The sequence below is a fragment of the Bradyrhizobium sp. SPXBL-02 genome (assembly GCF_051853065.1).
GTDB lineage: Bacteria > Pseudomonadota > Alphaproteobacteria > Rhizobiales > Xanthobacteraceae > Bradyrhizobium.
This window is the reverse complement of the sequence record NZ_CP182474.1, coordinates 2,947,154-3,059,617: the sequence shown is the minus strand read 5'-3', so window position 1 is coordinate 3,059,617 and position 112,464 is coordinate 2,947,154. Positions and strand designations below refer to the sequence as shown.

The window sequence follows — 112,464 nt, the reverse complement described above, 5'->3', positions numbered from 1 at the left end:
CGGTTGAATCCGACGAAGGTCACCGCCACCGCGCCCGCCATGACGAATGCGAGGCTCGCATCCCATGTCCCTGCCGGAATGCCGCCGATGTCCAGGAAGTTCAGCACCTTTGCGGGGTTCGACATCCCGGAGACGATGAGGCCGATGCCGAAGATCAACCCGATCGCGAATTGAACGAGGATTGCCATGGCGATCAGCTCCAGTGCCGCATCACGAAGACGGTGGCCATTCCGGCGGCCATGAAGGTCATTGTCGCGACCAGCGAGCGCACCGACAGCCGCGACAGGCCACAAACGCCGTGGCCGGAGGTGCAGCCACTGCCCCACACCGAACCGAACCCCGTGAGCAATCCGCCGACGATCAGGAGAGCCGGTCCCGCCGCGATCGTCTGCTCCGGCAGACCTCCCGTGACGAGCAGCACCAGCACGGGCGCGGCGGCGAGACCGGCCACGAAGGCGAGGCGCCCGGCGAATTCGCTATCCTCATAGGGCGGAAACAGCCGCGCCGCGATGCCGCTGACGCCGGCGATCCGGCCCGTTGCCCACATCAGCAGAACGGCCGCGAGGCCAATCATCGCACCGCCAACAAGGGACGCGATCGGCGTAAATGATGTCGAGACCATGAGCCTCTCCCGAACGAGGTAGTTTCGCAGGCAAGCGCGAGACCGGAAGTCCGCGCAGTGCTGGAGATTCTGTACCGCCTCTTCTGCGCCGGCAAGTCGGACTCTCGCCTTCGCAAGACGGCGGGAGTGCCGGGAGACTGGTCACGATTCCTCAGGAAAGTCACATGCGACCGCCCTGAAACTTCGGGATCACCCCCGGCCGGATGCTGAATGGAATGTTAACACTACCGCTCGAATTGCAGCGGCGTCCCAACGGTATTTTCCAATCTTTGCGCTAAGCAATGCCCGGTAGCACGGGCTCAGCTCGCGCGAACGGGGACGACGGGACGTGGTCGACATCGCGCATCAGGCGGCGATCAATCCGGCATCGGCAAGGGATGTCGCGATGGCGCGCGCGCCTGTCCCGATTGCCGCCGTCGACACCGGCCAATGGCGCGCGCTGGCGCAGCGGGCGATCGAGCCGAACGGATATTATCTGCCCGCCTGGGAGCTGGCCGTCAGTGCAACGGCGCGCGGTCGCACGGATGCCTCGGCTCTGGCCGCACACGACTCTTCGGCGCGGCTGATCGGCCTGATGCCGGTGATCTCGCTCTGGCGCGCCTGGAAGATTCCCCTGCCCGCCCTGGTGAGCGCGCATCCCTATGGCACGCTGTGCAGCCCGCTGCTCGACCGTGACGCTCCGCTCGAGGCCGCCGCGCGTCTGCTGCAGCAGGCACGCGAGGCCGGCGCGCATGCGCTCGTGCTGACCGACGTCGCCCTCGACGGCGCGGCCATGGCATCGGTCAAGCAGGTGCTTGAGCGCGACGGCCTGAAGCCGAGAATCCTCAGCTCCTACATCCGCGCCAGCCTCGATGCGACGCAGGATGGGGACATGCTGTTGCGCGACGCGCTCGGCGCCAAGAAGCTCAAGGAGCTGCGGCGACAGCGCCACCGTCTCGAGGAGCACGGCCCTGTCGTGTTCAAGATTGCGCGCAGCTCCGACGAGATCGGACCTGCGCTCGAAAGCTTCCTGCAGCTCGAAGCCAGCGGCTGGAAGGGCAAGCGCGGCACCGCGCTGGTTCAGCACGCGGGCGACGCAACCTTCATCCGCCGCGCCGTGCCGGCGCTGGCAGAGGCTGCACAGTGCGAGATCGTCACGCTTCGCGCCGGCGCGACCCCGATTGCCGCCGGCATCGTGCTGCGCCACCAGGATCGCGCCTTCTTCTTCAAGCTCGGCATCGACGAGCGCTTTGCAAGATATTCGCCCGGCGTGCAGCTGACGCTGGACCTCACCCGCCATCTCTGCGCCGATCCCGCCATCGCCAGCGCGGATTCGACGGCAAATGCCGATCATCCCATGATCAACCCGATCTGGCGCGGACGCCTTGCAATTGGGGACGTGCTGATCCCGCTGCGGCGGCACGACCCGGTCGTGACGCTGGTTCATGGAGCGCTCGCGACGCACAAGATCGCCTACGCGGCGGCCCGATACGCGGCTCATTTGATCAGGAAGTGAGGCTATAGATCGTCGTCCGATAGCTCAGCCATCTTGACGAGATGACGCAGGACCCCGTCTTTAGGGGCTTATTGCCATGGATCGGAACGGAGAGCCGGACGATGCTGCCCGGCTTGCCGTAGATGTGATGACTGCCGCTGACGCGAAGTAAACTCCAGCCGTGTCGTCCGACGATACGCGCGAACTCCCGACCAGAGACGGATTTCACGTCGTCAGTTCCAAAATCCGTTCGATGCCACCCGGCTCCGGCGGCGCTACTTCGACCGACAGACATCCTTCAATCGCGTCGCGAATATTTGCCATGAGCTCATCCATGGTATCGCCTTCCGTGGCACAACCAGGGATGGCCGGGACTTCGGCCCAGAAGCCCCCCTCTTCCGCCTCGTGTATGACAATCTTAATCTTCATATTGTCCTCGCGCCCCGAACAATTGCCCAAGCTGACGACAGATTCAACTTTCTCAGCCTACTCCGCCGCCTGCGCGTTGATCTCCGCCGAGACCTGGCGAATGGCGCGGGCGAGCAGGTTCGGATCCTGCGCGCCGGAGACGGCGTACTTCTGTGCAAAGACATAGGTCGGCACGCCGGAGATGCCCTTGTCGGCGGCTTCCTGAGCATCTGCCGAGACGCGCGCGACATCCTCGTCGGTGGCGAGGCGCTTGCGAACGTCGTCGGCATCGAGGCCGATATCGGCAGCCGCCTGCACCAGCACGTTCACATCGGTGAGATCGCCGCCGTCGCGGAAGTACAGCTCCATCAGGCGCTGCTTCATCTCGGGCGCCTTGCCGATCGCTTCCGCCCAGAGGATGAGGCGATGGCAGTCGGTCGTGTTGGGCTGGCGCGCCACCAGCTCCGGCTTGTAGACGAGCCCCTCCTCGCTCGCGGCCGCGACGACGCGCCCCGCAATGCCCTTATAGGCTTCGACCGAGCCGAACTTCTGGGTGAGATAGGCCTCGCGGCTGATGCCCTCGCGCGGCACCCAGGGATTGAGGAAGAAGGGGCGGAAATTGAGCTTGACCGGAACGTCGGGCACGAGCGCCAACGCGCTCTCGATGCGGTGCTTGCCGATATAGCACCAGGGGCAGACCACGTCGGAGACGACGTCGATCTGGAGCGGTTTCAGCGTGCTCATGTCAGGCGCCTCCTTCGGGCACTTCGAGGGTCCGCCCGAACATAAGCCGAACCGGGGGCGGTGCAAGGCACCCGTCCTGCATGGCTCACGACTTCACCTCTGCGGTTATTGTGGCACGTTGCCCCCGCCCCGATAGTTGCGGCCACGATCAAGCCCAAGGGGAGACCGCGATGACCGCCATTTTCAAGCCGGAAGGCGATTTGTTCCGGCCCACCGAGCATGCCGGCGGCCCGTGGTCGCCGGACATGCTGCAGGGAAGCGCCACCACCGCGCTGATGACCCGCGAGGTCGAGCGCCTCGCTGCCAAATCCGGCTTTGCGGTGCGGCGCCTGACCTTCGATCTGTGGCGGCCGGCGGGCCTGCGCCTGTTCAGGACGGTCAGCGAGAAGCTGCGCGACGGTCGCAAGGCCAAGACCCTGCAGGTGCGGCTGATGGACGGCGAGACCGAGATCGGCCGCTGCACGGCGCTGCTGACGGCGCCGAGCGGTGAGTCGCCCATCGACCCCTTCGCGAGGCCAGTGGCCGTCGACAAGGGGCCTGAGGTCGGCAGCCCACCGCCCGCCTTCGCGCAGAAATGGAGCCGCAATTTCCAGAACGTGTCGGTGCGCCTGATCGAGGGCGCCCTGGAGAAGCCGGGCCCGGCCGCGGCCTGGATGCGGCTCGATGCGCCGCTGGTCGAGGGCGAACCGAACACGCCGCTGCTCCAGGCGGTGCAGGCCGCGGACTTCTCCAGCGGCGTCGCCCAGATCGTCGACATGCGCCAATGGACCTTCATCAACCCGGAGATCAGCCTCTATTTCTTCCGTCCGCCCGAGGGCGAATGGATCCTGATCCGTGCCGCCACGCGCGTCGGCGCCAATGGCGCCGGCCTCACCACGGCGACACTGAGTGATCGCAACGGTCCGTTTGCGGAAGTGATGCAGGCCATGAGCTTCGAGCGGCGCGAGGCGCAGGCTCAGGCGTCCTGAGCTGCAAGCGCAACCAAGGCGCCTTCGGACGCGGCATCAACAGGCATGAACATTTCGACGCGAAGCTCCTGCAGCGTCACGTCCTGCGGGGTGCCGAGCGTCAGCACCGCGCCGATCAGACCAATGCCGACATCGCCCTTGCGCAGGCGCACCTCGCAGAGCGGCCCCGGCACGGAATTGTCCTCGGTCGCCGCAGGAAGCTGCGGCAGCCGCATCAACTCGCGCCAGGTCGATTGCAGGGCCTCGTCAAGCGGCGCGGCCATCGCCTCATGCCGCGCCCGCGCCAGCAGCGCAGCCGCAACAATCGGCCAGTTCTCGACGAACGGCTTGAGCTCGTCGGGCGCGAGGAACATGCGCATGTGATTGAGCGGCCGCTGCATGCGCGTAGGACCAAGCACCATGGTCATCAGGCGCGAGGCGGCGCGATTGGCCTGCATCACGTTCCAGCGCCGGTCGGTGACGATTGCGGGGAACGGCTCGTGACGGAGAAGCAGAAGATCGATGGCACGCCGCGCCTCGGCAAGCTCCGGCGCCGACAGATCGCGCTCGCCATATTGCCGCGCGAATCCGCCGGCCTCGAGCAGCGCATTGCGATCGCGCAGCGACAGATCGAGCGCGGACGCGAGCTGCAGCAGGATGTCCCTGCTTGCTGCCGCCTTGCCGGTCTCGACATAGCTCAGATGCTTGACCGAAATGCCGGCCTCGAACGCAAGCTCAGCCTGGCTCAAGGCGCGACGCGTGCGCCAGCCGCGCAGGAGATCACCGACGGGATTGGCCGGCCGCAACCGCCGGAACGCGCGTGTGTCCATCCGCCGATTATGCGAGCGCTGCTCCGTCCTGTAAACGGCGTCACTGCAGGCGGGCAGCCATCTGCTTCAACCGCTCGGCGGTGCGCTCGTCCGCCGGAAAGAACGTCTCCAGCGCCAGCTCCGAGAGGGTGATGTCGACGGGCGTGCCGAACACCATGGTGGTGGAGAAGAAGCTGAGGATCTCTCCGCCATGCCGCAGCTTGAAGGGGATCGCGACATTGTCGCTCGACAGCGGGGCCGAACGCGCCGGAAGCGGATAGCTCTTCAGATCATTGTAGAGCTTGATCAGCTCCGGATCGGCTGTCGCCTCGCACTGCCGGTGCAGCCGTTCCAGAAGATGCCCGCACCATTCGGCGAGATTGACCGTGCGCGGTGCCAGCGCCTCGGGATGGAAGGCCAGCCGCAGCACGTTGACGGGCTGGCCGAGCAGATGCTGCGGGACGCCATCGAGCAGCGGTGCCACCATCCGATTGGCGGAGACCAGGTTCCAGTGCCGATCCACCGCGAGCGCCGGATTGGGCTCATGCGCTTTCAAGACGAGGTCGATCGCCTGACGGGCTGATTTCAAGGCGGGATCCTCCAGCGGGCGCTGCGGGAAGGCCGGCGCGAAACCGGCGGCGACCAGCAGCACGTTGCGTTCGCGCAAGGGCACGTCGAGCCGCTCGGCGAGCCGGAGCACCATGTCGCGCGAGGGCGCGGCGCGGCCGGTCTCGACGAAACTCAGGTGCCGCGCCGAGATTTCGGCCTCGCCCGCCAGATCGAGCTGACTCATGCGGCGGCGCTGCCGCCATTCGCGCAAATGGTCGCCGATATGGATCGGCTGGCTGCGTTCGGCCTGGGCCGTGGATGCATGTGCGTTCATGACCAAAAACCTAGCATGCGGATTTCGGCCCTTCCATTACCCGCGAGGTAATCGAAACGGGGCACGGACGCGCGCATCTTCGTTCGCAACAGGAGATGACCATGATCGCACTGCTGCTCTACAGGACCGTCGCAGACCACGTCTTGCCCTGGGCCATGGCGTTCGCAACGCGGATGCTGGCGCGCAGCCTCAACATGCCGGAGCCCCTGGTGCATTCGACCGGCGACTACGTCGTGGCGCAGGTCATCGCCTTCGAGCACGGCGTCGGCAGGAGCCTCTGCCCGTTCCGTCTCGCCCGTCTGCTCCGCGCCTGGTGGCGCGGTCGGCATTGAGTTCCACCCCAGCCCAACCAAGGAGACCTGAGATGATCGATGCATCCACCTTCCTGCGCCGCGCCCTCTTCGCCGACGCCATCTTCAGCGGCATCGCCGCGCTCGGCTTCACCTTCGGCGCGAGCACGTTCGCAGCGCTGTTCAACCTGCCCGAAGCGCTGCTGCGCGAGACCGGCCTGTTCCTGATCGCCTACACCGCCCTGGTCGGCTGGCTCGCCTCGCGAGCGACGCTGGCAAAGCCGCTGGTCCTGCTGGTCGTGATCGGCAATGCGGCCTGGACCGTCGGCAGCATCGCGCTGCTGCTCTCGGGCGCGGTATCGCCGAACCTCGCCGGCGAACTCATGGTCGTCGCGCAAGCCATCGCCACCGGCGTGTTCGCGGAGCTGCAATATGTGGGATTGAAGAAAAGCGGGCACGCCGTCGCGGCGTGATCGCTTCGTGCCAGCTCCGCGGCGCAGACCGGGGAACGCGAAGGCTTCATCATATCGGATCGTACCCGGATGCATGCATGACCTCGCGTTCTCGCGGCGGATTTCGCCCGAGCTTTGCTTCGTTGCTTGCGCCCTTCGATTGCCGGAGGGCGCAGGGAAGGCCGGGCGCCGGCGGCACCCGAGTCCGTGTACAAGGAAATGCACACGGGGTGGACTACAGGTGTTGCCGGTCGCCCGGCCTTCCCTGCGCGGATGGTTTTAACGGTGTCCTTCGTGCTCTCCTCGGGGAGCGTTGCACTATTGCCCCCGTCGCCTCGCGGCTTCTCTGATGCGCGCACCCGGTCGGGCCCCGCATTACCGCAAGCCTTGACGCACAGACCCCGGGCGTCGGGACCACACGACTTCTCCGTCCGCGGACGATTTGGCCTCAGCGCCCGGGGCTTAGTGTGCGCACCCCAGACCATCGACAAAACCGCTGTGACCGCGCCGTGTCGTATGCGCATCGCCTGAGACTCACGGTTGCCCGCCCTGTCCTCAAGCAAACCGCGCCGGCGCTACCGCGTCCACCGCACCCCGGCCCGCATCTCGTGACGATCGCGAAGCGCCCCTCTGGCAGGGCCGGGATGGGCGCTGTATGCCACAAATCCGAAATTCGGAAAAGCGATATATTTTTGCGCGATGGGATTGACTGGATTTGGGTGTTTTGCCCGACGCCTCGCCGGTAGGCAGCGAGTACGGCGAGCGGCGCGGAAAAGCGATGGGTTTCGCAAGGGCTCGACCCATCCTGCCGGGCCTTAGGCGCTCGCGCAGCGAGCCTCGAAGGATGAACGATCCCGATGCAAGCGGGCCGTCGCCCTTCGAGGGCCGTCGAAGAGGCGGCCGCCTCAGGGTGACGGTCAGACATCTGAACGCGCTGTATCAACAGCGTCATTGCGAGCGCAGCGAAGCAATCCAGAGTCTTTCCGCGGTGGGTTTCTGGATTGCTTCGCTGCGCTCGCAATGACGGAGCGCGCGAGGCTACGCCTTCGCGCGGCCGACCTTGCCGGCAAAGTGCTTGCCGTTCAGCTTCTTCTTTTTCACGGACGCGGTTTTGGCGCCCGCCTTCTGCGCCTTGCGCTCGGCCCGCGCCTTCACCTTGGCGGCTTCCGCCCTCGCCTCGGCACGCAGCTTCTTGCGCTTCTTCTCGCAGGAATCGCACTTGCAGCCGATCGGCTTCAGATAGGCTTTGAAATAGTCGGTGCCGTAATCGTAATTGATCTCGTCGCCCGGCTCGATGTTCCTGATGGCGCGGATGAAGACCTTGCGCTCGCGCGGCCGGACGTCCGATTCCGCATTGGGGCGGCAGGAATGGTTGATGTAGCGCGCGAGGTTCTTGCGCACCGATCCGTCGATGGTCCAGCGCCCGTTGAGCTCGAATAGATATTTGTTCTCGATCTCGTCCTGCTCGGGAATCCGCGAGTCCAGGATCGGTCCGAAATAGCGGATGATCCGGCTACCCTTCTTGATCGGCTTGGTGGCGAAGAGGCCGAGCCCGGTCTTGGAGCGGCCGACGCGATAAGGTTTGTTCGAGGTGGCTGGCATGATCTGGAGAATGAGAACGCGAACGAGGCCGCACGGCTTGAGGCGAAGCAGTTCTTCTAGAACGATTCCGCGCTGCTGTCAGGTCTGTCGCGTCCCTGTTTGAACCTTGCCCACAATCAAGACGTCTGATGGTACGGAGTTCCCACTGCATCGAAGCCGCATATGAACCGCCTTACCAGCATCCGCTTGGCCGTCCTGATGACCTGCATCGGCCTGAACAGCGCTGACGCCCAATCCCTGGGCAGCAGCTACACCTCGACAGCAGCAAAAGATTGCCGACAGGTTGGCAAGCCCAGCGCGCTCGACGGCAGCAGCACGCGGGTTTGTCCCGGCAAGGACGGCCTGATCGTGCTGATCGCCGAGGACGATCTTCGCGAGATCGTCTCGATCGGGCGCAACCGCAAGGCAGCAGCTGAGGAACCGGCGGCAAAAGTCTGGTTCGCGCCGTTCAATTCGTCGGAGACCACCATCGAATGGCGCGCGGCCGGCGCAAAGCAGTTTGCGATCATCCAGCGCTGGCATATCGCCGACAATTCCGATCCCGACAAGCAGGGGCGGCCGAACACCAAGGCCATGCTGGTGGTGACCCGGCTGCCGCCGGGCCCGGCCTGCCACGTCGCCTATGTCGATGCGATCGCCAACCCGAACGCCAACGAGCTCGCGCGCAAGGCCGCCGACGATCTCGCCCGCGGCTTCGCTTGCGGCAGGGACGAGGTCAAGATCATCGGCACGCCCGGCCGCGCCGTCGAGCTCGCGACCAGGCGCTAGAGCGCCAAACAAGCCGCTACACGGGAAATTTCGTGGTGATGGGCGCGGTCAGCATCGCCTCGAACAGGCGTTCGGCCGTCGTCCCCTCGGGCAGCCGCTCGAGGATGTCCTTCAGCCGCCCGTCCAGCAGCAGCGTGGTGAAGCCATGCACCATCGACCAGGCCCGCGCGATGGCGGCGGCCTGGTTCAAGGTCAGCGCATCGCCGCTGATCTGCTCCTGCCGCATCGCGCCGATGGCATTGGCGAGCCCGGCGAAGGAGGCTTCGGCCGCCTCGTGCAGCGAGGGCCTGGAATAATCCAGCCGCTCGGTGCGGAACATGATGCCGTACATGCCGGGATGGGCCTGCGCATAGGCGACATAGGCCTTCGGCCGCGCCAGCGCGCGCTCAAGCGGCGTGGTGGCGGCATCGCAGGACGACGCCATCGCCGCGTTGAACTGGCGGAAGCCGACGGCCGCGAGCTCGCTGAGGAGGCCCGTCAAGTCGCCGAAATGATGGGTGGGTGCGGCATGCGAGACACCGGCCTCGCGGGCCACCGCGCGCAAGGTCAGGCCGGCAAGCCCGTCGCGCTCCAGCACCCGTTCGGCCGCTTGCAGCAGCGCTTCGCGGAGCGCGCCGTGATGGTACGGCGTCTCGGTCTTCGCGCTGCGCGCCCGGCGCGAGGTGCGCGATGCCGCGGTCGATGTCGTTTTTCTCGGGGCACGCGGGCTTCGCGCCGCTTCGCCCTTGGTGTCGGTCTTGGCCATTTGCAAGCTATATGACGCAATATTGACAGTGTAAAGATTTCACTTGACGAAAGCTGCAATCGGGCCTATTCGATCTTTACGATGTAAAGATAGGGGATTCGCCGTGCAGCACGACGCCATGGCCGAGCGCCGCAACAATCTCGCGCCGATTCCGTTCGAGGCCGACGCGCCCTTCCTGAAGATCATCGGCGAATTGCCGCGCGAGCTGAACGGCACGCTCTACCGCAACGGCCCCAATCCGCAGTTCGATTCGCCCGGCGCGCACTGGTTCGTCGGCGACGGCATGCTGCACGCCTTTCATCTCGAGAACGGCCGCGCCAGCTACCGCAACCGCTGGGTCCGCACGCCGAAATGGCTGGCCGAGCACGACGCCGGCCGCGCGCTGTTCGGCGGCTTCGGCCGCAAGCTTCCGGATGCGCCGGCGAACCTGACCGACGGCGGCGTCGCCAACACCAACATCATCTTCCATGCCGGCAAGCTGCTGGCGCTGGAAGAAGCGCATCTGCCGACGGAGATCGAGCCGGGCACCCTGGCGACGCGCGGCTATCACAATTACCAGGGCCGCGTCGCCGGCAGCTTCACCGCGCATCCCAAGATCGATCCGGTCACCGGCGAATTGGTGTTCTTCGGCTACAATACCGCGGGGCCGCTGACGCCTGCCCTCTCCTACGGATCGATCGACGCAACAGGCAAGGCGACGCGCTTCGAGCGGTTCGAGGCGCCCTATGCCAGCATGGTGCACGACTTCATCGTCACCGCGAACCATGTGCTGTTTCCGATCCTGCCGATCACTGGCAGCATGGAGCGCGCGATGAGCGGAAAGCCGCCCTATGCCTGGGAGCCGGACAAAGGCGCCTATGTCGGGGTGATGAAGCGCAGCGGCACCGCCAAGGACATCGTCTGGTTTCGCGCGGAGGCCTGCTACGTCTTCCATGTCATGAATGCGTGGGAGGACGGCGAACGCATCGTTGCGGACGTCATGCAGTTCGAGGAGGCGCCGCTGTTTCCGCATCCGGACGGCCGTCCCACCGATCCCGAGAAATCGCGCGCCCGCCATTGCCGCTGGACCTTCGATCTCGCAGGCAATACCGACCGCTTCCAGCAGACCTATTTGGACGATCTCACCGGCGAATTCCCGCGCATCGACGACCGCCGCGCCGGGCTGAAGAGCCGTCACGGCTGGTACGCCTGCGCCAATCCGAAACTGCCGATGTTCGGCGCGCTCTCAGGCATCGTCCATGTCGATGGCAATGGCAGGCGGCTCGGCCAATACCTGCTGCCGGCCGGCGACACCATCTCCGAGCCGGTGTTCGTCGAACGGTCGACGGTTGCGACCGAGGGCGACGGCTGGCTGCTCGCGGTAGTCTGGCGCGCACGGGAGAACCGCAGCGATCTCGCCGTGTTCAATGCCACCGATATCGAGGCCGGCCCCGCGGCCTTGGTCCAGCTCGGCCATCGCGTGCCAGATGGCTTCCACGGCAATTGGGTCGGCGCGGCGTAGCTCTCGTCATTCCGAGGCGCGCCACTTGGCGCGAAGCCGGGACGACGAAGATGGAGTTTTGCATGTACATGCCCTCGATCACCGCATGCTCGCTTGTCATCCTCGCCGGCGCTGCGCTCGCGTTCCAGTTGATCCGGCTGCGGCGAAGCCGCCACACCGTCTTCAACGGCGGCATCCTGCTGTGCCTCGGTCTGCTGATCGCCGCCGCACTGCCGCTCGTGCCCTGGACCGAATTGGCCGAGGAGGCATTGGACCAAGCCGTTGCTGCCCTTCACGCTTTGGAGGTCGCTTACGTCATTTTGACACTGTAAAGATTTCGCTTGACCCGGCATCGCCGGGGCATTATTGATCTTTACATCGTCAAGATAGACCCACCGAGGCGGCCCATGGCGATTTTCCTGATCCTCGCACCCTACGGCGCCTTCGCCGTCCTGATGCTGGTGACGTCGGCAATGCTCAGCGTGTTTGCGGCGTCGGCGATCTGCCTCGCCACCATCGCGATCGATGTCGCGCGCGGCCGCTCGGTGAAGATCCTGGCCGCGGGCTCGGCGCTCATATTCGCCGCGATCGGCCTTTACCTCGCGCTGATCGACCCCGCGCTCGGCACGCTCGGCGTCAAGCTGTCGGTCGATGTCGGAATCTTCGTCATCGCGCTGGGCTCGATGCTGCTGCGCCATCCCTTCACGCTGCAATATGCGCTTGAAGCGGTGCCGGCCGAGACCGCGGCGATGCCCGGCTTCCTCCGCGCCAATTACATCATCACCGGCGCCTGGACCGCGGCCGCGCTGTTGATGGCGGCGGCCAATCTCGTGCTGCTCTACGTCCCCGGCCTGCCGCTCTGGTCGAGCCTTGCGGTGGCCTTTGCCGCCCGCAACAGTGCGATCTACTTCACAAAGTGGTATCCCGAGTATCGCCAGATCAAGTACGGTACGCCCGCCCGCGCCCTCCCCGACGCCCGTTGAACAGGATCGACGATGAAGGACGTATTCGCCCGCCTCGCCTCCGACTTCCTCTCCGCCATCATCTTCCTGGCCGTCTACCTCATCACCGACAACGTGATCCTGGCGACGTCGGTGGCGATCGCCGCTGCAATCGCGCAGGTGATCTACGCCCGCCTCAAGGGGCAGGCGCTCAACTACATGACCTATGCGAGCCTCGCGCTCGTCGTCGTGCTGGGCGCGATCACGCTTCTAACCCACGATCCGCGCTTCATGCTGGCCAAACCCTCGATCGCGCATTTCGCGATCGGCCTCATCATGCTCAAGCGCGGCTGGATGCTGCGCTACATGCCGCCGATCGTCACCGAGACCGTTCCGGAATATGTGACGGCTGCGGGCTATGCCTGGGCGGCGCTGATGTTCGTGATCGGCGCCGGGATGATCGTGGTCGCCTCCACCGGCGATCTGAAGCTTTGGGCGTTCTACATCACGGTGGTCGCCGGCGGCGCCAAGATCCTGGCCTTCGCCGTGCAGTATGTGGTGCTGCGGCTCATCGTCACCAGCCGCCGGCGCGCCGCCGCCCGGGCCTGATTGCCATATTGCAGGGTTAGTCAGGACCTGCGAGTTGCGCTATAGGCTCAGCTCGGGACGGCCGCGGATCGTCGCGGACCGCCGAGATTTGTTCGGGAGACGGGAATGGCCGTAGACGGCAACTGGAATCTGACCATGACGACGCCGATGGGCGAGCGGCAGGCGACGCTGAGCCTGAAGGCTGCGGGCGACACGCTCACGGGCACGCAGGGCGCGGAAGGCAATACCACCGAGATCTTCGACGGCACCGTCTCCGGCGACAACGTCTCCTGGAAGGTCTCGATCGACAAGCCGATGCCGCTCACGCTCGAATTCACCGGCACGGTCTCCGGCGACAGCATCAGCGGCGAGATGGGCATCGGCCCGATGGGCAGCTTCCCCTTCACGGGCGCGCGGGCGTAACGCAAGCTGCGCCGATGCGTATGCTTCGTCTCATCGCGGCGACAATCCTGTGTGTCGCGACACAGGCAGCGCGCGCGAATGACAGCGAACCTGCGTGGCGCGCAAGCGCGCTCGCTTTGGTGCCGGCAGGCTATGTTGCCGGCACCGCTTATCGAACCGAAGGCTCGACCGGGTATCTCGCGCTCTACCCCGCGACATCGAACGATCCGAAGACACCGGCAAGCGCCTTTGCGGCGCGCCAGGCTCTGGTCGTCACGCTGACGGCGGATGCGACGCGGGCAATTTCAGCCGAGCTGAGGCCGCGCACCGAGCCGGATTCTGATAACGACGACACCGATTTCGCCAGGCTGCACGCCGAGCTGGCCGCCAAGCGCGCGACGCTCCCTGCTGGCACCGAGCCCTGCGATCTCGGCGCCTGGTCCATCGACAAGGACCCGAACGGCCTCAACGTGCGCGCTGAACCTTCAGCGAAAGCGCGCGTGCTCGGCACGCTACCGCCCCCCTACCGGTTGAAGTTAGGCGGCGCCGAGAACACGCCCGAGGGCGGCTGGCTCACCGAATTCCGCATCATCGGCTTCAGGGACGGCTGGTTCCTGATCGAAGGCGCGAGGCCGCCCGGCAAGGATTACGAGGACGAGAAGCGATATCCGCGCAGCGCGCCGAAGCCCTATGCCGGCCGCGGCTGGGTCGCCTCGAACAAGGTCGGCGCAGCCTATGCCAATGGCGCCACGCGCATGGGCGGGCTGTTTCAGGCGCCCTTCATCGATGCCAAATGGATGCCGGCCCAGCGCGAGCTCGGCGGTGCGCTCGACACCGACGGCGGCCCGAAGCGCATTTTTGCCTGCAGCGGCTACTGGGGATTGGTCGAGAGCCACGACGGCGTCCGCGGCTGGTGGCGCGCGCTGTGCTCGAACCAGGTCACGAATTGCAGTTAGCGAGATAGAGCGAGCAAGCGCCACGCTCGTGTCCCGGACGCGGCGCAGCACGACGTGATGCGACGCAGAGCCGGGACCAGGCTCCACGATGGACCCCGGATCAGCTGCGCAGCAATTCATGCTGCGCAGCATCCGGGGAACGCCGCCTCAGCCCAGATTCAACTCCTTGAAGAAGTCGTTGCCCTTATCGTCGATGATGATGAACGCCGGGAAGTCGACGACCTCGATGCGCCAGATCGCTTCCATGCCGAGCTCGGGATATTCGAGCACCTCGACCTTCTTGATGCAATGCTCGGCGAGGTTCGCCGCGGCGCCGCCGATCGAGCCGAGATAGAAGCCGCCGTATTTCTTGCAGGCCTCGCGCACGGCCGGCGCGCGATTGCCCTTGGCGACCATCACCATCGAGCCGCCGGCGGCCTGGAACTGGTCGACGAAGGAATCCATGCGGCCCGCGGTGGTCGGACCGAACGCGCCGGAGGCGTAGCCCTCGGGCGTCTTGGCGGGACCGGCGTAGTAGACCGGATGGTTCTTGAAGTAGTCCGGCAGCGGCTCGCCCTTCTCCAGCCGCTCGCGCAGCTTGGCATGCGCGCTGTCGCGCGCGACGATCATGGTGCCGGTCATCGAGACCCGCGTCTTGATCGGATATTTCGAGAACGTCGCCAGGATGTCCTTCATCGGCTGATTGAGGTCGATCTTGACGACCTCGCCGCCGAGCGCCTCTTCGACCTGCGGCAAATATTGCGCCGGGTTGTGCTCGAGCTCCTCGAGATAGATGCCGTCCCTGGTGATCTTGCCGAGCACCTGGCGGTCGGCCGAGCAGGACACGCCAAGCCCGATCGGGAGCGAAGCGCCGTGACGCGGCATGCGGATCACGCGCACGTCGTGGCAGAAATACTTGCCGCCGAACTGCGCACCGACGCCGAGCGACTGCGTCATCTTGTGAATTTCCTTCTCCATCTCGACGTCGCGGAAGGCGTTGCCGTCAGGCGAGCCGTGCGTCGGCAATGCATCGAGATAGCGCGCCGAGGCAAGCTTCACCGTCTTCATGCACAGCTCGGCCGAGGTGCCGCCGATCACGATCGCGAGGTGATAGGGTGGGCACGCCGCGGTGCCGAGCGTGAGGATCTTCTCCTTCAGGAACGCGAGCAGCCGGTCCTTGGTCAGCACCGAGGGCGTGGCCTGGAACAGAAAGCTCTTGTTGGCGGAGCCGCCGCCCTTCGCCATGAACATGAACTTGTAGGCGTCGTCACCCTCGGCGTAGATCTCGCACTGCGCCGGCATGTTGTTGGCGGTGTTCTTCTCCTCGTACATCGAGAGCGGCGCGACCTGCGAGTAGCGCAGATTGCGGCGCAGATACGCATCGCGCGCGCCTTCGGACAGCGCCGCCTCGTCGTCGCCGTCGGTGATGACGTTGCAGCCCTTCTTGCCCATGATGATCGCGGTGCCGGTGTCCTGGCACATCGGCAGCACGCCGCCGGCCGCGATATTGGCGTTCTTCAAGAAGTCCAGCGCGACGAACTTGTCGTTCGGGCTGGCCTCACCGTCTTCCAGGATCGCGCGGAGCTGCTTCAGATGGCCGGGGCGCAGATAATGGTTGATGTCGCCAAAGGCCGCCTCCGACAGCGCCCGCAGCGCCTCGCGCGACACCACCAGCATGTCCTTGCCGAGCACCTTCTCGACCCTGACGCCCTCGGACGAAATCTTCTTGTAGGGCGTCTCGTCCTTGCCCAGCGGGAACAGCGGGGTGTGCTTGTAGGGCGGAACGGGCTTGGACTGGTCGGGGAAAGCGGTGGGAGCGTTCATAGGGCAAATCTCGGGGTTTTGGGGGCCCTGGCGGGCCTCTCAGCATAGAAGCGTTCTAAGCGCATTTTAGCCAGAAAAGAAAGGGAGCGGTGCGCATGGGAGGGGCAGATCCGGCACGGGAAGGCATTGGCGCAGCTCGTGGAAATGCCTCTGCCCACCCTTGCGATTCGCGTCGGCCGACGCTTGAATGCGCGCCCTAAGGGGCTTTTTATCATGACATTGAAACTGAACGTCCGCGGCGCGATCCTGGTCGCCGCCGCCATCACCGGCCTTGTGGCTCTCACCTCGCCCGCCCGCGCCGATCGCTGCGACGACAGCGCCAAGGAGCTGGCGAACCAGGTCGACCGTCTCAAGGTGAATTTCCGCGCCGCCAACGTCGTGTATCTCACGCACCCCGCGGCCAAGGAGCTGTCGGTCGGCTGCCGCGGCGACAAATATTCGATCGAGCTCTATGCCAAGGGTGATCGCAATCCGAAGCCGGAGTTCTATGCGCTGGTCGGATCGATGGCGGCGATCGTCTTCACCGTGACCAAGGACGACACCACGACGGGCGCGACGCGCTGCCTGAAGCGGATGGGCCTGCTCCGCGGCGACAAGGTCAGCATGCGCTACCGCCGGCTCAACATGGAATGCGCCCGCACCAAGACGGAAGCGTCCATCGCGATCACCCGCGGCAAGGACGAATAGGGGGCGAGCGCCTTCCGTTTCGCTGTCTCATCCGCGCGGTGCAAACCGAGACTACGAGGCCTTCCCCGTCATTGCGAGGAGCCCTTGCGACGAAGCAATCCAGATTGTCTCCGCGGAGAGATTTCTGGATTGCTTCTGCGCTCGCAATGACGAAGTACGTGGTGAGCTGCGTCGCGCCACGCATACGCGGCCTTCCCCCGCACCAATTCCCTCGCATTTTAACGATTGGCTTGAAGGAAATTTCGCTCCTCCCAGGGCAGGCTCGCTTGTTTCCATGTGTGAGGATTTGCGGATGAAGGTTTCCACCGTTGCGCCCCCGCCGATCGCGATCGTGGTTCCGAACTACGACACGACCAAGCCGCAGGACGATCAGACCAAGGTCAAGGACGAGGACCCGACCTTCAAGCCGCAGCCGCCGGCGCCGCTGCCGCCGGGTCAGGGCACGCGGATCGACCAGCTCGCCTGATCGCTTGCCAAAGCGGAAAGCGCCCGATCCGGTCGATCGGGGTTTTGGCGTGTCCGGCCGCATCTTTGCCGGATAGCCGGACCAGAATCGTGCGCCATTCACCCGGGACCTGCGCATGATCGCACGGCTGCTGTTGCAGAACACAGTCTTTGTCGTCGGCATGGGTGCGCTGCTGTTCGCGTGCGCCGGGACGCTGCATTGGCCATCGGCCTGGGCCTTCCTCGCCATCTCCGCCCTGCTCGGCCCGCTCTGCGGCTGGTGGCTCTACCGGATGGATCCGGCGCTGCTCGCGGAACGTCTGCGGCCGGTCCTGCAAAAGGATCAGCCCGCCGCCGACAAGATGTTCATGGTCCTCTTCATCGTCGCCATACTGGCCTGGCTTGCCGTGATGGGGCTCGACCGCCGCGTTCGATCCTCCGACATGCCGACCGTGTTGCAGGTGCTCGGCCTCGGGCTGTTCCTCGTTTCGACACTGTTCACCATGTGGGTCTTCCGCGAGAACTCGTTCGCCGCGCCCGTGGTGAAGCTGCAAGCCGAGCGCGCGCAGCACGTGATCTCGACCGGTCCCTACGCCTATGTCCGCCATCCCATGTATAGCGGCATGGTCCTGTTCTTCACCGGCGTGCCGTTGCTGCTCGGGTCGTGGTGGGGACTTGCGATGATGCCGCTGTTCATCGCCCTGTTCGCGGTCCGCATCCCGATCGAGGAGCGCACGCTGCGCGAGGGCCTGCCGGGCTATACCGATTATGCGGCGCGGGTGCGCTATCGCCTCATCCCGGGCGTCTGGTGAACACGCCTCACATCCTGCACGAAACCGGCTATCGATCCAGCTCGCGATAGCGGCGGAAGATGCCCTGCTCGTTGAAGGGAATGCGGCGCTCGCTTGCGAGATAGGCCTTGATGTTGGGCCGCGCGGCGATGCGGTCGTGCAGCCCGACGAGGCCCGGGACATCGGCTTCGAACGCCTTCATGCGTTTGGGGAAGGCATAACGCAGTCCCTCGACGATCTGGAACAGCGAGAGGTCGACATAGGTCGGGCGGCGACCGGTGACATAGGTGCCGCCGTTTGCGTCGAGAAGCTGCTCGAAATAGCCAAGATATTTCGGCACCCGCTCGTCCCAGAAATCGGCCGTGCGCTTCTTCGCCGGCGCCTTCTGGTCCTCATAATAGAGCGAAGGCCCGAGCGGATGATGGGTGTCGTGGATCTCGACGACCAAGTCCGTGATCGTGAGCTGAAGCTGGTGCACCCAGAGCCGGCCGGCTTCCGTCTTCGGCGCGAGCCCATGACGGGCGCCGAGATAGAGCAGGATGTTGGCGGTCTGGCCGATGACGAGCTTCCCCGCTTTCAGGAACGGCGGTGCAAAGGGCGGTGTGCCCTTCTCTGCGTCCATCATCTTCATCATCGCAGCCACCCCGCGTGGACCGCGCGCGACGTCGACGTAAGCGGCGCCCGCCTCCTCCAGCGCCAGCCGCACATATTCGCCGCGGCCCTGGATCTCGGGCCAGTAGTAGAGCTCGTATGTCATGGGAGAGGTCCGTGAGCATGGAGGCGATCGGACCAATGTAGCATGCGGCTCAGGGTTCCGTCAGGTTGGACGGAACGGCCGCGCCACATACGCCGTCATTGCGAGCGTAGCGAAGCAATCCAGAAATGCCTCTGCGGAGAGAGTCTGGATTGCTTCGTCGCAAGGGCTCCTCGCAATGACAGGTGGAAAGAGCTTCGCGCCCAAAACTCAATTCGCCGCGAAGCAGTACAGCAGCCCGTCGCCGCCGGTGCTCTTCAGATCGGCCTGCGAGCAGCCGCCGTCGGGACCGCGCGAGGGGTGAGAGCTGTTCCACGACTTCGAGGGCTCGTCGTCGCGCAGACCCCGGCGATCGAAATGGCCGACCATTGCGGCGCCTTGCGTGCTCGATGTCCAATTCTTGCAGGTGCGATCGTCGGGCCCGGCAAACGCGGTGCCGTCCGGTTGCGATCCCGTGAGGATGTCGTGCCGGTTCGGCTGGTCGCCGGAACCATTGATGACCTCACCCTTTTCGCTGAGCGCGGTCTGCTTGGTGAGATTGTTGGTCGCGCCGTGCAGCTCGGCGACGTCCTTGGCAATCACCGTGCCCTTGGCGTTCTGCCACGGTCCCTTGCCGATGCGATCCTTGGCGTTGACGGCCGGCTTGCCGTCGGCGGCCTGCGTCGAGAGATAGGCGCGCCAGGTCTTGGCGCCGGCGCCCGCGGTCTGAGCAAGCTTCTGGCATTGCGCATCGGCGCCCTCGAGACCGCCGAGATCGGCGCCCTTGCCGGGCCCGTTGGAGGTCACGAAGAAGGTCATGTCGGCCGACTGCGCCTGCGCCGATGGGGCAGCAAGCAAGACCATGGCCAGCGCAACACTGGAAATCGTCATGGATTTCTCGATACGGATCATCCTGTCCTCCCAAAGCTGTTTTTGTTCGCCGCCTGACTTCAACCCGAGGCGCCCCCGCTTATTCCGATGCCGTGCTGCGAGAGGCCCAAAAGAAAAGGCGCCGTGCCGAAGCACGACGCCCTGGTTCCTCATCTCGTCCGCGATCAGTTGGTCTGCTGGATCGCCGACAATTCCCAGCCGGTGCCCGGCCGGCGGGCGAAGGTCCAGATCTCGGTCGCCTCGCCCGGCTGCTCGCCGCCGGCGACGATTGCGCCGGTGTTGCGATCCACCGTCTTGTCGGTGAGCGCGAAGCGCAGCGCCACTGTGGCGTAGTCGGTCTCGCCTTCGCGCCAGGCTTCCGCGAGGTCGCCCTGCAACAGCTTCACGTTCGTGACCTTGTTGATCACGTTGCGGGTGCGGTTCTGGGCAAGGTCCTGCTCGAAGTAGGACACCATTTCCGGCGTCGCGAGGGTGTGCAGCTTGGCCACGTCCTCGTTCGACCAGGCGGCCTGGACCTCGCCGAGCAGCCGCTCGAACGCCTCGTAGTCATCCGGCTTGATCTCGAGCGGCGCATTGTTGGCGCCGAAGCCGAAGCCGCCGAGGCCGCCGCCAAGACCACCACCAAGGCCGCTGCGATAGTTCGTCTGCGGTCCGGGACCTGCGCCGGAATCAGCATTGGCGTAAGCCGCCCGCGGGGCGTGACGGCGCTGCCACCAGGACATTGCCAGCCGCACCACGAGGACCACCAGCGCGATCTGGATGATCAGGCCGAGGATCGAGGACAGGCCGCCGAGGCCGCCGAACAGGCCGCCACCGAACAGCATGCCGAGCAGGCCGGCGCCGAGGAAGCCGGCCGCAAGGCCGCCCATGAAGCCGCCGGCGCGGCCGAACAGGCCGCCGCGCGCGGGCGCGGAAGCAGCCGAGTTCATGCCCGCACCCGGCTGGGTGTAGGTCCGGTTGAACTGCGAGGTGGAGCCCGGCGCGGTCGTGGTCGACGGCGGAGCCGAATAGGTGCGCGAGCCGCGCGAACCCGACGACATGCCGCCACCGACGCGCGCGTCGGCGGACGAGATCGCCAGCGCGGTCGGCAGCGCAAGCGCCAGCACGACGGCGATCGTCTTGAAGAGAGTGCGGGATCGTTGCGAGAAAGTCATGTGCGTTTCCCAAATCCCCGGCATGGGGACGTGCCCCTAAGATGGTCAGACTTCCCGAAAAGTGAAGCCGGTTTCGGAACCCATGGCTGCGGCCCTCAGTCGCGGGGATGTGGCAAAAGCCCATATTTGGCGGGGGTTTGGGTACGCGGGGAACCGCGGTCGCTAGTTACCGGTGGGCTTGGGGCCGGGATTTCAGCTTTTTCCCGCGTCCGTTGCGAAGCGCAACTCTATCCACCGTCATTGCGAGGAGCCCTTGCGACGAAGCAATCTAGGATGGTTCCACGCACGCAGTCTGGATTGCTTCGCTTCGCTCGCAATGACGGAGAATGCGGGAACGGCGCAGCGCCGCTCGCCCCTCACCCCTGCTTCGTCATCGTCTCCTTCACCGCCGCCACCAGCTGGCTGAGCGTGAAGGGTTTCGGCAGGAAGTCGAACTGCTGCCCTTCAGGCAGGCTCTTCTCGAAGGCATCCTCGGCATAACCGGAGACAAAGATGAACTTGATGTCGGGATTCTTCTCGCGCATGGCCTTGAGCAGCGTCGGGCCGTCCATCTCCGGCATGACGACGTCGGAGACGACGAGATCGATCGCGCCGCTCTGCTCGTCCAGCACCTCCATGGCCTCGACGCCGTTCTCGGCCTCGACCACGGTGTAGCCGCGTGAGCGCAGGCCGCGGGCATTGAGCGCGCGCAGGCCCTCCTCGTCCTCGACCAGCAGGATGGTGCCCTGCCCGGTGAGGTCGGTGCGCGGCTTCGCCTCTGCCGCCGCGGCGGGCGCGGGTTCCTTGGCGGCGCCGCCCGTCGCGCTGGCCACAGCTGGCTGCTCGACCTGCACCTCGGCCTCGGCGTGGTGGCGCGGCAGGAAGATGTGGAAGGAGGTGCCCTGCCCCGGCTCGGAATCGACGTAGATGAAGCCGCCGGTCTGCTTGACGATGCCGTAGACGGTGGAGAGCCCGAGGCCAGTGCCCTTGCCGACCTCTTTCGTCGAGAAGAACGGCTCAAAAATCTTGTCGCGGATGTCGGCGGGGATGCCGGTGCCGGTGTCGGCGACCTCGATCCGAACATAATCCGCAGCGGGCATGCCCTTGTAGGCGAGCTTGCCCGCGTCCTCGGTGGTGACGTTGGCGGTGCGGATGATCAGCTTGCCGCCGTCGGGCATGGCGTCGCGCGCGTTCACCGCGAGATTGACGATCACCTGCTCGAACTGGGAGACGTCGACCTTCACCGGCCAGAGGTCGCGCCCGTGGACGAGGTCGAGCTTGACCTTCTCGCCGATCAGCCGCCGCAGCAGCATGGTGAGATCGCTCAAAGCGTCGCCGAGATCGAGCACCTGCGGCCGCAGCGTCTGCCGCCGCGAGAACGCCAACAGCTGCCGCACCAGGGTGGCGGCGCGCGTTGCGTTCTGCTTGATCTGCATGATGTCCTGGAACGACGGGTCGGTCGGCTTGTGCGCGTTCAGCAGGAAGTCGTTCGCCATCATGATGGCGGACAGCACGTTGTTGAAGTCGTGGGCGATGCCGCCGGCGAGCTGGCCCACCGTCTCCATCTTCTGCGACTGGTTGATCTGGTTCTCCAGCGCGCGCCGCTCGGTGGTCTCGAGCATGTGCACGATGGCGGCTTCCGCCTCCGTCTCGGCCGAATCGACCGGAGTCACGAAGAACTGGCCCCAGCGTTCCTTGGTTCCCTCCAGCGCCACCTCGACCGGCGCGATGTCGGCCTTGCCTTCGGCGGCCTGGTTGATGGCCGCGATCAGGAGGTGCCGGTCGCGCGAATTGACCGCGCGGAAGATCGACTTGGAGGAGGTGTCCAGCCCGAGCGCCTGACTAAGCTTGGCGTAGCGGGCATTGGCACGCACCACATTGCCGGCGCGGTCGACGGTCGCGATCGCCATCGGCGTGTGGTCGAAGAAGCGCATGAAGCGCACTTCGGCGGCACGGTCGGGGTCGCTGCGCTCGTCGCGGGCGCGGCTGATCACGAGCGTGCGCGAGGGCCCCGGCGCGCCGTCGGCGCCGAAGGCGAGCTTGTGATAGAGCCGCACCGGCATGGTCTTGCCGGTGCGCATGCGCAGGTCGATGTCGAAGACCTCGGTCTTCACCTCGCCCGGCACCGCCACGATCGAGGTCAAGAGCGAAGCGCCGTCGCCGGAGACGATGTCGGTGAGCTTCAGGCCGCCCGAGCCGATCTCGGCGAGGTCGTAGTCGAGCCAGTTCGCCAGCGTCGCGTTGACATAGGCGAGTTCGCCGGCCGGATTGACCGAGAAGAAGCCGCAAGGCGCGTGATCGAGATATTCGATCGCGTGCTGGAGCTCCTGGAACACGTCCTCCTGGCGCTCGCGGTCGCGCGTGATGTCGGCGATAGACCACACCGCGTATTTCGCCTCGCGCTTGCCGGTGCCGAGCGGGCGCACCCGCATGCGCAGCCAGCGGCCCTGGCTGCCGTCATGGCCGGAGATGCGCACTTCTTCCTGCTGCCGCTTGCCCTCGCGGGCGGCCTTGAGCAGCCGGAACACGGCTTCCGAGACGTCGGGGTTGCCGATGAAGACGCGCTCGACGGGGCGGACGTCCTGCGGGCCGCTGGCGCCGGTCAGCGTCAGATAGGCGGCATTGGAGTAGACCACGTGTCCGCGCGCGTCGGTGACCGCAAGGCCGTCGAAGGCGTGATCGGAAATGCGGCCGATGATGGGATCGTCGAGATTGCGGTCGGCAAAGCGGATGATGCCGGCGGCGAAGGCGAACAGGTTGAACAGGCCGACCATCGCCAGCACGGCGAGGATGCCGAGGATGTAGGGCTGCGCCTGGGCGCGCCCGAGCGTCATAAGCCCGACGGCCACGGCGACGAGGCCGGCGGCCACCAGCAGTACCAGCGCAATGCTGCCCGAGCGCGGCGACGGCTCGTGCGCCGCAACGGGCTCGCGTGTGAGGTCGTGGTCGGTCTCGGCGGTCATCTCAAGCTGGCGCGGCCTGTCGGCAGAGAATCAACGCGCCATGGGGCGCATGGGGTCCTCCCTGCCTGAATCGGACCCTGAGGTGCAAGGGCAGCAGCGGCGAAAGGTACGCTGATTCCCAGATTACGGCCATTTCCGGTACTTTTCGGGCATCTTACCCCCGTCCGGCGCCAAATCCCCGCTTCAGGCGCATGACGTAGCCGATGACCTCGGCGACGGCGTGATAGTGCTCGGTCGGGATTTCCTGGTCGATGTCGACGGTAGCGTAGAGCGCGCGGGCCAGCGGCACGTTCTCCACGATCGGGATGTCGTGCTCGCGGGCGATCTCCCGGATCTTGAAGGCGAGGTTGTCGACGCCCTTGGCGACGCAGATCGGCGCGGTCATGCCGCGCTCGTAGGACAGCGCCACCGAATAGTGGGTCGGGTTGGTGATGATCACGGAGGCCTTGGGAACCGCCGCCATCATGCGCTTCTTGGCGCGCTGCTGCCGCAGCTGCCTGATCTTGCCCTTGATGTGCGGGTCGCCTTCGGACTGCTTGAACTCTTCCTTGATCTCCTGGAGCGACATCTTCTGCCGCTGGAACCAGCTGCGGTACTGGAAGAAGTAGTCGGCGATGGCGACGATCGCGAGTGCGGCGACCACCGCGCCGAGCAGATGGATCGTCATGCTGGTGCTGGCGCCGAGCATGGCGGCCGGATCGAGCCTGACCATCGCCTCCATGCGATGCCGCTCCGGCCACAGGATCATGGTCATGACCACGCCAAGCACCACCAGCTTGCCGATGCCTTTGAGAAAATTGGCCGCCGCCTGCTTACCGAAGATGCGCTTGAAGCCTGCCCCGGGCGAGATCTTGCTGAACTTGGGTGTCAGGGATTCGGTCGACCACACCAGGCGGTGCTGCAGCATGTTGCCGGCAATCGCGGCCAGCATCAGCATCAAGAGGGGCACACCGATCGCTGCAAGCACGGCGAATTCGATCTGCTGCATCAGCGCGAGCAGAGCCTTGCCGTCGGTCTTGATCATCCAGGAATTGGCGAGCAGGTTGCGCATCGGCGTCAGCAGCCCGCCGCCGACCGAGCCCGAGAAGGTCGAGACCACGAGCGTGCCGCCCGCCATCATGAACCAGGTGTTGATCTCCTGGCTCTTGGCGACGTCGCCGCGTTGAAGCGCATCGTCGAGGCGCTTTTGCGTCGGGTCTTCTGTTTGACTTTCGGGATCGTTGTCTTCCGCCATCGATCACCTACTTGAGCGGCATCATCTGGTGCATGACACCGATGAAGTAGTCGAGATAGGTGCCCATCATCGCGGTGAGCACCACGGCGAGCACCAGGAAGCCCGCGAAGATCGACAGCGGCACGCCGACGAAATAGACCTGCATCTGCGGCATCAGCCGCGCCAGCACGCCCAGCCCGATGTTGAAGACGAGGCCGAACACCAGGAACGGCCCGGAGAGCTGCAGGCCGAGGCGGAACGCGGCGGCGAAGGCGCGCGTTGCGAGCGAAGCGATGTCGCCGCTCGACACGGTCTCGCCCGGCGAGAAGATCGTGTAGCTGTCGTTCAGCGCCGCGATCACCAGATGGTGGCTGTCGGTGGCGAACAGCAGCGTCACGCCCAGCATGGTCAGGAAGTTGCCGACCAGCACGCCCTGCTGTCCCTGCGTCGGATCGACCGAGGTGACGAAGCCGAGCCCCATCTGCTGCGCGATCACGGATCCCGCGACCTGGAGCGCCGACAGCGTCACGCGCGCGGTCGCGCCCAAGACGATGCCGATCGCGATCTCATGCAGCATCAAGACCAGCAGCGGCGCCAGCGAGCCCATGTCGACCTGGTAGGCATTGCGATGCAGCGGCAGGATGATCAGCGTGAGCAGCAACGCGATCGACAGCTTGATCCGTGTCGGAATGTTGGTCTCGCCGAGCCCCGGCAGCAGCATCACCATCGCGCCGACCCGGGCGAAGGCGAGCATGAAGGAAGCGGCGAGCGCCGGCAGCAGCGAGACGTCGATGCGCATAGTTCACGCATTGTGCCTCAGCCGCCGATGATTCGCGACGAGATCCGCAGCATGTGGGCGTGGAGCGAGTCGGCCATGAATGGCAGCGCCAACAGCATCGTAGCGAAGATAGCCAGGATCTTCGGCACGTAGATCAGCGTCTGCTCCTGGATCTGCGTCAGGGCCTGGAACAGCGACACGATGACGCCGACCACGAGGCCGACCACCATCAGCGGCGACGACACGATCACGATGGTCCAGATCGCATCACGCGCGACGTCGAGGGTCTCGGGTCCGGTCATTTCAAACTTTCCTTGTTCATTTCCACCTTCCCACCGCTGCTCCGAGCGATGCGAAGACCCCCTCCCCCGTCATTGCGAGCGAAGCGAAGCAATCCAGGCTGCCGCCGCGGAGAGATTCTGGATTGCTTCGCTTCGCTCGCAATGACGATTGGGACGAGCGCCAGCGCAAAAAATCAGATCGGCATCTTCATGATGTCTTCATACGCCGCGATGACGCGGTCGCGGACCGAGACCAGCGTGGACACCGCGACGTCGGTGTCGGCGACCGCCGTGACCACGTCCATCACGTTGGCCTTGCCGGCGGCCATTGCCACCGTCTGCGCGTCGGACTTGCGGCCGGATTCCATGACGCTGCCGACTGCGTCCTTCAGCAGCGCGGCGAAGGATTGCCCGTTCGGTTCGCTGCCCTTGCCGGCGCCGCTGTTCTCCAGCACGCGGGCGAGATTGGCGTAGGCGTTGGCGGCGATTGTCGGTGATGCCATGGCTCAAATGTCCTGTTCAGCTCTTGAGGATGTCGAGCGTGCGCTGGATCATCCGGCGCGTCGCACTGATGATGTTGAGATTGGCCTCGTAGGACCGCTGCGCGTCGCGCATGTCGGTCATCTCGACCACCGAGTTCACGTTGGGATATTTGACGTTGCCGCTCGCATCCGCAGCCGGATTGTTCGGCTCGTATCTGACGCGGAAGGCGGACTGGTCGGGCTTGATCCTGCCGAGGGTGACGACCTGCGCGTCGAGCGTGCGGTCGAGCGCGGAGGAGAAGGTCGGCACCTTGCGCCGGTAGGGATCGCCGCCGGCGGTCTGCGCCGTCGAATCCGCATTCGCGATGTTCTCCGAGATCACCCGCATGCGCCCGGCCTGCGCGCGCAGGCCCGAGGTCGCGATCGCCATGGAGCGGGCGAAGTCGCTGCTGTCATTTGCCATGATCCGCCTCCTTTAGGCCTAACCCTTGCCGATCGCGGTCTTGAGCAGGCGCAGGCTCTTCGAATAGAGCGAGGTCGCCGCGGCGTAATCCATCTGGTTGCTGGCGGCTTTCATCATCTCCTCCTCCAGATTGACGGCATTGCCGGCAGGGCGGGTCTCGAAACCGGCATTCTTGTTCTGGTCGAAGGCGGAAGGCGCCCCCGACGGCGTCATGTGCGAGGCGCTGGTCCGGGTCATGGCCAAAGGCCCCATGGACCCCGTGACGGCGCCGGTCTTGTCGAGCTTCGGCTCGACCAGGTCGCGCGGCCGGAATTTTGGCGTGTCGGAGTTGGAGACGTTCTCGGACAGGACGCGCTGGCGCTCCTGGTGCCACTGCATCTTGGTGCGAAGCGCCGACAGCACCGGAAGGTCGTTGATGGACATCGTCGCGGCTCCCTCCGCCCCGGACGGACCCCAGGGACCGCCGCTAGGCAGAATTTGCCGCCTGTATGGTTAACAGCTGGTTAAGGACCGCTCGCAAAGCATGTCTCCCAGCCGAAGCTGATTCTCGCGCCGGCGCGATTCGCCGCCGCGAAAAGTGGCATTAACCCAACCGTTTGGCGGCGCGTGCACAGGGCAAGAAGTCGTTTTGGATCGGGCGATTCATGGGTTATTAAGAGTTGGGGACGGCAAAACTTGCCGTGGAACGTTAAGAAATCGCAGTTTTGGGGCATCGTCCGCCGGTGGTCGGCTCAACTGACCATGGGCACGAGAAAAGCGCCATTTGTCGGGGACAAGTATGCAAGGCAGCCCTATCACCTTCATCGTCGCGTTCATCGTCGTGCTGGCGTTGATCGGCGTCGCTGCGTGGCTGGTTCGCCGATTCGCCGGTAGCCGCATCGGCGCCAACACCCAGCGCGGCCGGATGCCCCGCCTCGCCGTGATCGACGCCGCCGCGGTCGACGGCCGGCGCCGGCTGGTGCTGGTCCGGCGCGACAATGTCGAGCATCTGCTGATGATCGGCGGCCCGACCGACATCGTCGTCGAGCCCAACATCGTTCGCGCCGCGCCCAGCCGCGACCAGATCCCGCAACGGCCGAATGCCGCCGAACCGCCGCGCCTTGCGCCGATGCCCGATGCCGGCGGCTGGGCCGACGACGCGCCGCGGCCCGAGCTGCTCGATCATCCCGAGCCGCAAATGCCCGAACCGCCGCCGCGGCCCGCGCGCCCCTCCTTCGCCGACGAAGTGCGCCGGCCTGCGCCTGCCCTGGCGGAACGCCGCAGCGAGCCGGCCCTGGGCGGCTTCACGCCGGAGCCGGTCGCGCCACGTCCCGAGCGCGAACCGCGGCCCGAGCCGCTGCCGCCGCGCATCGCCCGCGGCGAGCCGCCGCTGATGCCGCGTCCGCCGCGCGGCAGTGAGCCGATGAAGATGCCGCCGGTGCGGGCCGAGCGCGCCGCCGCACCACCGCCTCCTCCGCCCGTGCCGCAGGCTCCGCCCGTTCCGCCGCCGGCGCCTGCTGCCGCGCCATCGAGCGCCGAGCAGAATCTCGCCGAAATGGCGCAGCGCCTGGAGGCTGCCCTGCGCCGCCCGGCGGGGGAAACGGTCGCGCCCCCGGTTGCGCCCGAGCCGCCGCCCGCTCCGGCGCGCGCCGCTCGCAGCGAGCCGCCGGCGCCGCCCGCCCCGCCGGCGAAGCCGGCCGCGGAAAAGACCAGCTTTGAAAATCTCGAAGACGAGATGGCCTCCCTGCTCGGCCGTCCGAAGCCGTCTTCGTGAGGTTGCCGGCCCTCCCGCGTAGAGTTCTTTTCCTTTCTGTCCTGGTCGGCGCGGCTTCGCTCGCGAGCATCGCGCATGCCCAGGACATCAGCATCAATCTCGGCGGCGGCGCGGGCGGCGGCGGCGTCACCGAGCGCGCGATCCAGCTGATCGCGCTGCTCACGGTGCTCTCGATCGCGCCGTCGATCCTGATCATGATGACGTCGTTCACGCGCATCGTGGTGGTGCTGTCGCTGCTGCGCACCGCGATGGGCACCGCGACTGCCCCGCCGAACTCGGTGATCATCGCGCTCGCGATGTTCCTCACCTTCTTCGTGATGGGACCTGTCCTGCAGAAATCCTATGACGAGGGCATCCGCCCGCTCGTCGCCAACCAGATCGGCGTCGAGGATGCGCTCCAGCGCGCCTCCGTGCCCCTCCGCGGCTTCATGCAGAAGAACGTGCGCGAGAAGGACCTGAAACTGTTCCTGGATCTCTCCGGCGAGGCACCGCCCGCCACGCCGGACGATCTCGCACTGCGCATTCTCGTCCCCGCCTTCATGATCTCCGAGCTGAAGCGCGCCTTCGAGATCGGCTTCCTGTTGTTCCTGCCCTTCCTGATCATCGACCTCGTCGTCGCCTCGGTGCTGATGTCGATGGGCATGATGATGCTGCCGCCGGCGACGATCTCGCTGCCGTTCAAGCTGATCTTCTTCGTGCTGGTCGACGGCTGGTCGCTGGTGGCGGGGAGCTTGGTGCAGAGTTACGGGGGGTGAGGCGGCCTTCGGGCGATGCCTGCATCCCCTCCGCCCTCAGCGATCGCCTCCGCTCCCTCCCCGTCATTGCGAGGAGCCCTTGCGACGAAGCAATCCAGACTGCCTCAGCGGAACGACTCTGGATTGCTTCGCTACGCTCGCAATGACGAGATCGTGGAACCGTCGCGGGCCGCGCCTCGGGCGGTAGCGAGCTCTACCGCGTCATCTTGATCTGCCGGACAACCGGGATCGTAGGCAGCGAGCCGGTGTGGTCGCTCGTGTCCTTGGCCTGCGGAGCGCCGGGTGCGCGCGCCGTGGCGTCGGGGAAGCGCTGCTTCATCTCGCGCAGGAAACCGTCGAGCGTGTCGACGCTGGCGGCGAGCTTGGCGATCTCGGCGAATTCGGCGCTGGAGGCTGCGGCCGGCTTGCTCGCAATGTCGAAGGCGAGACGGTCGGCGCTCTCGCTCATCAGCGGGGCGTATTTCTCGCGGAAGCGCGACAGGCCGATCGAGTCGTCGGCGAGTGCATAGCCGACGGCGGCGCGGATGATGTCGCTCTTCTCGACCGCATTGAGCGGCTTGAAGTCGCGGAAGCGGTCACCGTAATAGAGCTCGATCTGCTCGGCGGACTCGCGCCAGCGCCGCGCCGCCCAGAAGATGTCGGAGCGCAGGCGCAGCACCTCCCGCCCGGCGACGTTGGAGACGATGTCGAGCGCGAGATCGTGACGGCCGACGTCGCTCTGCGCGCGCGCTTCCAGCAGCAGGCGCTGCTGCCGGAGCTCGCCGGAGAGATCGCTGATGCGGCTCGCGCGCAGCGCGGTGATCGCCATGTCGGGCTTGCGGTTGGCGAGATAGATCATGGCAAGGCGCGCGGCGACCTGGGCGCGCGCGGCGCCTTCGAGGCGATGATCGACCTGGTATTGCAGGAGCTCGGCGGCCTGGTCGAGCAGATCGATCGCGGCGAGACGGTCGGCGAGCCGGCGGATCAGCTCGTCGCCGCGGCGGCCGATCGGCGTCAGCTCGCGGAATTCGTAGAACATCCCGAGCGCCTCGACCGGCGGCAGCTCGTCGCCCTTCGGCCCGAGGAAGATCTGCGTGAACAGCTCGGAGGCAAGATCCTGCGCCTGACGCGAGGCTTCCGCGTTCGGCTGGAGCCTGGTCGCGGTGCGCGCGGCGGTGAGCGCATCGCGGTAGCGTCCGTTCTCGGCATAGAGGCGCGAGAGCATCTGCAGCGTCTTGACTTCGATCGCGTCGCCGCGCCAGGTCATCGACAGCGTCTCGAGCTCGCGCAGCGCCTCTTCCTTGCCGATCTCGTCGCGCTTCTGGCGCAGCGCGACCTCGAGCTGCTTGGCCTCGGCCGCAGCCGGACGGTCGTTCGAGGCGACCGCGAACTTGTAGTCGTCGAGCGCATCCTTGTCGTGGCCGAGCGCCTCGGCGAGCCGGCCGCGCAGCACGGCGAAGCCCGGCGCGGCCTCGGGCGGGACACCGACCACCTCGAGCTCGCTGCGGCGCTTGGAGGCGCCGGCATAGTCCTTCACCTCGAGGGATGCGCGCATCGCGTCCATCGTCACGATGCGCTGGATGTCGAGCGGCAGCGAGGCGATGGCGAATTCGACGTTCTTGAACTTCTCGCGCGCATCGGCCCATTTACCCTGGCGCGCAAAGGCGAGCGCCTTCCAGAGCTGGGAATCGTGGCTGTTGCCGATCGCAGGATTGGCGAGATCCTTCAGGCCCTGCGCCGTCCGGCCGATCAGGATGCTGGCGATCGCATGCATGATCAGCGCACCGCTCTCCTCCTTGTTGAGGGGATCGCTCAGCATCACGTCGGTCACGGCCTTGGCCTCGTGATACATCGCGCGCGACATGTAGAATTGCGCGAGGTCGAGCCGCGGCAGCGAACGCAGCCCCGGCTCGACCGCCGAGATCGCGGTCATCAGCTCGCTCTGGCGCGTCATGAAGTTTTCCGACTGGCCCTTGCGCCAGCCTTCGGGACTGAAGATCGGGCGCACCGCGGTCGGCGCCCGCTCGGCCGAGATGTCGACCGGCGACAGCGTCAAGCCACCCTTCTTGCCGAGTATCACCTTGTCGGCGCCGACCTCGACGCCGATCTCGTCGGAGTTCGGCCGGATCGCGATGCCGTGCGCGGATTCCAGCAGCGAGAGATCGACGAGGTCCTGCCGCTTGATGAAGCCGCGCACCGGCCGCTGCCCGGTGACGACATAGAGCGTGTCGCCGGCATCGGGATCGGTGAGCTTGTGCAGCTGGCCCGGATTGGCGAAGGGGATCGCAATGTTGGCCAGCGCGGGATCGGTGATGTTGCGCGACATCATCAGCGGCAGCGGCGTCGCCTGGATCTTGTCGGCGAGCGTCAACATCCAGTTGGTCTCCTTGCCGACCTCCTCACTCGTCAGCGAATAGACCAGCGGGCGGGTGAGACGGATGCGGACCGCCTGCCCCTTGTCGAGCGGGATGCGGCCGACCTCGCCGATCATCGCGCCGCCCTTGCTGCGGATCGCCTCGACATCGACGGGCTTCGGCGTATCGAACACCAGCCACACGGTGTCGCCGCGGCGGAACGCTGCCGCCGGCGTTGCGACCTGAAGCGGGAACGTCACGCGCAGGCCGTCGCTGTCGCGGCGTGCATCGACGCCGGCAATCGTTGGCGCGACCGGCGCCGGCGCGGCCTTGGCGACATCCGTGCCGGCATCCTTGGCGGCATCCTTGGCCGGTTCCTTCGCGATCTCCTTGGGCGCTTCGACAGGCGCAGCCGCCGGCGCTGGCGGAGCCGGCTTCGCAGCCTCCTTGGGCCCCTCGGGAGCCTGCGCCGCCTCGGCCGCGGGAGGGGCTGCCGGTTTCGGCGCATCGGCGGGCGGCAGCGCGGCGGGCGCTTCCACCTTCGCCTCGGGCTTGATGTCGATCTTGGCCTCGCGCGCGATCGTCTCGGAGGTCGGCGGCGCGATCTCTCGGTGGGCGTCCTTTTTCTCGGCGGCGGGCTTTTCCGGCGCGGGCGCAGGGCTAGCTGCCGGCCCGTGACCGGCCGGCTTCATCTGCGCGATCGTCGCCTCGGGCGTCGCAGCCGACTTGCTCTTGTCGGGCTGGAAGGAGACGTCGACGACATAGTTCTTCTCGTCGCGGAACGAATGCACGTCGGAATCGCCGATCAGCGCGATCTCGACATTGGTCTGGTCGATATCGGACTTCTGCTTGATCGAGGCGACGTTCGGCGGCGCGGCGACCACCGCGTCCGCCAGGTCGAAATTGAGATTGGCGTTGAAGACCAGCGTCAGCTTCTGCTCGTTGAGCACGGAGGAGACGCCGACCCCGTCGGGCATCTCGAACACGAAGCGCACGAAGGTCGGCTGCATCGAGGCACGGACGCGGATCTGCGGACGCTTCTTGGCCTCCGCAGCGGCGCGCTGGGCGCGCAGCGCACGCTCGGCCGCGCGTGCCCGCTCCGCGAGCTCCTTGACCACGTCCATAGGCAGGCTCGGCGGCGGCCCCTTCCAGCCCTCGGGCAGCAGGTCGACGAAGGTGCGCTCGCCGGCGTTCATGGTGTTGACGGTGACGTGCCGCGCCAGCGACAGGCGAATGGCGCCGCCGTCGGGATCGCGGCGGGCGGAGTTGACGTAATCGGGCGCGCCTTCCGGTACGCGGTCGACGGGAACATCGACGGGCCGGTCGAAGCGGATGATGAGGATGGAGCCTGCGGTCGTCACCTCGGAGGGAACGTCCTCGCCGAGCTTGATGACGAGACGGGCAAAGCCGCCACCGGCTGAAAACGTCGCCTCGCCCCTGATCGGATCGGCGGCCCGGACCGGCGCACCGATGCCAATCAGGAAACAGGCCGCCAGCAAAGACGCCCCGCCGACATGGCGCGACAAGCCTCGCGCCAAAGCGCGGGCTCGCGACACAAATCCAGCGGCAGCCTTTCGCGCCATTGGCGGTATTTCTTCCGGTTCGGCGGTCATGCCGGCATGGCGCCGGCGGTGCCGTCGACTGTAGGTCTCGCCAATTAAGGACTTGTTAATGCTATCTCTTGGTTTGCGCTGGGAACAGCACGCCGTGCCGGGTCGAGCGGGGCCCGATCCGCCAGTTGAATTTGAGACGCAGGCGGTTAAGCAGTTGTTAACGGCTGCACGACGGTGCCGTCGCGGCTGGTCAGTCCCTCGACGGCACCCCATAGCGGACAAAGTCTTCGGCGATTCCAGCCTCGATTCTCCTGGCCGCCGAGATATCGCTGTTGCCGCCATCGGTGTCGCCGAGCTTGAATCTGGCTACCCCGCGACCGTACAGCGCGCTCGCCAGCTTGGGCGCGTATCGCAGCGCCGAATTGTAATCGTCGACAGCCGCGGAGAGTTGTCCCATCTTCAGATTTATCAGGGCTCGCGAATCGTATGTCGCGGCGTTGCCCGCTCCCGATCGAAGCACCATCTCGCAATCCTCCATCGCAGCCTGCAGGGCGCCGAGGACGGCTCGGGCCCAACAGCGTCCGCTCCACGCCGCCTCCAGCTTCGGGTCAAGGCGAATTGCTTCGTCATAGTCCTGCGCCGCACGGTCGTACGCATTCCTCTTCAAGTACGTTGCCGCACGGTTGGCAAAAGCAGTGGCATAGTCGGGGTTGAGCTTCAGCGCCTCCTGAAAAGCGCCAAGAGCGAGGTCGTGCGAGCCCGTCCTCAGATAGGCCACGCCGAGGTTGTTGAAGGCTTTCGCATAATTGGGGTTGAGCCGGGTCGCTTCAAGGAAATCCTTGATCGCGCCGCCGTAGTCGGCTTTGGCGCTACGGGCATTGCCCCTGTTGTTGTGGGCGACGGCGAAGCCGTTTGCGCTCCCCTCGCCCGCATCGATAAACGCCGTGCAGGCATCGATCCGAGCTTCGGGCGAGAGGCGATCCGACCCGTTACACAGTTCGATGTTCTTGAGTGAGCTGCCCTTCTTCGGCGTCTGCGCCAAGCCCGACGAACCGGCCAGTCCAACGACGAGAATGAGCATCACTGCCCTGATGGCGCTGGGTCGTGCGGTCATTTTCACACCAGGCGTCAAATCCCCAGGCGAACGAAGCACTCATCTTGTCTCTCTGCCGAGCCGACTCTGGCCGGCATCAGGGCGGCTTCGGCCAAGCAACGTCTCAGCACCCCCGACAGATATTGAGCCTGCGATTGGCGCTTCGATCGGGCTCCGGCGCCGCGCCTGCGGGCGGCTTCTTCAGGCGCTTGCTTTTGCCCTCTTCGATCAGCGTCGAAAATTTGGCTGACCCGTCCTCCGAAAGCTCGATGTGCGGCGTCGTACCTCGGATTCCCAACGTGGCAACGGGCGTATCGACCTTCATGTCGCCGGTCTTCGCAACATTGCCCGCAACGAAAGTGAACGTTCCCTTGGCGAGACTGAACAGGGCCGCATTGGACCTGCCGGCCGGCTCATACACATACTGATCCAGCACAATACGGGCGTTGCTCGATAGATTGAACGAGCTGCCGTCGCTGAAGTTTATTCCGACTCGGCTGTCGGCCCCGGTCAGCACCACGTCACCGAGATAGACGAGATCACCCGTCTTGGCGCGACCGGGCTCACCTGAGACATTCGCCTGAACGATCACTGCGCCCGCGTGTACGATCGTGACAGTGCCTGTGGCCGCCACCACCTTGCCAATCGGTTTGGACGACGAACTGGCGACGGCGGGCCCGGCGGGATCGATTTGTGCTCGAGCCGCACTCGGCAAGAGATTTAACAGCGCCAAGACCAGGCCCGCCGCCATAGCAGTTATTTTAAGTCTACACATGATCCCCCCTTTCTCGAGAGATCCTGTCGCTGTCGGCGGCTCATTTTCGAACCGCGAAGCGCAATCACAACGAACATAATTCTTGTTTAATTTGGTTAACCGGCCTACTTTATCGCCGCGCTAGGAAAATGCCACAAATTAAATACGTCTCGTTTGTCAATTTAATCACTTTGGCGGGAGGGGTGCGCGAATGGCGGTACGCGTCACCGTCGCCGCGCAATGCATCTCTCGATAGCAGACTTGATGATTTCGGCGGGCAAGCCTTCGGCTGCCAGCGCCCAGGATATTTGTCCCTTGGCGAGGGCCGCCCCAAAAAGACCGTGGCAGCACGCCGAGCCTGAATCGATCACCCAGGCGAGGTCGAGCCATGTCAGCATCCGACATCCAGGTTGGTACCGGGCCTGCAATGGCCTTGCCCGTCCAAATCATCGGCCATATTCAGACAGTGATCGGTTGCGGTACGCTCACGCGAGCCAGTGGCATCACCACGCAGGCCGTAGCTGGCGCGCCTGTCTACCGGACTGACGTGATCGAGACCGATGCCGACGGACAGATCACAGTTCGCTTCATCGACGGTACTTCCTTCAATATCTCCCGCGGCACTCGCGTCTCGCTGAGCGAATTCGTGTTCGAAGGCGAGCTACCTGCAGCCCTGTTCGACGAGACCCGAGGGAGCTTCACTTCCGCACCAGGCCGGGTGGCAGAGACCCGGCCTCTCCAGCTGAACACGTCGGTTGCAGGCATTCGCGCCCGAGGGCACGCGGGCGGCTCGGGAATGCTGACGCTTGCAGCATTGACTTTCTCGCTCGGACGAAATGCCGAAGCCGCTGACCCGGACGTCACGCTCCTGGACGAGGACTCCATCACTTACAAGGACCTTGCGCATGGCGCATTCGAGCTCGTGACCAAGGAGCCGATCCCACGGCGTATCATCGTCGAAGATCCGGGCGAGACGATCATACTCAAGAAGGTGGGCTCCAGCATCAGTGTCAATCAGGTCACGAACACGTCCGCTCGCATGGACGAATTGCACGCCGCGCAACAGGACGTGCTCGCCAATCTCGGAGGACAGGGGCCGCATGGCTCAAGCACGCCTCCCTTCGTCAAATCCCAGTCACTGCAGCCGATCAATTTCATTCAGCCGGATGCGCCTGCGCTGCAGCTTACGCCGAGTACGCTGCCGTTCATCACCCTGGCGCCTCTTGAACCTGTACCACCGAGTCTCAGCACCGGGGCTGGGCCAATTGAGCTCGACACGGTGGTCTTCGATACTTTCGCTGCGACGACAGGAACCTTCAGTGCCAACAGCGGCACCGGCGGCGGCCAGCTGAGCTTTGGCGTCGTCGGGGCGATTTCCACCAATACGGTCCTCGGCGGAGTGACATACGATTTGTCGAAGGCGAGCCCCTATGGGGTGCTCTACGTCAACAGCACGAGCGGCGCCTACAGGTTCGAGCCTGACGATGCCGCAATCAACGCGCTGAAGGCGCCCACGACAGACGACTTCGTTATCACCGCCTCCAACGGAGTTACCTCTATCAGCCAGACCTTCACCATCGCCATCAACGGTGTCAACGACGCCGCAATCATCTCCGGCACCACGACAGGGTCTACGATCGAGGCTGGCGGCATCGCCAACGGAACGCCTGGCATGCCGGTTGCGACCGGCACCCTCACGGACACGGACGTCGACGATCCGCCCAATACCTTCACCGCAGTGAGCTCCCCAAAAGCGAGCGCCGGTGGCTACGGCACCTTCACCATGACGGCCTCCGGCGTGTGGACCTACACCTTGGACGACGCCACCCCGGCTGTGCAGAGGCTCAATGCCGGCGAAACGCTAACCGACAGCTTCACGGTGACCACGATCGGAGGCACCCCTCAGGTGGTGACGATCACCATCCACGGAGCCAATGATGCAGCGGTCATCTCCGGCGACACGACCGGCGCCGTCATCGAGGCTGGCGGCATCGCCAATGCGAATCCCGGTACGCCTGCCGCAACCGGCACGCTCATCGACACCGACGTCGACACGACCGCAAATGCATTCACGGCAGTCGGCTCGCCAACCGCGAGCGCGGCCGGCTACGGCACGTTCACCATCACGGCAGCGGGCGTCTGGACCTACACGCTCGACAACGCCAACAGCGCGGTGCAGGCGCTCAATGCCGGTGAGACACTGACCGACAGCTTTACGGTGACCACTCTGGACGGAACCGCCCAAGTGGTGACGATTGCCATCCACGGCAGCAACGATGCTGCCGTGATTTCCGGCACAGCCGCCGGATCGGTGACCGAGGCCGGAGGCGTTGCCAACTCCACACCCGGCGCGCCGAGCGCAACGGGCACGCTCGTGGCCGCCGATGTCGACAATGCGTCCAATACCTTCACGGCAGTGAGCTCGCCCAAGGCGAGCACGGGCGGTTATGGTGCCTATACGATCACCGCGGCCGGCGCGTGGACCTACACACTCGACAATGCGAGCGGCGCGGTGCAGGCGCTCAATGTCGGCGATACACTCACCGACAGTTTCACCGTCACCAGCCTCGACGGCACGCCGCAGACGGTGACGATCACCATTTTCGGCAGCAACGACGCAGCCCTGATTTCCGGCACCACGACCGGCTCGGTGACCGAGGCAGGAACCTTCGCGCCCGGCGCACCCATTGCGACCGGCACGCTGACCGATACAGACGTCGACAACGCGCCGAATACGTTCACCGCAGTCTCTTCGCCGACCGCGAGCGACGACGGATACGGCACCTTCACGATGACCGCAGCCGGCGTGTGGACTTACTCGCTCGACAACAACAACGGCGTGGTTCAGGCTCTCGATGTCGGCGACACCTTGACCGACACATTCACGGTCACTGCGATCGACGGTACGACGCAGACGGTGACCGTCGCCATTCATGGCGCCAGCGATGCGGACCCCAACGATTTCGACAACCTGGCCACCGGCTCCATCGTGATAAGCGATCCCCCGAACGTGTTCGGAACGCCGGGGAGCGAAACCATTGCCGGCGGCGGCAGCACAGGTCAGGTCATCTATGCGGGGGCCGGCAGCGATACCGTCAACGGGACCGGCAAAGCTGACGTTCTCTACAGCGGCTCCGGCAATGACACGATCAAGGGCAATGACGGCGATGACTTTATCTACGGCGGCTCGGGAAACGACACGATCAACGGCAACAACGGCGCCGATACCATAACCGGCGGATTTGGTGCGGACCAACTCACCGGCAGCAATGGGAACGACCGTTTCGCATATTTGTTCGTCGCCGATTCCAACACCCGTCAGTTCGACACCATCACCGACTTCGCGTCGGGATCGGACAAGATCGACCTGACCGCCTTTGGCGCGCTTGGGTTTGCCATCCTGGCGTTGAGCTCGACCAGCACGGCGGTGCCCGCACGTACGATCGCCTGGATCTATGACAGCGCGGCGAATGAAACCATCGTGTACGTCAATCCAACGGACCAGACCCTGCACATCGGCGATTCCAGTCTGCTCGAAATCCATTTGCAGGGGATTGCAACCGTCGACGCCTCGGACTTCATCCTGGCGCCGGGGGCCGCACCCGTGATCGCGGCGGCCAGCGAGCTCTCCGACCTCACCGCACCCCTGCAGGGTGATGCGGCGGCGGTCATGACGACCACTGCCGAGATCTCGTCCGATTCCGGAAGCGGCGACGCCACGCTTCTCGCAGACGGGAGCCCGGCAATCCAGTCAAGCGAGCCGACCTACAGCCTGGATTCAACTTCGGACCAGATCGGAGGAACTGACTATTCCAGCATCTCCAGTTCGGATCCGATGCAAACGGCCGCGACTGAAACGTCCCCCATTGATGCGGTAGCTCCTTCCGCCAGCGGACCGTCTACGACGTTGCAGTCCGTCGCCGCACCGACGGAAGCCAGCTTCGTCTTCCACTTCACGGGCTTCGACACAGCCTCGGCGGCTGGCAAGAATGGCGCGATTGGGGGTGGCCAGATGGCTGACATTGCCATCGACGCGCTGAACTTTGGTCATCTTGCCGCCGAACAGCACGCCGGCCGCGGGCTTGCGCTCGGGAGCGATGCTGGACATCACGGCGTCTCTCCCCCGGGAAGCGCCGAGCAGGCAGCTCATGCCCACGGTCGTAGCAGCAATGAAACTGCAGACATGGCGCTCAACCCAGGCCTTTCGAAGTCATCGACCGGAGGCAACGGCCACCCGCCTGCAAGCGAGACGCAGCAGCTCGGCGACTCATTCCATTTCAAGGATAACGGTTCGCAGGGCTCACAGCACAGCGTGGTGCCGGATCATCTCATAGACCTTGCCGGTCATCACGACCAGGCCGGAGGAGGCCCCGGGTCCGAACTGGCGTTCACGCCTGAACTATCTCCACCCGATGTTGATCCTCCTCATGGGCCAGTTGCAGCTCACGGCCACGGCTTGCACGATCTGATCGTGTGACGCCGCCGGGCCAATGGCGTCTTCAGTGCTGGTTCCCGGCGCCATCGGGCGCCGAGGCGCTCTCTTCGCCGAGAGAAGATTCATCGTCGCTGCCGTCCTCGCCATCGGGCGGCGCCGCATGCTGATGGCTCAGTGCGGATGTCCATGCGGATGTCATCGCCGCTGTGAGCAGGCGGTTGACGGCCTCGATGACGCGCTCTGCTGCGGACGAGTAGTTCATCGCCTCCTCCTGCGCTGCCGACTGCGAATGGCCGAAGCGTAGGACGGCGCCTTGAGCGCCACTGTACGCCACTTCACACCTGCGCGCGTCAACTCATCGCAGTCCCAGAGGATGCCGCCTGCTCCGGCTGCATCCGGCACGGGATTCTGATTTCCACCTTGTCGAGTTGCCGAGCGTGCGCACTCACAACCTTCGGCTCGTTGCGGTTGGCGCGCGACTCTGAATCAGATGTGACTCTCGGCGATGCAAATCGCATTGGTTAGCTCTGGGGGTAATCAATGAGCGGAGAAGCCGGTTGCATTGTGTGTAGCAGGGCAAGAGCGGTCGTCGCGATCGTCCCGATCGCCAGAGGATATGCCCTGAAGACATATGAGTGCGCCTGTTGCCACAGCACCCTGCAGCTCGTGACCCGCGTCTCGAAGGGGGCGCTGATCAAGCAGCAGGTCAATATCCTCGCTCGGGTGGAGCAGCAGTTGCGCCCGCCTGCTCGCAGGGTGCAACAGGCCTTCGCGAATTAAGCGCGCGAGGCGTCTCGCTGGGCTCCAGTCCAACGACCGCGCGACAACGCGCGAATCGAAAGCGCGCTTCGCCTCGAGCCCTCAGTTCGGCTTTTGCGTCGGCTTGCCGTCGATCTTGGGCAATTCGCCCGCCGAGGCGGACTGGTCGCCGCCGCCGTTGGCGCGGCGGGCCATCTCGACGGTCAGGCGCTCGGCGGCCTCGGACGACATCAGCCCCAGGATGTCCGACATCTTGCGCGGCGCGATGGCCGAGGCGATCTCGATCAGCACGCCCATTTCGAGCCGGTCGAACACCCGCGCGGCATCCTTCGGCTTCATGCCCTCATACATGGTCACGAGGCCCTTCATGCGCTGGGCTTCGGCGGCCTTCTGCTCGGCCTGCGTCGCGGAGATGCGGGTTTCCACCGCCTTCATCTCCTCGACCTTGCCCTCGATGCGCTTCTCGGCCGACTTGAGCAGGCTTTCGCGGATATCGATCTCGCGCTGGCGGGCCTCGATCTCCTGCCGCCGCGCCTGCAACCGTTCCAGGATCGCACGCTCGGAGGCCGAGACCTGCGGCTGGCCCTCCTCAACCTTGACCACGGTGCCCTCGGGCTTGGTCTCGGGCGCGGCGGGCTTCGGCGCCTCCTTCGGCGCGCCATGGGTCGAGCCGGTGATGATTTCCGGCTCCTCGCGGCCGGGGAAATTCAGGTTCTCCTGCGCCCAGGATTTCTTGGTCTGGTTCGGCTTGTAGTCGAAGACATAGCCGCCGTTGATCGCGAGGCCCACCACCTTCAGCGTGGCGAGGCCTGCGACGGCGACGAGGACGACCGGAATGACGCGGATGTTACGAAAGGACTTCATACCCAGGCTTCATGCGGCAAGGCCGTTGGATCGTCGGCGCTCGGAGAAGGCTTCGGCGGCGGCCGCCACCGCCTTCGCGGTCGACGGCTTGGCCGCGGGCGCGGCGACCGTCTCCGGATTGGTGACGGGACGCGCCGCGATCGCGATCTTGGACAGGCGCCGCACCACGTTGTCGGCCTCGCCGAGCTGCTTGTAGAGCTGGTCCGACATCTGCGTCGCGGCGGCGAGCTGGCTGCCGAGGTTCTCGTTGACGTCGCGCACGGCGAGCTTCAGCCCGCCGATCGCGCGCTCGGCGATCTCGGTCGCGGTGATCAGCTCGCCGATGACGGCCTTCAGCGAATGCTCGTCCGCCTTCAGCCGCGTCAGGCGCTTGTTGAGCATGACGCAGTAGACGATCGTCAGCATCAGCAGGATAGCCACCAGCGTCTCGATCGCCATTCCCAGGGAGTGGTTCATGGGGCCTCCATCATCTTGTTCTGCTCGTCAACCTTCTCGAACATCGCAAGTGTCGTACTTGGCTTGCGCAAGGGTTTCGTCACACGGATCGCGACACGGTCGCCGACCCGGCCCATCCGCCCCTCGGTCAGCGTGACGTCGCCGCAGCGCACGGTGACGTTGGCGTCGGCGCGCATGTCCAGCGGCAGCGTGTCGCCGACCTTGAGCCGCATGAGCTGCTTGAGCGGAATGTCGGCCTCGTAGAGCACGGCGTCGACCGCGATCTCGGCCTGCACGATCTCGGTGGCGAAATGGCCCTCCCAGACCGGGTCGCGGCCGAACTTTTCGCCCATGAACATCTGGAGCAGGACGCCCCGGATCGGCTCGATGGTCGCGTAGGGCAGCAGCAGCTCGACGTTGCCGCCGCGGTCTTCCATGTCGATGCGCAGGCGCACCAGGATCGCGGCGTTGGCGGGACGGCTGATCGCGGCGAAACGCGGATTGGTCTCGAGCCGATCGATCGTGAAGGTCACCGGCGACAGCGGCCGGAACGCCTGCTCGGCGTCGGCCAGCACCACCTCGACCAGCCGCTTGACCAGCTCGGTCTCGATCGTGGTGTAGGGCCGGCCCTCGATGCGCAGCTGGCTGGTGCCGCGTCGGCCACCGAGCAGCACGTCGATCATCGAATAGATCAGGTTGGAATCGACCGTCGCCATGCCGAAGTTCTCCCACTCCTCGGCCTTGAACACGGTGAGGACGGCGGGCAGCGGGATCGAGTTCATGTAGTCGCCGAAGCGCACCGAGGTGATGCGGTCGAGCGAGACTTCGACGTTGTCGGAGGTGAAATTGCGCAAGGACGTCGTCATCAACCGCACCAGGCGGTCGAAGACGATTTCGAGCATCGGCAGGCGCTCGTAAGAGACCATCGCCGAATCGATGATCGCGCGAATGCCGGAATGGTCGTCGAGCGTGACGTCGCCGACGGTGAAGCCGAGGAGATTGTCGATCTCCTCCTGCGACAGCACACGCTCGCCGGAATTCTTGCCGCTGCCGAGATCGCGGCTGCCGTCCTCGACCATGGCCGCCCATTGCAGGGCCATAGTCTCGGACAATTCGTTCTCGGCGGCAGCCTTTGCCGCCTCGGCGGGATCCTCGCTATCGAGCGAGGCCTCCCACTGGGCGGCAATTGCATCCTGGTCGACTTGGTCGTTGCCCGCCATGATCCCTAGTCCGTCATGCTCACTGGACCACGACTTCCTTGAACAGCACCGCGCTGACCTGGACCGGGGCGACCGCCGCGTTGACGCGCTTGGTCAGCTCCTCCTTGAGGCGGAAGATGCCGGCCGAACCGTTGAGGTCGGACGGGCGCAGCTCGCGCACATAGGTCTGGAAGATGTCGGTGACACGCGGCATCGTCGGCTTGATCGCCTCGATCTGCTTCTCTTCCTTCAGCTCCAGCACGATCTTCAGCCGCAGATATTGCACGCGCTCGCCCGGCGCGCCGGCAAGGTTGACCATCATGTCGGGGACGTCGACGAAGGCCGGCGGCTTCGGCGGCGGCGCGGCCTCGGCATGATGCTCGTCGCCGCCATGACGGAAGAAGAAGAACCAGGTCGCAGCGCCGCCGCCGAGGACGGCGAGCGCGCCGACGACCATGATGATGAGCTTGAGCTTGTTCTTCGGCGGGGCGGCTTCCGCGCCATCAGCGGCTGCGCCGCCTTCGTCATTCTCTGCCATGGTCGCCGCGCCCGTTCATCTCTCAAAGGGGTCGAAAGAGCGAAGCCTCCTGGCAGACAATGACGCGATACGAATGCCCCAGCGCAATGCGCTCCTCTGATGCGCAAACGCTACGGTAATAATGGTTAACGGAATCTTTCGATTGGGCCTTTGCTAGGAAAAATCTGCCGGGCAAACATGGCTAACAGAACCTTTCTGCCGCCCGTTCGCGCCCCTCAAAAATCAGCAAGATATTGAGAACACTTATCTTTTTTGGTTGGCACGGCTTTCGCTGAGGAAGGGCCGAGACCACACGGTTTGGGAGAACCGACGGTCTCGGTCACGGGGTCCGCCAAGGCGCTTGGGAGAGCGAAATGGCAGATCCGCTCAGGGGAGATTTCCGATGCAGAACGCGCTTCTGATCGGCTTGTCACGGCAGATGACGTTGGAGCGGCAGATGGATGTCATCGCCAACAACGTCGCCAATGCCAACACCAACGGCTTCAAGGCCGACCATTCGCTGTTCGAGGAGTATCTGAACTCGAACGCGCGTGAGGACAATTTCATCGGTCGCGACCGCCGGGTCTCCTATGTCCAGGACCGCGGCACCTTCCGCGACATCGGCCAGGGGCCGATGGAGGCCACCAACAATCCGCTCGACGTCGCGATCAACGGCGGCGCCTATTTCGCGGTGCAGGCCAATGGCGGCGAGCTCTATACCCGCGACGGCAAGTTCTCGCTCAACAGCACCGGCCAGCTCGTCACCGCCGACGGCAATCTCGTGCTCGGCAATGCCGGCCCGATCACCTTCCAGCCGACCGACCACGACATCAACGTCGCGCCCGACGGCACCGTCACGGTGCTCGAGGGTACGGCCAAGACCGACTCGATCCGCGGCAAGATCCGCATGGTGTCGTTCGACGATCCGGCCAGGCTGACCAAGCTCGGCGCCAATCTCTATGCCGCCGGCTCGGCAAACCAGCAGGCCGACGCCAAGTCCACCCTGCAGCAGGGTTACATCGAGAAGTCGAACGTGAACGCGGTCGGCGAGATGACCCGCATGGTCGAGGTGATGCGCAGCTACACCGCGATCGCCAACCTGCTGCAGCAGCAGAGCGACCTCCACAAATCGGCGATCGACAAGCTCGCCGACGTTCCGGCCTGATTGAAGGAGAACTGAGATGCAGGCGCTTCACACCGCAGCGACCGGAATGGCGGCACAGGAACTCAACGTTCAGGTGATCTCCAACAACATCGCCAACCTCCGCACCACCGGCTTCAAGAAGCAGACGGCGGCATTCCAGGACCTGATCTACGAGCACGTCCGCCGCGTCGGCGCCCAATCGTCGGACCAAGGCACCATCCTGCCGGTCGGCGTCGACATCGGCGGCGGCGTCAAGACCGTCGGCACCCCGCGCAGCATGACGCAGGGAACGCTGTCGCAGACCGGCAACGACCTCGATCTCGCCGTCTCCGGCGAGGGCTTCTTCAAGATCCTGATGCCCGACGGCACCTTCCAGTACACCCGCGACGGCACCTTCCAGATGGACAATCAGGGCCGCGTCGTGACCGCGCAGGGCAACCCGGTGCAGCCCACCATCACCATCCCGAACAATGCCTCGGGCATCAGCGTGAGCGAGCAGGGCCAGGTCTCGGTGACGCTGCCGGGTTCGTCGACCTCCTCGATCGTCGGCCAGATCGGCATCACGCGCTTCATCAACAAGGCGGGCCTGCAGCCGGTCGGCAACAACCAGTTCACCGAGACGCCCTCGTCCGGCGCGCCGCAGGACGGCACCGCGAACTCCGAGGGCTACGGCAAGATCACCCAAGGCAGCCTCGAGCAGGCCAACGTCGACGTCGTCTCGGAGATGAGCGACCTGATCGCCGCCCAGCGCGCTTACGAGATGAATGCCAAGGTGATCAGCGCCGCCGACCAGATGATGCAATCGACCACGGCGCTGTTCCGCTGAGGTGATGACGATGATCCGCGCCACGCTCGCCACGATCTCCACCCTTCTCGCGCTGGCCTTGCCGGCAGCGGCCGCCGACGATTTCATCGCCGCGCCGACGCTGCGCGCAAGCGTCACGGTGACCTCGGACGTGGTGCGGGTCGGCGATCTCATCGACAACGCCGGATCCGCCGCGCTGATCCCGGTCTACCGCTCGCCCGATCTCGGCACCACCGGCACGCTGACGGTCGGCCAGGTGCTGTCGGTGCTGCGCGCCAAGCAGGTGATCGGCGTCATGACCGGCGACATCAAGGAGGTCCAGGTCACCCGCCTCGCCCGCACCCTCGCGAGCAAGGATATCGAAAACGCGGTCGCCGCGGCGCTCGAGCGCCGCTTCGGCCTCGGAGACGCCGCCAACCTCACCATCACGTTCGACCGCAGCGTCGCCGAGATGCGGCTGGACGCCTCCAACAGCGGCGCGCTGCAGCCGGTCGCAACCCGTTATGATGCCCGCAGCGGCCGTTTCGACATCGCCTTCGAGATCGCCAACGACGGCAATGCCGCGCCGACCAAGCTGCGCTTCACGGGCATCGCGATCGAGACGGTGGAGGTGGCCGTGCTGACCCGCGACATCGACCGCGCCGAGCTCCTGAAATCCTCCGACCTGTCGTTGGAGCGCCGGCCGAAGGCCGAGGTCGCCGGCGAGCCCGCCTCGCGCGACCGCAGCATCGGCATGCAGCTGCGCCGAGGAATGCGCGCGGGTACGCCGATCCGCGCCGCCGACCTCGTCAGACCCGACTTCGTGGTGCGCGATCAGGCCGTCACCATCATCTACCAGGTGCCCGGCCTCTATCTCACCACGCGCGGCAAGGCGATCGAGAGCGGCGCCGAGGGCGACACCGTCAGCGTGCTCAATCTGCAGTCCAAGCGCACGCTGACCGGCGTCGTCACCGGCCGCGGCCAGGTGACCGTCCAGGGCGCCAGCCAGTCGGCGCCGATGGCGCCGGCGGTCGAGCAGACCTCGTCGGTCAAGCGCGACAACGTGCCGGCGGCCGCTGCCCTGGCGCAGAGCCTGATCCAGACGCCCACCGCCGAGATCGCCCAAGCCCAGATTCCGCAAGTTCGCCTCTCGCAAGCTCCAGCCAAGTCAGAGTAGATTCATGTCCACGTTCAGTTCGGCCTCCCGCCTTCGTCGCATCGCGATCTCCGCCCTGCTGCTGGCGACTTGCGCATTGGCGAGCGGCTGCTCCTCGATCGACCGCCTGTCGCAGATCGGCGAGCAGCCGAAGCTGTCGGCCATCGACAATCCGACCACGCAGCCCGGCTACAAGCCGGTGCAGATGCCGATGCCAAAGCCCGAGGTGGCCTCCTACAATCCGAACTCGCTGTGGCGCAACGGCAGCCGCGCCTTCTTCAAGGACCAGCGCGCCCGCCAGGTCGGCGACCTCCTCACCGTGACCGTGAACATCACCGACAAGGCCAACATCGAGAACGACACCTCGCGCAGCCGCACCAACAAGGAAGATTCGGGAATCACCAACTTCATTGGCGCCCAGACGATCACCCAGGCCAACAAGATCCTGCCGGGCCGCGTCCTGACCGCGGACTCGACCTCGTCGAGCGAGGGCAAGGGCAGCGTCGACCGCAAGGAAGCCCTGCAGACCAACGTCGCCGCAGTGGTCACCCAGGTGCTGCCGAACGGCAATTTGGTCGTCGAAGGCAAGCAGGAGATCCGCGTCAACTTCGAAATTCGCGAGCTGATCGTCGCCGGCATCGTGCGTCCTGAGGACATCCAGAGCGACAACACCATCGACTCCACCAAGATCGCCCAGGCCCGCATTGCCTATGGCGGCCGCGGCCAGATCACCGACGTGCAGCAGCCGCGCTACGGTCAGCAGGTCATGGACGTGCTGCTGCCCTTCTAAGCCCCTTCAAGAGCTCCCACATCGTGCTCGCGGACCTAGGCGCGAACGACGATGTACTACGCGGCCTCCGGTAGCTCCCCTGCCGGAGGCCGCATGTATTTTGGTGTGGATGGCACGGTGGCCCGGACGCCGTCATTGCGAGCGAAGCGAAGCAATCCAGGAATGTGTCCGCGGAAAGACTCTGGATTGCTTTGCTTCGCTCGCAATGACGGGATGAGAGACCACTACGTAAACTCCGCCTCCACGACGCCGAGCCCGTCCAGCTCCATGCGCACCTTGTCGCCGGCCTTCAGCCACAGCGTCTTCACCAGGCTGCCGGTGAGCACGAGCTGCGCCGCGTGCAGCCCCTTGCCCTCGGCGGCGAGATGGTTGGCGAGCCAGGCCAGCGCGTTGTGGGGATGGCCGAGCACGTCGGCGCCGGTGCCGTGGCTGACCTCCTCGCCGTTGACGATGGCGCGGCCTTTGACCGCCTTCAGGTCCGGCACCGACGAGCGCGGGACGGAGGGACCCAGCACGCAGCCGGCGGCGAAGAAATCGTCGGCGATCAAGGTCGGCGCGCCCATCGTCTCCCATTTCACGTAGCGGTCGTCGACGATCTCGATCGCGGGATGGTAGGACTCGACCGCCTCGCCGACCCATTCGGCCGTGAACGGCGCTTCGCCGGCGGCAAGGTCCCGCTTCAGCCGCACCGCGATCTCGCATTCGACGCCGACGCGGACATAATTCGAGGCGGCGAGCTTGGCGCCACTGTCATGGACCCCCTTCTGGAACACGCCGCCGCCGCAAGGGTGCGGGATGCCGATATAGTCCTGCATCACCTGGCTGGTGCAGCCGATCTTGTAGCCGACGAGCGGGCCGACATGCGGCAGCAGCAGATCGTGCAGGGTGCGCTGGACCTGATAGCCCTCGGCTTCATCCGCAGGGGGACGCTCCAGCGCCGCGAGTGGGGCATGGTTGCGGCGCGCCAGCGCGATCGCCTTTGCGGCTTCGAGAGTCTTGTTCATCGGCGCCGCCTCCCACGCTACGCAGTCCAAGGCGGCACTTCAGCATCCCAGCTCCGGCCTGACAAGCGCAGGTGGCGTCCCTCAGCTCTTGACGAGGCCGAGCCGGATCAGGCTCTCGGCGGTCGCAAGGATCGCCTCCTCGTCGGAGCGCGCCTGCCAACCGAGCAGCGACCGGGCCTTGGCGCTGGTAGAATGCCTGACCTTTCCGAGCATCGGCACGACCGCACGCAGCAGCGGAATCCGGTTCGCGGCCAGCCGCACCAGCCAGTCCGGAGCCTGGAGCCGCGGAACCCGGCGCGCCCGCGGCCCGAGTTCCCGGCGCAGCACGCGGGCGATGTCGAGGATCGACATCGTCTCGCCGGAGACCGCGATGAAGCGCTCGCCTTTCGCCTCCGGCGCGGTCATCGCCCGCAGGTGCAGCTCGGCGACGTCGCGGACGTCGACCACGCCGAAATAGACGCGCGGCACGGCCGGCATGGCACCGTCGAGCAGCGACCTGACGATCTCGATCGAGCCGGAAAAGTCCGGCCCCAGCACGGGCCCGAAAATGCCGGCGGGGTTGATCACCGACAGTTCCAGCCCATCGCCCTCGCGCGCGACGAAATCCCAGGCCGCTAGCTCGGCCAGCGTCTTGGACTTGACGTAAGGTTGGCCGTCGACAGCGGCGAGATTGGTCCATTCGGTCTCGTCGAACGGCTTGTCACGCGGCGGATGGCCGTAACCGATCGCGCCCAGCGACGAGGTGATGACGACCCTCCTGACGCCGGCCGCGCGCGCGGCCCGGAGCACCCGGAGCGTTCCGTCGCGGGCCGGGATGATCATCTCGTTCTCGTCCGTTGGGACCGCGGTCGACAGCGGGGACGCCACGTGGAGAACGTAATCGCAACCCGCGACCGCCGCCTGCCAACCGTCGTCCCGGATCAGATCGGCGTTGAAGAAGGCCACGCTCTCGGGCGCTCCTGCCCCGCCCTCGCGCAGCATGGCGAGCACATCGGCCTGACGCTCCGCCCGGCGCACGGTCGTCCGCACGGCGTGGCCGGCGGCCAGAAGTTTCAGGACGACATGGATACCGACGAAGCCCGACCCGCCGGTGACCAGAACAGTGCTCATGACCAGCTTCCCCTCGTTGCACGGACCGGCAAATTGGTTCGGTGGCCCCTGCACAGGCACGCATCTGGTCCCAATGGCCTGGCGGACAAGTAGAGTGGAAGTCGAGACCGGTATGGAAAACCTGACCAGCGTTTGCGACGGCGACTCCACGCAGCTGCGCGAGCTCGAGCGGGACGGCCTCGTGTCGCGCACTGCTTTCGCGGAGAAGCCGATGAGGGTCGAGTACGAGCTGACCGATGCGGCCTACGGCCTGTTGCCGGCGTTTAAGGAAATATTGAGCTGGTCCAGGCTTTATGGGGATACACGTCTTGAGACGTCGCAGCAGGCCTGATTGCAGCGATGCTTGATGCAGCTGGATCAGCGTCTCAACTTCAGAGTCGATCTCGTTGATGCGACTCGCAAAACCTCCCGCACCTGAAGTGAAGGCTGTTTCTCATCCGAACTCACGTGAGCTCGGAGCAATCCAGTCTAGCCCGTTGATCGCGATTCACTTTTCGCGATCGCACCGTCGCCATGGTCGGCGCGACGGCAAGCCGCGGGCAATATGCCGAGCACGGCGCGAAACGGCGCCTTGCATCCAAAAACAAAGAGCCGCATCTCTGCGGCTCGGACCTTTATTCGTCGCGATAAACCTTCTCGCGTTTCTCGTGGCGCTCCTGCGCTTCCACCGAGAGCGTCGCGATTGGCCGGGCCTCGAGCCGCTTCAACGAGATCGGCTCGCCGGTTTCCTCGCAATAGCCGTAGGTGTTGTCCTCGATACGCTGGAGCGCGGCGTCGATCTTGGCGATCAATTTGCGCTGGCGGTCGCGGGCGCGGAGTTCGATGGCACGGTCGGTTTCGGACGAGGCCCGATCGGCGAGATCGGGGTGGTTGACGTTCTCCTCCTGCAGGGCTTGCAGGGTGAGCTTGGACTCTTTGAGGATCTCATCCTTCCAGGCGAGGAGCTTCACACGGAAGTACTCCTTCTGCCGGTCGTTCATGAAAGGCTCTTTGTCGGTCGGTCGGTAGTTTTTCAACTTTTCCAAGGGAGGCCTATCTTCTTAAGTAACGACTCGTGGACGGACCGAGGTCCGTTGAGCCGGGCCTTATATAGTGGCCTCCCGTGACAGACAATATTTCCCTCACCGCCCGGTCCTCGCCCCCAAGCCCTTGCACAGGAAGGTTTATCCCTGAGGGCTCGGAGGCGGACGGCGGGCCTTAATAGCCGACCGTGAAGCGCTGCTTCAGGTGGGCTGGCCGTTCGATCTCGTCGGCAAGCGCAATGGCGTAGTCGGCAAAGGTGATCCAGCTCTTGCCGTTCGCATCTGCGAGAAGCTGATCGGTCCCGAGCCGGAACTTGCCGGTGCGTTCCCCCTCCACGAACAGCGCCGAGGGCGAGATGAAGGTCCAGTTCAGGTCCTTTTCCTGCCGCAGCAGGGCGAGGAAGGCCGATCCTGCCTCCGCTTCAGCCTTGTATTGGGCTGGAAAATTGGGAGTCGTGACCAGCTTCACGCCCGGGGCAACCTCGAGGCTGCCGGCGCCGCCCACCACGAGGTAACGCCCGACCTTGGAGTCCTTCGCCGCACCGATCAGCTTGAGCGGATCACTGGCCAGGAAGTGCACGGAACTCACGGCGACGTCGTGACCGGCCCACAGCTTGGCAAGGCCCGCCTGGTCGAGCACATCTCCCTTGGTCGGCGTGACATTCGGCAGGGCTGCGATCTTCTCGGGGTTCCGGGCGATGGCCGTGATGGCGTGGCCGCGGCGGGACAGTTCCTTGGTGATCTCCGAACCCGCCCGGCCCGAGGCGCCAGCGACTGCGATTTTCATGGAAGGCTCCTTTGCTTCTGTGGTAACTAACGGAGACTAGATATCGCAAAGAATGCTGGTGTTAAGAGAGCACTTTGTGCTTACCTGATTACGCTGAGGTAACTGATCGCATACAACCGACATGCGGACCCCAAGCAACGGTATGGATCTCCGAGGACCGACGATGAAACCCGACGTCTACGCAGCGAACTGCCCCACCCGCCAGATCCTCGATCGCGTCGGCGACAAATGGGCGGTGCTGATCCTCTTGCTCCTGCGAGAGGAGCCGATGCGTTTCAATCAGTTGCGCCGCACGATTGAAGGCATCTCGCAGAAGATGCTGAGCCAGGTTCTCAAGTCGCTCGAACGCGACGGCCTGATCAGGCGCCGTGCCATCGCAACCGTGCCGGTGACAGTGGAATATTCGATCACTCAGCTCGGCCTGACGCTGGCGGCGGCGGTGGACCCCTTACGCGATTGGGCCGAGCAGAATCTGAAAGACGTGCTCGCCGCCCAGCGCCGCTACGATGCGCAGTTGAAGGAAGAGGCGGCGTAGGCGCGCGGGAAGCGGAGCGCGGTTTCGCCCCAAACTTTGCTGTCATGCCCCGGCTTGACCCGGGCATCCAGTACGCCGCGGCCTATCGGTTCAATCACAACTTTCTCTGGAATACTGGGTCGCCCGGTCAAGCCGGGCGACGACACCCTGCGCGACTACCCCTGCCCGGCCTTCGCCAGCTCGACCTCGACGCGCAGCTCGATCTCGGAGAGCACCGCATCAAGCCCGGCATCGCCGGAGGACGATTTCAGGTTCGCCGCGGCATCGCGCAGCCGCATCACGGTCGAGGCGTCGAGATTGCCCGACAGCAGCCCCATCTTGAGATCGTCGAGCACGTCGAGCGCAGTCCTGCCGCGGGCGACCGAGCGTTTGCGACGCTCGACCGGATCCTCCTCGACACCCTGCAACGCCAGCAGCGCATCGATGTTGGCGGCGGCCTTCGGTGCGGCAGCGTTCCGCGTCTCCTGCGCCGATGAGGTGTCCGGCAGCACGAAGGTGCCGGAGCCCGTCCGCTTGGCCTGGCTGGCCGGCGCTCCAAGCGTGGTGCCGTTCGGTCCGTAGATGCGCATCGGAAAGAATCCGGGTGATCGATGCCTCACCTTCGCTGTCTTATGGTTAACGGTGCGTAAACGGCCCGGCAATATCTGCCGACAGGCGGCAGTTTCGCTCCTCAGGGCGAACGAGTGCTGACACCGGTCGAAACAGATTTATTCAACCTATTCAGCCACCTACCCTCGCTATCAGGCGTTGGCACAGCGCTCGCAAGGAAAGCGCCGGACCAGCTCGTCATGGGAGTGTCGTGCAAGTCCTTTCCGATTTGAGGGGCCTTTCTTGAGGGCCTTGGGGAGCAGAGATGCCAGGCGTTCGTTGGGTGAGGATTGTTGGGTTGGCCTGCGCCGCGCTGTCGGCGCTGGCGCTGTCGGTCACCTCGGCGGCGGCGACCTCGCGCATCAAGGACCTCGCCAATATCGAGGGCGTGCGGCAGAACCAGCTCATCGGCTACGGCCTCGTCGTCGGCCTCAACGGCACCGGCGACACGCTCAACAACATCCCCTTCACCAAGCAGTCGCTGCAGGCGATGCTGGAGCGCATGGGCGTCAACATCCGCGGCGCCACCATCCGCACCGGCAACGTCGCCGCCGTGATGGTCACGGGCAACCTGCCGGCCTTCGCCACCCAGGGCACGCGCATGGACGTCACCGTCTCCGCGCTCGGCGATGCCAAGAATCTCCAGGGCGGCACCCTGCTGGTCACTCCCCTGCTCGGCGCCGACGGCAATGTCTATGCGGTGGCGCAGGGCTCGCTCGCGATCTCCGGCTTCCAGGCCGAGGGCGAGGCCGCCAAGATCGTGCGCGGCGTGCCGACCGTGGGACGCATCGCCAACGGCGCCATCATCGAGCGCGAGATCGAGTTCGCACTCAACCGGTTGCCGAACGTCCGTCTGGCGCTGCGCAACCCCGACTTCACCACCGCCAAGCGCATCGCGGCCGCAATCAACGACTATCTCGGCGTCAAGACCGCCGAGCCGATCGATCCTTCGACGGTGCAGCTGTCGATCCCGCCCGAGTTCAAGGGCAACGTCGTCGCCTTCCTCACCGAGATCGAGCAGCTCCAGGTCGACCCCGATCTCGCCGCCAAGATCGTCATCGACGAACGCAGCGGCATCATCGTGATGGGCCGCGACGTCCGCGTCGCCACCGTCGCGGTGGCGCAAGGCAACCTCACGGTCACGATCTCCGAGAGCCCGCAGGTGAGCCAGCCCAATCCGCTGTCGCGCGGCCGCACCGTGGTCGCGCCGCGCAGCAGTGTCACCGTCACCGAGGACGGCAAGAAGCTGGCGCTCGTCAAGGACGGCGTCTCGCTCCAGCAGCTCGTCGACGGCCTCAACGGCCTCGGCATCGGCCCCCGCGACATGATCAGCATCCTCCAGGCGATCAAGGCCGCGGGCGCCATCGAAGCCGATATCGAGGTGATGTGATGCAGACCAGCGCGATCAACACCCCTCGCCTCGCCACCAATTCGGCCTTCTCGGTCGAGAGCCGCAACGGCCGGCCGGACTTCGAGCTCGCCGCTGCACTCCAAAAGGTCTCGCCGCAGCAGCAGGCCAAGGCGCAGAAGACCGCCACCGACTTCGAGGCGATGTTCCTCAACAGCATGTTCGCGCAGATGACCTCGGGCCTGAAGGGCGAAGGTCCGTTCGGCGACACGCCCGGCACCGGCGTGTGGCGCTCGATGCTGACCGAGCAATATTCCAAGAACTTCGCCAAGGCCGGCGGCGTCGGCGTCGCCAGCGACGTCTACCGTACCCTCATCCTGCAGCAGGCGAAAACGATCCGGACGGCATAAGGTCAAACGAGATGAACCACTTCAACGCCTCACGTCAGCCGATGCAGACCCAGCGTCCGAACAGCGCCCCCGTTAGCGGCGAGGCGCGCAAGCTCGCCGAAGAGCTGATGGATGCGATGAACGCCCTGCTCGCGCTGATCGAGCGCGAGACCGAGCTCGTCCGCGCCGGCAAGGTCCGCGAGGCGATGTCGTTCGAAGGCAAGAAGCAGGAGCTGTCGCGCAACTACGTCGCTGCCGTCAGCCAGTTGAAGGCCAACCAGCCGCAACTCGCGAAGTCCGCGCCGGAGCTGCTCTCGACGCTGCATCGCCACCACGATGCGTTCCGCGCGATGCTCCAGGTCAATCTCACCGTGCTCGCCACCGCGCACGCGGTGTCCGAGAGCGTCGTGCGCGGCGTCAACGCCGAGATCCAGAAGCGCAACGTGCCGAACACCTATACGGCCGCGGGGCGCCGCGCAGCGCCGGGTCCGCGCCATATCACCCCGCTGGCGGTCAGCCGCTCGCTCTGAGCGGGCAGGAGAACAGCCGACAATTTTAAGAAAAACCGCGCGGCCACGGCGTCGCGCGGTTAGGCACGTTTCCTTACCGGGTCTTCAGTCCTGGTGTTCCATGCTTGCGCGATTAGAGGGGTTGGGATTTGACTCACGTAAGGCAACCAGGAGGCTGCCATGAGTACAGATTTCAGCATCAGGCCGGTGGGGATCCCGGCCCCCATTCAGATCGTGACGACGTCCAACGCGGCGGCGAACGAGGCCGTGCAAACCGATCTTCCGGTGAGCCAGACGGTCGCCGCAGCCGATACCGGCGCGCCGGTGCGCAATGATGTGCCGAACCACGAGAACATCTCGCGCCAGGTCGTGTTCGACCAGGCGGCCGCGTCCTTCGTCTTTCAGGTCGTCAATGACAGGACCGACACGGTGGTGAACCAGTTCCCGGACGAGGCGATGCTGCGCCGGCGTGCCTATTTCCATGCACTGGACATGAAGTCCGAGCCCTCGCGTCCGCTCAGCACCGACGTCAGCGCCTGACGATCACGAGATCGATGCCGTAGTTTCTGCTCTGCGTCTGGCCGTCGCCGGTCAGCGCGGAGTTCGCATGCCGAGGCAAGACCACCAGCCGCGATTAGATCCTGCCGACATTGAGAGTTTTCGCCGATGTGCTCGTGATGGCGACCATCACGAATCCGGTCACGGCCGTCCGGACAGGCCTGCCGCGATATTGCGGTTGATCTCGATCAGCGGACGGAAGTGATCGAACTGCGGGCTCATCTGCAGCGCGGCGGTCTGGCTCAGCACGAACACGCTGATGTTGGCGATCTTCTGCCGGACGTCGATCGGCTGCGGATTGCTGTCACGCATCGCCTCGCTCAGGAAGATGGTCCAGAGCTTGCGGTTGAACATCAGGGCCTGCATGGTCTGCTCGCTGAGCGGATCGGCGTTGTTCACCGCGTCCTGGAGCTTGTTGGCGGCCTTGAGCAGAGTCTGCGCCTCGATGTCGCGAGGAGATGCGGTGGTGGTTGCAACACGCGCATAAGCCGAGGCAGCGGAATTCGACATCAATCACACCCTGGAGGTTACCTAGCGCGTTGTACGCGCTTAAGGATTTCTTTCCCAACCCTAGGCAGCACCGCTTAAGATTTGCTTACGTACCGTGCTTGGAAGCACTCCGCAGAATTACGGGGCGCGGAGTCCTTCGTCAGCGCGACGCTAGATGCACGCATGCACGATGTAAACTTGCTCGTCGTGACGCGCGTCGATCTCAGCTAATCTTGTCTTAGCGATCTCCCTCAAAAGAGCGGCGGAGCGTCAGCCCCGCCGCGAAATCTCCAATAGCGAAGTTGCGCTGCGGATTAGCGGAGCAGCTGCAGCACGCTCTGTTGCGACTGGTTGGCCAGCGACAGTGCGGACACCGCGATCGACTGGCGGGTCGACAGCGCCTGGCTGTTGGCCGCTTCCTCGTTGGTGTCGGCGAGCGTCAGGTTGGACGAGCCGGTCTGCAGCACGTTGATCAGGTTCTTGGAGAAGTCCTGACGCACCTGCACGATCGACAGGTTCGAACCGAGCGAGGAGCCTTCGGAGCGCAGCGTGCTCGAGGCGGCGTTCAGGCTCGCCAGCACCCTGTTGGTGGCGCCGTTGTCGATGAAGTCGACGCCGTTGACGAGGTTGCTGAGGCCGAGGCCGGCCGCGTTGAACACCACGCCGTTGATGCTGAGCGTCGAGCTGCCGGTCTCGTTGAAGACCAGCTTCAGCGTGTCGCCGTTGAGCAGGTTGACGCCGTTGAAGGAGGAGTCCTGCGAGGTCGTGTCGATCTGCGCCAGGATGTTGTTGAACTGGTTGACCAGGTTCGAGCGCGCGGTCTGCGCGACGGGATCCTGAACCGGCGGCTGCGCCGTGGTGAAGGCGAGGACGCCGGTGATGGTGCCGCCGACCGTGCCGCCGGCAGTGGTCGAACCCAGCGTCGAGGAGGCGTATTCGTTGACGGTGGTGACCGTCAGTACGCCGTTGGCGTCGATCGTCGCGGTCAGGTGGTTGGCCTGAAGCTGCGCGTTGAGCTGGTCGAGCGTCTTGACGGTGCCGTTGGTGCCATCGCCGAAGGTGACGTTGACGGGTGTGCCGCCGTTGAAGGAGGTGAAGGTCAGCGTCTTGCCGCTGATGCCGCCGACGCCCGAGGTGCGCGCCGCGGTGAAGGCGGTCGCCGTGCCGGTGTTGCCGCTGAGGCCGAACGCGCTGAGCGCGTTGCCGGTGCCGGTGATCGAGAGGTCGGCGTTGACGCCGGTCGAGAGCGACAGCTGGCCGCTGGAGTTCACCGACGACGGGATCTGGCCCGACGTGGTCGTGATGGTCGCCGACCCGTTGAAGATGCTGGCGGTCTTGACGCCGGTGGCGAGGTCGATCGAGTTGAGCAGGTCGGTCAGCGTCGCACTCTGGAGATAGACGGTCGAATTGCCGTTGCCGTCGGTGACGACGTTGCCGCTGACGCCAAAGCCGTTGGCGACGCTCGCCGCCGATTGCGGGGTCTGCGCATTCTTGAAGGTGATGGTGTGGCCGTCGATGTTCAGCGTCGAGCCGTCCTGAACGAGAGTGCCGAGCGAGCCGGCGGTGGTCGACCGGTTCGCAGTCACGGTCGCATTGCCTGCGCCGGTCGCCGCCGTCAGACCGAGCTTATTGAGGAAGTCAGCCTTGCCCGTCAGGCTCAGATCGGCGCCGGTCGAGCTCTTCAGCGTGATCTGGCCGCCGCCCGAGATCGAGGATGCCACCTGGAGTGTGCCGACGGGACCGGCCGCGCCGCTGACGGCGATGGTCGCCGCGCTCGCGCTGATAGTTGCAGTCTTGACGCCGCTGGCGAGGTCGATCGCGGTGAGGACGTCGTTGATGGTCGCACCGGGCGCAGTCGGCGTTCCCTCGTAGACGATCGAATTGCCGTTGCCGTCGGTGGCGATGTGGCCGCTGGCGTCGAGACCCCAGCCGGTCGGCTGCGAGCTTGGCGCGACGCCGGTGCGGAAGGTGATGGTCTTGCCGTTCACCGTGATGGTGTCGCCATCGGCGGGCGGCGTGCTGAAGGTGGTCGATGCCGTGGTGCCGAGCAACGTCGCGGTGCCGGACAGCGCGGTGGTGCCGTCGGCGGCGAGCGCGGCCGTGCCGGTAAAGGTGCCGGCCGTCGAGCCCAGCGAGGCACCGAGTGCGGCGGTTCCCGTAACCGGGGTCACGCCGCCGGCCGCGCCGGTATAGAGCACGTTGCTCTTGGCGGTCGCGCTCGCATAGGAGGTCGTGCCGCGCAGGTCGGCGGGCGTCGCGCCGGGAATCGTGGTGGAGACGTTCGACTTGGTGGAATAGCCGACCGTGGTCTGCAGCGCCTGGTTGGCGATCGATTTGGCGCTGTCGATCAGCTTCTGCAGCGAGGTGATGCCGGTGTTGGCCGCCTGCAGCACCTGGACACCGTTGTTGATGCCGTCGAGCAGGTTGCTGATGTCACTCGCCCGGTTGTCCAGCCCCTGCGCCGTGAAGAAGTTGGTGGGATTGTCGAGCGCCGTGTTGACCTTCTTGCCGGTCGACAGCCGCTCCTGCGTCGTGGCCAGCAAGTCGGCCGTCGACTGCAGCGACAACAGGTTCTGGCGAACGGACGCCGAGAGAACGATGTTGGACATTGGCGAGTCTTCCTCTTGAACCGGATACGAATCGGCCGCGCGGACTGGAAAGCGGGCCTTTTGTCCAGTTTTAGGAGGTGTCCTTTAAAGTATGGTTAACGCCGGTTTAAGGGATAGGGTTAATGGCGAATGAACGCCCCTGCCCGCCCCGGACGCAAAAAAGAGCGGCGGGGCAAGAAGCCCCGCCGCCCGATTTTATTCAGTTATTTCAGTTGCTTGTTAGCGGAGCAGCTGGAGCACGCTCTGCTGCGACGTGTTGGCCAGCGACAGCGCGGAGACCGCGATCGACTGCCGGGTCGACAGCGCCTGGCTGTTGGCCGCCTCGACGTTGGTGTCGGCCAGGGTCAGGTTGGACGAACCGGTCTGCAGCACGTTGATCAGGTTCTTGTTGAAGTCCTGCCGGATCTGCACCACCGAGAGGTTCGAGCCGAGGCTCGAGGCCTGCGAGCGCAGCGTGCTCGAGGCGGCGTTCAGGTTGGTCAGCACCCGATTTGCTGCGGCGTTGTCGATGAAGTCGACGCCGACCGTCAGCGAGGCGAGGCCGAGACCCTTGGAGTTGTAGGTCACGCCCGTGATGTTCAGGCTCGACTTGGCGGTCTCGTCGAACACCAGCTTGAGCTGATCGCCGTTGAGCAGGTTGACGCCGTTGAACGAGGAGTCCTGTGCGGTGGTATCGATCTGGTTGAGGATGTTGTTGAACTGAGACACCAGATTGGCACGCGCCGTCTGGGCAACGCCATCCTGGACGGGGGTGGAAGCCGTCGAGAAGGTCAAGGCCGAGGTGAGCGTGCCGCCGATCGCACCGCCGGCCGCCGTCGAGCCCAGCGTCGAGGACGCATAGTCGTTGGATGCCGTGATGGTCAGCAGGCCGTTGGCGTCGATCGTTGCCGACAGGTTGTTGGCCTGCAGCTTGGTGTTGAGCTGATCGAGCGTCTTGACCGTGCCGTTGGTGCCGTCGCCGAAGGTGACGTTGACCGCCGTGCCGCCGTTGAAGGAGGTGAAGGTCAAGGTCTTGCCGGCGATGCCGCCGATGCCGGAGGTGCGCGCCGCCGTGAAGGCGGTGGCGCTGCCAGTGTTGCCGGCGAGACCGAACACGTTCAACGCGTTGCCGGTGCCGGTGATCGAGAGGTCGGCGTTGATGCCGGTCGAGATCTTGAGCTGGCCGGACGTGTTGATCGTCGAGTTCGACTGGCCGGTGGCGGTCGCGAGCGTCGCGGTGCCGTTGGCATTGACCGTCGCGGTCTGCACGCCGGTGGCGAGGTCAATCGCCTTCAAGACGTCATTGACCGTGCCGCCCTGCAGATAGACCGTCGAGTTGCCGTTGCCGTCGGTGAGGACGTTGCCGCTGGCACCATAACCGGTCGGAACGCTCGGAGCACCGGTCGAGCCCGGGATCGGCGCGTTCTTGAAGGAGATGACGTGGCCGTTGACGTTCAGCGTCGAGCCGTCGGCGATCGTCGCACCGAGCGAGGTTGAGCTCGTGGTCCGGTTGACGCTCACGGTGGCGTTGCCGCCGCCCACCGAGGTGGTCAGGCCGAGCGCCTTGAGCAGGTCGGCCCTGCCGGTGACGTTCAGATCCGCACCCGTCGAGCTCTTCAGCGTGACGGCGCCCGCACCAACGCTCGAAGCGGTCTGGTTGACGCTGGTCGCGATCGTCGCCGCACCGGAGCTGATGGACACCGTCTTGACGCCGCTGGCGAGATCGACCGCGGTCAAGAGATCGCTGACGGTCGCAGCCGGCGTGCCGGCGGTGCCGAGATAGACCGTGGTGTTGCCGTTGCCGTCGGTGACGAGGTTGCCGCTGACGCCCGAGCCGGCCGCAACCGCACTCGATGCCGGAGCAGCGCCGCTGCGGAAGGTGATGGTCTTGCCGTTGACGGTCAGCGTGTCGCCGTCGGCGGGCTGGGCGTTGCTGGCGAGGCCCGTTGCAGTCGTGCCGTTGGTGGCGATCAGGGTGATGGCGCCGGTCAAGGCCGTGGTGCCGTCGCCGGCCGTTCCCGCCGTACCCGTGAACGAGCCGATGGTAGCGCCGAGCGTCGTGGTCCCGTTCGCCGCGGTGGTGCCGCCGGCGGTGCCGTTGTAGAGCACGTTGCTGCTCGCCGTCGCGCTGGCGAAGCTCGTCGTGCCGCGCAGGTCGGCCGCCGTCGCACCGGCGATGGTGGTGGAGACGTTCGACTTGGTGGAGTAGCCGACGGTGGTCTGCAGCGCCTGGTTCGCGATCGATTTCGCGGAGTCGATCAGCTTCTGCAGCGAGGTCAGGCCGGTGTTGGCAGCCTGCAGCACCTGCACGCCGTTGGCGATGCTGTCGAGCAGGTTGTTGATGTCGCTGGCGCGGTTGTCGAGCGACTGGGCGGTGAAGAAGTTGGTGGGATTGTCCAGGGCCGAGTTGACGCTCTTGCCGGTCGACAGACGGTTCTGTGTAGTGGCGAGAAGATCGGCGGTGGACTGGAGAGAGAGCAGGTTCTGGCGAACCGACGCAGAGAGAACAATACCGGACATGACTCTTACCCTTCTGGCTTACGCGTCTTCGTTCGATCGCTTCCGGATCGAGTGACGGGGCCAGCGTGCCGTGACATGGCTAACAAAGGGTGAAATGCATGAAGCCCGCATAAGCGCCGGTTCACCATAAGCGAGTCGAACGTGCGGGCACGGCTCGCAATCCATCTGAAATCATTGGCAATTCCTGACGCTTACGCTCCATTAACCATAACCGCTGGTTACTTTTTCGAGAGGCGCCTGCCCTCTCGAAGTCTCCGAGCAGTGACCAAAAAGAAAGCGGCGGGGCCGAAGCCCCGCCGCCGGATCTTGCTTGCGATGTCGCCCGCGCGTTAGCGGAGCAGCTGGAGCACGCTCTGCTGCGACTGGTTGGCCAGCGACAGCGCGGAGACCGCGATGGACTGGCGGGTCGACAGCGCCTGGCTGTTGGCCGCCTCGACGTTGGTGTCGGCCAGGGTCAGGTTGGACGAGCCGGTCTGCAGCACGTTGATCAGGTTCTTGTTGAAGTCCTGACGAACCTGCACGATCGTCAGGTTTGAACCCAGAGCCGAAGCTTCCGAACGCAGCGTGCTCGACGCGGAGTTCAGGTTGGTCAGCACCTTGTTGGTGGCAGCGTTGTCGATGAAGTCGACACCGCTGGTCAGCGCGGCGAGGCCAAGACCCTTGGAGTTGTAGGTCACGCCCGTGATGCTCAGGCTCGACTTTGCAGTCTCGTCGAACACCAGCTTGAGCTGGTCGCCATTGAGGAGGTTGACACCGTTGAACGAGGAGTCCTGAGCAGTCGAGTCAATCTGCTGGAGGATGTTGTTGTACTGATTGACCAGGTTCGCACGCGCCGTCTGGGCAACCGTATCCTGGACGGGGGTGGAGGCCGTCGAGAAGGTCAGAGCCGTCGTCAGCGTGCCGCCGATCGCACCACCTGCGGCGCTCGAACCGATGGTCGAGGACGCGTAGTCGTTGGTGGTCGAGACCGTCAGCAGGCCGTTGGCGTCGATCGTTGCCGTCAGGTTGTTAGCCTGCAGCTTGGTGTTGAGCTGATCGAGCGTCTTGACGGTGCCGTTGGTGCCGTCGCCGAAGGTGACGTTGACCGCCGTGCCGCCGTTGAAGGAGGTGAAGGTCAAGGTCTTGCCGGCGATGCCGCCGATGCCGGAGGTGCGCGCCGCCGTGAAGGCGGTCGCCGTGCCGGTGTTGCCGGCGAGGCCGAGCGCGTTCAGGGCGTTGCCGGTGCCGGTGATCGACAGGTCGGCATTGATGCCGGTCGAGATCTTGAGCAGGCCGGAGGCGTTGACCGACGAGTTGGTCTGGCCGGAGGCGGTCGCGAGCGTCGCGGTGCCGTTGGCATTGACCGTCGCGGTCTGCACGCCGGTGGCGAGGTCGATCGCCTTCAGCACGTCGTTGAGCGTGCCGCCCTGCAGATAGACCGTCGAGTTGCCGTTGCCGTCGGTGAGGACGTTACCGCTGGCACCATAACCGGTCGGAACGCTCGGAGCACCGGTCGAGCCCGGGATCGGCGCGTTCTTGAAGGAGATGACGTGGCCGTTGACGTTCAGCGTCGAGCCGTCGGTGATCGTCGCACCCAGCGAGGCTGAGCTCGTGGTCCGGTTGACGCTCACGGTGGCGTTGCCGCCGCCCACCGAGGTGGTCAGGCCGAGCGCCTTGAGCAGGTCGGCCTTGCCGGTGACGCTCAGGTCCGCACCCGTCGAGCTCTTCAGCGTGACGGCGCCCGCACCAACGCTCGAAGCGGTCTGGTTGACGCTGGTCGCGATCGTCGCAGCACCCGAGCTGATGGATACCGTCTTGACGCCGCTGGCGAGATCGACCGCGGTCAAGAGATCGCTCACGGTCGCAGCCGGGGTGCCGGCGGTGCCGAGATAGACCGTGGTGTTGCCATTGCCGTCGGTGACGAGATTGCCGCTGACGCCCGAGCCGGTCGGAACGGCGGTCGAGGCCGGAGCAGAACCGCTGCGGAAGGTGATGGTCTTGCCGTTGACGGTCAGCGTGTCGCCGTCGGCGGGCTGGGCGTTGCTGGCGAGGCCCGTTGCAGTCGTGCCGTTGGTGGCGATCAGGGTGATGGCGCCGGTCAGCGCCGTGGTGCCATCGCCGGCCGTTCCCGCCGTACCCGTGAACGAGCCGATGGTAGCGCCGAGCGTCGTGGTGCCGGTCGCCGCGGTGGTGCCGCCGGCCGCGCCGCTATACACGACGTTGCTGCTCGCCGTGGCGCTCGCATAGGACGTCGTGCCACGCAGGTCGGCCGCCGTCGCACCGGAGATGGTGGTGGAGACGTTCGACTTGGTGGAATAACCCACCGTGGTCTGCAGCGCCTGGTTCGCGATCGACTTCGCGGAGTCGATCAGCTTCTGCAGCGAGGTGATGCCGGTGTTGGCAGCCTGCAGCACCTGCACGCCGTTGGCGATGCCGTCGAGCAGGTTGTTGATGTCGCTGGCGCGGTTGTCGAGCGACTGCGCGGTGAAGAAGTTGGTGGGATTGTCCAGAGCCGAGTTGACGCTCTTGCCGGTCGACAGACGACTTTGGGTGGTGGCGAGAAGATCAGCGGTGGACTGGAGGGAGAGCAGGTTCTGACGAACCGATGCGGAGAGAACAATACCGGACATTGAGTGTTACCCTTCTGGTACGCAACGCAACAAACTTCGATTAGGATTAATCGATGCTCGGGACGGTGGACGTTGTGGGCTAACAAAGCATGAAGCGTGTCGCTGCAGTCCTCGTCCGGATTCACCATAAGAGCGATGCAGCCAGATCGGCTCGGCCCCTATCATCATGATCGGATGATGTTTTTCATGCACCGGTGAAGCGTTTGCTACTTGTCAACCATAACTGAGAGTGAGCGATTGACTGCATCGAATGCACCCTTTCGACCCCGCCGGGCAGCACTTTAGATGCCGGCGCAAAAAGAAAGCGGCGGGGCTCGAAGCCCCGCCGCCGGATCTTGCTTGCGATGTCGTCCGCTTTGTTAGCGGAGCAGCTGCAGCACGCTCTGCTGCGACTGGTTGGCCAGCGACAGCGCGGAGACGGCGATGGACTGGCGGGTCGACAGCGCCTGGCTGTTGGCCGCTTCGGTGTTGGTGTCGGCCAGCGTCAGGTTGGACGAGCCGGTCTGCAGCACGTTGATCAGGCTCTTGTTGAAGTCCTGACGGACCTGCACCACCGAGAGGTTCGAGCCGAGGCTCGAGGCTTCCGAGCGCAGCGTGCTCGACGCGGCGTTCAGGTTGGTCAGCACCTTGTTGGTGGCAGCGTTGTCGATGAAGTCGACACCGCTGGTCAGCGCGGCGAGGCCAAGACCCTTGGAGTTGTAGGTCACGCCGGTGATGCTGAGGTTCGACTTGCCGGTCTCGTCGAACACCAGCTTGAGCTGGTCGCCGTTCAACAGGTTGACGCCGTTGAACGAGGAGTCCTGCGCGGTCGTGTCGATCTGGTTCAGGATGTTGTTGTACTGATTGACCAGGTTCGCACGCGCCGTCTGGGCAACCGTATCCTGGACGGGGGTGGAAGCCGTCGAGAACGTGAGCGACGAGGTCAGCGTGCCGCCGATCGCACCACCTGCGGCGCTCGAACCGATGGTCGAGGACGCGTAGTCGTTGGTGGTCGAGATCGTCAGCAGGCCGTTGGCGTCGATTGTCGCCGTCAGGTTGTTGGCCTGCAGCTTGGTGTTGAGCTGATCGAGCGTCTTGACGGTGCCGTTGGTGCCGTCGCCGAAGGTGACGTTGACCGCCGTGCCGCCGTTGAAGGAGGAGAAGGTCAAGGTCTTGCCGCTGATGCCGCCGATGCCGGAGGTGCGCGCCGCCGTGAAGGCGGTCGCCGTGCCGGTGTTGCCGGCGAGGCCGAGCGCGTTCAGCGCGTTGCCGGTGCCGGTGATCGACAGGTCGGCATTGACGCCGGTCGAGATCTTGAGCAGGCCGGAGGCGTTGATCGACGAGTTGGTCTGGCCGGAGGCGGTCGCGAGCGTCGCGGTGCCGTTGGCATTGACCGTCGCGGTCTGCACGCCAGTAGCGAGGTCGATCGCCTTCAGCACGTCGTTGATCGTGCCGCCCTGCAGATAGACCGTCGAGTTGCCGTTGCCGTCGGTGAGGACGTTACCGCTGGCACCATAACCGGTCGGAACGCTCGGAGCACCGGTCGAGCCCGGGATCGGCGCGTTCTTGAAGGAGATGACGTGGCCGTTGACGTTCAGCGTCGAGCCGTCGGTGATCGTCGCACCGAGCGAGGTTGAGCTCGTGGTCCGGTTGACGCTCACGGTGGCGTTGCCGCCGCCCACCGAGGTGGTCAGGCCGAGCGCCTTGAGCAGGTCGGCCTTGCCGGTGACGCTCAGGTCCGCACCCGTCGAGCTCTTCAGCGTGACGGCGCCCGCACCAACGCTCGAAGCGGTCTGGTTGACGCTGGTCGCGATCGTCGCAGCACCCGAGCTGATGGACACCGTCTTGACGCCGCTGGCCAGATCGACCGCGGTCAAGAGATCGCTCACGGTCGCAGCCGGGGTGCCGGCGGTGCCGAGATAGACCGTGGTGTTGCCATTGCCGTCGGTGACGAGATTGCCGCTGACGCCCGAGCCGGTCGGAACGGCGGTCGAGGCCGGAGCAGAACCGCTGCGGAAGGTGATGGTCTTGCCGTTGACGGTCAGCGTGTCGCCGTCGGCGGGCTGGGCGTTGCTGGCGAGGCCCGTTGCAGTCGTGCCGTTGGTGGCGATCAGGGTGATGGCGCCGGTCAAGGCCGTGGTGCCGTCGCCGGCCGTTCCCGCCGTACCCGTGAACGAGCCGATGGTAGCGCCGAGCGTCGTGGTGCCGGTCGCCGCGGTGGTGCCGCCGGCCGCGCCGCTATACACGACGTTGCTGCTCGCCGTGGCGCTCGCATAGGAGGTCGTGCCGCGCAGGTCGGCCGCCGTCGCACCGGAGATGGTGGCGGACACGTTGGACTTTGTGGAATAGCCGACGGTGGTCTGCAGCGCCTGGTTGGCGATCGACTTCGCGCTGTCGATCAGCTTCTGCAGCGAGGTGATGCCGGTGTTGGCAGCCTGCAGCACCTGCACGCCGTTGGCGATGCCGTCGAGCAGGTTGTTGATGTCGCTGGCGCGGTTGTCGAGCGACTGGGCGGTGAAGAAGTTGGTGGGATTGTCCAGGGCCGAGTTGACGCTCTTGCCGGTCGACAGACGGTTCTGCGTGGTGGCGAGGAGGTCAGCGGTGGACTGGAGGGAGAGCAGGTTCTGACGAACCGATGCGGAGAGGACGATACCGGACATGACTCTGTTACCTTTCTGGTAAACGACGCTACTGTTACACGTCTGCTTGGATCGCGATGGACCCAGCGACGGCGGACCGTGCCGCCGAGACCTCTAACGAAACATGAAATGAAACTCGCGCTTTTGCCCGGTCACGCGTGATTCGGTCCCGGAAGCGGTGCGCATGGCGGCAACCCCGCACCAATCCCGCTATTGAAAGCATTCAGCTTTTTGGCGGGAATAGCTCGAATTTACAGCTCGTTAACTAGTTGCGAGCGAGAATCACGACCTGACAGGCCGCAACGAACGCTCGGTTACGAAAGCGTTGATGGAGAACAGGAATGGCCCTCAAGGTCGAGCTCAAACCGCACGAACGCATCATCGTCGGCAATTCCGTGATCACCAACACGGACCAGCGGGCCCGCCTGCTGATCGATGGCGAGAACGTGCCGATCCTGCGCGAACGCGACATCCTCACGCCGGAGACCGCCGACACGCCCGCCAAGCTCGTCTATCTGGCGGTCCAGCTCATGTACATCTCCCCGGATCCGCAGACCCAGCACGGCACCTATTTCAACCTGGTGCGGGACATCGTCACGGCGGTGCCGAGCTCCTGGCCGATCATCGAAGGCATCAACAACAACATCCTGAACGGCGACCTTTACCGGGCGCTGAAGGAAGCCCGCAAGCTGATCGCCTATGAGGAGAAGCTGCGCAACCAGTTCGAGGCCACGCATCCCAAGGCGGCAGCGGACAAGGACGACGTCAGCACCGCCGCCGCCTGATACGGGCGTTCGCGCCAACGACAACGGCCCCGGATCGCCTCCGGGGCCGTTGTCGTTTTCAGGCGTTCGTCAAGCTATTGCGCTGCGAGCGGCGGCGCATCGACCTCGATCACTCCGCCGCTCCGCTGTCCACCGAACTGCAGCACGGCCGCAACCAGCGCATCGATGTCCGCCTCCTCGGTGCGGTGATTGACGATCGCCGCGCGGATCGCGAGCTTTCCGTCCAGCGTCGTGCTCGATGGCGCGGCGATGCCGGACTCCTGGATGTCGGCAACAATCTCGCGATTGACAGCATCGCCGCTGCGATAGCGGAAGCAGACGATGTTGAGATTGACCCGCGCCAGCAATTCCAGCCGCGGTTCGGCCAGCACACGCGTCTCCAGATACTTTGCGAGCGCACAGCTCCGCGCCACCGCCGCACCCAGCCGGTCGGTGCCGAACGTCTTCAGCGTGAACCACGTCTTCAACGCCCGGAAGCCGCGCGACAGATCGGGACCGAGATCGCAGGGCCAGACCGCGCCCGCCGCAAGCCCCCTCGCCTCGCGGCTCAGATAGGCAGCCGGCTGCGCAAAGGCCTGCCGATGCTGTTCGCCGTCGCGCACCAGCAGGAAGCCTGCGTCGTACGGCACCTGCCCCCATTTGTGGAAGTCGAGTGCGATGGAATCCGCAAGCTCGATGCCGCCGAGCAGCGGCGCAAGCTCCGGCGCCAGGATCGCGAGCGCACCGAAAGCGCCGTCGACGTGAAACCAGATTCCTTCCTCTCGGCACAGCTCCGCGATCGCCCTGAGATCGTCGATCGCACCGATATCGACCGTGCCGGCGGATGCGGCCACCAGGAACGGCTTGAAGCCGACCTCGCGATCGACGGCGATCTGTGCGCGCAATGCCGCAACGTCGATGCGATGATCGGCATCGACGGCGATCTTGCGCAGTGCATCCGTGCCGAGCCCGGCGATGTCCGTCGCCCTCGCTATGCAGCCATGCGCTGCCTGCGACGTATAGGCCGTGAGCAGCGCACCGTCATTGCCGATGCCGTGCTGCCGCGCCAGCGTGCCGAGCGCGGTGGTGCGCGCCACCAGCACGGCCATCAGATTGGCCATCGACGTGCCCGTGACGAAGATGCCGCTCGCGCTCTCGGGAAAGAGGAACAGGCAACGCATCCACTCCACGATCTGGCGCTCGACCTCGATCGGCATGTGGTCGCGTCCGCCGAGATTGGCATTGAGGCCGGCGGCGAGCATCTCCGCGAGCATGCCGACCGCGGTACCGCCGCCATGCACCCAGCCCATGAAGCCGGGATGGACGTTGCCGGTCGCATAGGGCGCGACATGCTCGGAGAATTCGCGATAGACCTCGGCAAGATCGCTCGCCTCGCGCGGCACGTCCGCTCTGAATGCCGCGCGGACGTCATCGGGAATCGGCCGCCAGACGGGGCGCGCACGAACGTTGGCGATGCCGTCGATCGTCTCGTCCAGCATGCGGTGGGCCAGCGTGCGAAACTCGCTCCAGTCCTGCGGATCGAGCGAGGTATTCGCGACGGAGCCTTGCGCGTTGCGGATGATCTCGTTCATGCTGCGCTCTCCGTGCCAGCCTTCGCATGCCGCGACAGCATCGCCGCGAACGCGGCAAAGATCTTGCGCATCTGCGGCGGCTTGTAGGGAAACACGACCGGCGAATCCATGTTGTGCACGACGGCGGTGTTGTCGGCCTCGAACACCAAGAGCTCGCCGTTCGCGTTCTCGGCGCAATCGACGATGAAATAATCGAGGCCGACGCGCCGGCTCATCTCCTCGAGCGCGTTGCTGTGGCGCGCGCCGAAGGCATGGTCGAAGTCGCGCATGAAGACGGCTTCCTCGGCCCGCTTTTCTTCGCTGAAGGCCATGTAGGCGTTGAGATACCAGATGTCCCAACGATCGGCGATCGCCATGTGGCAGGCGTAGGGCTTGCCGTCGACCATGGCGAGGCGATATTTGCGGTAGAGCCCGTCGGGGCTCACATAATCGACGAAGCGTGCGACGAAGAAATCCTGCTCCTTCCGTTCGGCGAGATAGGCCACGAGCGCCGCCGCATCGTCGAGCTTCGCGAGCCCGACGCCGGCATGCGAGCCGCGCGGCCGCGCGATCATCGGAAAGTGCAACTCGCCTGCGATGTCGGCGCATGCGATCCGCCCCTGCGCAAGGTCCGACAATTGCGTCCGCGTTGCGTGAATCGTCGCGGGAATGTCGAGGCCGGGCACGTCCGTCAGCAGCCGATAAAGCTTGTCGCGATCGAGATTGCCGATGCGATCGGGGCGATTGAGCAGCGGCCGCGGCCAGTGCGGTGCGGCCCCTTCGATCAGCGCGAGCGCCTCGCGGCATTCCTCGGAATCGGACGCGACCACGATGGCCGCGTCGTGCTCCGGCAAGGTCTCGGGCAAACCGACGCCCTTGATCACATAGAGAGTCAACAGCTCGATGTCGGAGCCTTCGAGCAGGAAATCGATCGGCGTGTTGCCGCCCATGTCGATATCGGCCGCAAGCGCGAGCAGGCGCAGGCCCGGCTTCGCGGCGGCGCTAGGCGTTCGGAACAATTGATGGAAGGCCAGCACCTCGGACTGGATCGCAAGCCCGCGATCCTTGTCGCCCAGGAGCTGGGTGATCAACGACAGGTCCAGTCCCTCGCCCGCCAGCGCAGTCCCTGCTGCGATGCGCGCGACGAGCTGGTCGCGCAACGGATGCAGATCGACGCCTTCGAAGGCCCGGCGCGTCAGTTGCGCAAAGCCGATGCGGTCGGCATAGTTCGCCGCGGTCAGGCCGATCGGCGCTGAAACCGGATGCTGCATCTCACACCTCGAACGCGGACTTTACCGGCACGGAAGCGGCTGCGCCACCGGCGAGCAGCAGCTCGATCTTCACCAGGACGTGGGCGATCTGGTCGAGGAGGTGCTGCACGTTGCGTTGCGTCTCCGCCCTGTCCGGCGACCAGGCCTCGATCACGAGCCGCGCGCCGACGCAGAGGCGCAGCACCGCCTGCGGCGTCTCGTCCTGCCGCTCCAGTCGCACCGGCTGGCCGATCAGGCAGCGCTGTGCGGCGACCTGACGGTCCTCCGCGCTGCCGCTGATCTCTGCGCTGACGTCACGCGCCAGCGCGCGGTGAACGCCCGTGGTCTCGGCAATAGAAACCGGCTTGCCGTCGCGCAGCAGCGTGAACGGAAAGATGGTGGGTTGCACGAATTCCTCATCGTCGATGCCGGCCACGTCGGTCGCGGCTGGAACAGAGCGCAACGACGGCGACAATGCGATCATGCTGTCGATGCCGGCAGCGAGCTCGGCGAGCATCCCGGCGCGGAAAGCGCCGGGCACAGCGTAGTAGCTGCCGATCTCGGCCAGCGCCGCCTCCCAGCGCAGCCATTGACCGAAATTCGGGCGGCGCTCGAAGCGCGAACGCAGCGCCATCCAGGCCATCGGCCAATCGCAGCGGCCAGCGTAATCGAAGATTCCAGGCGCGATCCCCTCGATGCGGTCGAGCGACCGCGACAGGCCCTTCGGCACCAGCAACGCACCGCTGAAGGCAGGTCCGCCGAAGAATTTGGAGCCGGTGATCAGCACCATATAGCCGCGGTCGAGATAAGAGCGCAGCCGCCGGCGGCCGAGCCTGGCCTGGCAGGCGTCGACGACGATCTGGACCTTGCGCGGCCAGCGCCGCGCGATCTCGTCGAGGCAGGCCGCGCTCGGTGCACGCCATCCGAGCTTCGAGGAATCCATGATCTGGAGCAGCACGGGCGCGCCTTGCGCGATGGTGGCCTCGACCGCATGCAGCACCGCCTCATCGGCGTCCGTGCGCATCGCGATCCCGGCCCCCGGCGCGCGCAACGGCAGCGAGATGCTGGCGCCGGCCAGCCCCGCCACCGCGGCGTCCTTGCGAACCGCAAAGCCGCTCGCCGTCAGGCCGCTGAAATGATGTCCACGCGCGGTATGGGTCGTGCCGCTCCCGGTCTGGTCGGCGCCGACCACGATCGTCACCGGCCGCGCGCCGAGCATGGTGCGCGCCAGGAACAGGGCGTGAAGCTGGGAGTCCGTGCCGGACGGCGAGAACACCACATCGACGCGCGGCGAGAGCTGGAGATGGCCGCGCAGCTCGTCGCGCAGGTCCTCGCAGCGTGCATCGAAAGCGACCTCGACCTCGTCGAACAGGCACTTGTGCATCAGCTCCTCGCGCGCCAGCGCGGCGCGGTCATAGGCCGCCTGCGAGATCGTCGAGGCAGTCGAGGAGGCGAAATTCCAGACCTCCGGCTCCGGTGAAGCCGCGCAGCCATAGGCGTTGGCTCGATCGCTGGGATCGAGCGCCAGGCGCGGATCTCCGCCGGACACGAGCAGCGTGTCGAGGGGCGTGAAGAGATCGCGCAGGCGATAGCGCGAACCGCCAGCGGCGGCGCGTTGCATCTCCGACCGAGCGGATGCGCCGCCGCTCATCCCGAAGGGCTCACGCCGCGGCATCGGCCGCCGCCGCAGGCGCGGCTGTGAATTGCGAGGCGATGTCGCCGTGGAACACCGACGGCCCGACGTGGTCGAGCGGGCTCTGAATGTCGGCCCAGATCTCGCCGCCGATGTCGGTCCAGCGCTTGCAGAAGGCGAAGTCCTCGGACAGATACGTGCCGGTCGCCGGATCGATCATGCATTCGAACAGCGCGAACCGGTTCTGGCTCGCCGCCAGCGCATCATGCGAATGCTCTCGGAAGAACCGAAGGTTCGCGTAGTCCGGGTGGCGGCACATCGCTTCCAGGACATGACGCCGGATCATCAGGAAGCCGGTGCCGGCATAGCGCACGCGGGTGAATCCGTTGACCACCACGATGCGGTCGGGGTCCTCGATCTCGAGCACGTAGTCGAGCGAGGCCGCCGGCACGTCGGCCCGACCCGACTGGATCGCACGCGCGGCCTTGTCCCAGTTGACCCGCTTGATCGGATAGCAGCCGGCGACGACATCCGCGCCGCATTCGATCAGCCGGAACACCTGCTCCGGCTTGAAGCCGATATCGGCATCGATGAACAGGAAATGCGTCGCCTTGGGATCATCCAGGAACATCGCGACCAGGTTGGCCCGCGCCCGCGTGATCAGCGCGTCGCCGTCGCGCAGGAGAACCTTGAGCTCGAGATTGGACATGCCGTGCACGGCCCGCTGCAAAGCGAAGATCGAGCTCGCATAGATGCTCGATACCTGCCCGCCGAAGCAAGGCGTCGCGACCACCAGCTGCATCTTGTCCGACATCGACCGCTCAGCCCCCGCTGCAATCCTCACCAAGAGGTAAACAGGCCTGGTTAACGGCGTGTTAACGCCTCCTTACAGGAACTTGACGAGCGAGAGCTGCGCCAGGTTCGAGGTCACCTGGTAGGACGCCTGCAGGGCGTTCTGCAGCGCCAGGATCTCGCTCGCGACCTGGTCGGGGGAAGCCGATTCCGCCTGGTCGATGATGGTCTGGAGCTGCGCCTTGGCCTGGGTCTGGCGCGTGCTCGCGTCCTTCATCGTGTTCTGGGCCATCGCGATGTCGGTCTGGATGTCCTCGATGCGCTGCTGTCCGGGCTGCTGGGTCAGCGCCTGGGTCACCCGCAGACTCAGCGCCGAGACCTGCCCGCCCGAATATTGTCCCGTCGGCGAGGTCGAGAAGGTGCCGAACACCGCGATTGCCTGCAATTGGCGGCGGATCGCATCCTCATTCGCCTGGGCGCCATATTGCACCGTCACGGCATCGTCGACCCGCGCCATCGCGGTCGAGCGCGGCGAGCCGGGCCCGTCATTGCCCAAATACCATTTCACCGTATTGGCCGAGCCGTTCACCAGCGTGGTCGCCGAGCTCGCCGGCGAGGAGCCGACACGCAGCGGCGGCTGCGTGGCGGTCACCGGCGTCGCGGCGAACCCGAGCGCGCTCAGCGCGCCGGTGTTCGACGTCGTGATGTTGAGGCTCGCCGCATCGTCGGTATTGATCGTGATCGAGCCGCCGTGGACCGTCGAGGGCTTTGATGTTCCGGTGATCGCGTCGATCTTGGTCAGCAGGGCCTGGATGCTGTCGGTGACGTTGAGCTGGTTGCCGGTCGCGCCCGAGGCCACGAAGGTCAGCGTGGTGCCGTTGACGGTGATGGTATCGCCCGCGACGAAGCCCGGCGAAATCGAGTCCGAGGGGCTCGCGCCCGATAACGCCGTCGCGCCGGTGACCGGGGCCGCCGGCGCCGCCTGGTTGTTGACGGGGGTCCCGATCGCAGAGCTCGCAGTGTTGAAGAAGTTGTCGCCCGCGACGACCGCCGATGCCGCCACCAGCGAAGTGTTGGCGAGTTTCTGAATCGCGGTGTTCAGCGCCGTGTTGAGGTTCGCGGCGGTGTTGTTCGGGTTGACGGGCGTGCTCGCATCGATCGCGAAGCTGCCGAGCGGCGTCGGCGTCGCCGAGGACGCCGTCAGGTCGATCTGCTCGGTCGTGCCGTCCGGCAGGGTGAACTGAATGCTGAGCTTGTCGCCGTTGTTCGGATTGACGCCATTGAGATCGACCGAGAACGACACCGGCGAGCCGCTCGGGCCGGTGACGGTCGCGCCAGTCAGCGTCGAGGACACCGCCTTGATCTTGAGGCCGAACGGCGATCCGGCGACGTCTTCCGACACCTGCACCGAGCTTGCCGTCGGCTGCGTCTGCACCAGGCGGCCCATGCCGCTGGCCCCTAAGTCCGCGGCCTGGCGCTCGGCCATGACGGTCTTGAAGCCGGCCTGTGTCGTGGTGCCGTTGATGATGTCGCCGGCATTGGCCACCGACTGGGTGTTGACGGCTGTTCCGGAGAACAGATAGCGGTTGCCGGTCTGCGTGTTGAGGACGCCGACCATCGAGCCGAACTGGGCCGCCGCGGTGTTCTGCGCAATCGTCTGGCCGTTGACGTTGAGATCCTGCGCGGTGTTGGCCGAACCCGTCTGCACCGTGCTGCGGATCTTGGTCAGCGATTGCAGCGCGGTGTTGGCGAGGTTGATGCTGACGTTGACGTTGGTGATCGTGTCGGTATAGGCGGCGATGTTGGAGAGCTGCGCGCGTCCCGCGATGGCAAAGCCCTCGTTGGTGCCCATGCCGGAATAGTTCTGCGACAGCTTGCCGGTCGAAAGCTGCGTCGACAAATCGGTGAGCTGCTGATTGATGTTGCGGATCTGCGCGCCGAGAACCGACGAGGAGTAGTTGATGCTGCTGATCGACATGTTTCAGAGCCCTGTTACTGCTTACAATTGAGCCTGGATCAACGTGTTCATCATGCTCTGCACCACCGACATGACGTGGGCGTTGGCGGCGTAGGCGTTCTGCAGCTGGATCAGGTTCGACATCTCCGCGTCCAGATTGACCTTGGAGGTCGAGTCGAACTTGGCCTGAAGCGTCGAGACCACCACGCTCTGGCCCTGCTGGAGCTGGGTCGCCTGGGTCGCGGCGTTGGCCTGCACGCTTAGGAACTGCTGGAGGAAGTTCGAGACGCTGCCGGTGAAGGGCTGGGTCGCCGAGCCGAGGCCGCTCTGCGGCGAATAGGAGAACACCGTACTGGTGAGCTGCGAATAGAGATAGTCCGAACGCGTGGTGTCGCCCGCGGGCGTCACCGGCGAGGTGTTGTAGACCGACATCCTGGTCGGGTCGGCGACCAGCTGCGTGTTGACGGCGATGCGGCCGGCAAGGCCGGTCATCTGCGAGCCCGATGCCGTGATCGCGCCGGTGTAGAGCGCCTGCCCGCCGTCGGTGAACAGCGGCAGCTGCGGATTGCCCGAGGTCAGCGACGAGATCGTCTTGGTGGTCGAGGCCGAGTTGACCTTGGCAAGGCCGGTGTTGTCGTCGGTCACCCGCAACGTCGTCGCGGTCGCCGGTGACGGGGCTGCGGAGAACGACAGATGCGTGCCTGACAGCGCAGTGTTCAGCGCGGACGCGATCGCATTCATGCCGCCGGCGAAGTTGACGCCGATCCGCATCGGGTTGGCGTTCGTCGCGTTCTGGAGCGGCAGCGCCGCCGGGTCGGTCACGTTGACCAGCGTGATCTGGCGCTGCGTGTTGGTGGCCGTGTCGGTGTAGGTGATGTTGACGGTGTTGCCCGGCAGCGCGCCGGCAAGCTCCAGGTCGAAACCGGCCGGCGGGCCGGAGACGGTGCTGCCGGCCGTGGTCTTGTCGGACAATGCGCTCGCCATCGTGGCGGCGAGCTGGTCGATCTGGTTCTGCGCCTGCACCAGCGTCTCGTCGCGCAGCTTCAGATCGGCCGCAATCTGCCCCGACGAAACCACGTTGTTGGCGACAACGTCCACTTGCGAGCCGTTCGGCAGCTTGATGTTGAGCGCGCCGACGCCGGACTTGGTGGGGTCGATGTTGTAGAGCGAGGTCGCCGACAGCGCGCCGGCCGAGGCAAAGGAGAACTCCGAGGCGAGCCCCGCGCCGACCAGCTGAATGCCGGTCGTGGTATAGATGTTGGTCTGGTTCGAGCCGTCGGTGGTGACGCGGACGTCGACATATTTCGACAGCGTGTTGATGGCCTGGTCACGCTGGTCCATCAGCGTGGCGGCCGAGGGATCATTGGGCGACAGGCCCTGGAGCTTGGTGTTGATGTCGGCGATCTGCTGCATCGCCGCGTTGGCGGCCCGTGCCGAGTTGCCGAGGTCCTGCTCGACGTTGGAGCGCAGCGACTGGATGCCCTTGGTGGTGACGTTGAGCTGCGTCGCAAGCGCCTGCGCCGCACCGAGCGCGACGGTTTGCGCCGACGACGCCCCCGAGCTGGTCGACAGCGCCTGCAGCGCCGTGGTGAATTTGTTCAGCGCGGCTTCGAGCGTGCCGCTGTTGCCGGGCGTGCCATAGACATTCTGAAGCTGCTTCAGGATGTTGGCCATCTGGTCGGCGTAACCGCTGCCGCCGGTCTCGGTGCGCAGCTGGTTCAGCACATAGGCGTCGAGCTCGCGGCTGACGCCGGTCGTCATCGCCGTCGAGCCGAAATCGCCGGTGGTGACCTCGATCTGGTTCGGCGTCTGGACGACGTAACCCGGCGTCTGCGCATTGGCGACGTTCGAGGAGACGATCGAGAGCGCGGCCTGGTTGGCGCGCAGACCGCTCATCGCACTGGCGAGGGCTGAACTCAAACCCATATCACTGGCCCGCCTTTGGTTACGTCACGCGCCGATCAGCGCAACACGTTGAGGAGATCCTGCACCATCGAATTCGCGGTCGTGATCACCTTGGTGTTGGCCGAATAGGCCTGCTGGGTCACGATCAGCTTGGTGAATTCGTCGGCGATGTCGGTGTTGGAGCCCTCCAGCGACGAGCCGCTGATGGTGCCCGAGGCGCCGTCGATGGCGTCTCCCGACTGTTCGGTCGCGGCATAAGCGCCGCCGTCCATCGCCTTGAGGTAGTTGGTGCCGTTGAAATGCGACAGCTGCACCTGGGCGAGGTTGAGGTTCTGGCCGTTGGAGAAGGTCCCGACCACGACGCCATTGTTGTTGACGGCGACCGAGCGCAGCTGACCGGCGGAATAGCCGTTCTGGGTGATGGTGTTGATGGTCACCGCGCCGCTGGTGCTGGCATATTGCGTCAGCCCGCCCGAGGAGATGTTGAAGGCGACCGAGCCGAGCGACTGGCCGCTGACCGTGACGTTGTTGATCGTAATGCCCGAGCCGCTCGGCGAGGTCAGCGAGCCGTCGGCGGCGAAGGTGAAGGTCTGGCCGGTGTTGACCCAGCCGACCGTGGTGCCGGTGGCGTTCGGGTCGGTCTGGTAGAACAGGTTCCAGCTATCCGAATGGCCCGCGCCCAGCGAGGCACTGTCGGTCTTGGCCCAGCGCAATTGCAGGTTCACCGGCGTGCCGGCGGCGTTGTAGGCCGTCACGGCGCCGCCGCTGATCGATTCCTTGGTGAAGGTGCCGATGTCGTTACCGATCACGCCGCCGGTGCCGGCGGTGCCGCCACCGTCGCGGTTCTTGGTGATGGTCGAGGTGAAGCCGAGCGCGGAGAAGGCAGCACTGTTGGAGCTGGACACCGAAAGGTTGGAGACGGTGCCGGTGTTCAGCGTGATCACGCCGCCGCTGCTGACCGACGACCCCGAAGCGCCGGAGAGCGCGTCGATCTTGCCGAGCAAGGTCGTGACGTTGTCGGTGGTGAGTATCTGAGTGGCGCTGGGCACCGTCGGCGGCGATACGAAGGTCAGTGTCTGGCCATTGACGGTGATGGTGTCGCCGGCGGAGAAGCCGGATGTGAGCACCTGGGCGCCGCCGGCCGTCGCGCTGCCGCTCAGCACCGTCGCACCTGAGATCGCCGGCGAGGACAGCACGTTGCCGCCACGCGTCACGCTGCTGATGCCGAGCGCGGTGGCGGCCGTGCCGCTGCCGACTGCGACGTCGGTGCCGGTGCCGGTCGCGATCTGGATGTTGCCGCTGGCATTGAGCGAGGCGGTGACGCCGGCGCCGCCGGCGGTCTGGATCGCGTTCAGGATGTCCGCCACCGTGGCCGTCGTGCCCGCGCCGAGACCGATCGTGGTGTTGTTGCCGACCGTCGAGACGGTCGTGCCGCCGTTGAAGGTGACGGTGTTGCCATTGACGGTCAGCACCTGCCCGCTCAGCGCGGTGAGGATGCTGGAAGCAAGATGGGTGCCGACCGTGTTGTCGAGCGAGGTGGTGGTGGAAGCCACGGCGGACGAATTGTTCTGGAGCGCCACCGTGCCCGTTGCCGTCGTCGACGTGTAGGCCGAGCGGATGTTGCCGGTTGCAGCCGCGCCTGACACCGTTGCGTTGGTATAGGGCGCCGGCGGCGTGCCGACCGGCAGCGGGTTGGCTGCGAAATCGGACGGGTTCAAGCCACCGGCCGCCAGCAGCGTGCCGGTCGCGGCGGTGGTTTTCGCCACCGTGTTCGGCTGGGTCGGCAGGTTGGCCGCGTACTGGATCGAGGTGGTCGCCTGCGCCGGAATGAAGTTGTTCTGGAATTGCAGGACGTTCGCCACGCTGCCGGTCGGGTTGCCGGTCTTCGGGTCGACCGTGACGCCCATCAGGTAATAGCCGGCGCCGTTGACCAGGTTGCCATTGGCATTGAGCTGGAAGTCGCCACGCCGCGTGTAGTAGGTGACGCCGGTGAAGACAGGCACATTGTCGACCACGCCGCTCGCCTTCTGGATCGAGAAGAAGCCGTCGCCGGTGATCGCCATGTTGGTGGCGACGCTGGAGGACGAGATCGTGCCCTGCGTGGTGATGGTGGCCTTGGCGTTGGCCGTCACGCCGCCTGCGACCTGCTTGCTTGGGACCGAGGAGTCCGGAATGAGGTCGACGAAGCTGGTGCCGATGCCCTTGTAACCGGTGGTGGATGAGTTCGCGATGTTGCCGGAAATGTTCTGCAGCGCGAAGGACTGCGCCTGCAGGCCACCCACCGAGGTGTTCATTGCATCGAAGATACCCATAACTTTGTCTCCAAATCCGATCTCGGCGGCCGGTCGACCATGGCCGCAATCGGAAAGAGACGTCGCAAGGCCTATGCCAATGCTGGTATCTTCAGGAAATCAATGACTTAATGAAAAGGCCCCGGCCCGATGACCGGGGCACATTTGCCGGGACCGGCAACAATTGCCGGGACTCCCTTACGTCGCCGACGCCGCGGCCGGGTGGAAGACCAGCCCGAAACCATCGATGCAATAGCGCAATCCGGTCGGCTTCGGGCCGTCGTCGAAGACATGGCCGAGATGGCCGCCGCAGCGCCGGCAATGCACCTCGGTACGGACCATGCCGTAGGTACGGTCCTCGGTCTTGCCGACATTGCCCTCGATCGGCGCATAGAAGCTCGGCCAGCCCGTGCCGCTCTCGAACTTGGTCTCGGACGCAAACAGCGGCAGGTCGCAGCCGGCGCAGGCGAAGATGCCCTTGCGGTGCTCCTTCAAGAGCGGGCTGGAGCCGGGCCGCTCGGTGCCGTGGTTGCGCAGGATCTCATATTGCTGCGGCGTGAGCTGGGCCCGCCATTCGGCCTCCGTCTTCGTGATCTCGAACTTTTGCGCGGCCTTCTCGCCGGCCTCGGCAGGTGTTCCTCTCAGCCAGCGGAAGGCCGTAAGGCCGAACAGGCCGGCGACAGTCGTGAGCAGGATGCGGCGGTCAAGCATGTCATTCTCCGTGCGCGGGAAGTCCACGCCCTGAGATACGGGCTTCTGAGGCCGACGTTACACGTTGGGGCGGAATTTCGCTCAACTTATTGCGAGACGCGGTCGTCCTGCACGACCGGTTCCGCGGCCCCGACCGCAGCTTTCGGCGATGGCGCCGGCCGCGGCCGCACGCCGGGCGGCGCACGGCGCGGGCCGGTGCCGGCCGCGCGGTTGGCTTCGGCGAGGCGGGCCTCGCGTTCCCTGTCCTTGACCCTGGCGCGCTCGCGATAGCGGGCGAGCGCACCTGCGGCGGCGGAGCTCGCCCTGCCCCAGATCCCGACCAGCTGGCCCGCGACGCGCCCCGTGGCACCGCCCGCCCAGACCAGCTCGAACGGCGAGAACAACTTCCAGCGCTCATCGCCCCACAAGATGCTCCGCGCGATCATCTGTCCGGCCATGGCCGAGGTGTTCATCCCCTGGCGGCCGAACCCGCTCGCCACCCACAGGCCTTTACGCAGCTGGCCGATCTGCGGCATGCCGTGCACGGTCTGGCCGGTGGCGCCGCCGAACATGTCGGTGATCTCGACATTGCCGAGCTCGGGAAAGATCGTCCGGATCCGCCGCCTGACGGCGCCGGCGAAGCGCTGCGGACGCGCGGCCCAGGTGGTCTCCGGGCTCTCCCACATCAGCCGGTCGCCGTCGACGATCCGGAAATGGTCGACACCGTCGGAATCCATCACCGATCCCTTGAAGGCGATGATCTCGTGCAGGCGCTCGCCGAGCGGCGCGGTGATGCCGGCATAGCGCCAGACCGGCAGCAGCGTCTCCGACAGGCGCTTCAACGGCGCGCCGAGATGAATGTTGCCTGCGAGCACGATGTGGCTCGCGCGCAGCCGTGCCGACGGCGTGACGATGCGCTTGCGGATGCCGGAATGATCGATGCTGACGACCGGCGTGTCCTCGAAGATGCGGGCGCCTGCCCGCCGCGCCATCGCCGCAAGGCCGTGCACATATTTCCGGCCGTCGACCTGGAACGCTTTCGGATAATACACGCCGTGGAAGTAACGGTCGGTCTTGAGCGCACCGCGCATGCGATCGACCTGCCAGCCCTCGACCTCGGTGTCGAAATCCTCGTTCAGCATCTGCAACCGGCTGATCAGCCGGTCGCCGGCATCGACGTTGGAGACCTCCAGCACGCCGTCGCTGACGCCGATCCCCGGCATGTTCTCTTCGCTGGCGTTGGCCCGGACGAACTCGGCGCCCTGCTTCGACAGCGTCCACAATTCGCGGGCGTCCTCGAAGCCGATGCGCTCGATCAGGTCCGCGAGCGGCAGCGCAAAGCCCGGCATCACGGTGCCGAGCTGGTTGCCGGAGGCATTCCAGCCGACATGCCGGCCCTCGAGCACCGCGACGCTGGCCCCGAGCCGGGCCGCTTCCAGCGCGATGGAAAGCCCGGCAAGCCCCGCCCCGATCACACAAATGTCGGCATCGAGATCGAACGACAGCCGCACGCGGTCGCGAAAGCCGGCTTCTTCCTGGGACACGCTTGTGAAAGTCTCGCTCATAGCGTTTCTTAGAGCATGATCCGGAAAAGTGTGCAGCGGTTTTCCGGTAAGATCATGCTCAAAATAACAACCTGAAGCGCGGTGATGATTCGTTCTAATCTCAGCGCGCTTCATACCAACCGGGCGCCTGTCACCTTGTCCTCAACCGGCGCCTGTAGATTATCCTGGACGTGGAACGATTCGAGAATGCCATGCGCCGTTTGATGCTGCTGCGTCACGCCAAGACCGAGACGGACGCACCGAGCGGCCGTGACCAGGACCGCCGGCTCGACGACCGCGGCCACAAGGATGCCGCGCAGATGGGCGACTGGATCGCCGCCCATCCGCCCTTCCCTGATACTGTATTGGTGTCCCATGCCGTGCGGGCCCGGCAGACCTGGGACATCGCCTGGGAGGCAATGAAGGACCGCGTCCGGGCGCCGCAGGTCGAGGTCCTGCCGGAACTCTACGGCGCCGATCCCGCGCAGATCCTGGAAACGATTCGCACGGCAACCGCCCCGGCCGATTCGATGCGGTTGCTGCTGATCGGCCACAATCCCGGCATGCACGAGGTCGCCCTGATGCTGATCGGCGGCGGTGATCCTGATGGCGCCAAGGCACTCGGCCACAACCTGCCCACGGCGGGGCTTGCGATCTTCGACTTTGACGTCAAGGATTGGGATGACGTGGCCTACCGCCGCGGCAAGCTGGTGCTGTTCGTCAGCCCCAAGCTGCTTCGATCGGGCTAGAGACGCGCGGGCGCCGTCTCGACCGGTTGATCCAGCCTGGTTCACAGGGAGGCGCAGATGTTCAAGTCCATCCTCGTGCCCATCGACCTCGCCGACACCGATCTCGCCAAGCCGGCGATCGCGACCGCGGCGACGTTGTCGCAGACCTGGAGCGGCACCGTGCGCCTGCTCAACGTGCTGCCGATGACGCCGGTGATGCTGGCCGAATACGTTCCGGCCGATTTCGACGAGCAGCAGCGCCAGACCTCGGAGGAGGCCCTCGCCATCGTCGCCCGCGAATCCGGCATCGAGCCTTCCCGCATTTCCAGCGTGGTGCGCCAGGGCGGCATCTATCACGAGATCCTGGAGGAAGCCGTGCACATGAAGGCCGATTTGATCGTGATGACCTCGCACCGGCCGGCGATGCGCACCTATTTCCTCGGCTCCAACGCCGGACATGTGGTGCGTTATGCCAAGTGCTCGGTACTGGTGGTGAGGCACTGAGGGGCAGCACACTCCGTCATTGCGAGCGCAGCGAAGCAATCCAGACTGCCTCTGCGGAAAGATTCTGGATTGCTTCGCTGCGCTCGCGATGACGCCGTTGGGGCAGCTGTGTACGAAGGCACCGCTCTCGTGCCCCGGACGCAGCGCAGCGTCTCCCTGGCGATGCGAAGCATCGTCCGGTGCGACGATGCGCTGCAGAGCCGGGGCCCATGCATCAGCGAGTGCGGTCGCTCGGTCCCGGCTCTGCGCAGCAGCGTTTCACGCTGCAGCGCGTCCGGGACACGCGAGGAACGCGCAGTCGAAGGAGATCACAGATACCGCGACAGCTCGGCCTTGAACTGCCCGTACACGGCATCCTCGATTTGGCTGCGCGTGATGCCGATGTCGCGCAGGGCGCGGTCGTCGAGCTCGTTCAGCGTCTTGACGGCGGAGCGGCGCTCGAGGCGGTCGAACAGCGCGGTGACGCGCAGGGCGAGGGCACTGAAAAATCCGCTGGATGAGGTTGGGCGTAAAGTCCGCCCGGCAGTTTGCGAGATCGTGGTCATTCTTCTTCTCCGGCCTTTCGTCCCGCGCGGCGAAGCAGGTGCCGTTGGCGCGGGCGCTTGTGGCGCCTGCACCTCATTTGCCGTCGGATTGCTCTCGCTCCCCTCGGCTCAATCGCGGAACTTGATGGAACTTAAATGCTCCAGTACACTCCTCGGAGCAAGCAAAACATTGCTCTGGGTGCAATATGTCCAAGTTCGAGTACGTGAAGCTCGCCGATGCCATTGCGGCCGATATCACTAACGGCACGTTAAGGCCCGGCGACCGGCTGCCGCCGCAGCGCAATTTTGCCTATGACCGCGGCATCGCGGTCTCGACCGCGAGCCGCGTTTATACGGAATTGCTCCGCCGCGGCCTCGTGGTCGGCGAGGTCGGGCGCGGCACGTTCATCTCCGGCGACGTCAGGCGTGAAGTCGAGACCATGAGCGAGCCGGCCGACGCGCGCATCAATCTCGAGGTCAATTATCCGCTGTTGCCGCAGCAATGGGCCATGATCGCCAAGAGCCTCGCCGGGCTCGAGCGCATCGATGCGCTGGAATCCGCGCTGCGGGTTTCGACCAGCACCGGCACCAAGAGCGCGCGCATGGCTGCTGCCGCCTATCTCGCGCGCAAGGATTTTGCGCCCCAGCCCGAGCAGATCTTCTTCACCGCCAACGGCAAGCAATCGCTCGCGGCCGCGCTTGCCGCGCTCGTGCCCACTGGCGGCCGCTGCGGCGTCGAGGCGCTGACCTATCCCTACGTCAAGAGCATCGCCGCGCGGCTCGGGGTGACGCTGGTCCCGATCCCCATGGACGAATTCGGCGCGCGGCCGGACGCCATCCAGAAGGCCCATCGCGAGGCGCATTTGTCGGCGCTGTATCTGCAGCCCATCATTCAGAATCCGCTCGGCGTCACCATGAATGCGACGCGGCGCGCCGACATCATGCGCATCGCCGAGAAGCTCGATCTCACCATCATCGAGGACATCGTCTACGGCTTCCTCGCCGACGACACGCCGCTGGCGGCGCTCGGCCCCGACCGCTGCATCGTGCTCGACAGCCTGTCCAAGAAGGTCGCGCCGGGGCTCGCGCTCGGCATCCTCGTCGCACCGCCACATCTGCGCGAGAGTGTGATGAGCGCGGTGCGCACCGGCGGCTGGATCGCCTCCGGCCATGCGCTCGCGGCCGGGCAGCGGCTGATGGCCGACGGCACCGTCGCCGAGCTGACCCGGCTGAAGCGCATCGATGCCGCGCGCCGCCAGCAGACCGCCGCAAGGCTGCTCTCCGGCTACCAGCTCGCCGCCGATCCGCGCTCCTATCATCTCTGGCTGACGCTGCCGCCGCACTGGCGCTCGCAGACATTCGTCGCCGCAGCAGCAAGGCGCGGCATCGCGCTGACGCCGTCCTCGACCTTCGCGATCGCACACGGTCATGCGCCGAATGCGGTGCGGCTCGCGCTGGCCCCGCCCTCGCCCGAGCAGCTCGATTCCGGCCTGCGCACCATCGTCTCGCTGCTCGGCACCAAGGAGGATGATTTCGATTCGACGGAGTAAAGCTCAGATCTGCGGCCAGTCCGCGATGAAGCCCCTCGCCTTGTAAGGTTCGATCTTGTCCCATTCGTGCAGCATGCGGCGGCGAAATTCGACGTCGGTATGCCAGAGTGCACGCGGTGTCGCGAAACTATCGACGGTGAGCAGCATCTTCTCGACCGCCGGCCAATGTCGATGCAGCGTCATCGGATAACGCCGCGCGGTCCAGGTGTTGCCGAGGCAGATCACACTGCGGATGTTCTGCAGTCCGATTGCCGCATCGATGATCGGAAGCGAGAAGATGACGTTCTCGCCCGTGTTCATCGCGCGATCCTCCTCCAGGATAACGTCCGCCGGAATGCCCGCCGCAACCATTGCGGCCTTGATGATGCTGCACTCCGATTGCTCCGAGCCAAGCGTCACCCCGCCGCTGACAATCGACCAGCGGAACAGGCCCTCGCGCCACAGCCTTGCGGCGGTGTCGACACGCAAGCCAACGTCCTCGCGGGTACCGAACACGAACAGCAGGTCGGCTGGCCGAAGCGGCGTGTCGATCAGATGCGTGCGGTTGATTCTGGCGATCTCGTCTGCCGTCGGCAGACGGGTACTGCGGTCCATGACTGACATGTCCACAAGATGCGACGCTCGCGGCGGCACGCGAAGTCACGTTTGATTGCGACCGATTGCACCTAAGGCAGCAGCGCCCTCGGCACGCGATCGAAGCTGTAGCTGTGCGGCCGGTTGCGCCGCACGAAGCCGCCGACCTGCCAGGCGAACAGCGCGGCGAAGCCGAGGATGAACAGCACGCCGGCGAATTCGCCGATCAGAAGCGCGCGGATCAGGAGTCCCGCCATCGCCACAGCGAGCACGGCCAGGAACGCGAGCACGGCCGCATAGGTCTTGCGGCCGAGCCCCGCGGTCAATTCGGCGCGGCTGCCCGCCTTCGCCATCCGCGCATGCAGCTCGATCAGGAAATCACGAAAGCCGTTGTCCTGCGGCGCCATCAGCGCCGCGGTCTGCCAGCTCGTCGACAGGATCGCGACGCGGCCGCCACCAGCGCGGCTGATATCGGCGCGGAAGCGATGCTGCTGCATCGACACCGGGCGGAACGACAGCCGGATCGCCGAGATCTCGTCATAGCGCCACAGGCCGGAGCGGCCGGCGATGTGCCAGGACAGCCCCTGCTCGGTCAGCTCGAAGCGATGCGCCGAGCCGATCAGCGAGGCCTTGTAGGCGTAGCTCGTGGCCGAACCAGCTTCAGCTCCGGGCATGTCGATCAATGATCCCATCGGCGATCGGCTTGCGCGATCGCCCCCCGCCATCCTACAAGCGAGGCATGGCTGAGACGACCTTTTTTCCGCGCCGCCTGATTCTCGGCGCCGCAATGATCTCCGGTGTGTTGCTCGCGCTCGCGGTGCACATGCTGGGCGCGCGCTACGGTCTCGACCTCGGCGGCCTCTGGCGCTCCGATACGCACGAGTTCATTCCGGCGGGCGCGGCGATCGCCTGGTGGCTGATCGCCACCGTCGGCTTCTCCGGCGGCTACTTCACCGCGAGCCTGATGCAGAGCGCCGTCTCCGGACAGATCCCGCAGCGGATGCGGCAATTCCTGATCGCGGTCGGCGTGCTCCTGCTTGCGGGAGCGGGTCAGGCGGCGTCGGCGCCGAGTCCGATCCCGACCGTCTCGGGCGTGCTCGCCGGGCTTGCCGCCCTGTGTCTCGGCGCCGTGATGGCGTTCTGCGGCGCGCACTTCGCGCTGCGCCGAAGCTGACCTCTCAAGCCGAGGCGCGCAGCCGCGGCCGTTCCAGCATGATCGCGACATCCGAGGCAGGCCGCGGCTTGCTGAACAGATAACCTTGCGCCTGGGTGCAGCCCTCGCGCCGGAGCAGCTCGAGCTGCGCGTCGTTCTCGACGCCCTCCGCCGTGGTGACGATACCGAGGCTGCGGCCGAGGCCGGTCACGGCGCGAATGATCGCCATGGAATCCTCGCGCGTCGCCAGCTCCGACACGAAGGAACGGTCGATCTTGATCTTGTCGAACGGGAAGCTGCGCAGATAGCTCAGCGACGAATAGCCGGTGCCGAAATCGTCCAGCGAGATCCGCACGCCCATGGCGCGCAGCTCGTGCAGCGTGGTCAGCGTCGCTTCGCTGTTCTGGAGCAGAACGGATTCGGTGATCTCGAGCTCGAGGCGGCGCGCACCGAGTCCCGATACGGCCAACGCCTCGGTCACCGCTGCGATCAGGTTCGGGCTCCTGAACTGCACCGGCGACAGATTGACGGCGACGTCGACATCGTCGGGCCAGGTGACCGCATCGGCGCAGGCGGAGCGCAGCACGAATTCGCCGAGCTGAACGATGAGCCCGGTCTCCTCGGCGAGCGGGATGAAGCTGATGGGCGCGATCAGCCCGCGCTGCGGATGGTTCCAGCGCAGCAGCGCCTCGAAGGCGACGACGCGGCCGCTGGCGACCTCACGGATCGGCTGATAATAGACCTGAAACTCGTCGCGTTGCAGCGCCGCGCGCAGATCCATTTCCAGAAGACGCCGCGCCTGCGCACGCGCATCCATGCCGGTCTCGAAGAAGCGATAGGTGCCGCGGCCATCCGCCTTGGCGCGATAGAGTGCAAGGTCCGCGTTCTTCAACAGTTCGTCCGGATTGCTGCCGTCCTGCGGCGACAGCGAGATGCCGATCGAGACGCCGATCACGATCTGATGGTCGTCGATCTGGTAAGGCGCCGAGATCACCTCGACGAGACGTCCGGCAAGCGATCGCGCGGCGATCTCCTCGGAGCGTCCGATCTGGACCACCGCGAACTCGTCGCCGCCGAGCCTCGCCACGGTGTCCTGTTCGCCGACGGTGGACTTGAGCCTGCGGCCGACCTCCTTGAGCAGCGCATCGCCGATGGGATGGCCGAGCGAGTCGTTGATGTCCTTGAAGTGATCGAGATCGAGACAAAGCACCGCGAGCTGGTCGCCCGACTTGGTCTGACGCAGTCCCTGCTCGAGCTGTTCGTGGAACAGCACCCGGTTCGGCAGGCTGGTCAGCGCGTCATGGCGCGCCATGTGCGAGATCTTGGCCTGTGCCTCCAGCCATTCGGTGATGTCCTCGAAGGTCGCGACCCAGCCGCCGCCCTGCATCGGCTGGTTGACGACCCGGATGGAGCGGCCGAACCGGTTGACGACGTCGGTCGTGGTGCGGCCCTCGCGCGCGTCGGCGACGAGGCGGGCGAAGAATTCATCGGCGTCGCCCTGCCACTGGCCTTTGGCCTGCTCTTCCCTGAGCACCTCGACCAGCAAGCGGCCGGTCAGCGGCACGTCGGTACGACGGAGCATCGCGGCATAGCGCTCGTTGAACAGGATGATCTTGCCGTCGGCGTCGAACATGCACAGCCCCTGCGACATGTTCTCCAGCGCGCTGTCCAGCACGATCTGCTGACGGCCCAGTTCGCCCTTGGCGCGGCGGTCGAGCAGCGCGGCCACGAGCGCTATCGCGATGATCGCGACGGCGGCGCTGGCAGTGAGGAACGACAGCGAGGCCGGCGGGATCGAGAGCCCGCTGATTGCGAGCGTCGGGTCCGGCGTCAGCAGCACCGCGCCCATCGCGGTGAAATGATGGGCGACGATCGCGAGCGTCAACAGAGCAGTCGCGCTCAACGCATGCCGAATGTCGTCACCTCGCGCAGCCACGAACAGCGCCAGCGCTGCGAAGACGACGCCGAACAGCACCGAGGCGGCAACCGTGCTCCCGATCCAATCCACCCGTGCCGGCATCTCCAGCGCAGCCATGCCGGTGTAATGCATCGCCGCGACACCCAGGCCGACAATGGCGCCGCCGACGACGATCCACACCTGGCGCGAGGACCCCACCGCGATGCTCAGGCCCACGAAGGTCAGGGAGATCGCAAACATCAGCGAGAGAATTGTCACCGGGATGTTGTAGGCGCCGGCGCTCCCCGGGCCGTAGGCGAGCATCGCGATGAAATGCGTCGCCCAGATGCCGCATCCGCTGACGGCCGCATCCAGGGCGATCCAGGCCAGACGCCCGGCTCCGTGCGTCGCGCGTGCGCGCTGAAACAGGCTGATCGCCGCGGCGCTGGCGAGCAGGCACACTGCGCCCCCAAGGGCGACCAGTCGCCAGTCATGTTCGTCGGTGAGACAGTAGAGAACTTGATACATTGCCAGCCCCTATCGACCCGCACTTGAGCCGACAGTGGTGGACGATCGGTAACCGGCTACAGAAGTGGTGAATGGAAGATGAGCGAGTTCGGTCACATTGTTGATCCTCGCGACGGCGCACCGAAGCAGCACCACGGCAGCGGGAGGCGAGCAGGCAAAAGCGCCGCGCGGAATATCGCGCGGCGCTCGTGGTTACCTCTTCTCAGCTCGCCGCGCGCAGATTCACCTTGCTCTCGGCGAGGGTCGTCAGCTTCTTGTCGGTCGCCTTCTCCTCCTCGAGCGTCTTGGCGAGCACCGTCGCACAATCATTGCGGCCGAGCTGCTTGGCCCAGGCGATCAGGCTGCCGTAGCGGACGATCTCGTAATGCTCTGCGGCCTGCGCCGCATTGATCAAGGCCGCGTCCAGCACCGCCTTGTCAGCGACTTCGCCGGCGGTCTCGTCGGCTTCCTCGATGATGCCGTCGATGGCCGGGCAGTCGACCGCCTTCACCGCGACGCCGTGCATCTTGAAGACCTCCTCGAGCCGAGCAACGTGCTGCTTGGTTTCCTCGAGGTGCGTCAAAAAGCCCTGTTTCAGCTGCGGATCAGTGGCCTTGCTCGCCATCTTCGGCAGCGCCTTGGTGAGCTGCTGCTCGGCGTAATAGATGTCCTGGAGCTGATGCACGAACAGGTCGTTCATGGTCTTGATGTCTTTTGTGAACAGTCCCATCGTTCCGATCCTCTCGGGTCTTGGGAACACGGCGGCGCCGGCTTTGCACGAAAAGCCGCATATTCCGCCATGTTCGATTGCTGATGGAGCCTAACGACCACGCGGCATCGACGTTCCAAAAAGGCCGATACCGCTTGCGCTGGAACAATGCGGACCGCGCCAGGATTTGACACCGTGTCGGCACAGTGAAGGCGCGAATGGAGCCGGTTTTCACGACTCATATGCTTAACGCGCCGCCGATATGAACTGCGTATGACAAAGTTGCCGGCCGAACGCAGAACCTATTGTTGTCAAGGGCTGCACAAGCCGCTGATTTTGCCTTAAATGAGCTGGATCATGCCTCGCGATCGATGCCTGCCTTTGGCCGTGATCGCACCCGACCGGCCAATGCCTGGCCCGGTCGCTCTTGCCCCCCGCCGGGAGGATGAATGCACGGACTGCTGCCCGCGCTGAAACGCGGCTTCAAGAGATGGATCGGCTGGCGACGGCTCGGAGTTGCCGCGAGCATCTTCATCATCGCCTTCGCGATCACCACGCTGGTGCGGACCCTAAGGGGCATCGATACCGGGGTCATCCTGACCGCGTTGACCGAGATTCCCCGCGGCAATATCGGCCTGGCGGCGATCTGCGTCTTCTTCGCGTTCTGTACGCTGACCTTCTACGATTTTTTTGCACTGCGAACGATCGGCAAGAAGCACGTGCCCTATCGCATCGCAGCGCTCTCCAGCTTCACGTCCTATTCGATCGGCCACAACATCGGAGCCACGGTCTTCACCGGCGGCGCGATCCGTTTCCGGATCTATTCGGACTATGGGCTGAACGCGATCGACGTCGCGAAGATCTGCTTCCTGTCGGGCCTGACCTTCTGGCTCGGTAACATCTTCGTGCTTTCGATCGGCATGGCCGTCCATCCGGATGCGGCCTCCTCGATGGATCAGCTGCCCTCGTCGCTCAACCGGTTGATCGCCCTCGGCGGACTCGCATCGATCGGGGCTTATCTCGTCTGGCTCTGCATGGGCGAGAAGCGCCGCGAGCTCGGCCAGAAGGGCTGGAAGGTGGTGCTTCCCTCGGCGCCGCTGACCTTGGTGCAGATCCTGATCGGCGTCGTCGATCTCGGCTTCTGCGCCACGGCGATGTACCTCTTGATGCCCTCCAACCCGCCAATCGACTTCATGTCGCTCGCGGTCGTGTTCATCCTGGCGACCCTGATCGGCTTTGCCAGCCACGCCCCCGGCTCGATCGGCGTATTCGATGCGGCCATGCTGGTGGCGCTGCCCCAGTTCGGCCGCGAGGAGCTTCTGGCGACGCTGCTGGTGTTCCGCATTCTCTATTTCGTGATCCCGTTCGGCCTCGCCATCTCCATCATGGGCACGCGCGAGCTCTGGATGAATGTGGTCGCGCCGTGGCAGGAGCGGCGGCGGCTGGCGGAAGCCTGCGCGCAGGCCAACCTGCCCAAGGAGGTGACGCCGATGGAGCGCGAACGCCTGCTGCGGCAGGCCAGCAAGCGCTGAGCCGCCAAGAGCCGTCAAGCGCCCCCCCGGAAATCATCGGGCAAAGGTTGCAGGCCGGGGCGCAATCCTCTCTTATTTCCGCCTCAACTTTGCCGTTGAAGACGCGGGCCATGATCTCAGTATTCCTTCGTACCCTCTCCGCAGGTACCGTGCTGCTTGCCGGCATGCTGTCAGTCCTGCCCGAGCGCGCCGCCGCGCAGGACGGCAGCCTGCAAATCAGCTGGGAGGTGCGTAACCGCTTCCGCCTGTTCCGCGAGGAGCGCGACTTCCTGCTTCATGTCGAGAACGCGCGTAACCGCAGCATTCTGGCCGCCGAGCAGTCCCTGGAGCTCCAGAGCGAGGGGCGCGGCTGGGCCCGCAACATGGTCAACAGGCTCTGCATCGACCTGCAGGGCCGGGTCAATCAGCCCTGCACCCGCGACAACGTCAAAGAGAACTACATCACGCCGATCGACCATCCGGTCACGGTGCGCCTGACCGGCGCGGTGCCGGTCGGCGCCACCTGCGCCTGGTCGTTCGATGACGGCGACGGCCCGCAGGCCTCGACCTTCGACTGCGCCGAGCCGGTCAATTTGCGCGTCCGCTACGGCAAGCAGACGGTTGCGACCGTCGATGTCTCCGCCGGCTCCGATCCGACCCAGCGGGTCCAGACCGAGATCCAGGTGCGCGACATCTTCATCGCAGGTCTAGGCGACAGCATCGCCTCCGGCGAAGGCAATCCGGACCGGCCGCTGGCGCTGTCGGACGAAGGCTTTTGCTTCCGCTCCTATCTCGGCACCGCGGGTGCGCAGTACTATCGTCCGAGCCGCCACGGCTTCAAGGGCGGCCGCGCCTGCGAGGCGCCCGATACGCTCGCCAATTGGCAACGCTACAGCGCGCTCTGGTTCAATGCGCCCTGCCATCGCTCGCTCTACAGCTACCAGGCCCGCACCGCGCTGGCGCTCGCGGTGCGCTACACCCACATCGCCGTGACCTTCCTGCCGCTCGCCTGCACCGGCGCCAGCATCGGCGACGGGCTGCTCGGCTCCCAGCGCGCCCGCGAATGCCCGCCCGGCAAGACCGGCGTCTGCAACACCAGCGTGAACGCGCAAGTCGCCGAGCTGCGGGAAGCCGTCACCGCGGCGAAGAAGCGCCAGCCCGAGCGCACGCTCGACCTCGTGCTGCTCTCGGTCGGCGCCAACGACGTCTATTTCTCCGGTCTCGTCGCCGACGTCATCGTCGACACCGCGACCGAGCGCGCGCTGTTCCGCCGCTCCGGCGTGATGGCGAGCGTCGACGATTCCCGCGATGCGCTCCAGCGCGAGCTGCCGCAGAATTTCGTCAAGCTGCGCGAGGCGCTGAAGCCGCTGGTCGGCGGCGACCTCTCGCACGTGGTCTATGTCTCCTACGCCAATCCTGCGCTCGCCGAGGGCGGCGCGCCCTGCCGCGGCGGCCGAGCCGGCTTCGACATCCACCCGTCCTTCAACACCGATCCGCAGCGCCTCGCCCGCGTCTCCGCCTTCGTCGACACCGAATTCCTGCCGCAGCTGAAAGGGCTCGCCACCTGCACCCGCGGTGCGCTGTGCCGCGATCCCGAAGCCGACCGCATGACCTTCGTCGACGCGCACCAGGCCGCATTCGCCGAGCACGGCTTCTGCGCCCGTTCCACCAACGATCCCGAATTCGACCGCAGCTGCTTTGCCGAGAACGGCCAGAGCTTCAATCCCGATATCGTCAGCGCGGCGAGCCAGCCGATGCTGTGCGGCCGCGGCGCCTCGGAGTACCGCGCCTACCTGCCCCGCGCGCGCTGGGTCCGCGACGCCAACGACAGCTATTTCGCCGCGATGACCTATCCGCAGGGCCTGCCGGCGGCGAGCCAGCCGACCGACATCCACGACGCGACCTGGGGCGTGCTCTCCGCCGTCTACGGCGGAGCGGTGCATCCGAGCGCCGAGGGTCACGCCGCGATGGCCGATGCGGCGCTGCCGGCGGCGAGCGCCGCGCTCGGGCTCGATGCGGTGCCGCCGAACGTGACGCGCGGACTATTGCCGCAGCTGCTGCCGAGCGCGCAGCAGTAGCGCGCCCAAGCGCCGCAGCTGCCGCTTCACCCGTCATTGCGAGCGCAGCGAAGCAATCCAGAGTCGCTCCGCGGAAGGACTCTGGATTGCTTCGTCGCAAGGGCTCCTCGCAATGACGAGCCCGTGACGCGCATTCTCGCCGCCTCACGGTCGTTCCCCTCACCTGCCGTTCCATCAATCCAAAAACGGCATCGATCGATGCCGCCTTGAACTTGGACACTTCGCCGCGCGCGCCTCTAGGACTCGTGTCGGGGAAAACGGGCCGAGACTTAAGGGAAGCGCGTGATGAGCGCAGTGGTGTCCCGCAGCGGACGTGAGGCGTCTCGCATCAGGCTGTTCCTCCTGAGGGCTCCCATGGGAGCTTGACCAGGCAACTCAACGGCGGCCCACAAAGCCGCCGTCTTTGTTTTGGGGGTGATCGATGCTAGAAGTGCCGGGGAAACGCCTTATCCATCTAAGGCATGTATCGATGTTCGACCTCAACCAGCTCCGCTGTTTCGTCACGGTGGCGGAGGAATTGCATTTCGGCCGCGCCGCCGCACGGCTGAACATGACCCAGCCGCCGCTGTCCCGGCAGATCCAGGTGCTCGAGCACATCATCGATGCGCCGCTCTTGGAGCGCACCAGCCGTTCGGTGCGCCTGACGCCCGCGGGGCGTAGCTTCCTGCCGGAGGCGCGGCGCATCCTCAAGCTTGCCGAGAGCGCCTCGCAGGTCGCCCGTCGTATCGCGCTCGGCAAGACCGGCTCGCTCAAGATCGGCTTCACCGCGGCCGCGGCCTATGGCTTCCTGCCCGAGCTCGTCGCCGCCTGCCGCGCCAAGCTGCCCGAGGTGGACTTCTCGCTAAAGGAGATGGTGTCGGGCGACCAGTTCGAGGCGCTGACCTCGGGCCAGATCGACGCCGGCCTGCTGCGGCCGCCGATCGCGCGGCCCGAACTTGCCAGCCGCCGCGTCGTCGCCGAACCGCTGCTCGCGGCGATCCCGAAAAAACATCCGCTGGCGAATGCCGACGGCATCACCATCAAGGATTTCGACGACCAGCCCTTCGTGATGTACTCGCCCTATGAGAGCCGTTACTTCCACGATCTGCTGGTGGCGCTGTTCACCCGCGCCGACGTGCTGCCGCGCTACGTCCAGCATCTCAGCCAGATCCACTCCATCCTCGCGATGGTGCGCGCCGGCCTCGGCCTTGCCATCGTGCCAGCGGCGGCGGCGAACCTGAAGATCTCCGACGTGCGCCTGCGGCCGCTGAAACTGCGCACCCGTGTGCCCGTCGAGCTCTTCATGGTGTGGCGGCGCGAGGACGAGAACCCGCTGCTGTCGGCGCTGGTCAAGATCGCCGGCGAATTGTCCTCCGCGGAGCCGGCCGAGGATTGATGCTCAATCCGCATCGGTCGATATAGGCTTTGGCTTGGACGCGCATCGAACGGTCTCCTAAACCACGGCGCATGGACGCGCGGCCTCTGCTTGCGTCCTCCGCAACACGACAAGGGAGCGCCCATGAGCAAGATGACCCCGCAGGAAATGGCCCAGAAGATCGGATCGGGCCTCCTGTCCTTCCCCGTCACGCCGTTCAAGGCGGACCATTCCTTCGACGAGGCGACCTACCGCGCCAACATGGACTGGCTGTGCGGTTATGACGTAGCAGGTCTCTTCGCCGCAGGCGGCACCGGCGAGTTCTTCTCGCTGACGCCATCAGAGGTTCCGCAGGTCGTGAAGGTCGCCGTCGACGAGACCAAGGGCCGCGTGCCCGTGCTCGCCGGCACCGGTTACGGCACCGCGATCGCCCGCGAGATCGCCATCGGTGCGGAAAAGGCCGGCGCCGACGGCCTCTTGCTGCTGCCGCCCTACCTCACCCATTCCGAACAGGAAGGCCTTGCCGCCCATGTCGAGGCGGTCTGCGCCGCCGTGAAGATCGGCGTGATCGTCTACAACCGCGACAACGCGATCCTGCAGCCCGACACGCTCGCACGCCTTGCCGAGCGCTGCCCGAACCTCGTCGGCTACAAGGACGGCATCGGCGACATCGAACTGATGACCCGCGTCTACACCAAGCTCGGCGACCGCCTCACCTATGTCGGCGGCCTGCCGACCGCCGAGACCTTCGCGCTGCCCTATCTCGACATGGGCGTGACGACCTATTCCTCGGCCGTGTTCAACTTCGTGCCGGAATTCGCCACCAACTTCTACGCCGCGGTGCGCAAGCGCGACCACGCCACGATCCAGGCCGGCCTGAAGGATTTGATCCTGCCGCTGATCGCGATCCGCAACCGCAAGAAGGGTTACGCGGTCTCGATCATCAAGGCCGGCATGAAGGTGATCGGCCGCGATTCCGGCCCGGTCCGTCCGCCGCTCACCGATCTCACCGAGCAGGAGATGGCGGAGCTGACCGCGCTGGTGCAGAAGCTGCCCGCCGCACGATCGTCACAACAGGCTGCAGAATAAGGACAACAGGGAGGTGCGTGCGATGGCCCAGACTGAGATTTCCGGCGCGTCAGTCGCCGGTGCACCTGTGGTCACGGCGATGCAGGTGATCCCGGTCGCGGGCCGCGACAGCATGCTTCTCAACCTGAGCGGCGCGCATGCACCGTTCTTCACCCGCAATATCGTCATCCTCACCGACAATGCCGGTCACACCGGCGTCGGCGAGGTGCCGGGCGGGCAGAAGATCTGGCAGACCCTCCAGGACGCGCGCGACCTCGTGATCGGCAAGACGGTCGGCGCGATGAACAACATCCTCGCCGACGTCCGCACCGCCTTCGCCGATCGCGACGCCGGCGGCCGCGGCAAGCAGACCTTCGACCTCCGCGTCATGATCCACGCGGTCACCGCGATCGAATCCGCGCTGCTCGACCTGCTCGGCCAGCATCTCGGACTGCCCGTCGCCGCGCTGCTCGGCGAAGGCCAGCAGCGGAGCAGCGTCGAGACGCTCGGCTATCTCTTCTTCGTCGGCGATCGCCGCAGGTCGAAGCTCGACTATGTCACCGGCGAGACCGGCAAGGCGGAATGGTTCAACCTCCGCCACCAGGAGGCGATGATGCCCGAGACCGTGGTGCGGCTGGCGGAGGCCACCCACGATCATTACGGTTTCGCCGACTTCAAGCTCAAGGGCGGCGTGCTGCGCGGCGAGCAGGAGATCGAGGCCGTCACGGCCATCGCAAAACGTTTCCCGAACGCACGCGTGACGCTCGACCCCAACGGCGCCTGGTCGCTCGATGAGGCGATAAGCCTCTGCAAGAACATGCACGGCATCCTCGCCTACGCCGAAGACCCCTGCGGCGCCGAGGCCGGCTTCTCCGGCCGCGAGATCATGGCCGAGTTCCGCCGCGCCACGGGCCTGCCGACCGCCACCAACATGATCGCCACCGACTGGCGGCAGCTCTCCCATGCGCTGCGGCTCGGGGCGGTGGACATCCCGCTGGCCGATCCCCATTTCTGGACCATGCAAGGCTCGGTGCGCGTGGCCCAGACCTGCCGTGACAACGGCCTGACCTGGGGCTCGCACTCCAACAATCATTTCGACATTTCGCTCGCCATGTTCACCCATGTCGGCGCCGCCGCTCCCGGCAAGGTCACCGCGATCGACACCCACTGGATCTGGCAGGACGGCCAGGCCCTGACCAAAGAGCCGCTCCAGATCAAGGGCGGCAAGATCGCCGTCCCAGACCGCCCGGGCCTCGGCATCGAGATCGACCGCACCGCCGTCGAGGCCGCGCACGAGCTCTACAAGAAGCATGGACTCGGCGGCCGGGATGACGCTATGGCCATGCAGGACCTGATCCCCGGCTGGACGTTTGACGACAAGCGTCCCTGTCTCGTCCGTTAAAAACGTTCCCCTGGAGGAAAAAGATGACAGCAATCCTGAAGAACTTCATCGGCGGCGAATGGGTCGACGGCTCCGGCATCACCAGGAACATCAACCCCTCCAACACCAATGATCTCGTCGGCGAATACGCCAAGGCCGACAAGGCGCAGACCGAGAAGGCCATCGCCGCCGCGAAGGCCGCCTTCCCCGCCTGGTCGCAGTCGACCCCGCAGGCGCGCTTCGACGCGCTGAACAAGATTTCGCTCGAGATCCTCGCCCGTAAGGAAGAGCTCGGCCGCCTGCTCGCGCGCGAGGAAGGCAAGACCCTGCCTGAAGGCATCGGCGAGGTCGCCCGCGCCGGCCAGATCTTCGCGTTCTTCGCCGGCGAAGCGCTGCGCCTGATCGGCGAGAAGGGCGCTTCGGTGCGTCCCGGCCTCGACGTCGAGCTCACCCGTGAGCCGGTCGGCGTCGTCGGCATGATCACGCCCTGGAATTTCCCGATCGCGATCCCCGCCTGGAAGATCGCGCCGGCGCTCTGCTACGGCAACACGGTGGTGTTCAAGCCGGCCGAGCTGGTGCCGGGCTCGGGGCACGCGCTGTCCGAGATCATCACCCGCTCCGGCATTCCCGCGGGCGTGTTCAATCTCGTCGTCGGCTCCGGCTCGGTGGTCGGCCAGACCCTGCTCGAGCATCCTGACGTCGCCGCGATCTCCTTCACCGGTTCGGTGCAGACGGGACGCAAGATCGCGCAGGCCTGCGTGCTCTCGAACCCCATGAAGAAGTTCCAGCTCGAGATGGGCGGCAAGAACCCGTTGGTCGTGCTCGATGACGCCGACCTCAAGACCGCCGTCGAGGTCGCCGTCAACGGTGCCTATTTCTCCACCGGCCAGCGCTGCACCGCCTCCTCGCGCCTGATCGTCACCGAAGGCATCCACGACCGCTTCGTCGCGGCCGTGGCCGAACGCCTGAACAGCCTGTCGGTGGACGATGCGCTCAAGGCCGGTGTGCATATCGGCCCCGTGGTCGACCAGAGCCAGCTCGACCAGGACCTGCGCTACATCAAGATCGGTCAGGACGAAGGCGCCAAGCTCGCTTTCGGCGGCGAGCTGCTGAAGCGCGAGAATCCCGGCCACTACCTGCAGCCGGCGCTGTTCACCGAAGCCAACAACAACATGCGCATCGCGCGTGAGGAGATTTTTGGTCCGGTCGCCGCCGTCATTCGTGCCAAGAACTACGAGGAGGCGCTTGCCATCTCCAACGATACCGAGTTCGGCCTCGCCTCCGGCATCTGCACCACCAGCCTGAAATACGCCTCGCACTACAAGCGCAACAGCGAGTCCGGCATGGTGATGGTCAATCTGCCGACCGCCGGCGTCGACTATCACGTGCCGTTCGGCGGCCGGAAGGGCTCGAGCTACGGCGCCCGAGAGCAGGGCTCCTACGCACGCGAGTTCTACACCACGGTGAAGACGGCTTATACGTATCCGGGTTGAGATATCTAGACGTCGTAGGGTGGGTTAGCGCAGCGTAACCCTCCTCTTCCGTTTCTGCGGACACAGACAGTGGTGGGTTACGCTGCGCTAACCCACCCTACAATCCCGGAGCCCGCAGATGGACCAGGACGTCGCAGCGAAAGAGCAGCCCCGCTACATCAAGCTCAACGAGCGCGACAATGTCGCGATCGTGGTCAATGATTTCGGGCTCCCCGCCGGCTCGCGCTTCGCCAGCGGCCTGACGCTCCGCGCCTTCGTGCCGCAGGGACACAAGACCGCGCTGGTCGACATCGCCGAAGGCGAACCGATCATCCGTTATGGCGAGATCATCGGCTACGCGCTGTCGCCGATCCTGGCCGGTGAATGGGTGGACGAGGCGCGCATCCGCATGCCGGAGGCCCCTGCCCTCGACAAGCTCGAGATCTCCACCGCCATCCCCGCGCCGCTGCCGCCGCTCGAAGGCTTCACCTTCGAAGGCTACCGCAATCCGGACGGTTCGGTCGGCACCAAGAACATCCTCGGCATCTCCTCCTCCGTGCAATGCGTCAAGGGCACGATGGAGTATGCTGTGAAGCGCATCCGCGCCGAGCTGCTGCCGAAATATCCCAACGTCGACGACGTCGTGCCGCTGACGCATGCCTATGGCTGCGGCGTCGCCATCACCGCGCCCGACGCTGTCGTGCCGATCCGCACCCTGCAGAACCTCGCGCTCAACCCCAATTTCGGCGGCGAGATCTTGGTGGTCGGCCTCGGCTGCGAGAAGCTGGCGCCGGAGCGGCTGGTGCCCGAAGGCGTGAGCGATGCCATCGTCCGCATGCAGGACGAAGCCTTCGACGGCTTTGGTGCCATCGTCGATGCGATCATGACCCAGGCGGAAGCGCGGCTGAAGGTTCTCAACACCCGCAAGCGCGAGACCTGCCCCGCCTCCGACCTCGTCATCGGGCTGCAATGCGGCGGCAGCGATGCCTTCTCCGGCGTCACCGCCAATCCCGCTGTCGGCTTCGCCGCAGACCTGCTGGTCCGCGCCGGCGCCACCGTGATGTTCTCGGAAGTGACGGAAGTGCGCGATGCCATCCAGCTGCTCACGCGACGCGCCATCAACGAGGACGTCGGCCGCGCGCTGGTGCGCGAGATGGCCTGGTACGATTCCTATCTTGCCCGCGGGGGCGCCGACCGCAGCGCCAACACCACGCCCGGCAACAAGAAGGGCGGCCTTGCCAACATCGTCGAGAAGTCGCTGGGCTCGATCGTCAAGTCCGGCTCGAGCGCGATCGCCGGCGTGCTCTCGCCCGGCGAGAAGGCAACGCAGAAGGGCATGCTGTTCGCGGCGACGCCGGCAAGCGACTTCATCTGCGGCACGCTGCAGCTCGCCTCCGGCATGACGCTGCAAGTCTTCACCACCGGCCGCGGCACGCCCTACGGCCTTGCGGCAGCGCCGGTGATCAAGGTCGCGACGCGCAGCGAGCTCGCACGGCGCTGGAAGGACCTGATCGATTTCGACGCCGGCAAGATCGCAACCGGCGAGAAGACCATCGAGGAGACCGGCTGGGACCTTTTCCGCCTGATCCTCGACGTCGCCTCTGGCCGCACCAAGCCGTGGTCGGATCGCTGGGGCATCCACAACGACCTTACACTGTTCAATCCCGCGCCGGTGACCTGAGACCGCAAGCGCCTTTCGCGAAACCGTCCGGAAATATTGGCGCGGAAAACTTCTTCCGCGTTTCGTCCCTTCGCATCAAGCAATCAATATCTGCGCCGAAGGCAACGGGATTGTTCGCGCACGAGCGAACCTGTCGCGGCACCGCGGCGACCAAACCTCCGATTGACATTTTCCACGGAGATTTTCCAATGCGCGTTCTCTCGATGATTGCCGTTGCCGGCGCCATGATTGCGAGCTCGGCCGCCGCGTTCGCCAGCGAGCTTCCCTCTTACGAAGTGACGTCGTTTCCGATCACGGCGACGCAGGTGCAGGTGCTCGGCGGCGCCGGCGTCGAGGAGCAGTCTGCAAGCCCTGCGATGACCGTCGCCGGCATGCCGGCCTCGCCGGTGCAGGTCTCCGTGCTGTCGCCGCGGATCAAGCAGCTCGCGAGCGCGGGTTCGAACAAGCAGGCGCACTAAGCTCGCCTTTGTCATTCCGGGTTCGGCGCCGCGCGCCGACCGGAATGACGCGCGTCTACGTCATGCTGCCCGGCATGAAGCAGCGCACGCGCGGATGGCCGTCGACATAGTGCTTCCACACCATGGTGCGGCCGATCTTGTTCGGCACGGTGATCACGGCGCCGTCGGGCACCACGACCCACTCCTCGTCGATGCGCACGCGGTAGCGGCCGCGATCGGACTCCCAATCGACATCGGCAATGACATAGCCGTCGGCATCCGAGCAGCATTGCCCGAATTCGCTATGCAGACTCTCGAACCAGGGCTTTAAGGGCGAGTTGGCGAAGCGGCCGTCGTCGCGCGCCAGCGCCGAATGCGTCAGTACCGTCAGCCCCAGCAGCACGGCGGCACACTGTCTTGCAGGTCTCATGTGGTCTCCGCGATCGAAGTGATCACCGCGGGGCAAACGCTGCCGTCCGCCCTCCGCATGGTGCGCGGGCGTGGAGACGGCGACTCGCTCCCCCAGCAGCTTTGCCAACAGCTATGCAAATCCAGCGCCAGCGCGCATTCCGGGGAACTACTGGCAAGGTTCCGAGGCGCATTCGCCCTTCGGCGAAGGTGGTCGCACAGGCTGGAGATCCGGTGGCGGGGAAGACCCCTACGCCAAGGCGAGAGCTATTGAGGCCGCGCAGTGCCGGCCTGCGCCCTTATTGCTTTGCCGGCGCCATTGTGGCACCGCCCTTCTTCGCCGCGGGCGCGGGTTGCTTCGCGGCTGCGGCCTGCGCCGGCAAGTATTTTGCGACGATGGCAGGATCGACCTGCGCGATGTAGGCATCCGGCAGACGCGTCCAGGTCTCGTCCTTGCCGAGCAGCGCGATGCCGAGATAGCCGCGCAGCGTCAGGGTCTGGCCGTCGGGGCTGACCCGCATGTTGGCCTTCCAGATCTGGCCGTCACGCGGATTGAGCACGTTGCCGCCTTCGTACTTCAATCCTTCGCGCTTCATGTTGCGGACGAAGGAGATGCCGAGCACCGGCGCGTTCTTGCGATCGTCGGTGCACTTGGAGCAGACCTCGTTCGGATCGTCGGTCGGCCGCGGGAAGGTCTTGGCGATCACGCCTTCGAACACGCCACTGCGATCGATGAAGAGAAACCATCCGACCGTCTTGCCGTCTTCGACCTTCTGCCAGAGGCCCGCCGCCGTGGGCTCGGCGGTCTGCGCCGCGCACGGCCTCACCATCGCGAGTGACAATGCGAGCGCGAGGAAGGAGAGCAGCCGAGAGCTGGAAACGAGAGTCCGCATTATCATCACCTTGCTGAGCCAATCACCTTGCTGAGCCAAGACTTCGTTGAGCCAAGACTTCGTTGAGCCAAGACTTCGTTGGGCCAAGACCTTGCTAAGCCAACACTTTGCTAAGCCAAAAATTTGGCCAAGCCCACGACCGGAATGGCCGCAGACTACGGCGATTTCGCGAACGGTTCCAGCACCAGAAACATGGGGCATCGCCGCCCCGGAACGCTTCCGTCAGTTGACACCAAGCTTCTTTTGCAGGCTGGAGGACGAGGTCGTGTACTGGAACACGAGCCGCTTCTCCGGATAGACATAACGATGGGCTTTTTGCGACATCAGCGCGCCCTCGTGGAAGCCGCACAGGATCAACTTGATCTTGCCGGGATAGGTGTTGATGTCGCCGATCGCGAAGATGCCTGATACGTTGGTCTCGAACGCGGATGTCTCGACCGGCACCAGATTGTTCTCCAGCGCAATGCCCCAGTTCGCGACCGGGCCGAGCTTCATGGTCAGCCCGAAGAACGGCAGCATGGTGTCGCAGGCGATTTCGGTGATGCTGTTGTCGTTGCCCTTGACGGTCGCGCCGGCGAGCTTGCCGTCGGCGCCGGAGAGCGCGGTGACCTGGCCGAGCCGCAGATCCATCTTGCCGCCGGCAACCAGCGCGCGCATCTGCTCGACGCTGTGGGGCGCTGCGCGAAACTCGTCGCGCCGATGCAGCAGCGTGATGCGCTTCGCAATCGGATGCAGATTGAGCGTCCAGTCGAGCGCGGAATCGCCGCCGCCGACGATCAGCACGTTCTTGTCGCGGAACGTCTCCATCTTGCGCACCGCGTAGTGCACCGAAGTACCTTCATAGGCCTCGATGCCCGGCACCGGCGGACGCTTGGGCTGGAACGAGCCGCCGCCGGCCGCGATCACCACCACCTTGCATTCGAACACCTTGCCGGCATCGGTGGTGCAGCGAAACAAAGGATCGCCGATCTTCTCCACGGTCTCGACCATTTCGCCGAGATGGAAGGTCGGATGAAACGGCTTGATCTGCTCCATCAGCGCGTCGGTCAGCCCCTGCCCCGACACATGCGGAATGCCGGGAATGTCGTAGATCGGCTTTTCCGGATAGAGCTCGGCACACTGGCCGCCGACCTTGTCGAGGATGTCGACGAAGTGCGTCCTCATGTCGAGAAGGCCGAGTTCGAAGGCGGCGAACAGACCGCACGGGCCGGCGCCAATAATCAGCACATCTGTTTTGATCACGTCGCTCATGTCGTCTCTTTATCGGTAGTTATCGGTTGGACGGCGCCCGTTGGGCAGAGGTGACCCTGCCTGTCTAGCCAACGGGGATGGAACAGGGAAGGCATAAAAGCGGGTTCGCCCCGCAGCCGCGCCCACTTGCCGGGCCAGAATAACTGGGCTGTAACGAGCATGGATATGACGGAGATCAACCGGTGAACGCACCAGCCCGCCTCGACACGACCCCGCACCTCGAGGACTTTCCGTTTCGCCTCAGCGACAACGTCCGGTTCGGCGACTTGGACCCGAACCAGCACGTCAACAACGCGGTCTACGCCACTTATTTCGAGACCGGCCGTGTCACGCTGATGAAGCTTCCCGAATACGGGCTGACCCCGCCGGGCCTGGCCTGGATCATGGTGCGGCTCGACATGCACTTTCGCGCCGAGCTGCACTGGCCGAGCACGATCGAGCTTGGCCTCGGCGTGGTCAAGCTCGGGCGAACGTCGGTGACATTCGAGCAGGTCGTGTTCTCGAACGGCACGTGCATTGCGTCGGCGACGTCGGTCGGCGTCCTGCTCGACGAGGCCACGCGGCGACCCGCGCCGCTGACCGCAGAGGTGATCGAGAAGCTCAGACCCTGGCACAAGCGCGGCATCGAGGTCGCGCCGCCGAGCATCTAGTCTACTTGGATAGCCTGCTTGGAGACGATCAGGCCTGGCGCTCGGGCGTCGCCACGACGAGACCGTCGAGCTCGTCGGAGACCTTGATCTGGCAAGACAGGCGCGAATTCGGGCGCACGTCGAAACCGAAGTCGAGCATGTCCTCTTCCATCGGCGTCGGGCTGCCGACCTTCTCGCGCCAGGCTTCGTCGACATAGACATGGCAGGTCGCGCAGGCGCAGGCGCCGCCGCATTCGGCCTCGATGCCGGGAATGCTGTTGCGGATCGCAGCTTCCATCACGGTTGCGCCGTTCTCGATTTCCACCGTGCGGGTTTCGCCCTTGTGGTCGACAAAGTGAATCTTGGCCATGTGTGCTCGTGCTGCCGCGGTGCTTTGAATGAAGGAGGGTCCCGGCTGTCCTATAACGGGTCGATCAGCCCGGCGCCATAGCGTTTTGTTGCGAATTGAATCCCGCTTTGCGGGAAGAAAACGCGTCAAAACAAGCGACTAGAGCCCGGCTCCGGTCGTATCGGCTCAACGCTTCAGCATCGCCGCGATGGCGGCACGGGCCTCGGCCACCGCCTCCTTCAATGCGGCCAAGGCATGGGGCCGGCCCTGGCCTGTCCGGATCGCAGTCTCCAGGCTGGCTGCGGCATCGGCCACCGCAAAGGCGCCGATCCCGCGCGCCGAGCCATTGAGCTTGTGCGCGAGCGCGCCGGTCTCGGCCGGCAACGCTGTCATCGCCGCGAGCAGACGGGCCGCCTGCTCCGCGAACATGGCCAGCACTTCCTGCTCCAGCTCGGCATCGCCGAGCGTCATCCGGGAGAGGTGATCGAGGTCGAGCGGGCTGTCGATCGGCGCAAGCGGGGGCGAAGGCATCCAGTCCATCCGTTGCAGTTCAGGCGTCATGGCGCAGGCCCCGGCATCGCGCGACGGCCGCCGGTCCGGCGGTCAGGTTCCCCTCACCCAAGCATGGAAATGGTTAACGAAATGTTTGGGGAAATTGACGCAGATCCGCCGGTTTATTGACGAAAAGTTGCCGCAATCCGCCGAGTCCAGTGGAGAATTGCATTGATTGCTAAGGCGTTACGGCCCGATCCTGTTAACGATGATTAAGAATGTCTTAATCGCGGGCATTTCATTCGCGACGCTCTGCCAATAGGATGTTGCAGAAATTGGCGGACAAGCCGTTCGGGTGGGGACGGCTCGGAGATCCGCGCAAGCGGCATGATCCGGTCTGTGGGCTTGCGCCGCGCGCAGGGCTCGCGGGGGGACGCGTACAAGTAACGAGGGCTCGGACTGAACATGGCGAACACTCCGAAAAAGGTCAAAGACCCTACAGAAGTTGCGCTTTCTGCGATTCAGGAAGCCCTGAACATCAGCGACACGGCGGCCGATACCAGCCGCAACGCCGCGATGCGCAACGAAACGGCGCCCCCGGTGCCGCCAGCCGCGCCACCGGTGTTTGACGATCCGAACTTCGAGCCGCGCCCCGCCGCGAACGAACGGTCGACCGTGTTCGACCCGGTCGAGGAGCCGCGCACCGCGCGCCGTCCCGCCAATGACGACCGCGAGACCATCGGTCAGTTGCTCCAGGCGCTGCAGAAGGGCCGCCCTGCCCGCAGCGTCTACACCTTCGCCACCATCTTCGCCGGCATCTGGCTCGCCGCCTGCGCGGCGCTGACCGTCGGCTTCCTGCCCTCGATCCAGGCTGCCATGGGCCAGAGCGGCGGCGTGCTCGTCATCGCCGGCCTCGTTGCGATGTTCTTCGCGCCGATCATGCTGTTCTACTTCCTCGCCAGCCTCGTCTGGCGCGGCCAGGAAATGCGCATGATCGCGCAGGCGATGGCGCAGGTCGCGATCCGCTTCTCCGAGCCGGAAGGCTCGGCCGCCGATTCCATGGTCACCGTCGGCCAGGCCATCCGCCGCGAGGTCGCGGCGATGGGCGACGGCATCGAGCGTGCGATTGCGCGCGCCGGCGAGCTCGAGACGCTGGTTGCCAACGAGGTCGCCGCGCTCGAACGCGCCTATTCCGACAACGAAGTCCGCATCCGCGCTTTGCTTCAGGACATCGCGCATCAGCGCGACAATTTGGTCGGCCAGGCCGAGCAGGTTCGCAGCGCCATTTCCGGCGTGCAGATCGACCTGCGCCACGACATCGCGCTGATCTCGGACGCGATCGCCTCCCGCGTCGACGAGGTCGCCAAGTCGATCACCGGCGCGCTGGAAGAGCGCGGCGCCCACATCACCCAGGCGCTGAGCAACGCCGGCGACAACATGATCCTGGCGCTCGGCGAGCGCGGCGGCGACCTGCTCGACCGCCTCGAGGAAGCCAGCAACGAGACCACGCGCGCCGTGCTCGACGCCAGCGAGCGGCTGACCACCAGCCTCAACTTCAAGACCGGCCACGTCCACGACGAGTTCGTCGACCTCGCCGATCGCGTCCACGAGATGCTGAACGAGCGCATCGACCGCATCACCGGCGAGTTCGAGCAGCGTTCCGCCGCGATCGTCGACGGCATCTCCGAGCGCACCGAGCAGGTGCACGACAGCCTGAAGAACTCGTCGGACTCGCTGCTGCTCGAGCTCGAGCTGCGTTCCAACGACATCTCCGCCAAGATCGATGATGCCGGCAACCGCCTCGCCGGCCAGATCATGACGAGCGGCGACAAGGCCAGCGAAGCGCTCGACGCCACCGTCAACTCCCTGGTCGCCAAGGTCGTCAGCCAGACCGAGACCGCGCACGATTCACTGTCGCTGCAGATGAGCGCGTTCGACGAGCTGGTGAGGAACCAGGGCACCGAGCTGGTCGAGAAGTTCGCCCGCGACTCCGGCACGCTGGGCGCGCTGATCACCCGCCACATCTCCGAGTTCGACCGCACCGTGAAGACCTTCGGCGGCGAGATCGTCGAGCGCATGGGCCAGCGCACGCAGGACATCGCCGAGACGCTGAAGACCTATGTCGACAATTTCGACACCCGCTTCACGTCGAACGGCGGCCAGATCACGGCGGTGCTCGACCAGCGCCTCGCGCAGTTCGAGACCACGATCGGCGAACGCGTCGGCAATATCGACGCCTCGCTGAACGGCAAGATCGCCAGCCTCGACGGCACCATCGAAGGCCACATCAGGACCTTCGACGAGCAGCTCGTCGGCCGCGTCGCCGCGCTCGAGCAGTCGTTCGACGGCCGCGCGAAGTCGATGACCGAAACCATCGACGGACGCATCAACACGCTGGCGACGTCGCTGACCGACGGTGCCGCGCAGGCGATCCAGTCGATCGACTCCCGCCTCACCCACCTCACGACCTCGCTGACCGGCGGCGCGTCGCAGGCCATCGAAACGATCGATGCACGCCTCAATCACCTCACGACGTCGCTGACCGATGGTGCGTCGCAGACGATCCAGTCGATCGACACCCGCTTGACGCACCTCACGACGACGCTCACCGGCGGCGCCACGCAGGCGCTCGAATCCATCGACGCCCGTCTCACCTACCTGACCACGTCCGTGACCAACGGCGCCTCGCAGGCCGTGCAGTCGATCGACACCCGCCTCACGCTGCTGAGCTCGACGCTCACCGACGGCACCGCGCAGGCGATCGAGGCCGTCGACCGCCGCATCACCGGCGTCGCCGAGATCATCGACGGCCGCAGCACGCATCTGACCGACACGGTCACGGCACGTTTCCAGGAGATCCAGCAGGCCATCGAGACCAAGGTCGGCTCGGTCGCCAGCGACATCGACGTGCGCGTGGCGCAGTTCGAGGACCTGCTCGGCTCGCGCGTCGAGGCCGTCGCCGGCCGCATCGAAAGCAGCGGACGCCAGGCCAGCGAGGACATGATGTCCCGCGCCGAGATGATCTCGACTGCGATCCGCTCGCATGTCGAGGACGCCGAGCGCTCGCTCACCAACCTCGTCGTCAACACCAGCGAGACGATCCAGACCGGCGCGCGCACCGCCCAGCAGTCGCTGCTGACGGTCTCCTCCGACGTCAACGCCCAGCTCAAGATGACCTCCGCCGAGGTCGAGCAGGCGCTGACCGCGGTCGGCACCGGTGCGGCGAACTCGATCCTGACCAGCGCCCGCGAAGCGCAGTCGACACTGGTCGCGGCCTCGGGCGAAGCCTCCACCCAGATCAAGGGGCTCGCGGCCGACGTCGAGCGCACGCTGTCGGCGGCGGGCTCCGCCACCGCGGCCTCGATCCTGGCCGGCGCGCGCGAGGTGCAGACCACCCTCGTCACCGCGTCGTCGGATGCGGCCAACCAGGTCAAGACGCTCACCGCCGACGTGCAGCGCTCGCTGTCGATGGCCGGCACCGCCACCGCGGAGTCGATCACCGCCGGTGCCCGCGATGCGCAGAGCACGCTGATCGCGGCCTCGACCGAGACCGCCAACCAGATCAAGGCGCTGTCCTCGGACGTGCAGCGTTCGCTGACGATGGCGGGCACCTCGACGGCCGAGACCATCATGAGCGGCGCCCGCGAGGCCCAGAGCACGCTGGTGACGGCGTCCTCGGACGCGGCGAGCCAGGTCAAGTCGCTCGCGGCCGAAGTGCATCGCTCGCTCTCGCAGGTCGGCCAGTCCACCGCCGAGACGATCACCACCAGCGCCCGCGACGCCCAGAGCACCCTGCTCGCGGTCTCGGCCGAGCAGACCAGCCAGGTCCGTTCGCTCGCGGCCGAGATGCAGCGCGCGCTGGCGACCGCCGGCGGCGCCACCATCGAGGCGCTCACCAGCGGCGTTCGCGAGGCCCAGGGCACGCTGATCTCCGCCTCGACCGATGCAGCGAGCCAGATCAAGTCGCTGACGACGGACATCGAGCGCACGCTGACCGCGGTCGGCGCCGACACCGCCTCGACCATCCTGAACAGCGCGCGTGAGGCCCAGATCTCGCTGACCTCGACCTCGGCCGACGCCGCGAGCCAGATCCGCACGATCTCGACCGAGATCGAGCGCACGCTGAGCGCGGCCACCGCCAACGCCACCAACGACATCCAGACCAGCGCGCTCAACGCCCAGAACGCGCTGATCTCCGCCTCCAACGAGGCGAGCTCGCGCGTCAAGTCGAGCTCGGCCGACGTCGAGCGTTCGGTGCTCGCCGCCAGCTCCAGCTTCGGCCAGGCCATGACCGGCAAGACCGACGAGATCGTCACCTATGTGCAGCAGCAGGCCGACCGTCTGTCGAACATGATCGACGCCAAGCGCGGCGCGCTGGTCGACGCGATCGGCTCGAAGACGAGCCAGCTCACGCTCGACATCGACCGCGTCACCTCCGACGCGCTGAAGTCGATCGAGACGCGCGGCCAGGCCTTCTCGCAGACCATGATGGGCAACGGCTCGGAAGTCGCCCGCACCATCAACGCCGCGAGCGAGGTCGCCACCAGCGCGGTCAGCAAGTCGCTCAAGGATCTCGAGCAGTCGTCGCGTTCCGCGATCGACCAGTCGCGCCAGGTCTCGATTGCGGCCGTCACCGAGATGCAGGAGACCAGCAAGATCCTGCGCACCGACACGGTCGCCCTGTTCGAGCGCCTGCGCGAAGGCAACATCCTGCTTCAGGAGGTGCTGACCGGTGCGCACGACAATCTCAACTCGCTCGAGCGGGCGCTGGTGACCCGCGTCGCCGACTTCGTCTCGGCGATGAACGACGTCACTTCGCGCAACGGCGCGGCGACGCAGAACCTGGAAGAGCAGCTCAACGTCTTCAACAGCAAGACCACGAAGGCGCTGCAGGATCTCGGCGAGCTGTCGACCCAGTTCGACAAGCACGGCCAGGCGCTGGTCGAGGCCGCCCAGGTCGTCGAGCAGAGCAACAAGAACACCACCGCCTCGCTCGCCGAGCGCAAGCAGGCGCTGGAATCGCTCGTCACCACGATCGACCTGCGCACGGCCGATCTCGACCAGCGGCTGTCGCGCTTCACCGGCCTGCTCGATGAATCGCTGGCGGCTGCCGAAGAGCGCGCCCGCGACATCGCCCGCGTCGTCGCCGAGACCGCCGGCGCCGGCTCGGCCGCGATCACCCGCCAGTTCGAGGCGGTGCGCGCGGCATCCGAAGAGGAGCACCGGCAGACCATCGAGGCCATGCACGACATCTACCGCCAGACCACCGATGAGGCGGATGCGATGTTCAAGCAGTCGACCGAGAAGTTCACCAACCTCGTCGCCAGCATGAAGCAGATGGCTTTCGAGATGCACAACGAGCTCGAAGCCACCCGCAACGAGCTGCGCCGCGGCGTGCTCGAGATGCCGCAGGAGGCCGCCGAGAGCACGGCGCAGATGCGCAAGGTGATCGTCGACCAGATCGAGGCGCTCGCCGAGCTCAACCGCATCGTGGCCCAGCACGGCCGCGGGCTCGACGTCACCACGGCGGGCCGCGCCAGCGTGCAGCGCCAGGAAGAGCCGGTGCTGGCCGCCGTCGGCAGCCGCGCGCCGGAGACCCGCATGCGCGACATCGGCAGCGCTTCGACGCTGCCGCCGCCGGACCTCGGCATGCCGGCCGCGCGCCGCACCGAAGCGCCGCCGGTCGCGCCCGGCAACAACGACCAGAACCGTGACGGCTGGCTGTCGGACCTGCTCAACCGCACGGACGCCAACCAGGGCGCTCCGAACGGCCGTGAGGCTCCCCGTGGCCGTGCTGCTGCCCCTGCACCGCAGCCGCAGGCCCCGCAGGCAAGCGGCAATCCGCTGGAATCGCTGTCGCTCGACATCGGCCGGCTGATGGACCGCAACCTCGCCGCCGAGATGTGGGACCGCTACCAGCGCGGCGAGAACAAGGCCTTCACCAAGCGCCTCTACACGCCCGCCGGCCAGAAGGCCTTCGACGAGGTCGCCCGCAAGTACCGCGCCGACCGCAACTTCAAGGGCACGGTCGACCGCTACGTCGCCGAGTTCGAGCGCCTGCTCGACGAAGTCGCCCGCGACGGCCGCGGCCCGCAGGAGCTGCGCAGCCACCTGATCTCGGAGACGGGCCTGGTGTACACGCTGCTAGCGCACGCGGCGGGCCGCCTGGGGTAAGCGGCCGATAGCAACGAACGGCGAAAGAAAACGGAGGCCTCTCGGCCTCCGTTTTTGTTTGGGAGCGTCATCCGCGCTCTCGTGCCCCGGACGCAGCGCAGCGCTTCTTTAGCGGTGCGCTGCAGAGCCGGGGCCCACGCGGCATCGTACGGTGTGGCTTTCTGGGTCCCGGCTCTGCGCAGCAACGCCAAGAGCGTTGCAGCGCGTCCGGGACACGGGTCGCAGCTCGTCATTGCGAGGAGCGAAGCGACGAAGCAATCCAGACTGCCTCCGCGGCGGCAGTCTGGATTGCTTCGCTACGCTCGCAATGACGGCGGAGAGAGCATGCGCCCTCTCTCATCTCGTGCGAACGCTCCCGCCACCTACCGCCTGCCGCTCGCGGCGGGCGCCGGCTTGGGCGGCTCGGGCGGCGGGGCGGGTTGCGATGAATTGCTGGCGCCGAACAGGACGCGGGTCGGGTTGCGGTCGAAATTGTTCACGGCACGGCTGATGTCGCCGAGGGTGCGGCGGCCGTCGGCCATCAATGCGCCAGAGCGCTTGTCGAAATCGTCGGCCAGCTCGCGGATCGACTTCACCGCCTGGAACAGCTCGCCGCCGTCCTTGCCGCCGGCCAGCGTGTTGAGGCCGAGCATGAGGTTGTCGGCCTTGAGCATGACGCCGTCGACCTTCGCCATCACGCCGTCGATCTTCTCGGAATTGCGCGCCAGCGAGTTGGTGAAGGTCTCGAGGTTCTTCAGCGAGTTCTTCACCGAGTCCTGATTGTCGGCGACGATCTTGTTGATGTTCTGCAGCGTGGCGCGGATCGCCTCGGTGACGTCCTGGAGCTTGTTGGGGTCGGCGGTCAGCGTCGGGATGCCGTCCTGGTCGAGCGGCGGCGGGGCTGCAGCCTCTTCGCCGCCCTTGAGCGAGATCGCGGCGACACCAGTGAGGCCCTGGAATTCGAGGCCGACCAGCGTGTCCTTGCGGATTGGAGCGTTGTTCTCGATCATCGCGAGTGCGACAACCCGCCGCGGGTTGTCGAGCTTCACGGAGACCACCTCGCCCACCCTGATACCGTTGAAATTGACGCTGCCGCCGTTGCGCAGGCCCGCCGCGGGCCCCTCGAACACGACGCGCAGCGGGCTGCGCTGCTTGGTGGTGTGCAGCGACTGAAACCACAGCACGAAGCCGACCGCGGCGGCGATCACCGCCAGCGTGAACGAGCCGATCAATATGTAATTCGCCCGCGTTTCCATCAGGTGCTCCGGCTACTCAACCCAGCTACTCAACCCATGACCGCGCGGGCGCGCTTGCCATGGAAATACTGCCTCAGCCAGGGATGCTGCGAGGCCTGCATGTCGGCGATCGACCCTGCCGCAATGATCTTACCGTTCCCTAAAACGGCGATGCGGTCACATGCGGTGTAAAGGCTGTCGAGGTCGTGGGTTACCATGAAAACGGTCAGCCCCAAAGTGCGCTGGAGGGTCCGGACCAGCTCGTCGAAGTCGCCGGCGCCGATCGGGTCGAGGCCGGAGGTCGGCTCGTCCAGGAAGACGAGGTCGGGATCGAGCGACAGCGCGCGCGCCAGGGCCACGCGCTTGATCATGCCGCCGGAGAGCTCCGACGGGAAACGCTCGGCGACCTCGGGCTTGAGGCCGACCATGGTGAGCTTGGCCATGGTGATCTCGTCCATCAGCCGCTGCGAGACGCGCAAATATTCGCGCATCGGAAACTGGATGTTCTGCCGCACGGTCAGCGAGGAGAACAGCGCGCCCTGCTGGAACAGGACGCCCCAGCGCCGCTCGACGTTGCGCCGCTGCGACGTGCTGGAGGAATCCAGGTCGACGCCGAACACTTCGATGGAGCCTGCGACCTTCGGCACGAGGCCGATGATGGTGCGCGTCAGCACCGACTTGCCCGCGCCGGAGGGACCGACGAAGCCCAGGATCTCGCCGCGCTTGACGTCGAGGTTGAGCCCGTCGAGCACGCGCGTCGCGCCGAACTGCACGGTGATGTCGCGGACGCGGATGATCGGATCCTGTATCTCGCCTGCCATCGTCACATCCCGATCGAGGCGAAGAAGATGGCGAAGATGCCGTCCATGACGATGACGAAGAAGATACCCTTCACCACCGACGCGGTGGTGTGCTGACCGAGCGATTCCGCGCTGCCCTGCACGGCGAGCCCTTCGACGCAGGCGACGATGCCGATCACGGCGGCCATGACCGGCGCCTTGACGATGCCGACGATGAAATGATCGATCGAGATGGCATCGCGCAGGCGCAATAGGAACGCTTCCGGCTGAACGCCGCCATAGAGCCAGGCCACCAGACCGCCGCCATAGAGCGCGGCCATGGCGCCGAGGAATGCCAGGATCGGCAGCGCCAGCACCAGCGCCATCATGCGCGGCAGCACCAGCACCTCGATCGGGTCGAACCCCATGGTGCGCAGCGCGTCGATCTCCTCGCGCATCTTCATCGAGCCGAGCTCGGCGGTGTAGGCGCTCCCCGAACGGCCCGCGACCATGATCGCGACCAGCAGCACGCCGATCTCGCGCAGCACCAGGACGCCGAGCATGTCGACGACGAAGATGTCGGCGCCGAAACGGCGGAAATGGAAGATACCTTGCTGCGCGATGATGCAGCCGATCAGGAAGGTGATCAGCACGATGATCGGCACCGCGCGCCAGCAGACCTGCTCCATGTGATGCACGGTCGAGGTCAGGCGGAACGAGCGCGGATGAATCAGGACGCGAAACCACGCCGCGAGCACGGCGCCGAGCATGTCGACGAGGCCCGCCACCGTGCCGGCGACGCCGGCCACGGCCCGGCCGATCTGCTCCAGCATGCCGGAGATGGTGATCGGGTTGCTGTCGACCACGGCCGCCGCCCTGACCCGCCGCACCTCGTCCACGAGGCTGGAATAATTGGCGGACAGACCCGCAATCTGCGCCTCGACAGGTCCCTTGGTCAGGCTGCGGCGCAGCCGCTCGAT

General features: G+C 65.6%; 104 protein-coding genes (2 of these 104 only partly in view). 43 read left to right on the top strand and 61 right to left on the bottom strand.

Annotated features, from left to right (window positions below; translation table 11 throughout):
* Both ACNJYD_RS13900 and ACNJYD_RS13895 read right to left on the bottom strand, forming a co-directional pair.
* Positions 1–188, bottom strand: the 5' portion of a protein-coding gene (locus tag ACNJYD_RS13900; RefSeq protein WP_172782917.1) for a DUF6691 family protein. It extends 280 nt beyond the left edge of the window; 188 of the gene's 468 nt are visible here — the first part of the coding sequence; the start codon lies at positions 186–188; its stop codon lies beyond the left edge, outside the window.
* A 5-nt stretch (positions 189–193) separates the two neighbouring features.
* Positions 194–622 (bottom strand): YeeE/YedE family protein, encoded by a 429-nt coding sequence (locus tag ACNJYD_RS13895; protein WP_439366665.1) that lies wholly within the window; start codon positions 620–622, stop codon positions 194–196.
* Positions 623–950: 328 nt separating this feature from the next.
* Between ACNJYD_RS13895 and ACNJYD_RS13890 the strand changes: the two genes are divergently transcribed.
* Complete coding sequence (locus ACNJYD_RS13890; protein ID WP_439366664.1) at positions 951–2,117, top strand: GNAT family N-acetyltransferase; 1,167 nt, start codon at positions 951–953, stop codon at positions 2,115–2,117.
* Here the strand turns inward: ACNJYD_RS13890 and ACNJYD_RS13885 are convergent.
* The 3 genes from ACNJYD_RS13885 to ACNJYD_RS13875 are packed head-to-tail and all read right to left on the bottom strand — an operon-like array spanning position 2,107 to position 3,248.
* A complete protein-coding gene (locus ACNJYD_RS13885) occupies positions 2,107–2,391 on the bottom strand; it encodes a type II toxin-antitoxin system HicA family toxin (protein ID WP_439366663.1) in 285 nt (94 codons plus the stop codon). The two genes, ACNJYD_RS13890 and ACNJYD_RS13885, sit on opposite strands and share 11 nt — an antisense overlap.
* Positions 2,322–2,525, bottom strand: coding sequence for a type II toxin-antitoxin system HicB family antitoxin (locus ACNJYD_RS13880; protein WP_439366662.1), 204 nt, complete (start codon positions 2,523–2,525; stop codon positions 2,322–2,324). Before ACNJYD_RS13880 ends, ACNJYD_RS13885 begins: the two co-directional genes overlap by 70 nt.
* 57 nt (positions 2,526–2,582) lie before the next feature.
* Positions 2,583–3,248, bottom strand: coding sequence for a DsbA family oxidoreductase (locus ACNJYD_RS13875; protein ID WP_197963080.1), 666 nt, complete (start codon positions 3,246–3,248; stop codon positions 2,583–2,585).
* 170 nt (positions 3,249–3,418) lie between these two features.
* Here ACNJYD_RS13875 and ACNJYD_RS13870 point away from each other — a divergent pair, with 170 nt between their 5' ends.
* On the top strand, positions 3,419–4,216 hold the full coding sequence (locus ACNJYD_RS13870; RefSeq protein WP_439366661.1) for a thioesterase family protein: 798 nt from the start codon (positions 3,419–3,421) through the stop codon (positions 4,214–4,216).
* Here ACNJYD_RS13870 and ACNJYD_RS13865 read toward each other — a convergent pair.
* Positions 4,204–5,025, bottom strand: a complete 822-nt coding sequence (locus tag ACNJYD_RS13865; protein ID WP_439366660.1) for a helix-turn-helix domain-containing protein — start codon at positions 5,023–5,025, stop codon at positions 4,204–4,206. The genes ACNJYD_RS13870 and ACNJYD_RS13865 overlap by 13 nt on opposite strands.
* Positions 5,026–5,065: 40 nt before the next feature.
* Positions 5,066–5,887: a helix-turn-helix domain-containing protein gene (locus tag ACNJYD_RS13860; protein ID WP_172782910.1), complete on the bottom strand. Its 822-nt coding sequence runs from the start codon at positions 5,885–5,887 to the stop codon at positions 5,066–5,068.
* A 101-nt stretch (positions 5,888–5,988) separates the two neighbouring features.
* Here ACNJYD_RS13860 and ACNJYD_RS13855 point away from each other — a divergent pair, with 101 nt between their 5' ends.
* The 3 genes from ACNJYD_RS13855 (at position 5,989) to ACNJYD_RS13845 (ending at position 7,653) form a co-directional block, all read left to right on the top strand.
* Positions 5,989–6,219 (top strand): hypothetical protein, encoded by a 231-nt coding sequence (locus tag ACNJYD_RS13855; RefSeq protein WP_172782909.1) that lies wholly within the window; start codon positions 5,989–5,991, stop codon positions 6,217–6,219.
* A gap of 32 nt (positions 6,220–6,251) precedes the next feature.
* On the top strand, positions 6,252–6,650 hold the full coding sequence (locus ACNJYD_RS13850; protein WP_439366659.1) for a hypothetical protein: 399 nt from the start codon (positions 6,252–6,254) through the stop codon (positions 6,648–6,650).
* 823 nt (positions 6,651–7,473) lie between these two features.
* Positions 7,474–7,653: a hypothetical protein gene (locus ACNJYD_RS13845; RefSeq protein ID WP_439366658.1), complete on the top strand. Its 180-nt coding sequence runs from the start codon at positions 7,474–7,476 to the stop codon at positions 7,651–7,653.
* Positions 7,654–7,667: 14 nt separating this feature from the next.
* Here ACNJYD_RS13845 and ACNJYD_RS13840 read toward each other — a convergent pair whose 3' ends face one another.
* Positions 7,668–8,231, bottom strand: coding sequence for an SET domain-containing protein (locus ACNJYD_RS13840; RefSeq protein ID WP_439366657.1), 564 nt, complete (start codon positions 8,229–8,231; stop codon positions 7,668–7,670).
* 162 nt (positions 8,232–8,393) lie between these two features.
* Between ACNJYD_RS13840 and ACNJYD_RS13835 the strand changes: the two genes are divergently transcribed.
* Positions 8,394–8,999: a hypothetical protein gene (locus tag ACNJYD_RS13835; protein WP_439366656.1), complete on the top strand. Its 606-nt coding sequence runs from the start codon at positions 8,394–8,396 to the stop codon at positions 8,997–8,999.
* 16 nt (positions 9,000–9,015) lie between these two features.
* Here the strand turns inward: ACNJYD_RS13835 and ACNJYD_RS13830 are convergent, their stop codons facing one another.
* The gene (locus ACNJYD_RS13830) at positions 9,016–9,744 is read right to left on the bottom strand and encodes a TetR/AcrR family transcriptional regulator (RefSeq protein WP_439366655.1); all 729 of its coding nucleotides are present in this window, start codon (positions 9,742–9,744) and stop codon (positions 9,016–9,018) included.
* Between the two features lie 103 nt (positions 9,745–9,847).
* Between ACNJYD_RS13830 and ACNJYD_RS13825 the strand changes: the two genes are divergently transcribed.
* From ACNJYD_RS13825 to ACNJYD_RS13800, 6 genes are all read left to right on the top strand, one after another.
* Positions 9,848–11,245, top strand: coding sequence for a carotenoid oxygenase family protein (locus ACNJYD_RS13825; RefSeq protein WP_439366654.1), 1,398 nt, complete (start codon positions 9,848–9,850; stop codon positions 11,243–11,245).
* A gap of 62 nt (positions 11,246–11,307) precedes the next feature.
* On the top strand, positions 11,308–11,556 hold the full coding sequence (locus tag ACNJYD_RS13820; protein WP_439366653.1) for a hypothetical protein: 249 nt from the start codon (positions 11,308–11,310) through the stop codon (positions 11,554–11,556).
* 75 nt (positions 11,557–11,631) lie between these two features.
* The gene (locus ACNJYD_RS13815) at positions 11,632–12,207 is read left to right on the top strand and encodes a hypothetical protein (protein ID WP_439366652.1); all 576 of its coding nucleotides are present in this window, start codon (positions 11,632–11,634) and stop codon (positions 12,205–12,207) included.
* Positions 12,208–12,219: 12 nt separating this feature from the next.
* Complete coding sequence (locus tag ACNJYD_RS13810) at positions 12,220–12,774, top strand: inner membrane-spanning protein YciB (protein WP_172782901.1); 555 nt, start codon at positions 12,220–12,222, stop codon at positions 12,772–12,774.
* 105 nt (positions 12,775–12,879) lie between these two features.
* Entirely contained in the window at positions 12,880–13,176 is a 297-nt protein-coding gene (locus tag ACNJYD_RS13805) for a hypothetical protein (protein WP_172782900.1), read from the top strand.
* Positions 13,177–13,190: 14 nt separating this feature from the next.
* On the top strand, positions 13,191–14,111 hold the full coding sequence (locus ACNJYD_RS13800) for an SH3 domain-containing protein (protein WP_439366651.1): 921 nt from the start codon (positions 13,191–13,193) through the stop codon (positions 14,109–14,111).
* Positions 14,112–14,258: 147 nt separating this feature from the next.
* Here ACNJYD_RS13800 and ACNJYD_RS13795 read toward each other — a convergent pair whose 3' ends face one another.
* Positions 14,259–15,914, bottom strand: a complete 1,656-nt coding sequence (locus ACNJYD_RS13795; RefSeq protein ID WP_439366650.1) for a fumarate hydratase — start codon at positions 15,912–15,914, stop codon at positions 14,259–14,261.
* Between the two features lie 213 nt (positions 15,915–16,127).
* On the opposite strand from ACNJYD_RS13795, the gene ACNJYD_RS13790 reads away from it, so the two are divergent.
* The 3 genes from ACNJYD_RS13790 to ACNJYD_RS13780 all read left to right on the top strand — a co-directional run bounded on the left by ACNJYD_RS13790 (position 16,128) and on the right by ACNJYD_RS13780 (position 17,857).
* Complete coding sequence (locus ACNJYD_RS13790) at positions 16,128–16,601, top strand: hypothetical protein (RefSeq protein WP_439366649.1); 474 nt, start codon at positions 16,128–16,130, stop codon at positions 16,599–16,601.
* A 292-nt stretch (positions 16,602–16,893) separates the two neighbouring features.
* Positions 16,894–17,067, top strand: coding sequence for a hypothetical protein (locus tag ACNJYD_RS13785; RefSeq protein ID WP_172782896.1), 174 nt, complete (start codon positions 16,894–16,896; stop codon positions 17,065–17,067).
* Between the two features lie 115 nt (positions 17,068–17,182).
* On the top strand, positions 17,183–17,857 hold the full coding sequence (locus ACNJYD_RS13780) for a methyltransferase family protein (protein ID WP_439366648.1): 675 nt from the start codon (positions 17,183–17,185) through the stop codon (positions 17,855–17,857).
* 28 nt (positions 17,858–17,885) lie between these two features.
* Here ACNJYD_RS13780 and ACNJYD_RS13775 read toward each other — a convergent pair whose 3' ends face one another.
* The 10 genes from ACNJYD_RS13775 to flgB all read right to left on the bottom strand — a co-directional run bounded on the left by ACNJYD_RS13775 (position 17,886) and on the right by flgB (position 27,196).
* Positions 17,886–18,593, bottom strand: coding sequence for a glutathione S-transferase (locus tag ACNJYD_RS13775; RefSeq protein WP_439366647.1), 708 nt, complete (start codon positions 18,591–18,593; stop codon positions 17,886–17,888).
* A gap of 207 nt (positions 18,594–18,800) precedes the next feature.
* The gene (locus ACNJYD_RS13770) at positions 18,801–19,481 is read right to left on the bottom strand and encodes a lectin (RefSeq protein ID WP_439366646.1); all 681 of its coding nucleotides are present in this window, start codon (positions 19,479–19,481) and stop codon (positions 18,801–18,803) included.
* 143 nt (positions 19,482–19,624) lie between these two features.
* Positions 19,625–20,638 carry a Tim44 domain-containing protein gene (locus ACNJYD_RS13765; RefSeq protein ID WP_212257971.1) on the bottom strand — a complete coding sequence of 338 codons (1,014 nt, stop codon included), beginning with the start codon at positions 20,636–20,638 and terminating at the stop codon, positions 19,625–19,627.
* 332 nt (positions 20,639–20,970) lie between these two features.
* A complete protein-coding gene (cckA, locus tag ACNJYD_RS13760) occupies positions 20,971–23,556 on the bottom strand; it encodes a cell cycle histidine kinase CckA (RefSeq protein ID WP_260379915.1) in 2,586 nt (861 codons plus the stop codon).
* A gap of 154 nt (positions 23,557–23,710) precedes the next feature.
* Positions 23,711–24,790: a flagellar biosynthesis protein FlhB gene (gene flhB / locus ACNJYD_RS13755; protein WP_212257969.1), complete on the bottom strand. Its 1,080-nt coding sequence runs from the start codon at positions 24,788–24,790 to the stop codon at positions 23,711–23,713.
* 7 nt (positions 24,791–24,797) lie between these two features.
* Positions 24,798–25,568: a flagellar biosynthetic protein FliR gene (fliR, locus tag ACNJYD_RS13750; protein ID WP_172782889.1), complete on the bottom strand. Its 771-nt coding sequence runs from the start codon at positions 25,566–25,568 to the stop codon at positions 24,798–24,800.
* 17 nt (positions 25,569–25,585) lie between these two features.
* Positions 25,586–25,849, bottom strand: a complete 264-nt coding sequence (gene fliQ / locus ACNJYD_RS13745; protein WP_011088555.1) for a flagellar biosynthesis protein FliQ — start codon at positions 25,847–25,849, stop codon at positions 25,586–25,588.
* Positions 25,850–26,022: 173 nt separating this feature from the next.
* A complete protein-coding gene (gene fliE / locus ACNJYD_RS13740) occupies positions 26,023–26,331 on the bottom strand; it encodes a flagellar hook-basal body complex protein FliE (RefSeq protein WP_172782888.1) in 309 nt (102 codons plus the stop codon).
* Positions 26,332–26,347: 16 nt separating this feature from the next.
* Positions 26,348–26,773 carry a flagellar basal body rod protein FlgC gene (flgC, locus tag ACNJYD_RS13735; RefSeq protein ID WP_036013073.1) on the bottom strand — a complete coding sequence of 142 codons (426 nt, stop codon included), beginning with the start codon at positions 26,771–26,773 and terminating at the stop codon, positions 26,348–26,350.
* Positions 26,774–26,791: 18 nt separating this feature from the next.
* Positions 26,792–27,196, bottom strand: a complete 405-nt coding sequence (gene flgB / locus ACNJYD_RS13730) for a flagellar basal body rod protein FlgB (protein WP_172782887.1) — start codon at positions 27,194–27,196, stop codon at positions 26,792–26,794.
* A 355-nt stretch (positions 27,197–27,551) separates the two neighbouring features.
* Between flgB and ACNJYD_RS13725 the strand changes: the two genes are divergently transcribed.
* Positions 27,552–28,526 (top strand): flagellar biosynthetic protein FliO, encoded by a 975-nt coding sequence (locus tag ACNJYD_RS13725; protein ID WP_439366644.1) that lies wholly within the window; start codon positions 27,552–27,554, stop codon positions 28,524–28,526.
* Positions 28,523–29,281: a flagellar type III secretion system pore protein FliP gene (gene fliP / locus ACNJYD_RS13720; RefSeq protein WP_439366643.1), complete on the top strand. Its 759-nt coding sequence runs from the start codon at positions 28,523–28,525 to the stop codon at positions 29,279–29,281. The genes ACNJYD_RS13725 and fliP overlap by 4 nt, the downstream gene beginning before the upstream one ends.
* A 193-nt stretch (positions 29,282–29,474) precedes the next feature.
* Here the strand turns inward: fliP and ACNJYD_RS13715 are convergent, their stop codons facing one another.
* From ACNJYD_RS13715 to ACNJYD_RS13700, 4 genes are all read right to left on the bottom strand, one after another.
* A complete protein-coding gene (locus ACNJYD_RS13715) occupies positions 29,475–33,197 on the bottom strand; it encodes a tetratricopeptide repeat protein (RefSeq protein WP_439366642.1) in 3,723 nt (1,240 codons plus the stop codon).
* 220 nt (positions 33,198–33,417) lie between these two features.
* Positions 33,418–34,281, bottom strand: a complete 864-nt coding sequence (locus ACNJYD_RS13710; RefSeq protein ID WP_246571509.1) for a tetratricopeptide repeat protein — start codon at positions 34,279–34,281, stop codon at positions 33,418–33,420.
* Between the two features lie 103 nt (positions 34,282–34,384).
* Positions 34,385–35,011: a FecR family protein gene (locus ACNJYD_RS13705; RefSeq protein WP_246571506.1), complete on the bottom strand. Its 627-nt coding sequence runs from the start codon at positions 35,009–35,011 to the stop codon at positions 34,385–34,387.
* 227 nt (positions 35,012–35,238) lie between these two features.
* Complete coding sequence (locus tag ACNJYD_RS13700) at positions 35,239–35,412, bottom strand: hypothetical protein (RefSeq protein ID WP_172782881.1); 174 nt, start codon at positions 35,410–35,412, stop codon at positions 35,239–35,241.
* On the opposite strand from ACNJYD_RS13700, the gene ACNJYD_RS13695 reads away from it, so the two are divergent.
* On the top strand, positions 35,403–39,491 hold the full coding sequence (locus tag ACNJYD_RS13695) for a VCBS domain-containing protein (protein WP_246571503.1): 4,089 nt from the start codon (positions 35,403–35,405) through the stop codon (positions 39,489–39,491). The genes ACNJYD_RS13700 and ACNJYD_RS13695 overlap by 10 nt on opposite strands.
* 22 nt (positions 39,492–39,513) lie before the next feature.
* On the opposite strand, the gene ACNJYD_RS13690 is transcribed toward ACNJYD_RS13695, so the two are convergent.
* The 5 genes from ACNJYD_RS13690 to fliL form a co-directional block, all read right to left on the bottom strand.
* Positions 39,514–39,711, bottom strand: a complete 198-nt coding sequence (locus ACNJYD_RS13690) for a hypothetical protein (protein WP_212257961.1) — start codon at positions 39,709–39,711, stop codon at positions 39,514–39,516.
* Positions 39,712–40,310: 599 nt separating this feature from the next.
* Complete coding sequence (locus ACNJYD_RS13685; protein ID WP_172782879.1) at positions 40,311–41,072, bottom strand: MotE family protein; 762 nt, start codon at positions 41,070–41,072, stop codon at positions 40,311–40,313.
* A gap of 9 nt (positions 41,073–41,081) precedes the next feature.
* Positions 41,082–41,528 (bottom strand): DUF6468 domain-containing protein, encoded by a 447-nt coding sequence (locus tag ACNJYD_RS13680; protein ID WP_172782878.1) that lies wholly within the window; start codon positions 41,526–41,528, stop codon positions 41,082–41,084.
* Entirely contained in the window at positions 41,525–42,727 is a 1,203-nt protein-coding gene (fliM, locus tag ACNJYD_RS13675) for a flagellar motor switch protein FliM (protein ID WP_172782877.1), read from the bottom strand. Before fliM ends, ACNJYD_RS13680 begins: the two co-directional genes overlap by 4 nt.
* Before the next feature lie 19 nt (positions 42,728–42,746).
* Positions 42,747–43,244 (bottom strand): flagellar basal body-associated protein FliL, encoded by a 498-nt coding sequence (gene fliL / locus ACNJYD_RS13670; protein WP_172782876.1) that lies wholly within the window; start codon positions 43,242–43,244, stop codon positions 42,747–42,749.
* 382 nt (positions 43,245–43,626) lie between these two features.
* On the opposite strand from fliL, the gene flgF reads away from it, so the two are divergent.
* The 4 genes from flgF to flgH are packed head-to-tail and all read left to right on the top strand — an operon-like array spanning position 43,627 to position 47,097.
* Complete coding sequence (gene flgF, locus ACNJYD_RS13665; RefSeq protein ID WP_172782875.1) at positions 43,627–44,388, top strand: flagellar basal-body rod protein FlgF; 762 nt, start codon at positions 43,627–43,629, stop codon at positions 44,386–44,388.
* A gap of 16 nt (positions 44,389–44,404) precedes the next feature.
* Complete coding sequence (gene flgG / locus ACNJYD_RS13660; protein ID WP_172782874.1) at positions 44,405–45,193, top strand: flagellar basal-body rod protein FlgG; 789 nt, start codon at positions 44,405–44,407, stop codon at positions 45,191–45,193.
* Between the two features lie 10 nt (positions 45,194–45,203).
* Positions 45,204–46,328: a flagellar basal body P-ring formation chaperone FlgA gene (flgA, locus tag ACNJYD_RS13655; RefSeq protein ID WP_439366641.1), complete on the top strand. Its 1,125-nt coding sequence runs from the start codon at positions 45,204–45,206 to the stop codon at positions 46,326–46,328.
* A gap of 4 nt (positions 46,329–46,332) precedes the next feature.
* On the top strand, positions 46,333–47,097 hold the full coding sequence (gene flgH, locus ACNJYD_RS13650; protein WP_172782872.1) for a flagellar basal body L-ring protein FlgH: 765 nt from the start codon (positions 46,333–46,335) through the stop codon (positions 47,095–47,097).
* 224 nt (positions 47,098–47,321) lie between these two features.
* On the opposite strand, the gene ACNJYD_RS13645 is transcribed toward flgH, so the two are convergent.
* A complete protein-coding gene (locus ACNJYD_RS13645) occupies positions 47,322–48,101 on the bottom strand; it encodes a 2-keto-4-pentenoate hydratase (RefSeq protein WP_172782871.1) in 780 nt (259 codons plus the stop codon).
* Between the two features lie 81 nt (positions 48,102–48,182).
* Complete coding sequence (locus tag ACNJYD_RS13640; RefSeq protein WP_439366640.1) at positions 48,183–49,211, bottom strand: SDR family oxidoreductase; 1,029 nt, start codon at positions 49,209–49,211, stop codon at positions 48,183–48,185.
* Between the two features lie 94 nt (positions 49,212–49,305).
* Here ACNJYD_RS13640 and ACNJYD_RS13635 point away from each other — a divergent pair, with 94 nt between their 5' ends.
* Complete coding sequence (locus ACNJYD_RS13635) at positions 49,306–49,542, top strand: winged helix-turn-helix transcriptional regulator (protein ID WP_439366639.1); 237 nt, start codon at positions 49,306–49,308, stop codon at positions 49,540–49,542.
* 283 nt (positions 49,543–49,825) lie between these two features.
* On the opposite strand, the gene dksA is transcribed toward ACNJYD_RS13635, so the two are convergent.
* Together dksA and ACNJYD_RS13625 are read right to left on the bottom strand one after the other, a co-directional pair.
* The gene (gene dksA / locus ACNJYD_RS13630) at positions 49,826–50,191 is read right to left on the bottom strand and encodes an RNA polymerase-binding protein DksA (RefSeq protein WP_246571501.1); all 366 of its coding nucleotides are present in this window, start codon (positions 50,189–50,191) and stop codon (positions 49,826–49,828) included.
* A 217-nt stretch (positions 50,192–50,408) separates the two neighbouring features.
* On the bottom strand, positions 50,409–51,020 hold the full coding sequence (locus ACNJYD_RS13625) for an NAD(P)-dependent oxidoreductase (RefSeq protein ID WP_439366638.1): 612 nt from the start codon (positions 51,018–51,020) through the stop codon (positions 50,409–50,411).
* A 163-nt stretch (positions 51,021–51,183) separates the two neighbouring features.
* Between ACNJYD_RS13625 and ACNJYD_RS13620 the strand changes: the two genes are divergently transcribed.
* Positions 51,184–51,555, top strand: a complete 372-nt coding sequence (locus tag ACNJYD_RS13620) for a winged helix-turn-helix transcriptional regulator (RefSeq protein ID WP_025037390.1) — start codon at positions 51,184–51,186, stop codon at positions 51,553–51,555.
* Positions 51,556–51,710: 155 nt separating this feature from the next.
* Here the strand turns inward: ACNJYD_RS13620 and ACNJYD_RS13615 are convergent, their stop codons facing one another.
* Entirely contained in the window at positions 51,711–52,124 is a 414-nt protein-coding gene (locus ACNJYD_RS13615) for a flagellar assembly protein FliX (RefSeq protein WP_172782866.1), read from the bottom strand.
* 284 nt (positions 52,125–52,408) lie between these two features.
* Here ACNJYD_RS13615 and ACNJYD_RS13610 point away from each other — a divergent pair, with 284 nt between their 5' ends.
* The 4 genes from ACNJYD_RS13610 to ACNJYD_RS13595 all read left to right on the top strand — a co-directional run bounded on the left by ACNJYD_RS13610 (position 52,409) and on the right by ACNJYD_RS13595 (position 54,929).
* Complete coding sequence (locus ACNJYD_RS13610; protein WP_036027924.1) at positions 52,409–53,533, top strand: flagellar basal body P-ring protein FlgI; 1,125 nt, start codon at positions 52,409–52,411, stop codon at positions 53,531–53,533.
* Positions 53,533–53,901: a flagellar assembly peptidoglycan hydrolase FlgJ gene (gene flgJ, locus ACNJYD_RS13605; RefSeq protein ID WP_172782865.1), complete on the top strand. Its 369-nt coding sequence runs from the start codon at positions 53,533–53,535 to the stop codon at positions 53,899–53,901. The genes ACNJYD_RS13610 and flgJ overlap by 1 nt, the downstream gene beginning before the upstream one ends.
* An 11-nt stretch (positions 53,902–53,912) precedes the next feature.
* Positions 53,913–54,410: a hypothetical protein gene (locus ACNJYD_RS13600; RefSeq protein ID WP_271501360.1), complete on the top strand. Its 498-nt coding sequence runs from the start codon at positions 53,913–53,915 to the stop codon at positions 54,408–54,410.
* A 159-nt stretch (positions 54,411–54,569) separates the two neighbouring features.
* Positions 54,570–54,929 (top strand): hypothetical protein, encoded by a 360-nt coding sequence (locus ACNJYD_RS13595; RefSeq protein ID WP_172782863.1) that lies wholly within the window; start codon positions 54,570–54,572, stop codon positions 54,927–54,929.
* Between the two features lie 159 nt (positions 54,930–55,088).
* Here ACNJYD_RS13595 and flaF read toward each other — a convergent pair whose 3' ends face one another.
* The 5 genes from flaF to ACNJYD_RS13570 form a co-directional block, all read right to left on the bottom strand.
* Positions 55,089–55,457: a flagellar biosynthesis regulator FlaF gene (gene flaF, locus ACNJYD_RS13590; RefSeq protein ID WP_018642830.1), complete on the bottom strand. Its 369-nt coding sequence runs from the start codon at positions 55,455–55,457 to the stop codon at positions 55,089–55,091.
* Positions 55,458–55,750: 293 nt separating this feature from the next.
* Positions 55,751–58,045 carry a DUF1522 domain-containing protein gene (locus ACNJYD_RS13585; RefSeq protein WP_439366637.1) on the bottom strand — a complete coding sequence of 765 codons (2,295 nt, stop codon included), beginning with the start codon at positions 58,043–58,045 and terminating at the stop codon, positions 55,751–55,753.
* A gap of 219 nt (positions 58,046–58,264) precedes the next feature.
* Positions 58,265–60,544, bottom strand: a complete 2,280-nt coding sequence (locus tag ACNJYD_RS13580; protein ID WP_172782861.1) for a DUF1522 domain-containing protein — start codon at positions 60,542–60,544, stop codon at positions 58,265–58,267.
* A 329-nt stretch (positions 60,545–60,873) separates the two neighbouring features.
* Entirely contained in the window at positions 60,874–63,153 is a 2,280-nt protein-coding gene (locus ACNJYD_RS13575; protein ID WP_260379927.1) for a DUF1522 domain-containing protein, read from the bottom strand.
* A gap of 359 nt (positions 63,154–63,512) precedes the next feature.
* On the bottom strand, positions 63,513–65,792 hold the full coding sequence (locus ACNJYD_RS13570) for a DUF1522 domain-containing protein (protein ID WP_260379928.1): 2,280 nt from the start codon (positions 65,790–65,792) through the stop codon (positions 63,513–63,515).
* A gap of 320 nt (positions 65,793–66,112) precedes the next feature.
* Here ACNJYD_RS13570 and flbT point away from each other — a divergent pair, with 320 nt between their 5' ends.
* Positions 66,113–66,556 carry a flagellar biosynthesis repressor FlbT gene (gene flbT / locus ACNJYD_RS13565; protein ID WP_172785241.1) on the top strand — a complete coding sequence of 148 codons (444 nt, stop codon included), beginning with the start codon at positions 66,113–66,115 and terminating at the stop codon, positions 66,554–66,556.
* A 74-nt stretch (positions 66,557–66,630) separates the two neighbouring features.
* Here flbT and ACNJYD_RS13560 read toward each other — a convergent pair whose 3' ends face one another.
* The 9 genes from ACNJYD_RS13560 to ACNJYD_RS13520 all read right to left on the bottom strand — a co-directional run bounded on the left by ACNJYD_RS13560 (position 66,631) and on the right by ACNJYD_RS13520 (position 80,189).
* Positions 66,631–68,127: a pyridoxal phosphate-dependent decarboxylase family protein gene (locus ACNJYD_RS13560; protein ID WP_439366636.1), complete on the bottom strand. Its 1,497-nt coding sequence runs from the start codon at positions 68,125–68,127 to the stop codon at positions 66,631–66,633.
* A complete protein-coding gene (locus tag ACNJYD_RS13555; RefSeq protein WP_439366635.1) occupies positions 68,124–69,377 on the bottom strand; it encodes an ATP-grasp domain-containing protein in 1,254 nt (417 codons plus the stop codon). Before ACNJYD_RS13555 ends, ACNJYD_RS13560 begins: the two co-directional genes overlap by 4 nt.
* Position 69,378: 1 nt before the next feature.
* Positions 69,379–71,007 carry a hypothetical protein gene (locus tag ACNJYD_RS13550; RefSeq protein WP_439366634.1) on the bottom strand — a complete coding sequence of 543 codons (1,629 nt, stop codon included), beginning with the start codon at positions 71,005–71,007 and terminating at the stop codon, positions 69,379–69,381.
* Between the two features lie 10 nt (positions 71,008–71,017).
* Entirely contained in the window at positions 71,018–71,803 is a 786-nt protein-coding gene (locus tag ACNJYD_RS13545; protein WP_212260287.1) for a hypothetical protein, read from the bottom strand.
* 72 nt (positions 71,804–71,875) lie between these two features.
* Complete coding sequence (locus tag ACNJYD_RS13540; RefSeq protein WP_212260285.1) at positions 71,876–73,759, bottom strand: flagellar protein; 1,884 nt, start codon at positions 73,757–73,759, stop codon at positions 71,876–71,878.
* A gap of 21 nt (positions 73,760–73,780) precedes the next feature.
* On the bottom strand, positions 73,781–75,664 hold the full coding sequence (flgK, locus tag ACNJYD_RS13535; RefSeq protein ID WP_439366632.1) for a flagellar hook-associated protein FlgK: 1,884 nt from the start codon (positions 75,662–75,664) through the stop codon (positions 73,781–73,783).
* Positions 75,665–75,699: 35 nt separating this feature from the next.
* On the bottom strand, positions 75,700–77,955 hold the full coding sequence (locus tag ACNJYD_RS13530) for a flagellar hook-basal body complex protein (RefSeq protein WP_172785247.1): 2,256 nt from the start codon (positions 77,953–77,955) through the stop codon (positions 75,700–75,702).
* 177 nt (positions 77,956–78,132) lie between these two features.
* Entirely contained in the window at positions 78,133–78,645 is a 513-nt protein-coding gene (gene msrB / locus ACNJYD_RS13525) for a peptide-methionine (R)-S-oxide reductase MsrB (RefSeq protein WP_172785248.1), read from the bottom strand.
* Between the two features lie 86 nt (positions 78,646–78,731).
* Entirely contained in the window at positions 78,732–80,189 is a 1,458-nt protein-coding gene (locus ACNJYD_RS13520) for an FAD-dependent oxidoreductase (RefSeq protein WP_439366631.1), read from the bottom strand.
* Positions 80,190–80,380: 191 nt separating this feature from the next.
* On the opposite strand from ACNJYD_RS13520, the gene ACNJYD_RS13515 reads away from it, so the two are divergent.
* On the top strand, positions 80,381–80,917 hold the full coding sequence (locus ACNJYD_RS13515; RefSeq protein WP_439366629.1) for a SixA phosphatase family protein: 537 nt from the start codon (positions 80,381–80,383) through the stop codon (positions 80,915–80,917).
* 57 nt (positions 80,918–80,974) lie between these two features.
* Entirely contained in the window at positions 80,975–81,400 is a 426-nt protein-coding gene (locus tag ACNJYD_RS13510; RefSeq protein ID WP_130218328.1) for a universal stress protein, read from the top strand.
* A 308-nt stretch (positions 81,401–81,708) separates the two neighbouring features.
* Here the strand turns inward: ACNJYD_RS13510 and ACNJYD_RS13505 are convergent, their stop codons facing one another.
* Positions 81,709–81,945 (bottom strand): DUF1127 domain-containing protein, encoded by a 237-nt coding sequence (locus tag ACNJYD_RS13505; protein WP_260379936.1) that lies wholly within the window; start codon positions 81,943–81,945, stop codon positions 81,709–81,711.
* Positions 81,946–82,130: 185 nt separating this feature from the next.
* On the opposite strand from ACNJYD_RS13505, the gene ACNJYD_RS13500 reads away from it, so the two are divergent.
* Positions 82,131–83,474: a PLP-dependent aminotransferase family protein gene (locus ACNJYD_RS13500; protein WP_212260275.1), complete on the top strand. Its 1,344-nt coding sequence runs from the start codon at positions 82,131–82,133 to the stop codon at positions 83,472–83,474.
* Positions 83,475–83,477: 3 nt separating this feature from the next.
* On the opposite strand, the gene ACNJYD_RS13495 is transcribed toward ACNJYD_RS13500, so the two are convergent.
* Both ACNJYD_RS13495 and ACNJYD_RS13490 read right to left on the bottom strand, forming a co-directional pair.
* On the bottom strand, positions 83,478–84,077 hold the full coding sequence (locus tag ACNJYD_RS13495) for a YdcF family protein (protein ID WP_212260274.1): 600 nt from the start codon (positions 84,075–84,077) through the stop codon (positions 83,478–83,480).
* A gap of 62 nt (positions 84,078–84,139) precedes the next feature.
* A complete protein-coding gene (locus tag ACNJYD_RS13490; protein ID WP_246572064.1) occupies positions 84,140–84,739 on the bottom strand; it encodes a hypothetical protein in 600 nt (199 codons plus the stop codon).
* A gap of 47 nt (positions 84,740–84,786) precedes the next feature.
* Between ACNJYD_RS13490 and ACNJYD_RS13485 the strand changes: the two genes are divergently transcribed.
* Positions 84,787–85,221 carry a hypothetical protein gene (locus ACNJYD_RS13485; protein WP_172785254.1) on the top strand — a complete coding sequence of 145 codons (435 nt, stop codon included), beginning with the start codon at positions 84,787–84,789 and terminating at the stop codon, positions 85,219–85,221.
* Between the two features lie 4 nt (positions 85,222–85,225).
* On the opposite strand, the gene ACNJYD_RS13480 is transcribed toward ACNJYD_RS13485, so the two are convergent.
* Positions 85,226–87,625, bottom strand: coding sequence for a bifunctional diguanylate cyclase/phosphodiesterase (locus ACNJYD_RS13480; protein WP_439366628.1), 2,400 nt, complete (start codon positions 87,623–87,625; stop codon positions 85,226–85,228).
* 202 nt (positions 87,626–87,827) lie between these two features.
* The gene (locus ACNJYD_RS13475) at positions 87,828–88,334 is read right to left on the bottom strand and encodes a YciE/YciF ferroxidase family protein (RefSeq protein WP_172785256.1); all 507 of its coding nucleotides are present in this window, start codon (positions 88,332–88,334) and stop codon (positions 87,828–87,830) included.
* Positions 88,335–88,762: 428 nt separating this feature from the next.
* Between ACNJYD_RS13475 and ACNJYD_RS13470 the strand changes: the two genes are divergently transcribed.
* The 8 genes from ACNJYD_RS13470 to ACNJYD_RS13435 all read left to right on the top strand — a co-directional run bounded on the left by ACNJYD_RS13470 (position 88,763) and on the right by ACNJYD_RS13435 (position 99,316).
* Positions 88,763–89,845 carry a lysylphosphatidylglycerol synthase transmembrane domain-containing protein gene (locus ACNJYD_RS13470; protein WP_439366627.1) on the top strand — a complete coding sequence of 361 codons (1,083 nt, stop codon included), beginning with the start codon at positions 88,763–88,765 and terminating at the stop codon, positions 89,843–89,845.
* A gap of 110 nt (positions 89,846–89,955) precedes the next feature.
* Positions 89,956–91,902 carry a hypothetical protein gene (locus ACNJYD_RS13465; RefSeq protein ID WP_439366626.1) on the top strand — a complete coding sequence of 649 codons (1,947 nt, stop codon included), beginning with the start codon at positions 89,956–89,958 and terminating at the stop codon, positions 91,900–91,902.
* A 469-nt stretch (positions 91,903–92,371) separates the two neighbouring features.
* On the top strand, positions 92,372–93,277 hold the full coding sequence (locus ACNJYD_RS13460; RefSeq protein ID WP_172785259.1) for a LysR substrate-binding domain-containing protein: 906 nt from the start codon (positions 92,372–92,374) through the stop codon (positions 93,275–93,277).
* 123 nt (positions 93,278–93,400) lie between these two features.
* Positions 93,401–94,345: a 5-dehydro-4-deoxyglucarate dehydratase gene (kdgD, locus tag ACNJYD_RS13455; RefSeq protein ID WP_439366625.1), complete on the top strand. Its 945-nt coding sequence runs from the start codon at positions 93,401–93,403 to the stop codon at positions 94,343–94,345.
* 22 nt (positions 94,346–94,367) lie between these two features.
* Positions 94,368–95,726, top strand: a complete 1,359-nt coding sequence (gudD, locus tag ACNJYD_RS13450; protein WP_439366624.1) for a glucarate dehydratase — start codon at positions 94,368–94,370, stop codon at positions 95,724–95,726.
* 23 nt (positions 95,727–95,749) lie between these two features.
* Positions 95,750–97,198, top strand: coding sequence for an aldehyde dehydrogenase family protein (locus tag ACNJYD_RS13445; protein ID WP_439366623.1), 1,449 nt, complete (start codon positions 95,750–95,752; stop codon positions 97,196–97,198).
* Positions 97,199–97,316: 118 nt separating this feature from the next.
* On the top strand, positions 97,317–98,858 hold the full coding sequence (gene garD, locus ACNJYD_RS13440) for a galactarate dehydratase (RefSeq protein ID WP_439366622.1): 1,542 nt from the start codon (positions 97,317–97,319) through the stop codon (positions 98,856–98,858).
* A gap of 188 nt (positions 98,859–99,046) precedes the next feature.
* Positions 99,047–99,316 (top strand): hypothetical protein, encoded by a 270-nt coding sequence (locus tag ACNJYD_RS13435; RefSeq protein WP_246572062.1) that lies wholly within the window; start codon positions 99,047–99,049, stop codon positions 99,314–99,316.
* 55 nt (positions 99,317–99,371) lie between these two features.
* Here the strand turns inward: ACNJYD_RS13435 and ACNJYD_RS13430 are convergent, their stop codons facing one another.
* From ACNJYD_RS13430 to ACNJYD_RS13420, 3 genes are all read right to left on the bottom strand, one after another.
* Positions 99,372–99,725 (bottom strand): hypothetical protein, encoded by a 354-nt coding sequence (locus ACNJYD_RS13430; protein WP_212260264.1) that lies wholly within the window; start codon positions 99,723–99,725, stop codon positions 99,372–99,374.
* Between the two features lie 277 nt (positions 99,726–100,002).
* Positions 100,003–100,596 (bottom strand): DUF2147 domain-containing protein, encoded by a 594-nt coding sequence (locus tag ACNJYD_RS13425; RefSeq protein ID WP_212260262.1) that lies wholly within the window; start codon positions 100,594–100,596, stop codon positions 100,003–100,005.
* Between the two features lie 222 nt (positions 100,597–100,818).
* Entirely contained in the window at positions 100,819–101,847 is a 1,029-nt protein-coding gene (locus tag ACNJYD_RS13420) for an NAD(P)/FAD-dependent oxidoreductase (RefSeq protein WP_439366621.1), read from the bottom strand.
* A gap of 182 nt (positions 101,848–102,029) precedes the next feature.
* Between ACNJYD_RS13420 and ACNJYD_RS13415 the strand changes: the two genes are divergently transcribed.
* A complete protein-coding gene (locus tag ACNJYD_RS13415; RefSeq protein WP_172785267.1) occupies positions 102,030–102,497 on the top strand; it encodes an acyl-CoA thioesterase in 468 nt (155 codons plus the stop codon).
* A 28-nt stretch (positions 102,498–102,525) separates the two neighbouring features.
* Here ACNJYD_RS13415 and ACNJYD_RS13410 read toward each other — a convergent pair whose 3' ends face one another.
* Both ACNJYD_RS13410 and ACNJYD_RS13405 read right to left on the bottom strand, forming a co-directional pair.
* A complete protein-coding gene (locus tag ACNJYD_RS13410) occupies positions 102,526–102,846 on the bottom strand; it encodes a 2Fe-2S iron-sulfur cluster-binding protein (RefSeq protein ID WP_008143731.1) in 321 nt (106 codons plus the stop codon).
* A 165-nt stretch (positions 102,847–103,011) separates the two neighbouring features.
* Entirely contained in the window at positions 103,012–103,386 is a 375-nt protein-coding gene (locus ACNJYD_RS13405; protein WP_439366620.1) for an Hpt domain-containing protein, read from the bottom strand.
* 396 nt (positions 103,387–103,782) lie between these two features.
* Here ACNJYD_RS13405 and ACNJYD_RS13400 point away from each other — a divergent pair, with 396 nt between their 5' ends.
* Positions 103,783–109,491 carry a negative regulator of septation ring formation gene (locus ACNJYD_RS13400; RefSeq protein ID WP_439366619.1) on the top strand — a complete coding sequence of 1,903 codons (5,709 nt, stop codon included), beginning with the start codon at positions 103,783–103,785 and terminating at the stop codon, positions 109,489–109,491.
* 362 nt (positions 109,492–109,853) lie between these two features.
* Here ACNJYD_RS13400 and ACNJYD_RS13395 read toward each other — a convergent pair whose 3' ends face one another.
* The 3 genes in view from ACNJYD_RS13395 to ACNJYD_RS13385 are tightly spaced (at most 29 nt apart) and all read right to left on the bottom strand, a layout consistent with a single transcriptional unit that may run on beyond the window.
* A complete protein-coding gene (locus ACNJYD_RS13395; protein ID WP_212260255.1) occupies positions 109,854–110,726 on the bottom strand; it encodes an MlaD family protein in 873 nt (290 codons plus the stop codon).
* A gap of 29 nt (positions 110,727–110,755) precedes the next feature.
* Positions 110,756–111,526, bottom strand: a complete 771-nt coding sequence (locus tag ACNJYD_RS13390) for an ABC transporter ATP-binding protein (protein WP_172785270.1) — start codon at positions 111,524–111,526, stop codon at positions 110,756–110,758.
* Between the two features lie 2 nt (positions 111,527–111,528).
* A protein-coding gene (locus ACNJYD_RS13385; protein ID WP_439366618.1) for an MlaE family ABC transporter permease crosses the window boundary here: on the bottom strand, positions 111,529–112,464 show its 3' portion. Its footprint extends 198 nt past the window's final position; only the last 936 of its 1,134 coding nucleotides appear in the window; its start codon lies off the right edge, out of view; its stop codon occupies positions 111,529–111,531.

Bases quoted from the DNA above. Each gene is read 5' to 3' on its own strand.
- ACNJYD_RS13880 (WP_439366662.1), bottom strand. From the start codon at position 2,525: ATGAAGATTAAGATTGTCATACACGAGGCGGAAGAGGGGGGCTTCTGG.
- ACNJYD_RS13600 (WP_271501360.1), top strand. From the start codon at position 53,913: ATGAACCACTTCAACGCCTCACGTCAGCCGATGCAGACCCAGCGTCCG.
- flhB (WP_212257969.1), bottom strand. From the start codon at position 24,790: ATGGCGGAAGACAACGATCCCGAAAGTCAAACAGAAGACCCGACGCAA.
- ACNJYD_RS13510 (WP_130218328.1), top strand. From the start codon at position 80,975: ATGTTCAAGTCCATCCTCGTGCCCATCGACCTCGCCGACACCGATCTC.
- ACNJYD_RS13420 (WP_439366621.1), bottom strand. From the start codon at position 101,847: ATGAGCGACGTGATCAAAACAGATGTGCTGATTATTGGCGCCGGCCCG.
- ACNJYD_RS13785 (WP_172782896.1), top strand. From the start codon at position 16,894: ATGAAGGTTTCCACCGTTGCGCCCCCGCCGATCGCGATCGTGGTTCCG.
- flgK (WP_439366632.1), bottom strand. From the start codon at position 75,664: ATGGGTTTGAGTTCAGCCCTCGCCAGTGCGATGAGCGGTCTGCGCGCC.
- ACNJYD_RS13520 (WP_439366631.1), bottom strand. From the start codon at position 80,189: ATGAGCGAGACTTTCACAAGCGTGTCCCAGGAAGAAGCCGGCTTTCGC.
- flbT (WP_172785241.1), top strand. From the start codon at position 66,113: ATGGCCCTCAAGGTCGAGCTCAAACCGCACGAACGCATCATCGTCGGC.
- ACNJYD_RS13400 (WP_439366619.1), top strand. From the start codon at position 103,783: ATGGCGAACACTCCGAAAAAGGTCAAAGACCCTACAGAAGTTGCGCTT.
- ACNJYD_RS13870 (WP_439366661.1), top strand. From the start codon at position 3,419: ATGACCGCCATTTTCAAGCCGGAAGGCGATTTGTTCCGGCCCACCGAG.
- ACNJYD_RS13425 (WP_212260262.1), bottom strand. From the start codon at position 100,596: ATGCGGACTCTCGTTTCCAGCTCTCGGCTGCTCTCCTTCCTCGCGCTC.
- fliQ (WP_011088555.1), bottom strand. From the start codon at position 25,849: ATGACCGGACCCGAGACCCTCGACGTCGCGCGTGATGCGATCTGGACC.
- ACNJYD_RS13795 (WP_439366650.1), bottom strand. From the start codon at position 15,914: ATGAACGCTCCCACCGCTTTCCCCGACCAGTCCAAGCCCGTTCCGCCC.
- ACNJYD_RS13895 (WP_439366665.1), bottom strand. From the start codon at position 622: ATGGTCTCGACATCATTTACGCCGATCGCGTCCCTTGTTGGCGGTGCG.
- fliR (WP_172782889.1), bottom strand. From the start codon at position 25,568: ATGCGCATCGACGTCTCGCTGCTGCCGGCGCTCGCCGCTTCCTTCATG.
- ACNJYD_RS13540 (WP_212260285.1), bottom strand. From the start codon at position 73,759: ATGTCGATCAGCAGCATCAACTACTCCTCGTCGGTTCTCGGCGCGCAG.
- ACNJYD_RS13515 (WP_439366629.1), top strand. From the start codon at position 80,381: ATGCGCCGTTTGATGCTGCTGCGTCACGCCAAGACCGAGACGGACGCA.
- ACNJYD_RS13780 (WP_439366648.1), top strand. From the start codon at position 17,183: ATGATCGCACGGCTGCTGTTGCAGAACACAGTCTTTGTCGTCGGCATG.
- ACNJYD_RS13845 (WP_439366658.1), top strand. From the start codon at position 7,474: ATGAACGATCCCGATGCAAGCGGGCCGTCGCCCTTCGAGGGCCGTCGA.
- ACNJYD_RS13410 (WP_008143731.1), bottom strand. From the start codon at position 102,846: ATGGCCAAGATTCACTTTGTCGACCACAAGGGCGAAACCCGCACGGTG.
- ACNJYD_RS13580 (WP_172782861.1), bottom strand. From the start codon at position 60,544: ATGTCCGGTATTGTTCTCTCTGCGTCGGTTCGCCAGAACCTGCTCTCT.
- ACNJYD_RS13550 (WP_439366634.1), bottom strand. From the start codon at position 71,007: ATGAGCGGCGGCGCATCCGCTCGGTCGGAGATGCAACGCGCCGCCGCT.
- msrB (WP_172785248.1), bottom strand. From the start codon at position 78,645: ATGCTTGACCGCCGCATCCTGCTCACGACTGTCGCCGGCCTGTTCGGC.
- ACNJYD_RS13560 (WP_439366636.1), bottom strand. From the start codon at position 68,127: ATGAACGAGATCATCCGCAACGCGCAAGGCTCCGTCGCGAATACCTCG.
- ACNJYD_RS13625 (WP_439366638.1), bottom strand. From the start codon at position 51,020: ATGAAAATCGCAGTCGCTGGCGCCTCGGGCCGGGCGGGTTCGGAGATC.
- ACNJYD_RS13480 (WP_439366628.1), bottom strand. From the start codon at position 87,625: ATGTATCAAGTTCTCTACTGTCTCACCGACGAACATGACTGGCGACTG.
- ACNJYD_RS13840 (WP_439366657.1), bottom strand. From the start codon at position 8,231: ATGCCAGCCACCTCGAACAAACCTTATCGCGTCGGCCGCTCCAAGACC.
- ACNJYD_RS13885 (WP_439366663.1), bottom strand. From the start codon at position 2,391: ATGTCTGTCGGTCGAAGTAGCGCCGCCGGAGCCGGGTGGCATCGAACG.
- ACNJYD_RS13500 (WP_212260275.1), top strand. From the start codon at position 82,131: ATGTCCAAGTTCGAGTACGTGAAGCTCGCCGATGCCATTGCGGCCGAT.
- ACNJYD_RS13725 (WP_439366644.1), top strand. From the start codon at position 27,552: ATGCAAGGCAGCCCTATCACCTTCATCGTCGCGTTCATCGTCGTGCTG.
- ACNJYD_RS13715 (WP_439366642.1), bottom strand. From the start codon at position 33,197: ATGGCGCGAAAGGCTGCCGCTGGATTTGTGTCGCGAGCCCGCGCTTTG.
- ACNJYD_RS13430 (WP_212260264.1), bottom strand. From the start codon at position 99,725: ATGAGACCTGCAAGACAGTGTGCCGCCGTGCTGCTGGGGCTGACGGTA.
- ACNJYD_RS13460 (WP_172785259.1), top strand. From the start codon at position 92,372: ATGTTCGACCTCAACCAGCTCCGCTGTTTCGTCACGGTGGCGGAGGAA.
- ACNJYD_RS13685 (WP_172782879.1), bottom strand. From the start codon at position 41,072: ATGAAGTCCTTTCGTAACATCCGCGTCATTCCGGTCGTCCTCGTCGCC.
- ACNJYD_RS13545 (WP_212260287.1), bottom strand. From the start codon at position 71,803: ATGTCGGACAAGATGCAGCTGGTGGTCGCGACGCCTTGCTTCGGCGGG.
- ACNJYD_RS13495 (WP_212260274.1), bottom strand. From the start codon at position 84,077: ATGTCAGTCATGGACCGCAGTACCCGTCTGCCGACGGCAGACGAGATC.
- fliM (WP_172782877.1), bottom strand. From the start codon at position 42,727: ATGGCGGGCAACGACCAAGTCGACCAGGATGCAATTGCCGCCCAGTGG.
- ACNJYD_RS13475 (WP_172785256.1), bottom strand. From the start codon at position 88,334: ATGGGACTGTTCACAAAAGACATCAAGACCATGAACGACCTGTTCGTG.
- ACNJYD_RS13390 (WP_172785270.1), bottom strand. From the start codon at position 111,526: ATGGCAGGCGAGATACAGGATCCGATCATCCGCGTCCGCGACATCACC.
- ACNJYD_RS13435 (WP_246572062.1), top strand. From the start codon at position 99,047: ATGCGCGTTCTCTCGATGATTGCCGTTGCCGGCGCCATGATTGCGAGC.
- ACNJYD_RS13470 (WP_439366627.1), top strand. From the start codon at position 88,763: ATGCACGGACTGCTGCCCGCGCTGAAACGCGGCTTCAAGAGATGGATC.
- flgC (WP_036013073.1), bottom strand. From the start codon at position 26,773: ATGGCAAATGACAGCAGCGACTTCGCCCGCTCCATGGCGATCGCGACC.
- dksA (WP_246571501.1), bottom strand. From the start codon at position 50,191: ATGAACGACCGGCAGAAGGAGTACTTCCGTGTGAAGCTCCTCGCCTGG.
- garD (WP_439366622.1), top strand. From the start codon at position 97,317: ATGGACCAGGACGTCGCAGCGAAAGAGCAGCCCCGCTACATCAAGCTC.
- ACNJYD_RS13405 (WP_439366620.1), bottom strand. From the start codon at position 103,386: ATGACGCCTGAACTGCAACGGATGGACTGGATGCCTTCGCCCCCGCTT.
- ACNJYD_RS13835 (WP_439366656.1), top strand. From the start codon at position 8,394: ATGAACCGCCTTACCAGCATCCGCTTGGCCGTCCTGATGACCTGCATC.
- ACNJYD_RS13865 (WP_439366660.1), bottom strand. From the start codon at position 5,025: ATGGACACACGCGCGTTCCGGCGGTTGCGGCCGGCCAATCCCGTCGGT.
- ACNJYD_RS13770 (WP_439366646.1), bottom strand. From the start codon at position 19,481: ATGATCCGTATCGAGAAATCCATGACGATTTCCAGTGTTGCGCTGGCC.
- ACNJYD_RS13575 (WP_260379927.1), bottom strand. From the start codon at position 63,153: ATGTCCGGTATTGTTCTCTCCGCATCGGTTCGTCAGAACCTGCTCTCC.
- ACNJYD_RS13490 (WP_246572064.1), bottom strand. From the start codon at position 84,739: ATGGGATCATTGATCGACATGCCCGGAGCTGAAGCTGGTTCGGCCACG.
- flgH (WP_172782872.1), top strand. From the start codon at position 46,333: ATGTCCACGTTCAGTTCGGCCTCCCGCCTTCGTCGCATCGCGATCTCC.
- ACNJYD_RS13530 (WP_172785247.1), bottom strand. From the start codon at position 77,955: ATGGGTATCTTCGATGCAATGAACACCTCGGTGGGTGGCCTGCAGGCG.
- ACNJYD_RS13615 (WP_172782866.1), bottom strand. From the start codon at position 52,124: ATGCGCATCTACGGACCGAACGGCACCACGCTTGGAGCGCCGGCCAGC.
- flgG (WP_172782874.1), top strand. From the start codon at position 44,405: ATGCAGGCGCTTCACACCGCAGCGACCGGAATGGCGGCACAGGAACTC.
- ACNJYD_RS13690 (WP_212257961.1), bottom strand. From the start codon at position 39,711: ATGAACTACTCGTCCGCAGCAGAGCGCGTCATCGAGGCCGTCAACCGC.
- flgJ (WP_172782865.1), top strand. From the start codon at position 53,533: ATGCAGACCAGCGCGATCAACACCCCTCGCCTCGCCACCAATTCGGCC.
- ACNJYD_RS13555 (WP_439366635.1), bottom strand. From the start codon at position 69,377: ATGCAGCATCCGGTTTCAGCGCCGATCGGCCTGACCGCGGCGAACTAT.
- ACNJYD_RS13695 (WP_246571503.1), top strand. From the start codon at position 35,403: ATGTCAGCATCCGACATCCAGGTTGGTACCGGGCCTGCAATGGCCTTG.
- ACNJYD_RS13875 (WP_197963080.1), bottom strand. From the start codon at position 3,248: ATGAGCACGCTGAAACCGCTCCAGATCGACGTCGTCTCCGACGTGGTC.
- kdgD (WP_439366625.1), top strand. From the start codon at position 93,401: ATGAGCAAGATGACCCCGCAGGAAATGGCCCAGAAGATCGGATCGGGC.
- ACNJYD_RS13855 (WP_172782909.1), top strand. From the start codon at position 5,989: ATGATCGCACTGCTGCTCTACAGGACCGTCGCAGACCACGTCTTGCCC.
- cckA (WP_260379915.1), bottom strand. From the start codon at position 23,556: ATGACCGCCGAGACCGACCACGACCTCACACGCGAGCCCGTTGCGGCG.
- ACNJYD_RS13680 (WP_172782878.1), bottom strand. From the start codon at position 41,528: ATGAACCACTCCCTGGGAATGGCGATCGAGACGCTGGTGGCTATCCTG.
- ACNJYD_RS13820 (WP_439366653.1), top strand. From the start codon at position 11,308: ATGTACATGCCCTCGATCACCGCATGCTCGCTTGTCATCCTCGCCGGC.
- fliE (WP_172782888.1), bottom strand. From the start codon at position 26,331: ATGGCATCACCGACAATCGCCGCCAACGCCTACGCCAATCTCGCCCGC.
- ACNJYD_RS13765 (WP_212257971.1), bottom strand. From the start codon at position 20,638: ATGCCGGGGATTTGGGAAACGCACATGACTTTCTCGCAACGATCCCGC.
- ACNJYD_RS13860 (WP_172782910.1), bottom strand. From the start codon at position 5,887: ATGAACGCACATGCATCCACGGCCCAGGCCGAACGCAGCCAGCCGATC.
- fliL (WP_172782876.1), bottom strand. From the start codon at position 43,244: ATGGCAGAGAATGACGAAGGCGGCGCAGCCGCTGATGGCGCGGAAGCC.
- ACNJYD_RS13595 (WP_172782863.1), top strand. From the start codon at position 54,570: ATGAGTACAGATTTCAGCATCAGGCCGGTGGGGATCCCGGCCCCCATT.
- ACNJYD_RS13640 (WP_439366640.1), bottom strand. From the start codon at position 49,211: ATGAGCACTGTTCTGGTCACCGGCGGGTCGGGCTTCGTCGGTATCCAT.
- ACNJYD_RS13800 (WP_439366651.1), top strand. From the start codon at position 13,191: ATGCGTATGCTTCGTCTCATCGCGGCGACAATCCTGTGTGTCGCGACA.
- ACNJYD_RS13815 (WP_439366652.1), top strand. From the start codon at position 11,632: ATGGCGATTTTCCTGATCCTCGCACCCTACGGCGCCTTCGCCGTCCTG.
- flgF (WP_172782875.1), top strand. From the start codon at position 43,627: ATGCAGAACGCGCTTCTGATCGGCTTGTCACGGCAGATGACGTTGGAG.
- ACNJYD_RS13830 (WP_439366655.1), bottom strand. From the start codon at position 9,744: ATGGCCAAGACCGACACCAAGGGCGAAGCGGCGCGAAGCCCGCGTGCC.
- ACNJYD_RS13790 (WP_439366649.1), top strand. From the start codon at position 16,128: ATGACATTGAAACTGAACGTCCGCGGCGCGATCCTGGTCGCCGCCGCC.
- flaF (WP_018642830.1), bottom strand. From the start codon at position 55,457: ATGTCGAATTCCGCTGCCTCGGCTTATGCGCGTGTTGCAACCACCACC.
- ACNJYD_RS13505 (WP_260379936.1), bottom strand. From the start codon at position 81,945: ATGACCACGATCTCGCAAACTGCCGGGCGGACTTTACGCCCAACCTCA.
- ACNJYD_RS13775 (WP_439366647.1), bottom strand. From the start codon at position 18,593: ATGACATACGAGCTCTACTACTGGCCCGAGATCCAGGGCCGCGGCGAA.
- ACNJYD_RS13700 (WP_172782881.1), bottom strand. From the start codon at position 35,412: ATGCTGACATGGCTCGACCTCGCCTGGGTGATCGATTCAGGCTCGGCG.
- ACNJYD_RS13570 (WP_260379928.1), bottom strand. From the start codon at position 65,792: ATGTCCGGTATCGTCCTCTCCGCATCGGTTCGTCAGAACCTGCTCTCC.
- ACNJYD_RS13620 (WP_025037390.1), top strand. From the start codon at position 51,184: ATGAAACCCGACGTCTACGCAGCGAACTGCCCCACCCGCCAGATCCTC.
- ACNJYD_RS13645 (WP_172782871.1), bottom strand. From the start codon at position 48,101: ATGAACAAGACTCTCGAAGCCGCAAAGGCGATCGCGCTGGCGCGCCGC.
- ACNJYD_RS13850 (WP_439366659.1), top strand. From the start codon at position 6,252: ATGATCGATGCATCCACCTTCCTGCGCCGCGCCCTCTTCGCCGACGCC.
- ACNJYD_RS13445 (WP_439366623.1), top strand. From the start codon at position 95,750: ATGACAGCAATCCTGAAGAACTTCATCGGCGGCGAATGGGTCGACGGC.
- ACNJYD_RS13485 (WP_172785254.1), top strand. From the start codon at position 84,787: ATGGCTGAGACGACCTTTTTTCCGCGCCGCCTGATTCTCGGCGCCGCA.
- gudD (WP_439366624.1), top strand. From the start codon at position 94,368: ATGGCCCAGACTGAGATTTCCGGCGCGTCAGTCGCCGGTGCACCTGTG.
- ACNJYD_RS13465 (WP_439366626.1), top strand. From the start codon at position 89,956: ATGATCTCAGTATTCCTTCGTACCCTCTCCGCAGGTACCGTGCTGCTT.
- flgA (WP_439366641.1), top strand. From the start codon at position 45,204: ATGATCCGCGCCACGCTCGCCACGATCTCCACCCTTCTCGCGCTGGCC.
- ACNJYD_RS13810 (WP_172782901.1), top strand. From the start codon at position 12,220: ATGAAGGACGTATTCGCCCGCCTCGCCTCCGACTTCCTCTCCGCCATC.
- ACNJYD_RS13705 (WP_246571506.1), bottom strand. From the start codon at position 35,011: ATGGCGGCGGGCCTGGTCTTGGCGCTGTTAAATCTCTTGCCGAGTGCG.
- ACNJYD_RS13710 (WP_246571509.1), bottom strand. From the start codon at position 34,281: ATGACCGCACGACCCAGCGCCATCAGGGCAGTGATGCTCATTCTCGTC.
- flgB (WP_172782887.1), bottom strand. From the start codon at position 27,196: ATGTCCATCAACGACCTTCCGGTGCTGTCGGCGCTTCGCACCAAGATG.
- ACNJYD_RS13805 (WP_172782900.1), top strand. From the start codon at position 12,880: ATGGCCGTAGACGGCAACTGGAATCTGACCATGACGACGCCGATGGGC.
- ACNJYD_RS13395 (WP_212260255.1), bottom strand. From the start codon at position 110,726: ATGGAAACGCGGGCGAATTACATATTGATCGGCTCGTTCACGCTGGCG.
- ACNJYD_RS13585 (WP_439366637.1), bottom strand. From the start codon at position 58,045: ATGTCCAACATCGTTCTCTCGGCGTCCGTTCGCCAGAACCTGTTGTCG.
- ACNJYD_RS13610 (WP_036027924.1), top strand. From the start codon at position 52,409: ATGCCAGGCGTTCGTTGGGTGAGGATTGTTGGGTTGGCCTGCGCCGCG.